This is a genomic window from Limosilactobacillus reuteri, assembly GCF_002254085.1.
GTDB classification, from domain to species: domain Bacteria; phylum Bacillota; class Bacilli; order Lactobacillales; family Lactobacillaceae; genus Limosilactobacillus; species Limosilactobacillus reuteri_K.
Map to the genome: position 1 here is coordinate 1 of NZ_NGPY01000011.1, position 115,343 is coordinate 115,343.

The 115,343-nt window shown below is 38.4% G+C and carries 109 protein-coding genes, 1 other RNA gene, 1 pseudogene and 2 other annotated features (1 of these 113 running past the window's edge); of the genes and pseudogenes, 18 read left to right on the plus strand and 93 right to left on the minus strand.

Annotation, left to right across the window (positions count from 1 at the left end; all coding sequences use genetic code 11):
• Positions 1-774: 774 nt before the first annotated feature.
• Entirely contained in the window at positions 775-1,422 is a 648-nt protein-coding gene (locus CBG10_RS02560; RefSeq protein ID WP_013923980.1) for a VTT domain-containing protein, read from the plus strand.
• Here CBG10_RS02560 and CBG10_RS02565 read toward each other — a convergent pair.
• The 15 genes and pseudogenes from CBG10_RS02565 to ccpA all read right to left on the minus strand — a co-directional run bounded on the left by CBG10_RS02565 (position 1,390) and on the right by ccpA (position 12,761).
• Positions 1,390-2,043: a TIGR01906 family membrane protein gene (locus tag CBG10_RS02565; RefSeq protein WP_094511571.1), complete on the minus strand. Its 654-nt coding sequence runs from the start codon at positions 2,041-2,043 to the stop codon at positions 1,390-1,392. The genes CBG10_RS02560 and CBG10_RS02565 overlap by 33 nt on opposite strands.
• Positions 2,027-2,797: a TIGR01457 family HAD-type hydrolase gene (locus CBG10_RS02570; protein ID WP_094511572.1), complete on the minus strand. Its 771-nt coding sequence runs from the start codon at positions 2,795-2,797 to the stop codon at positions 2,027-2,029. The genes CBG10_RS02565 and CBG10_RS02570 overlap by 17 nt, the downstream gene beginning before the upstream one ends.
• An 8-nt stretch (positions 2,798-2,805) precedes the next feature.
• A complete protein-coding gene (locus CBG10_RS02575; protein WP_003666729.1) occupies positions 2,806-3,351 on the minus strand; it encodes a YutD family protein in 546 nt (181 codons plus the stop codon).
• Between the two features lie 20 nt (positions 3,352-3,371).
• Positions 3,372-3,967, minus strand: a pseudogene (locus tag CBG10_RS02580) (metallophosphatase).
• 114 nt (positions 3,968-4,081) lie between these two features.
• A complete protein-coding gene (locus CBG10_RS02585; RefSeq protein WP_094511574.1) occupies positions 4,082-5,278 on the minus strand; it encodes an acetate/propionate family kinase in 1,197 nt (398 codons plus the stop codon).
• A gap of 13 nt (positions 5,279-5,291) precedes the next feature.
• On the minus strand, positions 5,292-6,302 hold the full coding sequence (locus CBG10_RS02590; RefSeq protein WP_405076817.1) for a class I SAM-dependent methyltransferase: 1,011 nt from the start codon (positions 6,300-6,302) through the stop codon (positions 5,292-5,294).
• Between the two features lie 237 nt (positions 6,303-6,539).
• Positions 6,540-6,860, minus strand: a complete 321-nt coding sequence (locus tag CBG10_RS02595; protein WP_225359224.1) for a ComGF family competence protein — start codon at positions 6,858-6,860, stop codon at positions 6,540-6,542.
• 107 nt (positions 6,861-6,967) lie between these two features.
• A complete protein-coding gene (locus CBG10_RS02600; protein WP_094501798.1) occupies positions 6,968-7,258 on the minus strand; it encodes a hypothetical protein in 291 nt (96 codons plus the stop codon).
• Positions 7,245-7,679 (minus strand): hypothetical protein, encoded by a 435-nt coding sequence (locus CBG10_RS02605; RefSeq protein ID WP_019252368.1) that lies wholly within the window; start codon positions 7,677-7,679, stop codon positions 7,245-7,247. Before CBG10_RS02605 ends, CBG10_RS02600 begins: the two co-directional genes overlap by 14 nt.
• Positions 7,676-7,987, minus strand: a complete 312-nt coding sequence (gene comGC, locus CBG10_RS02610; RefSeq protein ID WP_003666716.1) for a competence type IV pilus major pilin ComGC — start codon at positions 7,985-7,987, stop codon at positions 7,676-7,678. Before comGC ends, CBG10_RS02605 begins: the two co-directional genes overlap by 4 nt.
• Positions 7,987-9,057: a type II secretion system F family protein gene (locus tag CBG10_RS02615; RefSeq protein ID WP_094511577.1), complete on the minus strand. Its 1,071-nt coding sequence runs from the start codon at positions 9,055-9,057 to the stop codon at positions 7,987-7,989. Before CBG10_RS02615 ends, comGC begins: the two co-directional genes overlap by 1 nt.
• Positions 8,975-9,952: a competence type IV pilus ATPase ComGA gene (gene comGA / locus CBG10_RS02620; protein WP_019252371.1), complete on the minus strand. Its 978-nt coding sequence runs from the start codon at positions 9,950-9,952 to the stop codon at positions 8,975-8,977. Before comGA ends, CBG10_RS02615 begins: the two co-directional genes overlap by 83 nt.
• A 118-nt stretch (positions 9,953-10,070) precedes the next feature.
• Complete coding sequence (locus tag CBG10_RS02625) at positions 10,071-10,817, minus strand: YebC/PmpR family DNA-binding transcriptional regulator (RefSeq protein WP_019252372.1); 747 nt, start codon at positions 10,815-10,817, stop codon at positions 10,071-10,073.
• Positions 10,818-10,891: 74 nt separating this feature from the next.
• Positions 10,892-11,737, minus strand: coding sequence for a hypothetical protein (locus CBG10_RS02630; protein ID WP_094501792.1), 846 nt, complete (start codon positions 11,735-11,737; stop codon positions 10,892-10,894).
• Positions 11,738-11,750: 13 nt separating this feature from the next.
• Positions 11,751-12,761 carry a catabolite control protein A gene (gene ccpA / locus CBG10_RS02635; protein WP_003666707.1) on the minus strand — a complete coding sequence of 337 codons (1,011 nt, stop codon included), beginning with the start codon at positions 12,759-12,761 and terminating at the stop codon, positions 11,751-11,753.
• A gap of 160 nt (positions 12,762-12,921) precedes the next feature.
• Here ccpA and CBG10_RS02640 point away from each other — a divergent pair, with 160 nt between their 5' ends.
• Complete coding sequence (locus CBG10_RS02640) at positions 12,922-14,022, plus strand: M24 family metallopeptidase (protein WP_094508212.1); 1,101 nt, start codon at positions 12,922-12,924, stop codon at positions 14,020-14,022.
• 39 nt (positions 14,023-14,061) lie between these two features.
• On the opposite strand, the gene CBG10_RS02645 is transcribed toward CBG10_RS02640, so the two are convergent.
• Both CBG10_RS02645 and CBG10_RS02650 read right to left on the minus strand, forming a co-directional pair.
• The gene (locus tag CBG10_RS02645) at positions 14,062-14,520 is read right to left on the minus strand and encodes a hypothetical protein (protein ID WP_094511579.1); all 459 of its coding nucleotides are present in this window, start codon (positions 14,518-14,520) and stop codon (positions 14,062-14,064) included.
• The gene (locus CBG10_RS02650) at positions 14,513-14,953 is read right to left on the minus strand and encodes a DUF948 domain-containing protein (protein WP_003666701.1); all 441 of its coding nucleotides are present in this window, start codon (positions 14,951-14,953) and stop codon (positions 14,513-14,515) included. Before CBG10_RS02650 ends, CBG10_RS02645 begins: the two co-directional genes overlap by 8 nt.
• Positions 14,954-15,095: 142 nt before the next feature.
• Here CBG10_RS02650 and CBG10_RS02655 point away from each other — a divergent pair, with 142 nt between their 5' ends.
• Both CBG10_RS02655 and CBG10_RS02660 read left to right on the plus strand, forming a co-directional pair.
• The gene (locus CBG10_RS02655; protein ID WP_094508206.1) at positions 15,096-15,971 is read left to right on the plus strand and encodes a mechanosensitive ion channel family protein; all 876 of its coding nucleotides are present in this window, start codon (positions 15,096-15,098) and stop codon (positions 15,969-15,971) included.
• The gene (locus CBG10_RS02660) at positions 15,961-16,797 is read left to right on the plus strand and encodes an HAD-IIB family hydrolase (protein WP_019252378.1); all 837 of its coding nucleotides are present in this window, start codon (positions 15,961-15,963) and stop codon (positions 16,795-16,797) included. Before CBG10_RS02655 ends, CBG10_RS02660 begins: the two co-directional genes overlap by 11 nt.
• Positions 16,798-16,904: 107 nt before the next feature.
• Here CBG10_RS02660 and cbpB read toward each other — a convergent pair whose 3' ends face one another.
• The 4 genes from cbpB to murI are packed head-to-tail and all read right to left on the minus strand — an operon-like array spanning position 16,905 to position 19,285.
• Entirely contained in the window at positions 16,905-17,348 is a 444-nt protein-coding gene (gene cbpB, locus CBG10_RS02665) for a cyclic-di-AMP-binding protein CbpB (RefSeq protein WP_003666697.1), read from the minus strand.
• A 14-nt stretch (positions 17,349-17,362) separates the two neighbouring features.
• Entirely contained in the window at positions 17,363-17,887 is a 525-nt protein-coding gene (locus tag CBG10_RS02670) for a metallophosphoesterase family protein (RefSeq protein ID WP_094511581.1), read from the minus strand.
• A gap of 5 nt (positions 17,888-17,892) precedes the next feature.
• The gene (locus tag CBG10_RS02675; protein ID WP_019252380.1) at positions 17,893-18,480 is read right to left on the minus strand and encodes an XTP/dITP diphosphatase; all 588 of its coding nucleotides are present in this window, start codon (positions 18,478-18,480) and stop codon (positions 17,893-17,895) included.
• A 1-nt stretch (position 18,481) separates the two neighbouring features.
• Entirely contained in the window at positions 18,482-19,285 is an 804-nt protein-coding gene (gene murI / locus CBG10_RS02680; RefSeq protein ID WP_094511583.1) for a glutamate racemase, read from the minus strand.
• A 154-nt stretch (positions 19,286-19,439) separates the two neighbouring features.
• Between murI and CBG10_RS02685 the strand changes: the two genes are divergently transcribed.
• Positions 19,440-19,994 (plus strand): YslB family protein, encoded by a 555-nt coding sequence (locus CBG10_RS02685; protein ID WP_225360017.1) that lies wholly within the window; start codon positions 19,440-19,442, stop codon positions 19,992-19,994.
• A gap of 54 nt (positions 19,995-20,048) precedes the next feature.
• Here CBG10_RS02685 and trxA read toward each other — a convergent pair whose 3' ends face one another.
• From trxA to ezrA, 39 genes are all read right to left on the minus strand, one after another.
• Positions 20,049-20,363, minus strand: a complete 315-nt coding sequence (gene trxA, locus CBG10_RS02690; protein ID WP_003666692.1) for a thioredoxin — start codon at positions 20,361-20,363, stop codon at positions 20,049-20,051.
• 90 nt (positions 20,364-20,453) lie between these two features.
• The gene (locus CBG10_RS02695; protein WP_094511585.1) at positions 20,454-22,829 is read right to left on the minus strand and encodes an endonuclease MutS2; all 2,376 of its coding nucleotides are present in this window, start codon (positions 22,827-22,829) and stop codon (positions 20,454-20,456) included.
• Position 22,830: 1 nt separating this feature from the next.
• Positions 22,831-23,367 (minus strand): CvpA family protein, encoded by a 537-nt coding sequence (locus tag CBG10_RS02700; RefSeq protein WP_003676046.1) that lies wholly within the window; start codon positions 23,365-23,367, stop codon positions 22,831-22,833.
• Positions 23,368-23,461: 94 nt separating this feature from the next.
• Positions 23,462-23,758, minus strand: a complete 297-nt coding sequence (locus CBG10_RS02705; protein ID WP_003666689.1) for a DUF1292 domain-containing protein — start codon at positions 23,756-23,758, stop codon at positions 23,462-23,464.
• A 9-nt stretch (positions 23,759-23,767) separates the two neighbouring features.
• Entirely contained in the window at positions 23,768-24,211 is a 444-nt protein-coding gene (ruvX, locus tag CBG10_RS02710) for a Holliday junction resolvase RuvX (protein ID WP_003666687.1), read from the minus strand.
• A complete protein-coding gene (locus CBG10_RS02715) occupies positions 24,208-24,474 on the minus strand; it encodes an IreB family regulatory phosphoprotein (protein ID WP_019252386.1) in 267 nt (88 codons plus the stop codon). The genes ruvX and CBG10_RS02715 overlap by 4 nt, the downstream gene beginning before the upstream one ends.
• 269 nt (positions 24,475-24,743) lie before the next feature.
• Positions 24,744-27,398 (minus strand): alanine--tRNA ligase, encoded by a 2,655-nt coding sequence (gene alaS, locus CBG10_RS02720; protein ID WP_094501027.1) that lies wholly within the window; start codon positions 27,396-27,398, stop codon positions 24,744-24,746.
• Positions 27,399-27,657: 259 nt separating this feature from the next.
• Positions 27,658-29,031 carry a DEAD/DEAH box helicase gene (locus CBG10_RS02725; protein WP_003676050.1) on the minus strand — a complete coding sequence of 458 codons (1,374 nt, stop codon included), beginning with the start codon at positions 29,029-29,031 and terminating at the stop codon, positions 27,658-27,660.
• A gap of 13 nt (positions 29,032-29,044) precedes the next feature.
• Positions 29,045-30,004, minus strand: coding sequence for a DHH family phosphoesterase (locus CBG10_RS02730; protein ID WP_094511587.1), 960 nt, complete (start codon positions 30,002-30,004; stop codon positions 29,045-29,047).
• 126 nt (positions 30,005-30,130) lie between these two features.
• Positions 30,131-30,580 carry a preprotein translocase subunit YajC gene (gene yajC, locus CBG10_RS02735; protein ID WP_094511589.1) on the minus strand — a complete coding sequence of 150 codons (450 nt, stop codon included), beginning with the start codon at positions 30,578-30,580 and terminating at the stop codon, positions 30,131-30,133.
• 71 nt (positions 30,581-30,651) lie between these two features.
• On the minus strand, positions 30,652-31,740 hold the full coding sequence (locus CBG10_RS02740; RefSeq protein ID WP_094508196.1) for a tRNA-ribosyltransferase family protein: 1,089 nt from the start codon (positions 31,738-31,740) through the stop codon (positions 30,652-30,654).
• Between the two features lie 12 nt (positions 31,741-31,752).
• Positions 31,753-32,769 (minus strand): Holliday junction branch migration DNA helicase RuvB, encoded by a 1,017-nt coding sequence (gene ruvB / locus CBG10_RS02745; RefSeq protein WP_035167931.1) that lies wholly within the window; start codon positions 32,767-32,769, stop codon positions 31,753-31,755.
• A 14-nt stretch (positions 32,770-32,783) separates the two neighbouring features.
• On the minus strand, positions 32,784-33,383 hold the full coding sequence (ruvA, locus tag CBG10_RS02750; RefSeq protein ID WP_094501019.1) for a Holliday junction branch migration protein RuvA: 600 nt from the start codon (positions 33,381-33,383) through the stop codon (positions 32,784-32,786).
• 12 nt (positions 33,384-33,395) lie between these two features.
• On the minus strand, positions 33,396-35,402 hold the full coding sequence (mutL, locus tag CBG10_RS02755; protein WP_094511590.1) for a DNA mismatch repair endonuclease MutL: 2,007 nt from the start codon (positions 35,400-35,402) through the stop codon (positions 33,396-33,398).
• Between the two features lie 11 nt (positions 35,403-35,413).
• The gene (gene mutS, locus CBG10_RS02760) at positions 35,414-38,059 is read right to left on the minus strand and encodes a DNA mismatch repair protein MutS (RefSeq protein ID WP_094511592.1); all 2,646 of its coding nucleotides are present in this window, start codon (positions 38,057-38,059) and stop codon (positions 35,414-35,416) included.
• 161 nt (positions 38,060-38,220) lie between these two features.
• The gene (gene rny / locus CBG10_RS02765; protein ID WP_011953420.1) at positions 38,221-39,762 is read right to left on the minus strand and encodes a ribonuclease Y; all 1,542 of its coding nucleotides are present in this window, start codon (positions 39,760-39,762) and stop codon (positions 38,221-38,223) included.
• Between the two features lie 235 nt (positions 39,763-39,997).
• On the minus strand, positions 39,998-41,086 hold the full coding sequence (gene recA, locus CBG10_RS02770) for a recombinase RecA (RefSeq protein WP_003666667.1): 1,089 nt from the start codon (positions 41,084-41,086) through the stop codon (positions 39,998-40,000).
• Positions 41,087-41,135: 49 nt separating this feature from the next.
• Complete coding sequence (locus CBG10_RS02775) at positions 41,136-42,422, minus strand: competence/damage-inducible protein A (RefSeq protein WP_094511594.1); 1,287 nt, start codon at positions 42,420-42,422, stop codon at positions 41,136-41,138.
• Positions 42,423-42,546: 124 nt separating this feature from the next.
• Positions 42,547-43,134 carry a CDP-diacylglycerol--glycerol-3-phosphate 3-phosphatidyltransferase gene (pgsA, locus tag CBG10_RS02780; RefSeq protein WP_003666663.1) on the minus strand — a complete coding sequence of 196 codons (588 nt, stop codon included), beginning with the start codon at positions 43,132-43,134 and terminating at the stop codon, positions 42,547-42,549.
• A 27-nt stretch (positions 43,135-43,161) separates the two neighbouring features.
• Entirely contained in the window at positions 43,162-44,187 is a 1,026-nt protein-coding gene (locus tag CBG10_RS02785; RefSeq protein WP_094511596.1) for a helix-turn-helix domain-containing protein, read from the minus strand.
• Between the two features lie 98 nt (positions 44,188-44,285).
• Positions 44,286-45,584 carry an EF-P 5-aminopentanol modification-associated protein YfmH gene (gene yfmH / locus CBG10_RS02790; RefSeq protein ID WP_019252398.1) on the minus strand — a complete coding sequence of 433 codons (1,299 nt, stop codon included), beginning with the start codon at positions 45,582-45,584 and terminating at the stop codon, positions 44,286-44,288.
• A gap of 4 nt (positions 45,585-45,588) precedes the next feature.
• Complete coding sequence (gene yfmF, locus CBG10_RS02795; protein WP_094511598.1) at positions 45,589-46,836, minus strand: EF-P 5-aminopentanol modification-associated protein YfmF; 1,248 nt, start codon at positions 46,834-46,836, stop codon at positions 45,589-45,591.
• Positions 46,837-47,037: 201 nt separating this feature from the next.
• Positions 47,038-47,889 carry an amino acid ABC transporter substrate-binding protein gene (locus CBG10_RS02800; protein ID WP_019252400.1) on the minus strand — a complete coding sequence of 284 codons (852 nt, stop codon included), beginning with the start codon at positions 47,887-47,889 and terminating at the stop codon, positions 47,038-47,040.
• A gap of 17 nt (positions 47,890-47,906) precedes the next feature.
• Entirely contained in the window at positions 47,907-48,557 is a 651-nt protein-coding gene (locus tag CBG10_RS02805; protein ID WP_094501005.1) for an amino acid ABC transporter ATP-binding protein, read from the minus strand.
• A 14-nt stretch (positions 48,558-48,571) separates the two neighbouring features.
• Entirely contained in the window at positions 48,572-49,219 is a 648-nt protein-coding gene (locus CBG10_RS02810; RefSeq protein WP_003666654.1) for an amino acid ABC transporter permease, read from the minus strand.
• A gap of 183 nt (positions 49,220-49,402) precedes the next feature.
• Positions 49,403-49,636 (minus strand) — a binding site (T-box leader).
• A gap of 51 nt (positions 49,637-49,687) precedes the next feature.
• Entirely contained in the window at positions 49,688-50,224 is a 537-nt protein-coding gene (mreD, locus tag CBG10_RS02815; protein WP_003666652.1) for a rod shape-determining protein MreD, read from the minus strand.
• 6 nt (positions 50,225-50,230) lie between these two features.
• Positions 50,231-51,088: a rod shape-determining protein MreC gene (gene mreC, locus CBG10_RS02820; RefSeq protein ID WP_029507906.1), complete on the minus strand. Its 858-nt coding sequence runs from the start codon at positions 51,086-51,088 to the stop codon at positions 50,231-50,233.
• Between the two features lie 133 nt (positions 51,089-51,221).
• Positions 51,222-52,223: a rod shape-determining protein gene (locus tag CBG10_RS02825; protein WP_003666650.1), complete on the minus strand. Its 1,002-nt coding sequence runs from the start codon at positions 52,221-52,223 to the stop codon at positions 51,222-51,224.
• A 135-nt stretch (positions 52,224-52,358) separates the two neighbouring features.
• Entirely contained in the window at positions 52,359-52,991 is a 633-nt protein-coding gene (locus CBG10_RS02830) for a JAB domain-containing protein (RefSeq protein WP_094511600.1), read from the minus strand.
• Between the two features lie 66 nt (positions 52,992-53,057).
• A complete protein-coding gene (locus CBG10_RS02835; RefSeq protein WP_094511602.1) occupies positions 53,058-54,371 on the minus strand; it encodes a bifunctional folylpolyglutamate synthase/dihydrofolate synthase in 1,314 nt (437 codons plus the stop codon).
• A gap of 101 nt (positions 54,372-54,472) precedes the next feature.
• Positions 54,473-55,687 carry an NAD(P)/FAD-dependent oxidoreductase gene (locus CBG10_RS02840; protein WP_019252406.1) on the minus strand — a complete coding sequence of 405 codons (1,215 nt, stop codon included), beginning with the start codon at positions 55,685-55,687 and terminating at the stop codon, positions 54,473-54,475.
• Between the two features lie 53 nt (positions 55,688-55,740).
• Complete coding sequence (gene cydC / locus CBG10_RS02845; protein WP_094511604.1) at positions 55,741-57,486, minus strand: thiol reductant ABC exporter subunit CydC; 1,746 nt, start codon at positions 57,484-57,486, stop codon at positions 55,741-55,743.
• On the minus strand, positions 57,479-59,209 hold the full coding sequence (cydD, locus tag CBG10_RS02850; protein WP_094500994.1) for a thiol reductant ABC exporter subunit CydD: 1,731 nt from the start codon (positions 59,207-59,209) through the stop codon (positions 57,479-57,481). Before cydD ends, cydC begins: the two co-directional genes overlap by 8 nt.
• A 5-nt stretch (positions 59,210-59,214) precedes the next feature.
• Complete coding sequence (cydB, locus tag CBG10_RS02855; RefSeq protein WP_094511606.1) at positions 59,215-60,231, minus strand: cytochrome d ubiquinol oxidase subunit II; 1,017 nt, start codon at positions 60,229-60,231, stop codon at positions 59,215-59,217.
• Positions 60,232-61,650: a cytochrome ubiquinol oxidase subunit I gene (locus CBG10_RS02860; protein WP_094511608.1), complete on the minus strand. Its 1,419-nt coding sequence runs from the start codon at positions 61,648-61,650 to the stop codon at positions 60,232-60,234.
• 381 nt (positions 61,651-62,031) lie between these two features.
• Positions 62,032-64,686, minus strand: coding sequence for a valine--tRNA ligase (locus CBG10_RS02865; RefSeq protein ID WP_094511610.1), 2,655 nt, complete (start codon positions 64,684-64,686; stop codon positions 62,032-62,034).
• Between the two features lie 72 nt (positions 64,687-64,758).
• Positions 64,759-64,969: a binding site (T-box leader), on the minus strand.
• A 42-nt stretch (positions 64,970-65,011) separates the two neighbouring features.
• Positions 65,012-66,232 carry a tRNA uracil 4-sulfurtransferase ThiI gene (gene thiI / locus CBG10_RS02870; RefSeq protein WP_094508511.1) on the minus strand — a complete coding sequence of 407 codons (1,221 nt, stop codon included), beginning with the start codon at positions 66,230-66,232 and terminating at the stop codon, positions 65,012-65,014.
• Between the two features lie 21 nt (positions 66,233-66,253).
• Positions 66,254-67,399 (minus strand): cysteine desulfurase family protein, encoded by a 1,146-nt coding sequence (locus CBG10_RS02875; protein ID WP_094511612.1) that lies wholly within the window; start codon positions 67,397-67,399, stop codon positions 66,254-66,256.
• Positions 67,400-67,622: 223 nt separating this feature from the next.
• Positions 67,623-69,326, minus strand: coding sequence for a septation ring formation regulator EzrA (gene ezrA / locus CBG10_RS02880; RefSeq protein ID WP_318529607.1), 1,704 nt, complete (start codon positions 69,324-69,326; stop codon positions 67,623-67,625).
• 390 nt (positions 69,327-69,716) lie between these two features.
• On the opposite strand from ezrA, the gene rpsD reads away from it, so the two are divergent.
• Positions 69,717-70,322: a 30S ribosomal protein S4 gene (rpsD, locus tag CBG10_RS02885; protein WP_003666632.1), complete on the plus strand. Its 606-nt coding sequence runs from the start codon at positions 69,717-69,719 to the stop codon at positions 70,320-70,322.
• Positions 70,323-70,459: 137 nt separating this feature from the next.
• On the opposite strand, the gene gadC (CBG10_RS02890) is transcribed toward rpsD, so the two are convergent.
• Positions 70,460-72,013: a glutamate:gamma-aminobutyrate antiporter gene (gadC, locus tag CBG10_RS02890; RefSeq protein WP_094501871.1), complete on the minus strand. Its 1,554-nt coding sequence runs from the start codon at positions 72,011-72,013 to the stop codon at positions 70,460-70,462.
• A 177-nt stretch (positions 72,014-72,190) separates the two neighbouring features.
• Here gadC (CBG10_RS02890) and glsA point away from each other — a divergent pair, with 177 nt between their 5' ends.
• The 3 genes from glsA to CBG10_RS02905 all read left to right on the plus strand — a co-directional run bounded on the left by glsA (position 72,191) and on the right by CBG10_RS02905 (position 76,484).
• Entirely contained in the window at positions 72,191-73,111 is a 921-nt protein-coding gene (glsA, locus tag CBG10_RS02895; RefSeq protein ID WP_094501869.1) for a glutaminase A, read from the plus strand.
• Positions 73,112-73,521: 410 nt separating this feature from the next.
• A complete protein-coding gene (gene gadC, locus CBG10_RS02900; protein WP_094501867.1) occupies positions 73,522-75,060 on the plus strand; it encodes a glutamate:gamma-aminobutyrate antiporter in 1,539 nt (512 codons plus the stop codon).
• A gap of 17 nt (positions 75,061-75,077) precedes the next feature.
• Positions 75,078-76,484, plus strand: a complete 1,407-nt coding sequence (locus CBG10_RS02905) for a glutamate decarboxylase (RefSeq protein WP_094501865.1) — start codon at positions 75,078-75,080, stop codon at positions 76,482-76,484.
• Positions 76,485-76,539: 55 nt separating this feature from the next.
• Here the strand turns inward: CBG10_RS02905 and CBG10_RS02910 are convergent, their stop codons facing one another.
• The 4 genes from CBG10_RS02910 to yaaA form a co-directional block, all read right to left on the minus strand.
• Complete coding sequence (locus CBG10_RS02910) at positions 76,540-77,874, minus strand: NCS2 family permease (RefSeq protein WP_094501863.1); 1,335 nt, start codon at positions 77,872-77,874, stop codon at positions 76,540-76,542.
• Between the two features lie 227 nt (positions 77,875-78,101).
• Positions 78,102-79,433: a formyl-CoA transferase gene (gene frc, locus CBG10_RS02915; protein WP_179225371.1), complete on the minus strand. Its 1,332-nt coding sequence runs from the start codon at positions 79,431-79,433 to the stop codon at positions 78,102-78,104.
• A complete protein-coding gene (oxc, locus tag CBG10_RS02920) occupies positions 79,426-81,159 on the minus strand; it encodes an oxalyl-CoA decarboxylase (protein ID WP_094508962.1) in 1,734 nt (577 codons plus the stop codon). The genes frc and oxc overlap by 8 nt, the downstream gene beginning before the upstream one ends.
• A 115-nt stretch (positions 81,160-81,274) precedes the next feature.
• A complete protein-coding gene (gene yaaA / locus CBG10_RS02925) occupies positions 81,275-82,024 on the minus strand; it encodes a peroxide stress protein YaaA (protein WP_179225372.1) in 750 nt (249 codons plus the stop codon).
• A 251-nt stretch (positions 82,025-82,275) separates the two neighbouring features.
• On the opposite strand from yaaA, the gene CBG10_RS02930 reads away from it, so the two are divergent.
• Positions 82,276-83,019 carry a fructose permease gene (locus CBG10_RS02930; RefSeq protein ID WP_019252597.1) on the plus strand — a complete coding sequence of 248 codons (744 nt, stop codon included), beginning with the start codon at positions 82,276-82,278 and terminating at the stop codon, positions 83,017-83,019.
• A 23-nt stretch (positions 83,020-83,042) separates the two neighbouring features.
• Positions 83,043-83,450 carry a VOC family protein gene (locus tag CBG10_RS02935; RefSeq protein ID WP_094511616.1) on the plus strand — a complete coding sequence of 136 codons (408 nt, stop codon included), beginning with the start codon at positions 83,043-83,045 and terminating at the stop codon, positions 83,448-83,450.
• A gap of 218 nt (positions 83,451-83,668) precedes the next feature.
• Here CBG10_RS02935 and CBG10_RS02940 read toward each other — a convergent pair whose 3' ends face one another.
• Positions 83,669-83,941 carry a hypothetical protein gene (locus tag CBG10_RS02940; RefSeq protein WP_094501857.1) on the minus strand — a complete coding sequence of 91 codons (273 nt, stop codon included), beginning with the start codon at positions 83,939-83,941 and terminating at the stop codon, positions 83,669-83,671.
• Positions 83,942-84,074: 133 nt separating this feature from the next.
• Between CBG10_RS02940 and CBG10_RS02945 the strand changes: the two genes are divergently transcribed.
• The 7 genes from CBG10_RS02945 to CBG10_RS02970 all read left to right on the plus strand — a co-directional run bounded on the left by CBG10_RS02945 (position 84,075) and on the right by CBG10_RS02970 (position 89,088).
• Positions 84,075-84,563 (plus strand): YueI family protein, encoded by a 489-nt coding sequence (locus CBG10_RS02945; protein WP_094501855.1) that lies wholly within the window; start codon positions 84,075-84,077, stop codon positions 84,561-84,563.
• 3 nt (positions 84,564-84,566) lie between these two features.
• Positions 84,567-85,871, plus strand: a complete 1,305-nt coding sequence (locus CBG10_RS02950; protein WP_094501853.1) for a replication-associated recombination protein A — start codon at positions 84,567-84,569, stop codon at positions 85,869-85,871.
• Between the two features lie 36 nt (positions 85,872-85,907).
• Positions 85,908-86,095, plus strand: a non-coding RNA gene (ssrS, locus tag CBG10_RS11810) — 6S RNA.
• 81 nt (positions 86,096-86,176) lie between these two features.
• A complete protein-coding gene (locus CBG10_RS02955) occupies positions 86,177-86,473 on the plus strand; it encodes a hypothetical protein (protein ID WP_003666604.1) in 297 nt (98 codons plus the stop codon).
• Between the two features lie 83 nt (positions 86,474-86,556).
• Positions 86,557-87,045, plus strand: coding sequence for a universal stress protein (locus tag CBG10_RS02960; RefSeq protein ID WP_003666602.1), 489 nt, complete (start codon positions 86,557-86,559; stop codon positions 87,043-87,045).
• A gap of 110 nt (positions 87,046-87,155) precedes the next feature.
• On the plus strand, positions 87,156-88,253 hold the full coding sequence (locus CBG10_RS02965) for a GntR family transcriptional regulator (RefSeq protein WP_094502386.1): 1,098 nt from the start codon (positions 87,156-87,158) through the stop codon (positions 88,251-88,253).
• Positions 88,246-89,088, plus strand: a complete 843-nt coding sequence (locus tag CBG10_RS02970) for an aldo/keto reductase (RefSeq protein WP_094511618.1) — start codon at positions 88,246-88,248, stop codon at positions 89,086-89,088. Before CBG10_RS02965 ends, CBG10_RS02970 begins: the two co-directional genes overlap by 8 nt.
• An 88-nt stretch (positions 89,089-89,176) precedes the next feature.
• Here the strand turns inward: CBG10_RS02970 and CBG10_RS02975 are convergent, their stop codons facing one another.
• The 27 genes from CBG10_RS02975 to upp form a co-directional block, all read right to left on the minus strand.
• Complete coding sequence (locus CBG10_RS02975) at positions 89,177-89,746, minus strand: sugar O-acetyltransferase (RefSeq protein WP_094511620.1); 570 nt, start codon at positions 89,744-89,746, stop codon at positions 89,177-89,179.
• Positions 89,747-89,832: 86 nt separating this feature from the next.
• Entirely contained in the window at positions 89,833-91,254 is a 1,422-nt protein-coding gene (gene araA, locus CBG10_RS02980) for an L-arabinose isomerase (RefSeq protein WP_094511621.1), read from the minus strand.
• Positions 91,255-91,307: 53 nt separating this feature from the next.
• Positions 91,308-92,036 (minus strand): L-ribulose-5-phosphate 4-epimerase, encoded by a 729-nt coding sequence (locus CBG10_RS02985; protein ID WP_094511622.1) that lies wholly within the window; start codon positions 92,034-92,036, stop codon positions 91,308-91,310.
• 3 nt (positions 92,037-92,039) lie between these two features.
• A complete protein-coding gene (locus CBG10_RS02990; RefSeq protein WP_094511623.1) occupies positions 92,040-93,662 on the minus strand; it encodes a xylulokinase in 1,623 nt (540 codons plus the stop codon).
• Between the two features lie 12 nt (positions 93,663-93,674).
• The gene (locus tag CBG10_RS02995; RefSeq protein WP_094511625.1) at positions 93,675-95,099 is read right to left on the minus strand and encodes a sugar porter family MFS transporter; all 1,425 of its coding nucleotides are present in this window, start codon (positions 95,097-95,099) and stop codon (positions 93,675-93,677) included.
• 389 nt (positions 95,100-95,488) lie between these two features.
• The gene (locus CBG10_RS03000) at positions 95,489-96,334 is read right to left on the minus strand and encodes a helix-turn-helix domain-containing protein (RefSeq protein ID WP_094511626.1); all 846 of its coding nucleotides are present in this window, start codon (positions 96,332-96,334) and stop codon (positions 95,489-95,491) included.
• A gap of 384 nt (positions 96,335-96,718) precedes the next feature.
• Positions 96,719-97,855 (minus strand): D-alanine--D-alanine ligase family protein, encoded by a 1,137-nt coding sequence (locus tag CBG10_RS03005; RefSeq protein WP_094511627.1) that lies wholly within the window; start codon positions 97,853-97,855, stop codon positions 96,719-96,721.
• 137 nt (positions 97,856-97,992) lie between these two features.
• Positions 97,993-98,286, minus strand: coding sequence for a glycine cleavage system protein H (locus CBG10_RS03010; protein ID WP_094511628.1), 294 nt, complete (start codon positions 98,284-98,286; stop codon positions 97,993-97,995).
• A 12-nt stretch (positions 98,287-98,298) separates the two neighbouring features.
• Complete coding sequence (locus tag CBG10_RS03015; protein ID WP_003666583.1) at positions 98,299-99,492, minus strand: FtsW/RodA/SpoVE family cell cycle protein; 1,194 nt, start codon at positions 99,490-99,492, stop codon at positions 98,299-98,301.
• A 48-nt stretch (positions 99,493-99,540) separates the two neighbouring features.
• Entirely contained in the window at positions 99,541-99,765 is a 225-nt protein-coding gene (locus CBG10_RS03020) for a DUF2969 domain-containing protein (RefSeq protein ID WP_094511630.1), read from the minus strand.
• A 23-nt stretch (positions 99,766-99,788) separates the two neighbouring features.
• Positions 99,789-100,025 (minus strand): membrane protein insertion efficiency factor YidD, encoded by a 237-nt coding sequence (yidD, locus tag CBG10_RS03025; RefSeq protein ID WP_011953410.1) that lies wholly within the window; start codon positions 100,023-100,025, stop codon positions 99,789-99,791.
• Between the two features lie 5 nt (positions 100,026-100,030).
• Entirely contained in the window at positions 100,031-101,023 is a 993-nt protein-coding gene (gene mreB / locus CBG10_RS03030; protein WP_019251359.1) for a rod shape-determining protein, read from the minus strand.
• A 106-nt stretch (positions 101,024-101,129) separates the two neighbouring features.
• Complete coding sequence (gene murA, locus CBG10_RS03035) at positions 101,130-102,446, minus strand: UDP-N-acetylglucosamine 1-carboxyvinyltransferase (RefSeq protein WP_094511631.1); 1,317 nt, start codon at positions 102,444-102,446, stop codon at positions 101,130-101,132.
• Between the two features lie 18 nt (positions 102,447-102,464).
• Entirely contained in the window at positions 102,465-102,728 is a 264-nt protein-coding gene (locus tag CBG10_RS03040) for a DUF1146 domain-containing protein (protein ID WP_019251357.1), read from the minus strand.
• A 203-nt stretch (positions 102,729-102,931) separates the two neighbouring features.
• Complete coding sequence (locus CBG10_RS03045; RefSeq protein WP_003666575.1) at positions 102,932-103,363, minus strand: F0F1 ATP synthase subunit epsilon; 432 nt, start codon at positions 103,361-103,363, stop codon at positions 102,932-102,934.
• Positions 103,364-103,374: 11 nt separating this feature from the next.
• Entirely contained in the window at positions 103,375-104,802 is a 1,428-nt protein-coding gene (gene atpD, locus CBG10_RS03050; protein ID WP_019251356.1) for a F0F1 ATP synthase subunit beta, read from the minus strand.
• Between the two features lie 26 nt (positions 104,803-104,828).
• Entirely contained in the window at positions 104,829-105,773 is a 945-nt protein-coding gene (locus CBG10_RS03055; protein WP_003666570.1) for a F0F1 ATP synthase subunit gamma, read from the minus strand.
• A gap of 35 nt (positions 105,774-105,808) precedes the next feature.
• Entirely contained in the window at positions 105,809-107,338 is a 1,530-nt protein-coding gene (atpA, locus tag CBG10_RS03060) for a F0F1 ATP synthase subunit alpha (RefSeq protein WP_003666568.1), read from the minus strand.
• 31 nt (positions 107,339-107,369) lie between these two features.
• Positions 107,370-107,912 carry an ATP synthase F1 subunit delta gene (atpH, locus tag CBG10_RS03065; protein ID WP_094511632.1) on the minus strand — a complete coding sequence of 181 codons (543 nt, stop codon included), beginning with the start codon at positions 107,910-107,912 and terminating at the stop codon, positions 107,370-107,372.
• Positions 107,902-108,420 carry a F0F1 ATP synthase subunit B gene (gene atpF, locus CBG10_RS03070; protein ID WP_094511633.1) on the minus strand — a complete coding sequence of 173 codons (519 nt, stop codon included), beginning with the start codon at positions 108,418-108,420 and terminating at the stop codon, positions 107,902-107,904. Before atpF ends, atpH begins: the two co-directional genes overlap by 11 nt.
• Before the next feature lie 42 nt (positions 108,421-108,462).
• Positions 108,463-108,681 carry a F0F1 ATP synthase subunit C gene (gene atpE / locus CBG10_RS03075; RefSeq protein WP_003666561.1) on the minus strand — a complete coding sequence of 73 codons (219 nt, stop codon included), beginning with the start codon at positions 108,679-108,681 and terminating at the stop codon, positions 108,463-108,465.
• 24 nt (positions 108,682-108,705) lie between these two features.
• Complete coding sequence (gene atpB / locus CBG10_RS03080) at positions 108,706-109,413, minus strand: F0F1 ATP synthase subunit A (protein ID WP_003666558.1); 708 nt, start codon at positions 109,411-109,413, stop codon at positions 108,706-108,708.
• Positions 109,414-109,725: 312 nt separating this feature from the next.
• On the minus strand, positions 109,726-110,997 hold the full coding sequence (locus CBG10_RS03085) for a solute carrier family 23 protein (protein WP_094511635.1): 1,272 nt from the start codon (positions 110,995-110,997) through the stop codon (positions 109,726-109,728).
• Positions 110,998-111,154: 157 nt separating this feature from the next.
• A complete protein-coding gene (locus tag CBG10_RS03090) occupies positions 111,155-111,928 on the minus strand; it encodes a YibE/F family protein (protein WP_094511636.1) in 774 nt (257 codons plus the stop codon).
• Entirely contained in the window at positions 111,925-113,040 is a 1,116-nt protein-coding gene (locus tag CBG10_RS03095; protein WP_094511637.1) for a YibE/F family protein, read from the minus strand. Before CBG10_RS03095 ends, CBG10_RS03090 begins: the two co-directional genes overlap by 4 nt.
• Positions 113,041-113,142: 102 nt before the next feature.
• The gene (gene ptsP / locus CBG10_RS03100) at positions 113,143-114,870 is read right to left on the minus strand and encodes a phosphoenolpyruvate--protein phosphotransferase (protein ID WP_094511638.1); all 1,728 of its coding nucleotides are present in this window, start codon (positions 114,868-114,870) and stop codon (positions 113,143-113,145) included.
• 129 nt (positions 114,871-114,999) lie between these two features.
• On the minus strand, positions 115,000-115,343 hold the 3' portion of the coding sequence (gene upp, locus CBG10_RS03105; RefSeq protein WP_003676152.1) for a uracil phosphoribosyltransferase. 292 nt of this gene lie beyond the right edge of the window; 344 of the gene's 636 nt are visible here — the last part of the coding sequence; its start codon lies off the right edge, out of view — the gene reads right to left on this strand; its stop codon occupies positions 115,000-115,002.

A 115,343-nucleotide genomic window follows, 5' to 3' on the forward strand; every position in this document is an offset into this window, starting at 1 on the left:
CTCACTGCTAACCCAACGTCAATCAGGTGCAAGCACCATCAATCAGTTGGGCCAGTGCGTACGACTTGCATGTATTAGGCACACCGCCGGCGTTCATCCTGAGCCAGGATCAAACTCTCATATAAAATATATAAGAACTTGAATAGCTCTCAATTATCTTTGTTATTAAGCGAATTGACTTCGCAAATGTTTTGCTTCAAATCACATCGTGATTGAAGACCCTACACATTTGATTCGTCGAAACTTTGTTCAGTTTTCAAAGGTCTACCAGTTAACTAACTAAGCAGTCAATCAATATAATTATTATAACATGTATCAGATTAACTTGTCAAGAAGAAATTTTAATTAATTTTGAATTTCTTTTGATCGATAACTCAATCAGCAACTTTATTAATATACCATGTTGTTAATCAGATGTCAATAATTATTTTAACTTTTTTGTTAAACCATCTTAGCAGCACTTAACTGCTTTGACAACGATAATTACTATACATGGATTTCCTTCCCTCGTCAATACTTTTTTGATTTTTTATTCATTTTTTATTTGCTTTACTATTATTATGATAATAAAGGTTACTCAACCTTTGCAAAATTGAGTAATGATCCTTTTATCAATCAATAATGAATGAACTATTCTCACACGATTAAGTTATGTTTACTAATAAATATATTTTTTCAAAAATATTAAAAATTTTAAACGCCTCTTCACAACATTTTTCTATCTTGCTACACTTTAACAGTATTATTATCTTAATTACACAAAGGAGAATTACTTTGGCAACTCTTATTGATTTTATACTACATATTGATGTTCATTTAATTCAGATTGTTAATCAATTCGGTGATGCGACCTATTTAATTTTATTTGCTATTATCTTTATCGAAACTGGTGCAGTCATAATGCCCTTTCTACCTGGAGATTCCCTTCTCTTTGCTGCAAGTGCGCTAGCTGCTGACCCTCGTTATCATCTTAATATTTGGATTTTTATTTTCATCTTCTTATGTGCCTGTTTGGGTGGGGACTCCCTTAACTTTTTAATTGGTCATAAGATTGGTAAAAGTCTTTCTAACCATTCACTTTTTGGTAAATTGATTGATAAAGATAGTCTAGAACGTGCCGAAGCCTTCTTTGAAAAGCATGGTGCGCCCGCTATTATTCTCGCCCGTTTTATTCCGATCATTAGAACATTTGCACCATTTGCGGCAGCAGGTTCTGGTTTTCCCTACAAGCAATTTATTCGTTATAGTGTAATTGGTTGTGTCATCTGGGTAGCACTTTGCTGTGGATGTGGTTACTTCTTCGGTAATCTTCCGTTCGTTCAAGAACACTTCTCTGTCATTATTCTTGCAATTATTGTGGTTACGTTAATTCCTGCCGTTGTTGGAGCATTACGTTCGCGCTTTGTTAAAGAAGATGCTTAACATAAGCTTTATCCATCCCCAGATCAAAAGTAAGATTATCAATGTAAATCCTAACCATAATCCAAATAGTACTGTAAAAAATTTTTCAGGCATCAGTAATATGATTGGCGTTGTTCGTGGATCAAATAGCCAATCCATATTGCTAAAGAAAAGATAATGGAATTTAATAAAGAAAGCATTGAAATTTGTTATTCCCATAAAGCCACTAAAGAGCAACAAAATAAATAACATCTGAAACGGTAAGATCAAGCGCCAGAGCTGATTTTGCCGTTTTTGTTTTTTTAAACCACATACTAACAACGGAATTGAAGCCAACATCACAGCTTCATTTAATAAAATCAAACGCTTTACATCTTTAAAATGGTGAACTGCAGAAGGATCAATTGGTAAATATCTTAGTTTGAAGACTCGTTGTGTCGGAAGCTGGATATATTTAATAACATTTCCATAATCAGCCATTAATTCAGCCGCAGATAATCCTAAAAGGTGCTTAGGAATTGTTATAAAAAAAGGTGAGATGTTAATAACGATAAAAAGAGCAATACTAATTGCAACAACTAAACTAAGTAGCGTCAATAATATTGCTCTTCCCCATTGAATAAATTCAAATCTTCCATTCATCAAGATTATTCACCTTATACGTTGGCTGAATTTTTTCTTTTATAACTTCTTCTGGGCGCGATAAACCAGTATATACTAACAAACTATCCATCCCGACATTAATTGCTGCCTCAATATCAGTGTGATAGTTATCGCCGACCATAATTACCTTCTCTTTAGGTAATTGAACTCTTTCAAGTGCCATTTTCATAATTATGGCTTCTGGTTTACCAATCATCACAGGTTTCGTTTGGGTTGCATATTCTACTAACTTTACAATCGAACCTGCTCCTGGAACCATCCCTCGCTCATTTGGCAGATTACTATCAGCATTAGTACCGATAAATTTAGCGCCACTTCGAATTAACAAAACTGCTTTTTCAAGTTTTTCATAAGTAACACTCGTATCTAAGCCGACAACTACATATTCAGGTTGATCATCGGTCAAGATAAAACCACGCTTTTCTAAAGCTAACTTTAATCCCGACTCACCAATAACATAAATCTTGCTTTTTGCTGGTGCTATTGACCGTAAATAGTCAGCGGTTGCGATTGCTGTTGTATATACGTTTTCCGCGGTAACATTAATATCATGATTTTTACGGAGGTTTTCAGCGACAAAATCTGGCGTTCGGGTACTGTTGTTTGTTACAAATAGAACCTCTTTCCCTGTTTCTTGTAGTCGTTTGATAAATCTTCCGGCTGCTGGAATCCGTTCCTTCCCCTTATAAGTAGTCCCATCTAAATCAATAAAGTATCCTTGATAATCTTTCATCGTTTGCCTTAACTCCTCTTTTTTCGTTGATGAATCACAAATTTTTGACGATGACCGTTTTTTACACGTTCTGCACGCTGATTTTGCCGTTGACGCACGTTCGGTTGCTTAACTTGTCGCCGCCGTTCATGAATGATTGGCGTAGTTTTCTTTCGCCGTTGACGATGACTGTGTCCATGTTGCCGTGGAATACTAACATCATCGTTGTGAACAATAAAATACGCACAACCAAAATTACAATATTCAAATAAATAATCTTCAATCGTATCAGTGCCCAATTCTGGTTCAAATAAGGGATTATCATCATCATAAAAACCTTTTAAGCGTAATTGGTCATATCCCCAATCGCCAACGATATAGTCATACTTACTTAGGACACTACTAAACCGTTCTGCGAATTTTTCTGAATTAAAACCGTCACGGTAATCCTTTACTAATTCGTAGGGATGTCCATTAATGGTAAAATGTGTCTGATCTTTTTCTTCAATATGATAGATTAAAGAACGCTGCTCTTCACGCTGATCAATATAATCTTGGATCTTAGCTCGATTCATCTTTTCCCACCTTCTTTTGATTATTTTTGTCCCGGGTACTTTATAGTTTTCTTAGTCACGATTTCTTCTATTTCATGAAAATTCAGCGGGGCGCCAAACTTAGGCCTCTTTTCAAGATAGTCTAATTCAGGAGCATCCACCCCCACGTTTATATTTTCTTTAATTGGCACCGAATAATGGTGAATATGGCCATGAAGGTTAATAATTTGCGGTGCTATTCCTAACATAAGAGGATAATGAGTTAAGTAATATTGACGGTGATTATATTTTAATAGCACTCCCACATCATGAAACTGAAATTTAGGAAGCCCGTTAAACTCATAGTTATTATTTTCTAGATATTTAAAAAGGTCCCGGTTATCGTGATTGCCTTTTATCAGTATTAAGTGTCCATGTACTCAAGAATTGCTTGATAGGCATCTCGTTGAGGTTTAGTAAAGTACAGAGCAATATCTCCTAAATGATAGACAATATCATTTTCACCAACCTTATCGTTCCAATTATCAATAATTATTTGGTTCATCTCATTAACATTCTTGAACGGCCTTGGCGCAAATTGATTTGTACCAAGGAGACTATCATGAAAAAAATGGGTATCTGATGTGCAAAACTTCATAGAGAATCTTCTTTCTTAAAAAGGCAATATAGTTATCTTAAATTCTAAAATAAAAAGAGACTAGAGACAAACATTTCTTGTCAACTAGTCATCTTTTGACGAATTATTTAGTGCTTAGTTATTTTTCTTTAAGCGTTCAATGTCACGAACAATCATTAATTCTTCGTTAGTTGGAATTAACAACGTCTTAATCTTTGCATCATTGGCGGAAAGGTCACGTTCAACACCATGGCAATTGTTCTTTTCTTGATCAATCTTAATACCAAAGTAGTCAAGCTTATCTGTGATCATCTTTCGTACTGGAACACTGTTTTCACCAACACCAGCAGTGAAGACAATGGCATCAGCGCCACCCATCTCAGCAATGTATGCTCCAATGTAACGGACAATGCGGTTAACATAAATATCTAATGCAAGTTGTGCTCGGTCGTCACCCTTTTCAGCAGCTGCAAGAATATCACGCATATCTGGTGAGATACTAGAAATACCAAGTAAACCAGACTTATGGTTCAAAATATCAATCATCTCATCTGAGGATAAGTTTAGTTTACCCTGCATAAAAGCAATTAAGGATGGATCAACATCCCCTGAACGAGTTGCCATTGTTATTCCCGCAACAGGCGTAAAGCCCATTGACGTATCGAATGACTTACCATTCTTTACGGCAGTGATTGATGCACCTGCTCCAATATGCATGGTGATTAATTTAAGTTCTTCAACTGGCTTTCCTAACATTTCCGCAGCACGTGCAGATACGTAACGGTGACTGGTACCGTGAGCACCATACTTACGAGCGCCATACTTCTTATACCAATCATAAGGCACACTGTACAATGCATTCATTTCTGGCATATCAACATGAAACGATGTATCAAAAACAGCAACCGCAAATGCATTAGGCAATACTTTACGGAAAGCTTTAATACCAACTAATTCTGCCGGCTCATGGAGTGGAGCATATTCTGACAATTCATCAATCTTGCTAATAACATCATCATCAATAATTGTTGAATCCTTAAAGAATTCCCCACCAGCAACGATTCGGTGACCTACTGCTGTGATTTCATCATAGCTTGCCACAATCTTTAATTCAATTAACTTATCTAACAAGTAATTAACTGCGGCAGCATGATCAGCAAATGGCTTATCTTCTTCATGCTTTTGACCATTACCATATTTAATCTTAGCATGACCCATCTTTTCACCAATACGTTCAATCGTACCTTCAGCTACTACATCTTCACTTGGCATATCAAATAATTTGAATTTAAGTGTTGAACTACCAGCGTTAACTGCAATTGTTTTTGACATTGACTTTTCTCCTTTAACGTAAATTCGTTGTTACCCATTTACTGATATCATCCATGAATGAAGCAAATTTTGCTTTATCCTTAAATGAAGGAAACTCACCCAACAAAACTTTAACTGCTTGTTTGCTATCTCCACCTTGGCGCTGCAATAACAAAATTGATTTTTGCGCATTCGGATTAGCAAAAAGTTCTGCTGGCAAATTGATAAGTCCTTGTAAATAGGCAACAGACTGAATCCATTTAACAAATGATTGTGATTCTTTAGTTTGGAACAAGCTACTAGGCACTAAGAATACCCCAAATGCACCGGGCTTAAGATAATTCATAGATTGTTCTATCAACAAATGGTGAACATATGAATGACCCTCTTTAGCCCGTGTTTGATAGTTTTTGGCGTTTTCATCAAGCGGATAGTAACCAATTGGCAAATCAGAAATAGCTAAATCACATTGAGGAATATCCAAAGCAGTTACAGCATCTTGATGGTACAACTTTACATTAAAGTGTTGTAATTCTGTACTTACGCTCGCAACTTCCAACATATCTTCGTCATTATCTATTCCATAACCAACGATATCTTTATCTCCATTTACTTTAAGCTGATTCATAACAGTCGTTAATAAATTAGCTGTCCCAACGGCAGGATCAAAAATAGTCTTAATCTCCTTGATTTTTGTAACCTTTTCGATTAAGAAAGCCATGATTAAGCCAATTGTATCAGGAGTCATTTGATGATTAGCCTGAATTGCGTCTTTTCGAATTACTTTCAAAAAACTCAGCTGGATAATTTGCCGGATAATTTCTGGCTTCACATTTTGTAAATTTAATTCTTGGTATATTTTCTGCAATTCATTTACAGTTTTTTCGTCAGGGACACCGTCATCAACACGAACAGTATTATTGTCAATAATATTTTCTGCGTTTTCTAATAGCGCATCTAAATACGAACAATTTAACGCTGCTTGTAAAATTTCAGTGGCCTTATCAAAAAGCTCAAATAATTGCTGTGGTGTTTTCTGTGTCAGTGCTAGTCGCCTCCAAATAATACAATCATTACCCTATTAGTTTAACTATTATTCCTAGCAAATTCAAGATAACACTCTCATTGACCTCTTAGATTATCTTTTATTTTATCAATATAAATTGAACAAAGGTCTCGTCCCATTTCCTGATAATTTTGATAATATCGATATTGAAACAATAAAACTGAACTAATTATAAGCAGGACTGCAATGCTTACAAATAAAATAGAACCCTCTTTTTTATTTTGGTGGATAAAACTTAACAATTGCACTTGCTTTCTTTCCATCCTTCCTTGTCACTTTAATCAATACTCGTTGGGAATCAAGTTTCGTAAACGAGTATTCATGATTCTTAATATTATCTAACAATGGCATATAACCACCTTTATTCTGACACGTTAGATATAGAGCATGATTTTCTCTTAATTCATACTTTTGATCAGTTGTCTGACTGTACAGTAATAACCAATTATCACGAACCTCCATTAATTCAAAACGATGATTGACCGATTCTAATTCCCGTAAAAACAAATGCCAAGTGATCGTTGATTCTAAATTCATTTTACTTACTTGTCTCATGCTAGTAGTAACTAAGCTTATATTGATAATCACTAATGAAGAAATAATTAATGCACAAGTCGCTTCTACTAAAGTAAAGGCCCTCTTCTTCATTTTTCAACCCGACAAAGACATTGACCATTTTTATAAACAATTACCTTTTGGACCGTCGCTTTTGCGGTTAAATCCCCCTGTCTTAAAATAACTGGTTGCTTTTTAACTGCATATAAATCACTGGCCTCTTTCCCTAACCTCGTTGCGGCCATTTTTAGCTGAAGATTTCTATTTTGTAACCACAATTGTTTTTCGCAAATAAAAAATAAATTTATCCCCATTGCTACAACAAGTAAACTAATTAAACTATCTGCCATCATAAATGCCTTTGCTTTAGCGTTTCTCAATTCGGTATCCTCCCCATCCTAATTGAATTTTCATGTAGTAATAGCGGCCATCGATTAATGATTTAAAACGCTGGGTACAGGGGCGCGTATAGCCATTTGGCGTAAGATAAAGTTCACCAAACCACTCAACATTCAGTGTCGCGGGAATAAGAATTTCTTTTGTCTCTCTCGTTTGATCATTTATACGAAAAGTAATCATTTCGTTATTTTTGTCGTGGCGAACTACAACAAATTGATGTTTACTCTCACACTTTAATTGCGCCCACTGCCAATCTTGACGCAATGATTGCCAAAATTGTTCTTCAGCTAGTTTTTGACGCGTCTTTGTAAAATTTGGAATTGTAATTAGTAAAAGGAGGGCCGCTATCCCTAAAACAATGATTGCTTCAAGAAACGTAAACCCTTCTTCTTGAAGATTCATCGCTGAATTGCCTTTCCATCAACAATTACAATTTTTTCATGATGGGCCTGCTGAACTTGCGCATCAGTCAGATAATTGGCTTTATTCAATTCCTCTAAGCTGACATTATCAGTTCCATTTTCATTCTCATACGCATCAATTTGGGTCTGAATTACAGAAGTCATTGCTTTTCCATGGATACTATTAGCATGTTTTCGCTGTTGAGAGAGATTGGGCAGCATAATCAATACTAATAAGCTAATAATAAATAAAACGATTGACATTTCGAGTAAGGTAAATCCTGATTGTTTCTTCTTTAATACTTTCATTAATAAACTCCTTGGAATGAATGATAAATTGGTAATAAGATACTAAGATATAAACCAACAATTATAATTGCAATAACGCTAAAGATAACAGGTTGAACAAAAATTAATAAATGCTCAATTGCAGTTGTGAGGGTCTTAAATTTCAAATTTGCGAAAACAATTAAGTCTCGTCCCATATTTTCCCGTGTCGCCCCCTTATTCATAAAAACGATTAATTCATTAGGGAGGAAAGAATAAGTCGCCACCACCTCTGAAATATCTCCGTCACGTTGAATAGTAGTCATTATTTTGTTACTAAAAATGTAAAGAATTGATTTTCTATCAAAGCTCTGCGTAATTTTACAAATCTCCGCCAACGACAATCCTTGTTGCAGCATTGATCCTAATATACTAGTTAAATAATATTGAAAATAATAACAGTAACATTTACCGATTATCGGCATTGTACAGATCTTGATTAACCGTTGTTCCTTGTTCATATGATGCCATCTTAACCACTGAATTCCAGCGCTAATAAAGATAATAGTAAAAAGATAAGTTGCCCCTAACGTAATCATGTGAACCATCGGCAATGTTTGCCTCTCTCCTTGCCACGCCTTTAATTCTGGAAAGACAAACCAAATTAGTCCACCGATCACCACCCCTAACATCCCTAAAAGAATTAGTGGATATTGTAGGAGATTAAATAACTTTTTTCGTTGATGCTCCCGTGCTGCAAGTATTTTTCCTACCTCACTCAATGTTTTTGTTAAATTACCATGTTTTTCTGCTAATAGTAATTGATAAAACAAATCGGCTTTCACCTCTGGTTGTAGGCTCTGGGCAAAACTCGCTCCCTTTTGCATTCGTTTATCTACGGAAACAACCCAAGGACCTAGCTTCGGCTTGACAGTCTTGATAAAACCAAGCGCTTCTCTGATAGAAAAGCCAACACTTAACAAGTCAGCTAATAAAAGAAAAAAATTTGCTTGTTGCTGATGGTTGAATTTAACCTTGCTGGTATTGACGTGCAGTATTCTCTGTAATCTTTCCATTTTCCACTGCCTGCTGAAGATCTTTTGCCCATTCATCAGACATTTCTCCTTTCTTGGTGCCACTAAACAAATCACTAAATTGGTGCCGATTTAACAGGTCACATAAGACGGCTTGTTGTCCATTCACTAATGGAATTAAACGCTGGTAAGATACTGCTGTTAATACCTGTTGAAGATAATAAGAATCTATTCCTAATTGTTGAAGACGGGAAACAACCCCATAAGCATTTCGAGCATGGATAGTTCCCAGAACTAAGTGACCACTTAATGCAGCTTGAACAGACATAGCCGCTGTCTGTGAATCACGAATTTCTCCAATAATAAATACATCTGGCCGATGACGTAATCCCAATTTTAATAAGCTTTCATAGTCCATCCCTGCTAATTCATTTACTTGTAATTGAATAAATCCTGGATGATCAATTTCTACGGGATCTTCAATTGTTAATACAACTTGTTTCGGCAATAACTGTCGTGCAAGCTGATACATGGTAGTTGTTTTACCAGCCCCCATTGGCCCGGCAAAAAGAATTAAACCGCGTTGCTGACGATATTCCTGTAATGTATTCCACTGATGAGGAACTAAAAAATTAAAACTAATATCATTAAGAGGATATATAAAGCGAATAACTAATGATTCCCTCCCTTGATAATCACCAACACTTGATAAGCGTAAATTGATCTTTTGGTGAGCATAAGTAAATTTAAAAGCGCCTAACTGGGGTCGTCGATGCTCGCTAACTGCCATATCAGCGCAATATTTTAAGTATGAGATAAAACGTTGACCATAGTCACGCGTAACCTGTTTAAAAGGAAATAGAGTTCCCTTTATCGCTAAGGATAACTGATAATACCTATCATGAGGTAAGATATATAGGTCACTTGGTTGTTTGCGAATCACTCCAACTAATTCTTCTTCAAAACTCGGCATATTTTAACCTCCCTATTATTTAAATACGGATAAATTCTAAAAATGCACTAAAAAATTTAAAACAAAAAAGAGGTTAAAAAGCAAAACGCTTTTTAACCTCTTAATAACAACGATTGAATTATTCTTCATCGTCAGCTTCGTCTGGTAAAATACCAGTTTCGTAAATATCAGCAACATCATCGTTTTCTGTTAATTCATCAATCAAATGACGGTATTGCTTTGCCTTATCTGCAGGTACCTCTGTCCGGTTTTGAGGGATCATGGTAACTTCAGCAGTATCTAATTCGTAGCCTTGTTCTTGAAGAGCATCACGAACATCTGTCATGCTACTTGGGTCAGTGAAGATTTGGAACTTTTCTTCAGTTGCCTTCATATCTTCAGCTCCAGCATCTAAAGCATCCATTAACATATCATCTTCGCTCTTATCAAGGTCATCACGAAGAATTTCGATTAATCCTTTACGGTCGAACATGTATGAAACTGATCCGCTAGCACCTAATGAACCGCCAGAGTGACTAAATGCTGAACGAACAGCAGATGCAGTCCGGTTCTTGTTATCAGTAAGAGCAGAAACCATTACTGCTACCCCACCTGGTCCATAACCTTCATAAGTAACTTCTTCGAACTTAGCTCCACCAATACCTGAAGCTTTAGCAATAGCACGGTCAATATTTTTCTTAGGCATGTTGGCCGCGTGTGCCTTATCGATTACAAGCCGTAATTGAGCGTTGTTCGCTGGATCAGGATCACCTGCTTTAGCTGCTTGGTACAAGTCACGTGAAATCTTTTGGAAAATCTTACCACGCTTAGCATCTTGGGCGTTCTTACGTCCCTGAATGTTATGCCATTTTGAATGTCCTGACATTACTGACTCCTCTTTTCTTTATTAATGTAATACAAACAGATAAATTTTAGCAAATATTCATCGTTAATTCAAGGTTATTGGCGAGGTTGCCATTTTCGTTTTACAAATTGCAGAATAAATAACACAATACTAATGACAATCAGCATCATTGAACCATGAAATCCAGTCTGCTGAAAATCATTGGCAACCTGGGAAATAAAGGGGCTTATGTCTGGTTGTCCTGCTCCCATTTGAAGGGCAATCGCATGAATAGTCATAACGATTCCTGTATATAAAACAGTTCCCCACAGACAAATCCACCTAAAACTACCAATTAAGTGATGCTGCCATAATCCCTTAAGAATCAATATAACGAGGCTGATAATTGAAATCACTAAAATAATATTAACAACCGTTTTAGCAATTTTAATTCCATTAATTAACTGTGCAACTTCGGGAGTATTTAATTGAATGTTAACCATCGAATTAATGTTACCAGCAATTGCTGAAGAACTGCCTGCTGGTAACATGGAAGTTGACAAACCATATTGAGCTAACTGAGAATTTACAGATGAATTCACACTATTAACTACTGACGATAGATCAAGGTTGATTTTTTCACCTGCATATATCTGCTCAATTGCCTGGTTAATTAGCTTATCAGTATCACTTTTCTTTAAGACAGAAGTTGAAATTCCATACTGAGTTAGACCACTGTTAACCTGACTTAGCATAACCGACTCAAGTGACGAACTCGTAACTTCTTCTTTTACAAAGTTAACATTTAAGAGTGTCGAATTAACCAATAATGCTAGCCCAAGTAAAGTCACACAAATAATCCCCCATAAGCAGTATAAAAAATGATGCTTTTTCGGTGTTTCTTCTATTGGCTTCTCAACTTTTTCTTGCCGTTGTGCTCGTAATTCACTTCGAGTTGTCACAACACATCACAACCTACTTACGAGTTGATTGGCGTTCAACAAAGCCATGATCTAAAATAACATTCTTTTCATCATCATTGCTGTCATCGCCATCCATTAATTTTGTCAACAACCGCATTGAAATAGCACCAAGATCATAAAGGGGTTGAGTGATCGAAGTGATTGTTGGCCGGACAACCTTTGTATAATTAGTGTCATTGGAAGAAATTAGTTCAAAATCAGCTGGAACGCTAATACCAGCATCCGTAAGCCCATTTAAGAGCCCCGCAGCTAAACTATCATCTGTTACATAAGCAGCCTTTAAGCCCTTTTCGATAACTTCTTGTGCCTTTGCATATCCTGCTTGATAAGACCCGTCCGTTTCAATTACTAATGACTCATTAAATGCCACATTATTATTTGCCAATGCTTCTTTATATCCATTGAGCCGGTCCTCACCATTAATTGAGTATCTTAGTGGACCAGTAATATAGGCAACTTGTTGATCACCATGCTTTAACAGGAATTCTGTCGCTTCCTTAGCGGCTGCTTGGTAGTTAATCCGAACACTTGGTAAAACCTCATCATTAACAACAGAACCAGCTACTACAACTGGTGTATTTGTGCTTTCAAATTCATTTCGTAAATCATCAGAAACATCATGACCCATAAAGATGAGTCCATCAACCTGTTTAGCAAGCAGGCTCCGTACCACTTTTAGGATCTTTTCATCATCAGAATCAGAATTAGTTAAAATGATATTGTACTTATACATTGAAGCAACATCATCAATTCCCAGTGCTAATTCCGCAAAGTACGGATCAGTTATATTAGGAATAACTACCCCGACAGTCGTTGTCTTTTTAGAAGCTAACCCCCGTGCAACTGCATTAGGACGATAATTAAGCTGCTTAATTACATCTAAAACCTTTTGTCTAGTTTCTGGCTTTACATTTGGATTGCCATTTACTACCCGTGAAACAGTGGCCATTGAGACACGAGCTTCTCGGGCAACCGTATAAATTGTTACTGATTGTTTTTCCATAAGATAGCCCTTTCTTTATTGGTATAATCTGTTTTCATATTTTTTCATAACCTAGTTAATATAGCAGATTTAGTTTTAATTAGCAAACGTTCTTCATTATTTTTTTACTTTCATAACAATATGTTATAATATTCGCAATCTTTTTTAGGAAGTGAATGCAGTGACAAAACTTAATCAACTACAAAGTGCTCTTACTGAAAAAGGATTAGATGCTGCTTATATTAGTGATCCGATGACCATTAATTACCTAACTGGTTTCTATAGTGATCCAGTAGAACGAGTATTGGCACTAGTCCTTTTTGCCGACAGTGAACCATTTTTATTTGCGCCGGCTCTTGAAGTAGAAGCAATAAAAGATACTGGTTGGAAATATCCGGTATATGGGTACTTAGATCACGAAAAACCTTTTAAACTTATTGCTGAACATATCAAAAATCACGCTGGCTCACCAATTAACTGGGGAATTGAGGGAGAATCACTAACTGTCGACCGTCTTCGTGCTTTAGAAGAAGTCCTCCCCAATGCCCATTTTAATACTGATCTCTCTCCTTTGATAGCAAAAATGCGAATGATTAAAAGTGATGATGAGATCGCTAAGTTAAATGAAGCAGGAAAATGGGCTGATTTTGCTTTTAAAGTAGGATTCGAATCAATTCAAATTGGTAAAACAGAACAAGAAGTTGCTGCCGATTTAGAATACGCTCTTAAACAACATGGGATTAATAAAATGAGTTTTGATACGCTAGTTCAAGCAGGTCCTCATGCTGCCGAACCTCATGGAGCTACCTCCAGTAATAAGATCCAAAATAATCAGCTCGTCCTCTTTGACTTAGGAACAATTGTTGATGGCTATATTAGCGATGCTTCCCGAACAGTAGCTGTCGGAAAGTTAAATGACAAACAAAAAGGCATCTACAAAGTATGTTTAGAGGCTCAATTGGCTGCTCAAGATGCTGCGAAGCCGGGAATGACTGCTGAAGAATTAGATAAGATCGCTCGTGATATTATTACTGCAGCCGGTTATGGAGAATACTTTATTCACCGTCTCGGGCACGGAATGGGTAGCAGTGAACACGAATTTCCATCAATCATGGAAGGAAATCAGCTAGTTCTTGAACCTGGAATGTGCTTCTCCATTGAACCTGGCATTTATATTCCAGGTTTTGCCGGCGTCCGAATTGAAGACTGTGTTCATATTACAGAAGATGGTTGCGAACCATTTACGCATACAACTAAAGAATTACTAACTTTCCCTCATTAAAATAAAAAAGCTGAGAAATCTCTCAGCTTTTTTATTTACTTATTTATCGGCTGTCTTAGCGTCATCTTGATCTGCTTCATCGTCTTCAGTAGGTGCTGGCTTTTGATCACTAGTAGCATCGATAATAATATCGTTATTATCTTCATCTGCTTCTTTATTCTTCGCTAATTCCTCACGAATATCAGCAGTTTGCTTATCAAAGTTATCATTAGTCATACGATTAACTACTTTATTGGCGCTATCTTTTACCTTACCCTTAACATTATTAACAGCATCCGCAGCGCCACTCACCTTATCGTTCAAGTTAGAATCATTCATAAGATCATCAACAATATCTAATGCGTCTAAAGTGTAATCAGTCACATAATCAGCAACTTTATTAATCTTTTCATCAACGCTTTCTTTCAATGCTTCTTTTTTAGCTGGTGCCATTTTCTTCCATGCAGCATATGTTGCAGCTCCACCTAATAATATCCCAGCAAGTAACTTTTTACTCATTATTTGTCATTCCTTTCTTTTGCTTCCGATGCTGTCTAAATTTGTTGAAAGCATCTAAAACAAGCGTCTTTCCTGCAAACTTAAAAATACTCCGGTCAAATTGTCGCTTCTCGCGGTGCAACCGGGCTTTCTCGACCATTTCTTGAAGTGAGGCATTCACTTCTGAAACACTCTGACTTACATCTGCAACTGCTTTAACCGCCGGATCTAATTGTTCTGATTTGTGGTTAATATCGTCTAACAATGTATTCGTGTTACTTAGCACGTCCTCCATTTCTTGGCTAAGATAATGAACATCCCGCGTTAAAGTTGTAATACTTTTATTTGTTTCTTTCATTGTCTTACTCAATTGATTCAACAGGATACATGCAAAAATGACTAAAATTAGGAATGCGATTGCCGCAATTAACCCTGCCAACTGGCCAAAAGTCATCTGATAATCCCTCCTTTAGTTTTTAAAATACTTATTCAATACTAAGAATATCATAAAACAAATAAAAACGATAATCTAGTGTAGTCGACAGAAGCTTGTCTTCCCTGTTAAAATATTTATTAGTATTTTTTAGGAGGTTATTATGATTACTGGTGCCACTTCACTTACATCAAAACAAATGGAACAATTAAAAAAAGCTTTTACAGATTTATCTTGGCACGAAATTTCACAACAGCTTTTAAGTAAATTTCTTTTAATTATCGTTACGTTTGTCTTATTTTTAATACTTTTATGGGTAGGACGAGTTATCATTGTCCATCTTTTTCAAGAATCAAAAAAATACAATGTACTAAAAAATAGCAATCGGATGGCAACGGTAAAAGCCCTTGTCTTAAATATTTATCGTTATACTTGTTATTTTTTCTTATTATACGCCATACTATCAGAAATTGGCGTTCCAGTAGGGACACTGATTGCCGGAGCCGGAATCTTTAGTTTAGCGTTGGGGCTTGGTGCGCAAAGCCTTGTTAGTGATATTGTAACTGGATTTTTCATCCTCCTTGAGCAACAATTAGACGTTGGCGACACTGTCCAAATCGGTCAAATCAAAGGAACAGTAACTGCACTTGGAATTCGTACCACACAAGTTACTAGTTCCGATGGGACACTTAATTTTATTCCTAACCGTAATATTACTATTGTTCAAAATCTTTCACGAAATAATATGGTTAGCAACGTTGATATTCGGATTACTTCGAAGACCCCTCTTAGCAAAGTAGAAGAAATTGTTACGCAAGTTAATAAAAAACTAGTACCACAAACAAAAGCACTACAGTTAAAACCAGTCATTGTGGGGCCAGTTGTTACCCCAGACGGTGCGCTCGTTTTTCGCGTAACGATAACAGCAGTCAGCGGAAAACAATCAACTGTTGCTAGTCGCTTTTTGGCGGCATATCTTAAAGAACTGCGAATAAATAATATTCCAATTGCCTGGGAGGGAACATCTAATGAGTATTAAATTAATTGCTACTGATATGGATGGGACCTTTTTACGAGACGATCATACTTACAATCATTCTCTCTTCGCAAAGGTCTTTCGTCAACTTGAACGTCATAATATTTACTTTGTCGCTGCTAGTGGATCCAGTTTTCCACGGTTGCAACGAGAATTTAGAGACTACACTGCTAAAATGGGATTTATTTCGCAAAACGGTTCAGTTATTCATTTAGGAAGCAAATTATTTAAATCTTTTCCTATTAATCAGGAATCTTTAGCACGAGTTATTCATGTTCTTGATCGTTTCTATGGCCCGCAAGATATTAATCAATTAGTAATCTCTACTAGTGAAAAATCTTATGTCGATCAAGGGATGAGTGCTCATGATTTCAATATTGTGAAACTATTTTATGAAAATGTAGAGTGCGTTCCTGACATCCGGCAGATTTTTACTCAACGGCCAACTGAAGATTTTACCAAGATATCGATTAATTTTGCTAATCATATAGATCTTAAAAAGGTTGCAACAACCTTAGATGGTTACTTACCGCCATCTTTAATCATGGAAAATTCGGGCTTTAATACTGACTTAATTGGGAATGCTGCTGCGACTAAACAAAACGCCCTTAGCCTTTTGCAGTCCCACTTTAATTTAAAAGCAAATGAAATTGTTACGTTTGGTGACAATGAAAATGACCTCGGGATGTTAGCAATGACCAGTCAAAGTTACGCAATGCAGAATGCACAACCGATTATTCAAATGCAAGCCGCCCACACCACAACAATTGATAATAATCATGATGGCGTCTTACAAACTATTAACCAGTTAATTAAAAATGAACGATAAAAAGAATAGGCCTCCAACGTTCGGTTTTACCGGGCGCTGGAGGCCTATTGCTGTATTGCGCTATTCGTTTTTATGAAAGCTACCTGACTTATGTCCCGGTTCCTTTTTTATTTTCCAAAAGTATGCACTGTATAATTGACCGCCTTTAAAACTTCTCGGCGCGTCACAATTCCGCAAAAGTAATTATGATCGTCTACCACTGGCAAAAACGACTGGTCAATTAAAAGGTGTAAATTTTCTTCAATATCAGTTGGATCTTGGATAACTGGCGCATCGGTTTGCATCACATCCCTGACCTTTAATTCATTTAAGCGTTCCACATTGATCCGTTTTGTCTCCAATAATTGGTCAGTAATCATTGCCAAAGAAATCTGACCGCAATAATGGTTTTTATTGTCAATCACAATAATTTTAGCGTAACGATCCTTAGTAAGAACTAAGAATGCATGATCTAAACTATTACTTTGGTTTACCGTCGCAACTAAACTGGCAGGGATCATAAACTTCTGCTTGTTTTTTAGCAATAAAGTTTGCAAACGCTGATCAATCACAAAAATACACTCCTTTATTTCTGACGACTGAATTCACAATGTAATTCAGGAATAGCTTCCATCTGACGGTTATAATAATCAACAATAAACCGCTCAGGCTGCGCATCAATAATTGCAAAAGTTCCCCCAAGTTTAGCATATTCACCACGAGGAAAACTGATGCTCCCAGGATTAATTATTAGCATTTGATGATCGTAAACGGCTCCTAACTGATGAGTATGCCCATAACACACAATCGAGGCATTCTTTTCTTGGCCGGTGAGCATCAGAGGGGTAAGGGAAAAATTGACCCGTTGTAAATGACCATGAGTAATATAGAGCTGCTCTTGACCAGTATTAATTACTAACTCATTAGGGTATAACAAGCCATAATCATTGTTCCCCTTCACTGCTTTAAAATTGCTCATTGGGTCTTGGTCAGGAGCTAATTCTGAATCCCCACAGTGAATCATTAAGTCAACCTGATCTCTCATTTTTTGAACAATCTCAGTCAAAATTTGTTCTTCTCGATGGTTATCACTTACAACTAGTATTTTCATTTTTATTACCACCAATCATTAAATTGCTTCATAAACGACCGTAATGCTCGTCCACGATGACTAATTTGATTTTTTTGATCTGCAGTTAACTGGGCCATTGATTTGCCTAATTCATCGACATAAAAAAGCGGGTCATAACCAAAACCGTTTTCTCCCGTGAGTTGATGAAGAATATGACCATCAACTCGGCCATTAGCAACTAATTTGGTCCCATCAGGCTTAATCCCGACGATGGTAGTATGGAAGTGAGCAGTCCTTTTTTCATCAGGTACCCCATTTAATGCCGATAAGAGTTTAGCATTATTAGCAGCATCGTCATGATCACCAGCATACCTTGCTGAGCGTACACCTGGAGCACCCCCAAGAGCATCAACCATTAAGCCCGAATCATCTGCCATCACTGGTAAGTGAAGCTGATTAGCAGCGATAGTGGCTTTAATCGTTGCATTTTCTTCAAATGTTTCACCGTTTTCGTCAATTGCTATTGGTGCAAAATCGGCTAATGTTTTTACTTGAATTCCTAGGGGAGCAAGCATCTCTTGATATTCACGCGCTTTTCCGGCATTCTTTGTTGCAATTACGATTGTTTTCATTTTAACCTTCCTCGTTTAATTCAATATGTGCACACTTGCTGTAGCCATTTGGTAACCATTTTTGTGCACCAGCAACTAAGTCTTTAACATCTCCCGTTGAATAAAGGTTGATACTTGACGTTAAATTATCACTCAATTGATTTTCACTAGTTAACAATTCCTTTGCCTGTCTGATTGTCTCAAATGCAGGATCGATTAACTGAACGTTAGATCCTAACTTATTATGAATTTCTTTTTGCAAAAATGGAAAATGGGTACATCCCAGGATCAAAGCTTCAATCGATTTATTATCAAATACTTCTAATTCAGTATCAACAGCTTTTTGTGCCTCACTTGTTCCTGTTTGCCCGTGTTCAACAATTGAGACAAGTGGCTGTGCGGGAGAACTGATAACACTTAGAGTAGGATTAAGTTTAGCCAATGTTTTAGCATAGGCGCCATTTTTAATAGTAGATTCGGTACCAATTACCCCAATTCTTTTATAATGATGTTGGGTAGCAGCCATGGCTCCTGGTTCAATTACTCCAATTACTGGAATTGGTAATTCGTTTTGAAGAAGTTGAAGAGCTGCTGCAGTCGCGGTATTACATGCAATTATCATCATTTTTACATCTTGTTCTAACAAGAATTTTCCAATGCGTAATGCTAATTGCTGAATCTGTTCTTTTGTCTTAGTTCCATATGGAAAATGCCCTTGGTCCCCCACAAAAATTACAGATTCTTGGGGCATTTGTTCACGAAGTACACGAATTACAGATAGGCCGCCTAACCCTGAATCCATAACCCCGATTGGTCGTTTATCCATTCTCTTCACCTCGTTAATTCATTAAAACGTTTAAAACCTTGAAACTATATTATCCGTTTCTCCATAAGATTTTGCAAGTTTTTCAAGTTTAACCCTATTAAGATCTTGAAATTTAAGTATAATAATAATGATTGTTAAAAAGGAGCGAGTGGATATGAGTCAGAAATTATATAATCAGTTAATAGCCGGTCATCAAGGACTAGGGGCTGGAACAATGCGCGACGTGATTTTACCAGCCATCCTAGGCAAAGAAACCGATGAGATGCTATATTGGATTGGTAAAGATCTCGCTCGAGTATATCCTGTTGCTACAGCCGAGGATCTAGTCTATCTCACTAATCAACTTGGCTTTGGCCGTTTAGCTTTACGTAAAAAAAGCAATACTTCTCAAGTGTGGCGGTTATCAGGGGTAATTGTAAAGGAACGGATTCACAGAGACGAAGAGGAAACCTCCTTTGGGTTAGAGTGTGGTTTTCTTGCTCAAGAAGTAGAGTTTCAACTTGGAACGGTTGCAGAGGCAAAGATTTTTGACCGGCACCGTGATTATGTTGATATTTTGATTCAAAATGATCCACAAAGTTCAGCTGATAATGAACGATCCGAAATGGTAACATTCATCACTGTTGATCGCCCTGACGAAAAAGAAGACGCCCCAAAAAAAGAAACTCGTCATTCACTACTAAAGCGACGAAAAAAAGATAAAAAATAAGTTTAAAATACGAAAAAGCTGGAAGAAAACAAAAAGTTTTTCTCCAGCTTTTTTCTAATCAACATATTGTTGTAAGATTTGCTTTAATTGATCTTCACTATGGTAACCAATGATTTGGTCTACTACCTTACCATCTTTCTTAACCATTAATGTAGGGATACTCATAATCCGGAATTTTTGTGCAGTTTCTGGATTTTGGTCAACATCCATCTTAAAGAATTTAATATCGGGCATCTTATCAGATAGTGCATCGACTACTGGTGATTGCATCCGACAGGGACCACACCAAGTTGCCCAAAAATCAATTAAATCGACACCAGTTGCAGTATCTTGTTCAAAAGTTTGATCTGTAGTTACGTTTACAGCCATCTTCAATTCCTCCTTTGTTTTTCTTAACGCTATTCTAACAAATCACTTCTTAAATGTCATTTAAGTTGCTTACTTTTTTATAGTAAGTAATTATAAATTAACAATTGTTGCGCCATCCCCACCAGCATTAGGGGAAGCATAAGAGAATGATTTAACTCGTGGATTGCTTTGCAAATATTGTTGCGTTCCCTTACGAAGAGCACCGGTCCCTTTTCCGTGAATAATTGTTACCGTTGAAAGATTATTCAACAATGCATGATCAATAAAGTTACTTAGCTCACTCATCGCTTGTTCATAGCGATGCCCACGTAAATCAAGACGGGCCGAGGTCTTTCGTGTTTGTGTCGTTCTCACAGCAGCCCGTGGTCGCCGCCTTGCATCTTTTTCTCGTGGGAGATCTTTCTTAGCTACTTTTTCAAGATTATTCTCATCAATTTCCATTTTAAGAATCCCAATCTGAACTTCCCACTTGTGATTTCCCCGCTTAGATAAAAGTTCTCCATATTGACCATAAGATTTTATCAAGACTGCATCACCTTTATGCAAATCATGCTTTTGCTTCGCCCGTTGTAATACTGAGTTGTGTTGCAACCGTGGATTATCACGATGAAGAGCGTTTAATTGCCCTTGTGCATCAATTAATTCATTTTCTTTTACATTTCCGCCCTGTTGAACTTCTAACTGGCGCAAATGATGAATAATTCGGTCAGCCTTTTTCTTCGCCATCGAAACTTGATGATTGGCCTTTGAACGTGCTTGTTCATATAACTTATCGCGCTGTTCATTAAAGCGGGTAAGTTTCTCATCAAGGTCACGCTGAACTTTTTCGTTTTTGGCTACTAGTTTTGCTAGCCTTTCACTTTCTTCACGTGCTTTTTTCCGCTGCTCTACTAAATCACCAATCATATTGTTAAGGTCTTGACTATCATCACTAACAAATGTCCGTGCTTCATCAATAACCTGGGGATTAATTCCTAATCGCTGAGCAATCTCTAATCCATTCGACCGCCCAGGAATCCCTAGCAGTAATTTATACGTCGGCTTAAGAGTTTCTTGATCAAATTCCATACTAGCATTAATCGTCTTAGCACGATCATAGCCATAAACTTTGAGTTCAGGATAGTGGGTTGTAATTACAACCATGGTTCCTTTACTGCCAATATTATCAAGAATTGCCATTGCTAAAGCAGCCCCTTCTTTGGGATCAGTTCCAGCCCCAAGCTCATCTAGAAGGACTAAGCTACGACTTGTAATTTGTTCAAGAATGGCTTTTACTCCATCCATATGACCAGAGAAAGTACTCAGATTTTGTTCCAATGATTGTTCATCACCGATATCCGCAAATACATTATCAAAGATCCCAATTGTACTGCCTTCTTCTGCGGGAATAAACAAACCAGATTGTCCCATTAACTGGATAATTCCCAAAGTTTTAAGCGTAATGGTTTTACCACCAGTGTTAGGACCGGTAATAATAATCGCTTGGTAATCTTCCCCAATCTTAATATCATTTGTCACTACTCGCCGGGGATCAATCAAGGGATGGCGAGCTTTCCGTAATGAAACATGATTTTCTTTGCTTAAGAGCGGTAACGTTGCCTTAGTATCATGTGCCCAGCGTGCCTTGGCATTAATAAAGTCAAGGTGTCCAAGAATTGCTTCATTCTGGCCAATATCATGCCGGTAAGGAGCAATCATTTGTGATAATTCAATTAACACCCGTTGCATTTCTTGCCGTTCTTCTATTTGCGCTTGTCGTAACCGATTATTGGTCTCCACAACGGCTGCAGGTTCAATATATAATGTTTGTCCACTAGCACTTTGGTCATGAACAACCCCACCAAATTTATTTCGGTAGCGAGCGATTACTGGAATTACATAGCGGTCATTCCGCATTGTGACAATAGGGTCACTTAAGTATTTCGCATTTTTCCCACGAGTATACCTTTCCATTTGTTGGTGAATCTCTGTTTCCGTTTGGGTAATTAATTGCCGGATACCATGAAGTTTAGCTGATGCCTCATCATTTATCCGTCCATCAGGATCAATCGAACGAACTAGCCGCTGGGTAATTGAAGGAATTGTAACTAGGCGGTCAACTTGGGTAGTTAAAACCCGTAGTTTAATTTTTTTCTCCCGCATCTGATCAAAAAAGTTTTTTACACTCATACTAGTTTGCAGCACTTTAGTAATTTGAGCTAATTCCGTGCCGTTCAGATTTGCCTTAATTTTCAACCGTTTCAATTGCGGTTTGATATCAGCTAATTGCGGAATAGGAATCCCATCTTCTAACCTTAAAATATCGGCCCCATCAGTAGTTTCTGTCAAAAGTTCTTTGACTGCCTCATAATCAGTCTGTGGAACAAGCTGCGTCAATTCGCGATGACCAGCGGCAGAAACAAGGTATTGTGCCAGTTGTCCTTTTATTCGATCAAATTCTAATGTTTCTAAAATTTTGCTATTCATTTTATCCTCCCTGTACTAGCGTATCAATTACTAAATGCGCTATTCCTGGTGTTTGATTAATCATAAAACGCGCTAGTTCTGAGTTCGCTATTTGCATTTGCCACCAACCTGCTGGAAATAATTGCATAATTAGTAAAACAACGTAAATAATCAAATAGCCAATCAAAAATGAGATTAAGCCACCCGCAATTTTATCAACTGTCCCCACCACTGGAATCCTCTTTATCCAGTTTAACTGACGAATACCCCAGTGACAAAGAATTGAAACAATTGTAAAAATTATCATAAATGCAATCCCATTATAAAAGAAAAGATTACTATTTACATTTGCAAGCAAGCTTTCAGAAAATGTTGCTGGGGTTCCAATACTTGGTAATAATGATTTTAACCAGCTACCAATCAATTGGGCTCCCTGGCGAGCAACGATCCAAGCTACTATATATGTCCCCAGCATTAACGTCATTGTCAATAATCCGCGGCGATGACCATTAATAAAGCACCCCATTAAAATCAAAATAATAAAGGTTGTTAAAATCATCCTAATGATCCTTTCTGCTTGTAAAGAAAAAGGACTGTGACAAATGTGTCTACAGCTCCCTTTTGTTAATATTTTATTTATCCGGTAATTTTAATTAGGCCTTGAAATTACCATCATTATCAAGGAAAGTATTTAATACTTCTTCAACCATGTCCCATTCCTTATCATCTTCAATTGGAACAAGGTCCTGTCCATCGTTATCTTCATTATCAGCTATAATGTAAGCTTGAATGTCAACGGAATCGTCATTTTCTTGTTCCGCTGGATAGATAAAGATATATGATTTGCCATAATCATCAGAATCAAACGTAAACAATTCCTTAAATAATTGTTCATTACCATTCTCATCAATTAATGTAATCATGTCTTCGTTATTTTCTTGTTTACTCATTTTAATACCTCATTTTAGCTTATTCACAAGGCGGCCATGGCGATCCAAATAGCTTTGTAAAATGAATGTTGCTGCAACTTCATCGATAACTTTTTTCTGCTTAGCACGTGAAATGTCCGCTTCTTCAACTAGCATTCGGTGTGCCTCAACCGTCGTTAAACGTTCATCTTGAAAGTCAATAGGAATATCTGGAAAACGTTGTTGTAATAGCTTGCCATAGTGCTGAGATGCTTCAACACGAGGACCTTCTGTATTATTCATATTTTTAGGAAGGCCAATTACAAACCCAGCTACCTGTTCTTTTTTCACTAGCTCGGCAACACGATCAATCCCAAAAATTTCGTTTTCTTCATCAATTGGAATAATCTCAACTGCTTGGGCCGTCCAACCGAGAGGATCGCTTACGGAAATGCCAACCGTTTTAGAGCCAACGTCTAATCCCATTAATCTCATTTAGTTTCACCGTTATTCTTTAGGTATGACCGAACAAGCTCTTCAATAATTTCGTCACGTTCATGTTGACGAATCAAGTTACGTGCATCATTCAAACGCGGAATATAAGCTGGATCACCAGATAAAAGATAACCGACAATTTGATTAATCGGGTTGTATCCCTTTTCTTCTAATGATTCATAAACCGTCTTTAATGTTTGCTTAATATCTTCTTGACGTTCTTGACCGAAATCAAAGAATATCGTTTTATCATTTGTAGCCATCAATCGTCACCTCCAGATATTCTTTTCAACCATCAATTTTACTATATTCTTATTAAAATCACAATTTACATTTGTCAATTGTAAGTAAACAGTAATATTAATTTTATCTTAAACTACAAGTTTTATATTATAGCTAATATAGTGCTTTTTGACAGTGATTTTTATTACTTTAAGAAGTTCTTACAAAAAGAGAGATTGAACGAATCCCAAAATTGGTTTCTTTCAATCTCTCAGATCATGAGATGGTTATTCCCCCTCTCATTCTTGATTTACTTATCGAGGTAATTCTTAGCTTGATCTAAAGCATCTTTAATTCCGGCTGGATTCTTCCCACCAGCTTGGGCAAGGTTAGGACGACCTCCACCGCCACCATTAATGGCTGGTGCAATCGCCTTAATAAGGTCACCGGCTCTTAAGCCCTCTTTAGTTTTATCATCGCTAACAGCCACTAATAAGTTTGCTTTCCCATCACTAGCTGTCGCAAGGACAAGAACATCAGAAAGAGCCTTTGAACGCCAAGTATCAGCAAGTTGCCGTAATTGACCCATACCAGCAACTTGAACTTCAGCAGCAATTAAACTTCCATTCTTGGTTGCTTGAACGTTTTCAAAAACATTATTAGCTTGTTGAGCAGCAATCTTAGCTTGAAGAGACTCATTTTGCTTTTGAGCTTCTTTAAGTTCATTTTGTAATGTTTCTACTTGATGAGGAACTTCCTTAATCTGAGCAACCTTCAAACTAGCAGCGCTCTTTGTTAAGAGGTCATCACGATCTTGGAGGAACTTAAAGGCATCACTGGAAGTTACTGCTTCGATCCGCCGTACTCCAGCACCAACTCCTCCTTCAGAAACAATCTTGAAGAGGCCAAGCTCATTCGTGTTTTTAACGTGGTCACCACCACAGAACTCAGTGTTAAAGTCACCAATCTTTACAACCCGGACCTTATCACCATACTTATCTGAGAATAAGGCGATAGCACCCATTTCCTTAGCAGAATCAATATCAGTTTCCACTGTTTTGACTGGGATTTCCTTCCAGATTTGCTCATTAACCATGTTTTCAACCTTCTTGAGGTCCTCAGCAGTTACTTGACCAAAGTGGTTAAAGTCAAAACGTAAGTAATGCTCTTCAACTAATGATCCGGCTTGTTGAGTATGACCACCAAGAACGTTCCGCAATGCTTGGTCTAACAAGTGGGTTGCTGTATGGTTCTTTTCAATCTTAAGGTGACGAATACGGTCAACAACCAGTTTGTAACGGGCACCCTTTTTAATAGGGGTAGTTAATTCTACCCGGTGAAGGTTTTGCTGGTTTGGTGCATGTTGGACATCAACCACCCGACCAACTTTTTTACCATAGTTATCAATAATGTCACCAGTATCAGCGACTTGGCCTCCCATTTCAGCATAGAATGGCGTTACATCAAAAATTAATTCAATGTTCTTATCACCTGGTTGTGCTTCATCTGCTTGTTGACCATCATGTGCTAAACCAATAACCTTTGCATTATCAACGGCCAAATCAGTGTAACCAACATATTTGCTATCTTCCTTGAATGAAGTCCACAAATCAGTTTGAACACCCATCCCGTTATCCATATCACGGGCATTACGAGCACGATTTTGCTGCTCTGTCATTGCTGCTTGGAAGCCCTTTTCATCAACTGTTAGTCCTTCGTCTTCAGCATATTCCTTGGTTAATTCAATTGGGAAGCCATAAGTATCATAAAGCTTAAAAGCTGTTCGTCCATCAATTTCGTTGGTCTTATTTTCCTTAGCTTCAGCAATCACGTTATTTAACAAGTTTAATCCGCCATTTAAGGTTGCACTAAAGCGGTCTTCTTCTGATTCAATAACCGAAGCAATATAGTCAGCATTTTTAAGAACATCAGGATAGTAATCTTCCATGATCTTGCCGACTGTTGGAACCATCTTTGCTAAGAATGGTTCATCGATCCCCAGCTTCTTTCCAGCAACAACTGCTCGCCGAAGCAACCGCCGAATAACATATCCGCGACCAACATTTGAAGGCAAGGCACCATCCCCGATCGCAAAGGTAATTGTCCGAATATGATCAGCGATAATCTTAAATTGAATATCGTCTTCTTTATTTTGACCATACTTCTTAGTACCACTAAACTCTTCAGCTTGCTTGATTAATGGCATAAATAAGTCGGTTTCAAAGTTAGTCGGAGCATTTTCAAAGATTGAAACAACCCGTTCAAGACCCATCCCCGTATCAATGTTTTTATGAGGAAGTGGTTCGTAAGTATCTTCTGGCGTATGGTTAAATTGACTAAAGACAATGTTCCAAATCTCAAGGTAGCGTTCATTTTCACCGCCAGGATAGTTTTCTGGATCATCATCGGCTAAATTATTAAATTCTTGACCACGGTCATAAAAAATTTCCGTATCTGGACCAGATGGACCTTGACCAATATCCCAGAAGTTATCCTCATCAGCAATTAAGTGATCTTCAGCAACGCCTACTTCACGCCAGCGATTATAAGCATCATGATCTTTAGGGTAATAAGTAATGTATAGCCGTTCAGGATCAAAGCCAAACCATTCATCACTTGTTAGTAATTCCCAAGCCCATGGAATTACTTCATTTTTAAAGTAATCACCAACAGAGAAGTTCCCCAACATTTCAAACATGGTATGGTGCCGAGCAGTCTTACCAACGTTTTCAATATCGTTCGTCCGAATACTCTTTTGTGAACTTGTCATCCGTGGATTATCAGGAACAACTTTCCCATCAAAGTATTTCTTCATTGTGGCAACCCCAGAGTTAATCCATAGTAATGTTGGATCATTTACTGGAACTAATGATGCACTCGGCATAACTTGGTGGCCATGCTCTTCAAAAAACTTCAAGTACATTCGCCGTACTTGAGCACTATTCAGCTTCTTTAACTCTTTCATCAAATCGCCCTTTCTAAAACAAAAAACCACCATTGCGAATCAGAGACGCCGGATTGACGCGGTACCACTCTGCTTGCAACGATGGAATTCGTTTACCTCTTTACTTCTTGGTTACCCAAGGTTAAATATCAAATTATCCGAATGGGGAGCACTAAAGTTAGGAAATCAGTTGTCACACCTCACCAACTGTCTCTGAAATTTTCCGTTAGCTATAGCATGTCCCAGACGTGTCATATTATAGCGAACAATTACTTTAAAATCAACGGGCATTTCGTTCACGGCGATGTTGCTTTTGACGGGCACGCTTAGCTTTCCGAATCTTATGCCGTAATTCAAGTTTCCGTTTTTGTTGTTCGTCTTCTTTAATCGCCTTTTTAATCCGTTTCTTATAACCAGGTTTAACCTTCTTCTTAGTCTTTTTTACGTAACCCTTCATTGACGGATCAAGTTCATTTTGCCTCCGCTTATAATGCTTCCGGCGATTACGGTCGTGGGTAGTTACTAGTTGCCCATTCTTTAATTCTTTTGGTACAAATTTAACTCCCCGCTCCTCAAGCTTAGCAATTAAATCGTCTTCTGCTGGCTCATATAGGGTAATGGCTGTTCCCTTCATCCCATTTCGTCCTGTACGACCAACTCGATGAACAAAATATTCAAGATCAGTTGGCAAGTCATCATTAATTACTAGTGATACTCCATCAATATCAATTCCACGAGCTGCTAGATCAGTTGCAACAACATATTGATATTCAAGATCACGGATTTGCCGCATTGTTCGTTTACGACGACGAGCTTCTAGTCCCCCATGAATCATTGCTACTTTGAGCCCTTGATTTTCTAAGTACTGGGTTAATTCGACTGCTCGTTCTTTTGTATTAGCAAATACCAACGCAAGATATGGTTCACCAAGAGTCAGCAAACGATAAATTAGTTGGTTACGATCCTGCCCCTTAGTTGACATTAACCAATTATCAACATCCGGATTAATTACTGCTTCAGTAGGAATCTCTTCAACGACTGGATTTTCCATATACTTTTTTAAGAATGGGCGCAGTTTCTGCGGAATCGTTGCTGAGAAAACCATCATTTGAAGGTCATCAGGAAAATGACTGGCAATTTGGTCAACTTCATGTAAGAATCCCATATCTAGGGTCATGTCCGCTTCATCCACCACAAACATTTTCGCTGTGTGAATATCCAATGCCTGACTCTTGATTAAGTCCAATACTCTTCCTGGAGTTCCAATGACCAATTGAGGTTGTTTTCGGCTTAATTGGTCAACTTGATGCTGCTTGTCTGTACCACCGACATAATTGTGAATGGTAAGAGGATGAGGAGCATATTTGTTAAGTTGCTTGGCTGCATTATAAATTTGGTATGCTAATTCCCGACTAGGAGTTGTGATTACTGCTTGAACGGTTTGATCTTCTGGATTGATCTTTGAAAAAATTGGCAAGAGGAAGGCGTGTGTTTTTCCACTACCAGTCGCTGATTGTCCCACAACACTTCGTCCCGCCATAATCACTGGTATTACTCGTTGCTGGACCGGTGTTGGTTGACGAAAATTAATTTTTTGAATTGCTGTTAACAGATAAGGTTGCAACTGAAAATCAGCAAATTTTTTATCACTCATAGCTATTTCCCTTTCATTTTTGGTTTGCATAACTTTGTGTTAATTGGTCCAATTCATCAATCACTTGTTTGATTTCTGCTTCATCTTTAGCCTTAGCGCCACTAGCAAGGAGATGTCCACCGCCATCATGCTGCTTAGCTAATTCATTAATTGTTGGCCCCTTTGAACGGAGACGAATGCGATAATGGCCATCTTCTTGTTCTACAAAGATCGCCCAGGCAAGAACATCATGAATTCGACCTGGTAAAGAAACAATTGCGGATGTCCCGGCTTCAGTTAATCCAAATTGCTCTAAAATTTCATTGGTTAAGATAACATATGCGGCTCCATTATCTAATATCCGCAAATTCTCATAAACATATGCTGATAGACGAGCCACTGGTAAGGTAATTTCATTTTCGTGCTGGCTAATTTCCGCTGCATTTGCGCCGGCCGCCATTAACGAACCTGCAACTAGCATCGTTCGAGGAGTTGTTGCTGGATAAAGGAAGCGACCTGTATCGCCAATAATTCCTGCGTATAAGGCATGAGCAGCTTTCTGGGGAAGCGTTAATTCTTTTGCAAATCGTTGATAAAAACTATAAATCATTTCAGAACAGCTAGAAGCATCTGGTTCAACCCACATAATATCGCCAAAGGGTTCATCGTTAGGGTGATGATCAATCTTAATAAGCTCGTCCCCATTATCAAAGCGCCGATCATCAATTCGTGGCGCATTTGCTGTATCCGTAACAATTACTAATGCATCATCAAATGTCTGATTGTCAATCGTATCCATCTCACCGATCCAATCAAACCCTGGAATATGCTTCCCTACAACATAAATTTGTTTGTATGGGAATGAAGCCCGTAAAATTTCCGCAAGGCCAACTTGTGAGCCAATTGCATCTGGATCAGGGCGTTGATGCCGATGAATAATTATTTTATTGTATTTTTTGATTTGTTCAAAAATTGCTGTTAATGGATCTGCCATTATGCTATTCTCCTTACCCGAATAAAATTTAACACTATCTTTTAGTATAGCAATAAACGCGATTAACAACCAAATAAAAAAGATGAAAATATTCGCCTGTTTACGACTATTTTCATCTAAATTAAATTACTTTTCTTCGCTGTCTTTTTGTTCATCGCTAGCACTCGCTGCAGATGTAGGCTCACTAGCAGCGCTATCTGCTGAAGCATCTGCAGAACTAGCAACAGCTTTATTATCTTGGGGAGCTTCACTAGCTGGTGCATCTGCTCGTTTGATAACACGGGCAATTGCCACCATATCAAAAGTAAGGTAGATCCCTTCACAATCTAAAGTAACTGTCCGATCAGCCTTATTGATTGAATCAATCTTACCATGCATCCGACCAATCGTAACAACTTCATCACCTGGGTGTAATTCATTCATCATCTCTTGGTGTTCTTTACGTTGCTTTTGTTGTGGGCGAATCATAAAGAAGTACATTAATGCTACCATTAAGATGATTAAAATAATTCCTGAGTAACCACTTGCATTATTAGATGAAGCAGCACCAAGAACAAAACTACTCAAACTATTCACGGTTTATCCATCCCTTCAAAAAGTTAACTAATATTAACTTTAACAAACTTTACCATAAAAAGCTATATGCTCTATTGATTCTGCAATAATTCTTGAACAAATTTTTTTGTTTGATGATTTTTAATTGCTTGTCGTAAACCACCCATTAATTTATTTAGGGTAAACAGATTATGCTGCAGCAGGAGCTGTTCACCATAAAAACTACGATTATTAATCAAGCTATGGAGTAATGCCCGTGAATATCCCGCGCGACAAGTTGCACACGCACATTGACGATCAAGTACTTGTGAATCGAAGCTAAAATGTTGACGATCAAGATGAAGAACTGTCACCCCTTGATTAACTAATGCAATCCCATTAGCCGCTTTTTGGGCTGCTAGATTGCTATCAATTAAATCAACTCCTGCTAAAATTGCCGCAATCAGCTGGGCAAAAGAAAGCGCGGCAGGGAGGTAGCGTAGTTTCTGCTCTGCTAGTTTAGGCGTAATTTCATTAATGATTCGTCTAAACTCTTGATCATCTAAGTTGTTAGGAATCCCACTCAAACGATAACCGCTTAATCCGGCTTCATCAACCGCTTCAATACTGGCTGTCCGCAAATCTCTCAAGCCGCCACCAACAATCGAACCAAGTGCTTGTTTTTTTTGAAATTCGACAACAGATAACCAGTCATTTGTTTGTTTTACCCCGGCTTTTAAATCATCAACTGGCGCATAATAATCTGTTGCTTGGTCAAAGCTTTGAAAAATATCAGCCCCGAGTACTTCTTGAATTTGAAGAGCAGTTTCTGGTTGCCAGAATTTTAATTGGCCAGTTGCCGGATCATGAAAACGAACGCCATCATGTTTTTTTCCACGCGGCTTTGCTAAGCGATAAGCCTCCTCAGTTTCCAAGTCCACAAATAAAAGACCATCCCACTGAAAAAGCTGATGGAGGTCTCCTAATTTTTCAGTCACCGAATCATATTTTAGCCAACGCTTTAACCCACTTGTCTTAACTGCGCATACACCAGCCTGATTAAGCTGGATAGGTGATAACTTTGCTAATTCATCTCCACTTGCAACCAGAGCCGGTGTTTCAATTTGTCGTCCATTAACCTGCAAAAGCCCAGTTCGTGCTTGACGATCGCTTTGATTAATTGTAAATTCTAACTTACTCATAATTTTCCTCAATCAATTTTTATCAGTTGGATATTCAATTCCTAAATGCTCATATGCTGTCGGTGTCACTAACCGGCCACGAGGGGTGCGACTAATAAAGCCAATCTGTAATAAATATGGTTCATACATTTCTTCAATCGTATTAGTTTCTTCACCAATATTTGCCGCAATTGTTTTTAATCCCACTGGACCTCCGTGGTAGAAATTGATCATCGTTAACAACATTTTCCGATCAATCTCATCTAAGCCCCGATCATCAACTTGGAGAAGCGATAATGCTTGCTTAACAATTGCCGAATCAATGCTTCGTTTCCCTGCTACCTGAGCAAAATCACGTACCCGTTTTAAAAGGCGGTTTGCGATTCGCGGCGTACCACGTGAACGAAGAGATAGTTCATGGGCCCCTTCATTTTGAATACTAGTATGGAAAATCTTGGCAGAACGAAAAATAATTTTTGTCAGTTCATCTTGAGTATAGTAGTTCATGTGTTCAACAATCCCGAAACGATCACGTAATGGTGCCGATAACATTCCGGCTCGTGTCGTTGCCCCAATTAAAGTAAATGGCGGAAGGGGAAAATGAACGGGATGCGCAGTCGGTCCCTCACCAATAACAATATCAATATAATAATCTTCCATCGCTGAGTAAAGCATTTCTTCCACAACCTTGGGTAACCGGTGGATTTCATCAACAAAAAGGACATCCCCCGGTTTCAACTCATTCAATAAAGCAACCAAATCTCCTGGCTTTTCGATCGCTGGTCCACTAGTCGTTTTGATATTAACGCCCATCTCATTAGCTATTACCATCGCTAAAGTTGTCTTTCCTAATCCTGGAGGACCATATAACAATACATGATCAAGAGCTTCTTCTCGGGATTGGGCTGCCTTAATATATACTTCTAGTTCGTGCTTGATTTTAGGTTGACCAATATATTCCCTTAGTTTCTGTGGGCGAAGAGTTATCTCAACTTGGCTTTCTTCTTCTCCTGATGGGTGATCTGATAAAATACCATGATCATTTTCCACAAGTCTTGCACCTCCTAGTTAAGCAACCTTAATGCTTGTCTTAAGTATTCATCGGTTGCCATTTGTTCTTCTTTCATTAATGTCTTTTGAACCTTTTTAATGTCCCGTTCCTTGTATCCTAATGCAGCCAATGCTTCCAAAGCATCTTTCAGCTCACTATTTACTGTTGTATCAACGGCAAGCTGAGTTGTTGCAAATAATGAGCTACTACTTTCATTAGTAAGCTTATCACGTAAGTCTAACACAATTTGCGAAGCTGTCTTTTTCCCAATTCCAGGGAACTTAGTCAGATAGCTAACATTATTATTAGTAATTGCATCAACAAGTCCCTGGTGATCAGGGTTCGCTAAAATTGCTAAAGCACTCTTTGGTCCAATTCCAGAAACATTGATTAATTGCATAAACAGATTTTTTTCATTTTGATCTGTGAAACCAAACAAGGAAATATTATCTTCACGAACTGCTTGGTAGACATATACTTGGACCTTCTTAGTCCGATTCTCTTGATAACGATAGGGATTAGCAACTAATAATTTATAGCCAACCCCATTAACATCAACAACGATATATTGTGGTGCAACAACGGTTACAAGGCCTGTTAAGTATTCGTACAAGGTAATTCCTCCTTAAAATTCATGGTCATCAAAATCATCCGCATACGGGGTGTGTGAATCCTGAATTCGTTTAAACATCTTTTCTAAATCCTGATCATTAAAATGAACCGTTACCGGACGCCCATGTGGACAATTAAAAGGATTCTCACATTGTGGCAACCGTTTCAGCAAGGCTTTAGCTTCCCGTTCGCCAAGGTGGTGGTTAGCCTTTATGGCCCGCTTACAGCTCATCATAATCGCTGTCTTCATTCGAAATTCTTTGACAGTCAACTTTCCATTCTTAATTAACCAATCAATCATTTCTTTGGTCGTGTCTTCTTCTTGCCCCTCTTTAAACCAGGTTGGATGGGAGCGCAAAATAAAACTATTCTGACCAAATGACTCTAATTCTAATCCAACTGCTGCCAGCGTATCGAGATGCTGATTAATTGTCATTGCATCGACAGTTGAATAATTAAGAACAAGCGGAACCAAGAAACTTTGCTGATCAGCGCTCACTTCCCCAATTTTTTGGCGGTAATACTCATAATTGATTCGCTCCTGGGCAGCATGCTGGTCAACAATGTAAAGACCGTCTCCTGCTTGTGCTAATAAAAAGGTTCCCTGAAGCTGACCAATATATTGAAGATCAGGAAACCGATTTTGCTGCTGATCTTGTTTATCATGAACATCTAATTCAATATTTGCAGGTTTTACTGGCTTCTTAGTCATAGTAGGAACTTGAGCAGAAAATGGCGTAACTTCACCCTCATTTTGATAACGTTCATCAAATTTTTGCATTGCTGGCGTATTTAAATCTTCAAGATGGTGGATAACGATCGGTGCCGGAATCTCACTATCAAGCGCGTCAGCATGTGCTGGATTATCAGCTTCGGGAGTTGAAATCTCAGTTGCCGCCTTCTCTGTTGCTGGCACTGCCGAAATCGGGGCGGCATGATAAACAGGTGATGCTTCCTTTAGCCGGCGATCAAGGTCCGCTACCTCATCATCATTAGGAATAAATTGGTCAGCATCGACATCCGGAATCAAGTTCTCAACCGCTATCCGCTTCCGAATCGTTTCGGCAATCAATTTTATTAGTTGTTGTTCTTTGCTTAAACGGACCTCACGTTTAGCTGGATGGACATTCACGTCAACCAAAACTGGATCCAAGTTAATGTTGATTACCGCGATCGGATAACGGCCAACCATTAGTTTTGATTCATATCCCTGAATAATGGCCTTTGTTAATTCAAAATTACGAATATACCGATGGTTGATTGTGATTGTTATATATTGACGTGATGCACGTGTTAATTCTGGTAAGGAAACAAAACCACTAACCTTAAAATCATCATCTGCACCACTTATTTCAAGCATCTTGCGTCCTGCTTGAACGCCATAAATTGCGGCAACTACTTGCTGTAAATTATTATTGCCTGCCGAACGAAATAGTTCCCGTCCATTATGGGTAAAGCTAAAAGCAACCGCTGGATTAGCAAGTGCAAGTCGATTAATGATATCCGTAATTCTGGTTAGCTCCGTTTGAGGTGATTTTAAGTACTTTAATCGCGCAGGAGTGTTAAAGAATAAATCGGTTACCTTAATATCGGTTCCTTGACGAGCACCAGCCGGCTTCACTACTAATTCTTTTCCTCCCCGCAAATGAATCATTGTTCCTTCTTCTTGACCAGCTTGAGCAGTCGTAAGCGTTACATCAGCGACTGAAGCAATACTAGGTAATGCTTCACCACGAAAGCCCATCGTCTGCACCTTAAAGAGGTCATGGCGAGAATTAATCTTACTGGTTGCATGACGGTGAAATGCTAGGCTAATATCTTCAGCAGCGATTCCGTCACCATCATCAATCACACGTACGCTGTCTAAACCTGAATTTTCAACAATAATATCCACACGGTGACTATGGGCATCCAATGAATTTTCAACTAATTCTTTTACAATTGATGCTGGACGTTCAATTACTTCACCGGCAGCAATTTGATTGGCTAAAATATTATCTAATTCATGAATCTTTCCCATTAAATATCACCTTATTTCAATTTCTGCTGCCACTTATAAATTTGATTCATTACATCCATGGGTGTCATCCCCATTAAATTAAGTTCTTTTAATTGGTGCAAAATCCGCCGATCAACACTCGATTCTTTTTTCTCAGGCTGAGTGGCAAATAATTCAAGTTGACCATTATCTTCAATGACTGGTGCAGCCTCTTTCTTTACCGGTGCCGCTTCATTTATCTTCGCTGATATTGGTTCTGTATGGTAATTATCTGTTGCCGGTTTAGGCGTATTCGGTATTTTTACATCCTTTTGCTCTAATTTTTGCAAAATAGTATCTGCACGTTTTAACAATGAGGATGGCATTCCTGCTAATTTAGCCACGTGGATTCCGTAAGACTTGTCTGCAGGGCCTGCACTTACCTTATGCAAGAATACTAACTCCCCATCTTTTTCCGTTGCCCCTACATGAACATTTTTAAGCCGCTTCAAGCTATTCTCAAGCGCTGTCAGTTCATGATAGTGAGTTGAAAATAGCGTCTTGGCACGAACATGCTGATGAACGTACTCAATAATCGCTTGCGCCAATGCCATCCCATCATAAGTTGCGGTTCCCCGGCCAATTTCATCAAAGAGAATCAAACTACGATCTGTGGCATGGGTCAAAGCATTATTTGCTTCCATCATTTCAACCATGAAGGTACTTTCACCAGAGATTAAGTCGTCAGCTGCCCCAATTCGGGTAAAAACTTGATCAAAAATTGGCAATTCAGCGGATTTGGCAGGAACAAAACAGCCAATTTGTGCCATTACCGCAATCAATGCTAGCTGACGCATATAAGTACTCTTCCCTGACATGTTTGGCCCAGTAATCAGGAGAATATCTGTATCTTCTCCCATCAAAACATCATTAGGCACATATTCCTGGTGTCCCATAAACTTTTCCACAACTGGGTGACGACCATCTTTAATTTTTAATACGTGACCAGTATTCATTTCAGGACGGACAAAGTGGTAGTCTTCACTAACAACCGCAAAGCTTTGGAGTACATCTAATTCCGCAAGTTGTTGTGCTAATTTTTGCAGGCGTGTAATTTGTCCCTTGACTTGTTCACGGATTTTAACAAAAATATCATATTCCAAGGCTGTTGACTTTTCTTGCGCCCCCATTATCAATGCCTCTTTTTCTTTTAATTCTGGAGTAGAAAAACGTTCAGCATTAACTAATGTTTGTTTACGCTCATAGCGATCTTTAGGAAGCTTATCAAGATTAACTTTTGTAACCTCAATATAATAGCCAAATACATGATTATAACCAATTTTAAGGTTATTTATGCCCGTTAATTTCCGTTCATGTTCTTGCAGATCTGCAATCCACTGTTTTCCATTATTCATCGCATCACGGTATTGATCTAATTGGTCATTATAGCCATCCTTAATTACGCCACCTTCAGTAACAGCAATTGGCGGTTCTTCAACAATTGATTGATCAATTAAATCTGCCACATCGTTCAAGGGATCCAATTGTTTTTGCAATTCTTCAAAGACAGGTGAATCAAGGGTTTCTAAAACGTATTTTATTTTAGGAACTTGCTTTAAGGAAGTCTTAAGTTGAATAAGATCACGGCCATTAACACTTCCATAGGCAACCCGTCCTGCTAAGCGTTCAAGGTCATATACCTTAATTAACTCTTGTTGTAAATTACTTCTCTCAAAATAGTGGTCTAATAACTCTTGAACTTTATCTTGTCGTTCACTGATTGCATTTTGATTAATCAACGGCCGGTCAATCCACCGTTTAAGAAGACGACTGCCCATTGCTGTTTTCGTCTCATCCAAAAGCCATGCCAAGGTCCCCTGACGCTTCCCACTTCGCATATTGCGCATTAATTCAAGATTTGTTTTTGAATAGTGATCGATCTTCATAAAAGAACTTGGTTGATATGCAATTGCTTTCTGCAGGTGGGCCAAAGAGCGCTTTTGGGTCGTTAATAAGTATGACACAAGTAACGCAACAACGTGCTGTTGGGCTTGATCATCAAGGTCTTGAGTAAGATAGCTAATCTCAGCATTTTTAAGGACCGTTGGTTGATGTGATTGAAGGATATTTCGTTGCTTAAACTGAGTTGTTATTTCAACTGGCAACTCACCATCTACAATTACTTCTTTGCTTTGGAGATTAACCAATTCATTGACCGCATCATTTGCATTATTTAAGCTTGTCGTTTTAAGCTCCCCAGTCGATAAGTCGGTATAGGCAATACTAAATACCCCATTTTGTCCACTAATCGCTGCAAGATAATTGTTATCACGTGCTTGTTCACCATTTAAATCCATTTGCGTTCCAGGCGTAATTAAGCGGGTAACGGCTCGTTTAACCATTCCCTTCGCCTTTTTAGGGTCTTCCATCTGTTCACAAATTGCTACTTTATAACCGTTATCAATTAAAATATCAATATAGTTGTTAACTGCGCGATGGGGCACTCCACACATTGGAATTGGATTTTTCGCACTATGGTTTCTCGTTGTTAATGTTAGCTCAAGAAGTTGCGCTCCTTTAACCGCATCGTCATTAAATAGCTCATAAAAATCACCAAGTCGGTAAAATAAAAAGGCATCCGGATATTGATCTTTTACCTTTTGATATTGTTCCATCATTGGTGTTGTTTTTTTTGCCACTAAATTTCACCCCGTTAATATATTTTTTAATCTTAATAATAAACTAATTATATTTTTTGTCTAAATTTACTGCAAGATCTCTGTTAATGATGGATGTTATTTAAAATAATAAAGAGACTGAAGGTTATACCCAGCCTCTTTATAGGAACTGAAAAATCAGTTTATTTAGCATAATCAACTGCTCGAACTTCCCGAATAACGGTTACTTTAATATGTCCTGGATATTCTAATTGCTTTTCAATTTTGTTCTTAATATCATGTGACAAAGTTGTTGCCTGCAAATCAGAAATCTTCTTCGGTTTGACAATCACGCGAAGTTCTCGACCAGCTTGAATTGCATAACTATGGTCGACACCATCATAACTGTTTGCTATGCTTTCTAGTTTCTTTAAACGTTGAATGTATTGTTCTAATGACTCGCTTCGAGCACCAGGACGGGCCCCTGAAATTGCATCTGCTGCTTGTACAAGAACAGCAATTACAGAATTAGCAGGGACATCTCCATGGTGAGAAGCAATCGTATTGATAACCACTTTATTTTCTTTATACTTGCGGGTTAGTTCTACACCTAACTCAACATGTGAACCATCAACTTCATGATCAATTGCCTTCCCAATATCATGAAGGAGTCCAGCACGTTTTGCTAATGTAACATCTTCCCCAAGTTCAGCAGCCATAATTCCGGCTAACTTAGCAACTTCGATTGAGTGGTCTAAGACATTTTGACCGTAACTAGTCCGGTACTTCATTCTTCCAACCGTCTTAATTAGGTCTGGATGCATTGAATGAATTCCTAGATCAAACAATGCTTGCTCACCAGTCTCTCGTAGTTGAGTGTCCATCTGCTTACGAGCCTTATCAACAGCTTCTTCAATTCGTGCAGGATGAATACGACCATCTTGAATTAATTTTTCAAGCGCGATCTTAGCAATCTCACGTCGTACAGGATCAAAGCCGCTCAATACGACAGCTTCTGGCGTATCATCAATAATCAAATCAATACCTGTTAATGTCTCTAAAGTTCTAATATTTCGACCTTCACGACCAATTATTCTTCCCTTCATATCATCGTTAGGAAGATTAACAACCGAAACAGTCGTCTCTGAGACAACATCCGCAGCACTACGCTGAATTGCTTCAACAATTAATTTCTTTGCATTACGTTCTGCAGAAAGTTCCGCTTCTTGTTCACTGTCACGAATCATTACTGCTCGTTCAGTTTTTAACTGTTCTTTTACTTCAGATAATAATAACTGCTTAGCATCTTCTTGTGACATTTGAGCGACTTTTTCAACTTCTTGTTTGCGTTGTTCAATTAAGGCTTCTGCTTGTTCCTTTGATTGATGAAGCTGCTCTTTTTCTTGATCTAATTTACGTTCACGAACGCCAACTGCATTCTCTCTTTTTTCTAGAGCGCTATCCTTATGATCTAAAGAAGCCTCTCGTTGGAGTAATCGATCTTCCTGTCGTTGGACCTCACTCCGCCGCTGTTTTAACTCATCTTCCACTCTCTCGCGGTATTGATGACTCTCTTCTTTCGCTTCTAAAATAGCTTCTTTTTTCGCCGTTACTGCTTCTTGTTTTGCTTTAGAAATAATACCTTTAGCATCATTATGTGCTTCTGCAACTTGTTTTTCATATGAAACCTTGCGAATTACATAGCCGACAATAATTCCGACAACCATAGCAAGCGCGGCGAACATTAAAATTTTCACTATTTCACCTCCGCTTCAACTATTATGTTGTTGGTATGAATAAATTAATTTCACCGTGTAACGTCAAAAAAACATCACACAAGTTAAATTTTAATCTTGCCACACTAAGGTGTCAACTATTGAATTTATCAATTGCTTAAACAGCCATCATAAAAAGGGAAATCCCTAATATTCAGCTATTAATGCTAAAAAATTAGGGAATTTCGACTTCAAATATTATTATTTATTCTTTACTTGCTTCTTCGATTGTTTCTTGTTTATTTTCACCGGTCTTACCACTGGCTTTATCATCAGTAGTTTCTTTCGTTGACTTTTCATTTAACGGTTCCATCCCATTTGCAACACGAACTTTATCCATTAATTCATTCATGCTGTCTGGATGTTCTTTAAGCCACTTTTTAGCATTTTCACGACCTTGCCCAATACGTTCGCTACCATATGAGTACCAGGCACCGCTCTTATCAACAAGATCGTTTTCAACTGCCATATCTAGCAATTCACCAGTCTTAGAAATCCCCTCACCATACATAATGTCAACTTCACAACGTTTGAATGGCGGAGCAACCTTATTTTTAACAATCTTTACTTTAGCTTTATTTCCAATAACATCCGTACCATTCTTAATTTGTTCCGCACGACGAATTTCCATCCGAATAGTTGAGTAAAATTTAAGTGCCCGTCCACCAGTTGTTGTTTCAGGGTTACCAAACATCACTCCCACTTTTTCACGGATTTGGTTAATAAAGATAGCAATTGTCTTTGTCTTATTAATTTCACCGGAAAGCTTCCGAAGAGCCTGAGACATCAAACGAGCTTGTAATCCAACATGAGTATCACCCATATCACCATCAATTTCAGCACGAGGAACTAATGCTGCAACCGAATCAACAATTACTAAGTCAACGGCCCCACTTGAAATCAATGCATCTGCAATTTCTAATCCTTCTTCACCACTATCAGGCTGTGAAAGTAATAGGTCATCAATATTAACACCTAAGGCTTCTGCATATTGAGGATCAAGAGCATTTTCGGCATCAATATAGGCTGCTGTCCCGCCTTGACGTTGTACTTCCGCTACTGCATGCAACGCTACAGTAGTCTTACCAGAACTTTCAGGACCATAAATTTCAACTATCCGACCGCGAGGATATCCACCAATTCCAAGTGCCTTGTCAATAGCAAGGGAACCACTAGAAACTGAAGCAACCTTCATATCAGTGGCATCACCCATTCGCATAATAGAACCCTTACCGAAGTTCTTTTCGATCTTTCTGATAGCAACATCTAATGCTGCTTTTCGTTGGTCAGCCAAATCAAATTCCTCCTTTTTACGGTTTATCCGATAACTAATAATAACAGTTTTAGCCAAAAAAACAAGAAAAAAGTGAACAAAAGTTCGTTTGTTTTTTTAGTTCACGGTAAATTAATTGAAGTCCATACTGAACACTTAATGTACGAATCGCCTGTCTTCCAACATAGGATGCAAGATGTAATTGAACGGTTTTAGTTGGGCGTCCCTTCATTGCTAGTCCAATCCAGACCGTCCCTGCTGGTTGTCCTTCTAACATATCTGGGCCGGCCACACCAGTAAAGCCAATTCCCACTTCAACATTTAATTTTCGTTGACACCCTTCAGCCATTGCCGCAGCAGTTTCAGAGCTTACTACCCCATACTGGTCAATCGTGTCGTGGGGAATTCCTAATAACTTTTCCTTTGCACTAGCAGCATAGGTAACAAAACCACCATTAAAAACAGTCGAGGCTCCTGGTACGGAACAAATAGTACTTTGGAACATCCCCCCTGTTAAGCTTTCTGCTGCTGTCAATTTCCACCCGCGATTTTTTAATTGTTCAACGACGACTTTAGCAAGTGTAAGGTCATCCCCTACTCCAAAGAAAAATGGTTCTTCAACTGCAAGAATTGCTTTTTGTGCCTGGTCAATTTTTTCTTCAGCTTCAATCACCGGTAAGTTACGCACGGTGAGCCGAACCTGGATTGCCGTTGGTTGAACATAAGAAGTAATGCTTATCCCTGGTATATCGTTAGTAGCATCTTCAATTTCATCCATTAATTGCGACTCCGGCCGCCCTAAAAAGTTTAATGCCCGACTAGTAATTTGTTTTCTTGTTTGAAAATATTGCTGGAGTTTAGGAACCAAGCTCTTTTCAACCATTGCCTTAAATTCGGCGGGTGGTCCTGGTAAGACAACCACAACTTTCCCCTTAGTTCCATACCAACATCCTAGAGCAAGCCCCACAGGATTAGCAAGCGGCTCTCCTCCCCGTGGATACTGGGCTTGACGAATATTTTCTGGCTCCATTTTTATTTGTCGTTGTTCAAATGTTTTTTGAATCCATTTCCAGTGTTCTTCGTCAGTCTGCAACTCTTTTCCTAGGGTTTTAGCAACTGTAGGCATCGTAATATCATCTGCAGTTGGTCCAAGTCCCCCGCAAACAAAAACTAATTGAGCACGAGTCAAAGCGTGATTAATAACACGCTCTAACCTTTGTGATTGATCGTCAACAGTTGTTTGATAGGTAGCCGGTAAGTCAAGTTGGGTTAGCCTGTTAGCTAAGTACGCGGCATTAGTATTAACTATTTGTCCGAGGACTATTTCAGTTCCTACTGAGATAATTTCTGCATCCATAAAACTCCATCCCCTATTAATATATATACGTAAAGTATAGTCATTTTCACTAAAATCTTAAAACTATGAATATAAAAAACATGAGGGTGAGAAAAAACTTTTGTTTTTTCTCACCCTCCATATCCTATTTAAATCCATCCGAAAAGACATCGCGTCCCTGAATGAAGTAATCTACTCCAGAATAAATAGTAAAGAACAAGCAAATATATAACATAATTTGACCAAATGGAATATTCCAAATAGCAAAAATAACATTATTTAAGAGTAAGAAGATAATCGCAATAAACTGAGTAGTTGTCTTAATCTTCCCCGGCATTTTAGCGGCCAATACTACCCCGTCTTGTTCCACTAACAATAAGCGTAAGCCCGTAACAGATAATTCTCGCCAAATAATGATTGAAGTTACCCACGATGGAACAACACCATTTCCAGTTAAAACGATAAATGCAGTCATGACAAGTAACTTATCAGCAAGCGGATCAGTAAACTTCCCAAAATTAGTTACAAGATGGTGTCGTCGTGCAATTTGTCCATCAAGATTATCAGTAATTGTTGCGGCAATAAATAAAATAGCAGCAATAAGCTGGGCCATTGGAATAGTTGCTCCCCAAAAGCTTACAGCTCCCCAACTTTGTAATGGCAGAACCATTAATAATAAGAAAAAGGGAATAATAATTAAACGTATAACAGTTAGTTTATTTGGTAAATTCAATGTTCTAACTCCTTTAGTCCTCTTATATTAACGAGTTGGTTGATTATTTTGCTGACTAGCACTTGTCTGAGGACGACTGTTATTATTAGCAGCAGATGGTTGCGTAGCATTATTAGGACGAGCCGAGGATGAAGAAGCTTGACTTGAACTACTTGCTGAACTGCTGCTTGTTTGGGCATTACCAAAGTTAATCGTTACATTCCGCGTGTTTTGGTAACGGCCATTATTAGTAAAGTCGATTTCTTGATTACCGAGCTTTAACTTTGTTGCTCGAGCATTGCCGACCGTAATTACTAATGAAGTTGTATCACGACTTATTTTTACACTAGTTTTTTCATTGTTATTCAAAGTTTTGTTTAATAAGTCATTATTATTTGCCCTTACCTGCATCCATGAACGATCACTTGGTTCAACTTGTAGCGTTGTATCTTTAGTAAGTTGACTTGCTGTATAAGTAACGCTTGTGTCATTCCGATTAGGTGCTTCTTGGAGCTTGATTGCTGTCGATTTGCTCTGCTTTGTACTTGCCTTTTTAGCAGAGGTAGCGGCCTTCTTACGACTCTCTCCAGAAACAGATACCGAACTATTATCAATCCGTGTAGAGGAATCGCGATGGTTGCGAGCAATGGCCGTAATCCAGATCGCTGCCAACACTAAAACAATCACACAAGCAATAATAATCGTTGGCATGTAGTTACGAACCTTGTCTACGCTCCCGCTAACCGTCTTCCGTTGGTTCGCACGAGTTTCAACCGCTTGAGCTAAATGATCGGAATACTCTTCCGTTTTAGTCTGTGGTAATTGATCATCATATTTTTGCAATAATTCATTACCATCTAAGCCTACCGTATTGGCATATTGCTTAATGAACGCACGAACATAAAAGTCACCAGGAAGTTCATCAAAATTTTCATCTTCAATCGCGATTAAATACCGCTTTTGAATCTTAGTCATTTGTTGAAGGTCATCAAGGGTATAGCCCTTTTCTTCCCGTGCTTTTCGTAAAATTTTACCGATTTCAAGTCGTTCTTGATTGTTCTCGTTCTCACTCATTATTCTATCTCCATTTTCATTTATCTTTACTCTTGGATATTATATCATGCTCAATTATATATTAGCTTATCGGAATAAATCTATAGGAAAAGTTTAGTTTATTGATGTTGCGGAACAACTTGGTATACCGAAATACCTTGCGGAGTAATAAACTCCTTTGCAACTTGATAAAGATCATCAATCGTAATAGTTTCCAAGGTCGCTATCTCATCCATCAAGCTAGCGCCAGCAAAGAGGTCTCCAGCATAACGATTAGCAATTGCTTCTGGCGAATCTAATAAGCCAATTAACCGTCCTAGTTCTGCCTTTTTAATTCCCTCAAACCTTGTCCGCGCCGCTTCAATTTGCTGATCAGCACTTTCAAGAATATCAATAACCTCATCTGCAAAGCGTTCCATCTGATCAGTATCAGAGCTAAAGTACGCAAAATGAAAGCCCCGTTGCATTTCAAAGTTGTAGCTAAACGTGTCATCCAATGTTTCATTGTTGTACAAACGCAAATAGTTATCTGAAGTATCGTCAAACAAAACATCTAACAAAAGATCAATTGCTAATTTGTAGTGGAGCCGTTCTTTACCATCATCAAATTGCTTGGTCCCTCGTAAGCCTACCATCACTTTAGGACGAACAATATCCATCGTTAATGAACGGAATGGAATTACATCATGAGCAGTTGGATCGTTCAGGCTAAATAACCGTTGGGGTGTCTCTGCGGGAGCGAAAATCTTTTGTTCTTGATTTTGCTTGATCCATGCCATTGTTTCTTCTGGATCTAAGCGTCCTACAAGGAAAAGGTTCATATTGGTTGGTTGATAGAAAGTCCGATAACTATCCATCAGAATTTCTGGTGTAATATGACTGATTGATTCAACCGTTCCCGCAATATCAATCCGCATTGGATCTTTGGGGTACAAATTACCTAAAATACCTAAGTAAAGCCGCCAACTCGGGTCATCCTCATACATTTGAATTTCTTGGCCAATAATTCCCTGCTCTTTCTTCACTGTTTCTGCAGTAAAGTATGGATCTTGAACAAAATCCAATAGAACATCTAAATTCTCATGGAGATTACTGGTCGTCGAAAAAAGATAACTTGTTTGGGTAAAACTAGTAAAGGCATTTGAATCAGCTCCTAGTTTACCAAACAAATCAAAGGCATCATGATCTTTTTTCTCAAACATTTTGTGTTCAAGGAAGTGGGCAACCCCGTCTGGAACAGTAATAGCCTCCTTTTGATGGTACGGTATAAAATGATCATCAATGGAACCAAAATCTGCTGTTAAAATAGCATATGTCTTATGGTAGCCTTCCATTGGTAAGAGCTGGACTTTCAAACCATTTGATAATTGTTCACGGTAAATGGACTGGTTAAATTTTTGATAAACTTCTCTATCCATATAATTATTTCTCACCACTTAATAAATAAACTGCCTGAAGCTTCATCTGTTTAGCAACACGCATAACGTCAGCTACGGTTACTTTTTTTATTTCGGTAACAAAGTTCTTATCCGATTCATTAACTAATTTGGTAACTAATTGTTGTTCCAAAACATTACTTGCCAAATCGTGCCCTGCCCGGTATTGGTTAATCAAACTATCTTGAACTTCACTTAGCGTCTCAGTAGTAAAATCACCATTTTGTAAAGCGGTTAATTGTTCCTGAATCATATTTTGAACTTTTTCTTGATCACTCGCTTGAATTCCCGTTTGAACACTTACAATCCCATTGAATGGAAGAAGCCGGCTAGAAGCATAATAAGCTAAACTAGCTTTTTCACGGACATTCGTAAAAAGCTTTGAATATGGCGTGCCACCAAAAAGTCCATTAAAAACCAAGCCAGCATAGTAATCGGCATCATGATAATAGACAGGTAAAGAATATGCCAAATTTAACTTTGCCTGATTTACTTGTTGATATTCTGTTTTTCTCTGAACTTGATCATACAATGCTTGATGATATAAAGGTGACTTGTTAACAATATCGCGATCTTTAAAAGGAAGCTTAGCAACAACTTGCTGAGCACACATCGGATCAATGTCACCTAACACAAAAATATCAATTTTATCTTTATTAATCATTGAATGATACGTTGAAACTAAACTTTTAGCATTTAGGTTCTCAAGATCGGCAATTTGACCGAAACTAGGTACCTTCATTACAGAATCATTTTGGTAGTACAAGTCCATAAGACGTTGATTAGCCAAAAATTGTTTATCGTCATAAAGCGACTTTATCGCACTTTTTAAATTATTAGATTGAATTCTAAAAGTAGGACCATCAAATTCCCCATCATCGATTAGCGGATGGAAAATGATCTCATTTATTAAGCCACTAATCTTTTCAAATAAATCTTCATCAACAAAGCGATTATTGACAAAACTCGCTCGTAATCGGACAGTATGCAATGTCCCCAGCCGGTTAACATATAAATTAACATAGGCACCATATAAAGATGCCAATTGACGAGCCAAAGCCGTCTGTGTTGGATAGCGATGCGTGCTGGTCTCTAATAGGTTTGCCAATAAATTTCGTGCAGTAGCATTCGTTGGTGTTTGCGGAGTCGCAAAATCTATTAAGACGTGATTCATCTTAAATTGTTTTGTGGGTATAATGTGCAAGTCCACGCCACGAGCAAGATTAAAATCCACGTTCTCTTTCTCCCTTCAATATAAAATGCAGCAAGAGGGATTCCACTAGCTGCAACCTAGTTACATTCGAATTATCATACTGAATAATGATACGTTAAATATGAGTAAATTACAAACCGATTACGTAAATTCATCATATTTTTATTAATTTGTTTGTAGGAAATAATAAAGGGCAGAAACCATTTTCAAGTCCCTGCTCTTTTATTTAGTGTTATCTGGTCCCAAGTAATTACTATCTTGACCAAACCATTTTTCATTAAGCTTCCGTAATTCACCGTTTTTTTGCAAATTACCTAAACCTTGATTAATTTTCTTCTTTAAGGTCTTGTCACCTTTCCGCATTCCCACTGCAAAATGTTCCATTGGCAACTCTTTGCTGATGTAAGTGCGGTATGAATTACTATTTGGTTGGTGCTTAATATAGTAATTAGCATAAACCTCATCCATTAAAATTCCTTGAATTCGATTTGCATTTAAGTCAATGAATGCATTAGGAAATGTATCATAAAGAACTGGTGTATGGTTCTTTATTTTATCTTTTAACAACTTTGGCTTCTCATCCAAAACGGTTACTCCCGTTGAACCATTCTGCACTCCAAGTGTTTTACCAGTCATTCCGTTCAAATTTTTAATGTTACTCTTCTTTTTAGTTACTAATATCTGCCGATTCTCTAAATAGTAACGACTAAAAGCAACTTTTTTGGCACGGCTAGGATTAACAGAATAACCATTCCATAACAAGTCAATCGTACCGTTTTTTAGCTCCGTCTCTTTCATTGACCAATCAATTGGCTGAAAATCAACCTTTATCCCATACTGCTTAAAAACAGCCCGGGCAAGATCGACATCATAACCAACCAGCTTGCCATTCTTTTGGCGAAAACCCATTGGAACAAAGCTATCATCAAGGCCAATAATCACTCGTTTCCGTCGCTCGATCCGGTTCCATGTATCTTGCGTATCAGCACGCTTCGTTACACTTTCACAGCCACTAAGAAGGAGAACAGGCACTACTAACAAAATAAGTAACCAAATTGCTTTCGCTTTTTTCATCAGTATTTCTCCTCTCACTATTTATTCTGACGTTGATCAAGTGGTTGTACTCGTAAAATATCATCAGCAATATCTTCCGCAAATTCTAAATCGTGAGTAACAATTAATTGAGTCATTCCGTCCTTCTTTAATCCCAAAATAATATTAGCCACATCTTTTCGGAGGTTTGGATCAAGCGCTGATGTTGGTTCATCATAGCACAAAATTTTAGGCTTCATTGCCAATGCACGAGCAATGGCAACCCGTTGCTTTTGTCCACCCGAAAGCTGGTAGGGGTACAATTTTCCTTTTGTATTAAGGCCTAATTCTTCAAGCAGTTTTTGCGCATCAGCAATTGCTTCTTGTTTATCCTTTTTCAATACCATCATCGGCGCTAACGTGATATTCTCCATTACCGAAAGATTTGGGAAAAGCTTAAAATCTTGAAAAACCACACCGATTACCCGGTCAGCTGAATCTGTTCCCTGAGGGTCAAATCGACGACCGTTAATGAAAAACTCACCACTATCAGGAGTTTCCAGTCCAGTAATGCAACGAAGTAAGGTCGTTTTCCCAGCACCTGATGGACCAACAATACAAAGAATTTCACCATCTTTAACTGTTAAATTAACCCCATCTAAAATTTGCCGATCGCCAAAACTCTTTTTTAAATTTCGAACTTCTAACATTTAGATCCCCTCCTTTACTTGAAGTATGCATAACATTTTTCAACTTGCCGCAGAATTAATGTACAAATTCCTACAAGGATCAAGTAGATTAATCCAACTAACATCAATGGGACAAGCGTGACATCCCGTGAAGTAGCTACATTTCCTGCACGAAGTAGGTCACCGAGACCAATTACGTAAACTAACGATGAATCTTTTACTAAGTTAATAACTTCATTCCCAATTGATGGAATAACGATTTTTATTACCTGGGGAATGATGATCTTGCGAAGAGTTTGCCAGTAGCTTAAGCGTAAAACACGAGCTGCTTCAAACTGACCTTGATCAACAGATTGGAAACCACCACGGAAAATTTCAGCAAAATAAGCTGCATAGTTCAAAATAAAAGCAACTAGGGCGGCATCGTAACGTTCAAAAACAATGCCAATAATTGGTAATCCATAGAATACAAAGATCAGTTGAAGCAGCAAAGGCGTTCCCCGCATTAACCAAACATAAATTTCTAATATCCACTTCAGAGGTTTGATTTTAGAAGTAAGTCCTAAGCTAACTAAAATCCCTAATGGCAGAGATCCAACTAATGTCCAGAAGAAAATTTGTAATGTAAGAGCAGCCCCCTGGAATAATGAAGGTAGAATTTCACTTATATATTGCATTGACATTTACTATTGCCTCCTTAAATTATTGACTAATAGAAATAACAGGAAAAGAAAAAATCCTCTAGGAGATACCTCCTAGAGGACGAGTACATCGTGGTTCCACCTCATGTTTACAAACATTTCGCAATATTTGCCTTAATAAGTCTATTTTAATGAAACAAAAAACACCCTCGAGCCTAAACTGGCTACGAGGGCGTTTCCGCGGTTCCACCTCATCTTGCTATTTTCTCACGAATAATAGCCTTAGTGAGTTCATTAAAATAAACTCCGCGCTGTAACGGGCTTCCCCGGGTCTTCCTACTATGGCTTTCAGAAGGCCAACTCACAGATGTGATTCAAGCCGAAACATTGATCCCTTCCCATCATTAAGGACTCTCTTCGCAATGCTTAAAGCTCTACTGGTCTGTTCACTGTCATTTATGATGTTGTAAATATCCTATACTGGAATATCTATTGTGTCAAGCACTAATTTTAAATTTGATCATCGTCTAATGCCCAGCGATATATTGCGCGAATTGGCCAGAAGAGGACAACAAAATAAATTAAATTCAATGCTAACGTTGGAGCAAGCGTATAAATAAGATAGTCGCCAAAACCAACATTAGTAATATTTACTAAATAATATGCCCAATAATTAAAGGTCTCAAAAATGACAATATCAACAAAGAAAATCATAATCATCGAAAGAAATGATGAACTAAAATAACGAGATAAAATTTTAGTTATTTCGACTACTAATGGATACAAGAAAATATACAATCCTAAAATTCCCGAAAAGTATAAATCGTAAACTGCACCGGCAGCAATTGCAAATGGAATTAATGGAATCTCAATATCATCTTGAAAGAAATACGATAAGACTAACCATAGTAAGACAAGTTCACTCACCATTGAATAGGGATAACTGAAAAATAATGGTGCCCACACATGGCTTAAGGCGCCGTCCAAAAACAGACATACAAATAAACCAATTGGGAATATATATTTTAAGCGTGATAAACGATACATAATTTATCACTCCTGTGAGGCCGCTTCAGCAACTGTAACAATATTAATATCATTAAAGTCCGTTGCTGGAGTAATATAGATTTTCTGGGCGAGACCATAATCATCTTTACCGACACGTGACACGCGGCCAACATAAAGTCCCTTAGGTGTCACACCACCCATTCCACTGGTTACTACTCGGGTACCTTTTTTTATTTTAGCTTTAGAAGTTACTTGTCCCATTTCAAGCTCGTTATTTCTTGCATTATATCCGGTGATAATCCCATTAATCACCTTCCCATTTTGACCATTAAGGGTAATTGCAAAACGGTTTGATGATTCACTGGTATCACTCAATAATTCAACTTTGCTATTAGTTTTATTTACTTCTGTAATCCGACCAATTAACCCACTACCACTCATAACGGGCATATTCTTCTTAATACCACTAGATTGCCCCTTATTAATCACGAGTTGTCTTTGCCACGAAGAAGGTGTGCGCATTAACACAGCCGCTGTAACTGTATTATAGTCGGTCATTGAATTATTAAGTTTTAACTGTTGTTTTAATTGTTTGTTTTCATGAGCTAAGGTCTGATCACGGACTTTAGTTTGTGCTAATTCAGTTACTTGCTGTTTAAGTTCACGGTTTTCAGAATAAGTATTCATCAACCCATTTATTGAACTCACACTTGTCTGTGCCCAATTTACAGGGAGAGCAACTGCACTATCAACAAAGCCAACAATATCATTTCCAAATTGTTGGATTATCGGTGGTGTATTTCGCCTATTCCGTAAAGAAACAGAACCTGCCATTAGTCCAAAACAGATAACTAGAATTATCACAGCAATAACTAATCGGCGATTGGAAAAAAATTTCTGCATTATGACCCTCCAATGCTTACACAAGGTAATTAAGACGGGGCCTGCCAAACAATCCTGCTTGGCAATCAGCCCCGTCAATCATTAGTTAGTACTAATGATGATTCATCGCTGACGTCATTGTCAGAGAATCATTTTACTTTTTCTTCATTACATCAATACTCTTTAATGACTCGCCGGTACCAATAGCAACACAGTCAAGGGGATCATTAGCAATGAATACTGGTACTTTGGTTGCATCTGCAATAACATCTGGTAAATGCTTTAATAATGCGCCTCCACCAGTTAATACAATCCCGTGATCAATAACATCAGCAGCAATTTCTGGGGAAGTTTCTTCAAGTGTTCCTTTAATTGCCGTAATAATGCTATCAACAACATCTTGGAGGGCCGTTGAAACATCTTTTGCAGATACTTGCATTGTCTTTGGCAATCCAGTTACAAGATCACGACCGCGAACTTGTGTTGTTCCCATTTCTTCAGCAGCTTCAACAGATGCAGATCCAATATCCCACTTAAGCTTTTCAGCTGTTCGTTCACCAATTAATAAATTCATATGTTGGCGAACATATTGAACAATCGCATCATTCATCTTATCACCAGCCATTCGAATTGAACGACTTGAGACGATACCACCTAATGAAATGGTAGCAACATCAGTAGTACCGCCACCAATATCAACAACCATACTACCAGTTGGATCCATAACTGGTAAACCTGCTCCAATGGCTGCTGCAAATGGTTCTTCAATAACATAAGCATCACGAGCACCTGCAACTCGAGTAGCATCAATCACTGCCCGTTTTTCAACTTCCGTGATCCCACTAGGAACACATACCATAACATATGGCTTACCATTATTTCCTAACGCTTTATCAATGTAATACTTCATCATTGCAACTGTTGTGTCGTAATCAGCAATAACACCGTCTTTCATTGGTCGGATAGCCACAATGCTTTCTGGCGTCCGTCCGATCATGTCACGGGCATCACTGCCAACAGCGATTACTTCGTTAGTCTTAGAATTACGCGCAACAACTGATGGTTCTCTTAATACAATACCCTTACCTTCAAGGTAGACAATTGTATTAGCAGTTCCAAGGTCAATGCCAAGATTTTTTGTTCCAATTCCTAGCAATCTGCTTCTTCCCTTCGTCTTAAAATCAAATTAATATCGTGCATATTATACCATAGCCACTCGGTACATACGAACATTAATATACATTAATAAGAACAAAGAAAGCGTAATTATTGCAACAAATTAAAAGTTTCTTTACTTTTTAAGCTTATTAACGAGACTAGCTTCACGCCAACTATGGTATGTATCGCGACCAACAATGATAAAGTCAACTAAATGAAGCCCAATAATCTCACATCCTCGTTCTAAGCGGCGAGTAAAAGATTCGTCCTGCTTGGAAGGATGAATGTCTCCCGTCGGATGATTGTGGATCATAATAATTCCTTGGGCTGAACACCGGAGCGCATATTGAAAAATCTTATCAGGATAAAGAATACATTCGCATCCGCCGCCTACAAACAAAATTTTCCAATCAATTATCTCGTTATGGATATCTGTACAAGCAATACAAACACTTTCTTGCTCCTCGCTTTGAAAATGGTCAACCATCTTGCGACCTAATTCGATGCTCGAATAAGCATGGCCGATAATTTCTTCGTGACTTTTAGTTACTATCTCCCCTAATTCAATGGCAGCAAAAAAGTTAAGCATTTCTGGCGCCCATTCATTTATCTCACTTTTTTCAACACGTGAAAGCCGTTTAATTGCTAGAGGATTAGGACACTTACGTAAGAAACGTTGACATAATTCCTGCTTCTTTGTTCCCAGTTTATCAGGAATAGCCGTCCAGACTAATTTTGTATATTCGTTAATCACTTCATTTTCCATAAATAAATAATTCTCCTTTTTACACTCTATATATTTAAATACGGAAAATTTGTGCTTTTACACTTTTTAATTTAAAAAGAATTTACGAACATCTGAAACAAAATAAAGAGAACCAGTAATAATCATTACATCCTCCGCACTCATTTGACTTGCCACCTGCCCGATCCCTAATCGCCAGTCGTTAATAATCCGGATGGGATATTTAGTTGGAATATCAGCAACTGCTTTTGCTAAGTCTGCACTTGGCCTTTTAGGACCGGGACCAGCAAAGTGAGTAACGACTAAGTGAATATTTCCCAAGCTTGCTAATTCACCAAGCATTAATTCATATTGCTTATCAGCCAGAATCGCCACCAAGAGGTAAACTTCCCGATCGGCAAAATTATTCTTAATAGTATGAATAAGGGCCTGGACACCAGGAAGATTATGAGCGCCATCTAATAAGACCAAGGGAGTAGTATTTATTTCTTCTAATCGCCCCGGCCAAGCAGCATTTTCTAATCCCGCGATCAAAGCACGACGATCAATTGCCAGTTCATGTTTCTCCATAAAAAGCTCAACAGCCATCAAAGCAACTGCTGCGTTTTCTATCTGATAGTCGCCCGGCAAGCCAAGAATTGTTTCTATTTTTTTCAGATTTTTTCCTTGATACCGAATTTTTGCGTGGAACTGATGACCATTAAGCTTGTGAACAGTAAAGTCTTTTTCTAATTCAAAAACCGGGGAATTTTTCTCCTTTGCATCTGCGAGAATAGTTTCGCGCGCTTCAGTTGGAAGGTCACCTAAAACAACTGGGACGCCTTTTTTGATTATTCCCGCTTTTTGGGCCGCAATCTTAGCCAAAGTATCACCTAAATACTTCATATGATCCCAGCCAACTGTCGTAATCACGCTAACAACTGGCGTAATTACATTGGTAGAATCATATAGCCCCCCAATCCCTACTTCAAGCAATACAACATCAGGCTTCTTTTCAGCCATGTAGCAAAACATTAATGCTGTATCAATTTCAAATTCAGTTGGTCCGCCTGTTTCCAATGTATTATCAAGTTTTTTGACAACTGGAGCAATTTTTTGAACTAATCTTAAAAGGTCAGCATCGCTAATTGGGATTCCATTGTACTCAATCCGTTCATTAAACCGCGTAATAAAAGGCGATGTAAAACTTCCAACAGTGAGGCCGCTTTCCAATAAAGCAGACCGCATCATTGCAACAGTTGATCCTTTACCATTAGTTCCTGTGACGTGAATGTATTTAAGTCCTTCTTGTGGGTTTCCTAATTCTGCCAAGAATCGTTTCATCCGTGTGAGTGTTGGAATTTTCTTGAATTGTGTTCGTCCATGAATAAAAGATAATGCTTCATCATAAGTTTTAATCATTTATTTCACCCTTTATTTATTATAGCCATACCTTTTAGCATATAAGTATAAAAACGAGGCTGTTGAAAAAACAAAAGTTTTTTCTCAGCCTCATTCATTTTCTAGTGATATAAGTCAAAGCGGCCTTTAGCAAATAGCTCTTTCAAACCACCTGTTTCTAACAAGGAACGGTCAGCAATAATTTTCTTCATTGCTGAAGCAGGATATCCACGTAATTCATGACCCATTGCTTCACCAAATGCCCGTGTATTACCAACGGAAGCAACTGTTCCTAATGACTTGTAAGTAAATGACTTAGCTTCGTGCTTGCCAGTCTTAATACGGCTAACAATGTCTTCCGCCGTGTAATCAGCCATTGCTAGGGCAATTTGTGCAGTAGTTGGATATGGGCGTTTACCATCCGGTGGCATTACAGCAGCAACATCCCCAATAATGTAAATATCATCGTGCTTAGGATCTGTTAAGTGGTCAGTAACGATTACCCGGCCACGTTTAGCATCAAAGCCACATTCTTCCATTAATGGATTACCACTTACTCCGGTTGTCCAGATGATTGTACCAGCATTAAGGGACTCTTCATCATCATCTCCATGCTTGTAGATGACCTTGCCAGGTTCAATCTTGCTAATCCGCGAACCATCAAGTAGTTGCACATTAAGGCTCTTAACAAGGTTTACCCCATATTCGGCAAGTTTTTCACTAAACATTGGAAGTAATCTTGTTGAAGCTTCAATCAGCGTAATTTTAATTTCATCTGGTGAAACTCCAGCGATTTTGGCATAACTTGCTCGAGCGTCAACAAGTGCCCCTGCCAATTCAATTCCAGTAAATCCACCACCGCAAATAACAATTTGAAGATCATCAGGATTGTGAGTGGTACGATAATCTTTCATTTTGGCAATGATATGGTCATAAATTGCTAAAGCTTCTTTAACATTAGTCATTGGTAATGCATTTTCTTCAGCACCAGGAATTCCAAAGGTTTCTGAAACAAAACCGAGCCCTAATACACAATAATCATAGTGCAGTAGTTCTTCATGACCAGCAAGCTTAACCGTCTTTTTATCAGGATCGATCTTTACAACTTCATCTTGAATAAAGGTAGTAATTTGTGGATTAATAACATCACTAATTGGATAAGTGATCCTTGAAGCACTTTGCGTTCCCGCAGCAGCTTCGTGTAAATCAGTAGCTTCATAATGATAATTATTACGATCAACTAATGTAATATGAACATTAGTTTTCAGCTTTTTTTGTAATAATACGACCGTCTTTAAGCCAGCGTAACCAGCTCCAAGTACAACAACTTCTTTCATTACTATTCATCCCTTCATCAATAGTCCTATTTATTATAACATTTCTAAACTATCTAGATACCCTCATCTGCCATTTTTAACGTCCGGTAATGTTCGTTTGTTTTTTGTAATTCTACCGGGCTACCTTGCATTGTAATTTTACCATTTTCAATAAAAACAACTTGATCCATCATTTCTATTCCTTGTAAATGGTGAGTAATCCAAATCAAAGTTTTTCCTTGTAGCTGCTTCATAAATGTCTCAATTACCTTTTCTTCTGTTACCGGGTCTAATCCGACAGTTGGTTCGTCTAAAAGGAGAATGGGTGCATCCTTGAGTAAAATCCGTGCAAGAGACAACCGGTGACGCTCTCCGCCAGAAAATCGTAACCCTGCCTCATCAACCATCGTATGAAGTCCTTTTGGCAGTCGTCTAATCATAGCGGCCAACCCAACGCGTTCAAGAACATCCCATACTTGATCCTCTGTCGCATTCTCGTTCCCTAAACGAATATTATTTAAAATTGTGGTATGAAATAGATATGGTGATTGGTGAACGATTCCAATATAATTCGAAATCTCATCACCAAATTCATCCGTTGGCACATTATTAAGAGTAACAGTGCCTAAAGTAGGCTTCCGGTCTCCCCGAATCAAACTAGCTAACGTACTCTTTCCAGTCCCACTACGACCAAGAATGGCAAGCTTTTCACCTGGATTCACATTAAGGTTAATTCCCTGCAAGATCATCTTCTCCGTTTTGGGATAGCGATAATAAACATCCGTAATTTTAAGATGATAAGGAGCAGCAATATCAATATTAGTCTTAGAAGGAGCTGGCGGTTGCGGCAATTCATTCAATCGCTTTAATGAATCCGTATATACATTAGTTTCTTGAGCGGCTGCTGGCAAGCTAGACAACACTTCATCAAGGGGAAAGACACAAAGGACAAAGGCCGCAATCCAATTTGCACTGCCTCCCCAATGACCGCCAAAACGCGCTGCTCCCCATATAATAAGACTAACAACCACTAATAAAATCATTACCTGAAGGATAAAATCACGCCAATGTTCAAAACGTTTCATCGCTTTTTGAGATGCTAATACGTTTTTCTCGCTTTGGTCATAGTGCTGCAGATAATCCGCACTTCGCCCCGCAAATACCCAGTCTGTAATTCCCATGATATTATCAGTAAGATCAGCATACAAGGTATTGGTATATTGCTTTTCTAGTTGCTGGCGCGCACCATTAACAAGCACTGACCACACGGGAACAGCAATAATGATTAAGCCGAATAGAACTAACATTAAAAGTCCCATAAGCGGAGAGATTATCCCCATTCCAATAACGATAATGGCATAAAGCCCAAATGCAACTAGCATCGGAAAAATCGTTCGTAAATACAAATTTTGAATATGGGCAACGTCTTCTGAAAGTAACCCAAGAATGTCTCCAATTCGATACTTACTATTAAAGAAAACGGCATCCTGCTCTAACGAATCATAAAGCTTTTTACGAAATGCAGAAGTCATTTTAAGAACCCAATTATGACTAACCAATCGTTCAAAATAATTAGTCACCGGTCTAAAAATCCCAAGGGCACGTGTAAGAACGATGGGAACATATACTAACAAAATATTAAAAGGCATCGTTGCGGACTTACTGATTAAGTAGCCCGCGGTGAACATCAATCCACTAGCACAAATAAAGGTAACAATCCCAAGGGTAATTGCTAATACCAAGGTCCACTTGTAACGCTTCAGGAAGGGTTTCACCCACCGATCATGTTTCATTGCTTTAAGTAAAGGAATCTTATTCATGGGTTATCTCCTTTCCCCGTGTTTGGTCCATCAGTTCTGTAAAGTAACCATGTTTATCAAGCAATTGCTGATATGTTCCTTGTTCAATTAGCTTGCCATTCTTCAATACCAAAATATAGTCCATCTGCTTCATCCAATGCAAACGGTGGGTAGCAAAAAAGACTAACCTATTTTTCATTAAAGGAAGCATTCTTTTTTTCAACTCTAGTTCGGTCTCAATATCGAGGTGGGCGGTCGGCTCATCAAGAATCATTACCCGGCGTTCTGGATCAAGGAATGCTCGAGCTAAAGCAATTCGCTGTGCCTGACCACCACTTAATGCTCGGTGGCCGCTGCCAATCATTGTCTCTAAGCCTTGAGGTAATTCAGCAACAAGATTATCTAAGCCGACAACATGAATTGCTTCTTTTATTTTATCTTCACTGACATTTGGAGTATAAAAGGCAATATTATTTTTTAACGTATCTGCAAAAATATAAGGAGTCTGTGGAATGTAGAGAATCTGTTTTTGCCAGTCATAGATATCCAAAGTCGTTACTTTTTTTCCTTGAATGGTAATTTGACCACTTGTTGGCGCCAAAAAGCCACTCAAAAGATTAATTAAAGTTGTCTTTCCGGCTCCACTCATCCCAATAATGCCAATTTTTTGATTTCCCTTAACTGTTAAATCAAGGTTTGTTAATTCACTGCCATTTTGAGGATACATAAACTCAACATTCTCAAGACTTAACTCATCTACTCCTGTCCACTGGTGTAATTCAACAGTCGGCCTCTTTGGTAATGGCATCTCAAGAATTCGCCGAACAGCATGAAATGAATTTTTACCATTCAACGTTGCATGATAATCACTTGCAAAGTTCCTAATCGGCAAAAAATACTCAGGTGCCAAAATCAAGATTGCTAATGCCGGGAATAGCAATAAGTGACCGTTGATTAACCGTAAGCCAAGAAAGACCGCTAAGATTGCAATAGCTAATGTAGTGAAAAAATCAAGAGCAAACGTTGATAACATCGCTACTTTAATCACGCTCATTGTTGATTTTCGAAAACGCTCACTTGACCGATAAATACTTTGCGAATACTTCTTACTAAGGCCAAAGTACTTCAATGTGTCAATTCCCCGTAAAGAATCAATAAAGTGATTAGACAATATTTGAAAAGCTGCAAACTGTCGATCCGCCTTAGCCTTCGCTGCATAGCCTAAAATAATCATAAATAAAACAATCAAAGGATAAACTAACAACATAACAATGCCAGAAATCCAATCAAACCAGAAACAGACAACCAAAATAATGACTGGAACAATCATCATGCTGATTATCTTGCTATAAATAAGTCGAATATAATTTTCAACTTCTTTAATACCATCAAGAGCCAAAGTAACCATATTACCGGTTCCCTCTCGCTGAACAATTACTGGTCCAAGTGCAAAGACTTTTTTTAATAATTGCTGACGAAAATTTTGAGCAGCACCAGCTGAATACTTATCAAGCCAATTATTACCGATTTCGGTTAACCCATGGCGCAAGAGGTAGCAAACAACAAATCCACTTAAGCTATATATTTGACTTAGGAGCGAATGTCCTTGCCATAAACCTGTTAGTAAAGCAGCCAAACTCAATCCCTGACCAAGGATAAGAAAAGCTTGCAGGACATAAAGCCCCACAAGCTTGATCATGATATGTCTGCTCCCCTCGATTTTGAAGAGTAGTCGATCAATCATAAATTTTATTTAACCTCCGGAATAGCCGGCATTGCAATCCGTTTACGGAAAATCCAGTAAGCCCAGATTGTATATGCCAAAACAAATGGTAAAAGACAGCAAGTAGCAATTGTCATCACTGTCAACGTATATTCTGTTGAGGAAGCATTTTGAATAAGAATGCTGTACTTCGGACTAATGCTACTAATTAGTACCCGTGGGAAGAGACCAATAAAGATCAATACAACCAATGATACTAGGGTTAACCCGCTTGAAATAAATGCAACCAGTTCATGACCAGCAAAGGTTTCCGCTTGAGCCAAAACTGAGAAGCCAACAATCAATACAAGCATGATGATTGTACCAACTGGGTGAACAGCCATAAAGTCAGTCATAAAGATTAATAATAATGCAAAGACAACTTCGCCAGCATAAAGAATCCAGTACAAAAATTCAGCGTAGTTCCGAGCTCGTCCTTGAACCGGACCAGTCGTCTTCAAAGCAATATAATTAATTCCATGTAAGTAGGTTAATAGCAATAAGGCAATTCCGCCAACAACTGAAAGCCAGTTGAAATAATCAAAGAATCCAGCATGGAAATTACCATTAGCATCAATTGGCATTCCATGAATCATGCTAACAAACATAATCCCGAGGAAAAATGGAACGATTGCACTACCAATTGCTAATGCCCAATCCCAAATCCGCTTTTGTGGCATTGGACTATTTTTACGGAATTCAAAAGAAACACCACGAATAATTAAACCAGCTAAAATAATCATTAAGATTAAGTAATATCCACTGAAAAGACTAGCGTACCAGTATGGGAAAGAGGCAAACATTGCACCACCAGCAGTGATTAACCACACTTCATTTGCATCCCAAACCGGTCCAATTGTCCGCACAAGTTGATCACGCTCTGATTCATTATGAGCAAGTGTTTCGACCGCCATTCCTACCCCATAATCAAATCCATCTAGGAAGAAGAAGCCGGCAAAAAGCACTCCAATCAATACAAACCATAATAATTGAAGAAAACTCATCTAGAACGCCTCCTTGTCAAATGGGTCCAGAACCTTCTTGAATTTAGGTTCAATTGCTTCCGATGGATCCTTACGTAACTCAAGAACGATTAACCAAATTAATGTAATTGCAAGAGTTGTAAATAATACAAAGTAAACAATATTTGATGTTAATAATGATCCAACTGAAACGTTTGGCGATACACTTTCAGCAATTGTAAACAAGCCATAAACTGTCCATGGAATACGACCGAATTCCGTTACAAACCAACCAGCAGTATTACCGATAAATGGTAAGAAAGTGGTAATTGCAATACACCAAAGCGCCCAGCGTCGTTGTGCAAGTGGTTTCTTACTCTTTTCCCTGGTCATAATTAGGCCAACTAATGAAACTAAGAAAATCCAAGCACCAACTGCACACATAATCCGGAAACTATAGAATAATGTATTTACCGGTGGGTAGTAATCAAGATTCTTGCCGTACTTTTTCTTATATTGGGCATTGAGCTCATTCATCCCGGTAACCGCCCCAGTAGTTTTGTGGTATGACAAAATACTTAGGGCATAGGGAATATCGATATTGTCCTTTACTTCATGGTCTTTCATATCAGCAATACCGACAATTGTCCATGGTGCATGCTTACCAGTAGTCGTGAAAACATCTTCAGTAGCTGCAAATTTCATTGGTTGTTCTTTGATTAAGTATTGCATCTGGGCATCCCCTAAGGCAATTCCACCAACAGAGAAAATCAATGATGCTAAAAGTCCCAACCGCATTGACTTCTTGTAAAACTTCTTATTAGCCTCAGAAAGTTTTTGGTTCTTGAGAAGTTGGAATGCCGTTAAACCAGCAATAATAATTCCACCCATCATGATAGCATTAAGGATAACATGCCCAAATTCATACCATAATTGAGGGTTTTTAAGCAATGCGCCAAAATTAACCATTACTGCACGGCCACCCTTGATTTCATAACCAACAGGGTGTTGCATGAATGAGTTGGCAGTTAAAATCCATAAAGCAGATGTTAAAGAACCAAAACTCGTCATCCAAATGAAGAAAAGGTGCAACCCTGGCTTAACCTTTTTCCAGGTAAATACCCATAAGCCAATAAATGTTGATTCAATAAAGAATGATAGCAAAGCTTCGAGGGCTAATGGAGCACCAAAGATATCACCCATAAACCGCGAGTAATCCGACCAGTTCATCCCAAATTGGAATTCCTGAATCAAACCTGTAACAACACCGACCGCAAAACTAAGTAAGAAAATATTTCCCCAAAATTTTGCCATTTTTTTGTATGTTTCGTCTTTAGTTGAGACGTACATACTTTCCATAATGGCGACGATAAAAGCTGTCCCAATCGAAAACGGAACAAAGAAGAAGTGGTAAACCGTCGTCATGGCAAATTGGAAACGTGCCAGACTAAGAATAGTCATTATAAATACCTCCCTCCGAAGTACATCAATAAAAAGAATAGTTGAAACCGTTTCCTGTTTCTCCACAATTAATCATAATACTTGTGATAAATAATTACAATAAATAAATGGCAATTGTGTGAAATAATTTCTAAATAAACCGCTTAATTATCAGTTATTCAATCCTTATCAACAGATAAATATTTCCAAGCAATATATGATTACTTTTTCATACTAAGAAAAAAGGAATCAGCAATTGCCAATTCCTTTTTAATTTAATTTTAAACTATATTTATAAATATTATAGCTAATAGCATTCTTATAGTAGTCTAACCTATTTAATAAAATGATATAATTTTCATTTATTATTAAAAATGTTAATTATCCTACTATAAATTGACGCTAAGCTTGTTGAAGTGATTGAAGACGTTCCTTGGCCGCTGCTAATTTTTGTTGCCATTCCGTTGCCTTTTGCCGTTCAGCTTCAACAACTTTTTCCGGCGCATTATTAACAAACTTTTCATTGCCAAGCTTCTTTTGTGAACGTTCTACTTCTTTTTCAAGTTTAGCAATCTCTTTTTCCATCCGATCTCGTTCTTCATCAAGGTCAACTAACTCAGCCATTGGGATGTAAACTTCTGCTCCAGTCAAAATTCCGCTCATCGCAAGCTTAGGAGCTTCAACATCTTTACCAATAGTTAAGTTTTCTGGATGACAGAAGCGTTCAATGTAATCCCGGTTATCATTCAACATCTGTGCCAAGTGATCACTATCAACTTTTACCAAAATGTCAACTGGTTTAGACATTGGTGCATTAGCTTCATTTCGAATGTTCCGAACAGCCTTAATCAATTCAATCAAACTATTCATTTGTTCAGTTGCGGCTGGATCATCAAGTTCAGCATTAGCAACTGGGTAATCTGCAACCATAATTGATTCACCATCATGCGGCATTGACTGCCATAATTTTTCGGTAACGAATGGCATAATTGGATGCAACATCTTCAAGGTCTGATCAAGAACGTAACCAAGAATATTCTTAGTATTATTCTTTTCTTCGTCAGTCCCATTATTGAGTTTTTCCTTGGTCATTTCAATATACCAGTCACAGAAATCATTCCAGATGAAGTTGTAAAGTGCCCGACCAGCTTCACCAAATTCAAACTTGTCAAACTGTTCGTTAACCTGCTTTACAGTTGCATTTAACCGACTCAAAATCCACTGGTCAGCTAAATCCCACTTACTCTTATCAGGAAGAACAGGGGCAGGCATCTCACCAAGGTTCATGATAACATAACGACTAGCGTTCCAAATCTTATTAATAAAGTTCCAAGCTGCATCCATCTTAGTGTAGCTAAAACGAATATCTTGACCTGGCGTTGAGCCAGTAATTAAGAACCACCGTAGCGCATCTACCCCGTACTTCTTGATAACATCCATTGGGTCAATACCATTTCCCAAGGATTTACTCATCTTTCGTCCTTGTTCATCACGAATCAAACCATGAAGAAGGACATTCTTAAATGGTGCCCGACCCGTAAATTCAAGCGATTGGAAAATCATCCGTGAAACCCAGAAGAAGATGATGTCATAACCAGTAACTAAAGTATTGGTTGGGAAGTAGCGCTTGAAGTCTGCTGAATCTGTATTAGGCCAGCCCATCGTTGAGAATGGCCAAAGCGCACTGGAGAACCATGTATCAAGAACATCCTTATCTTGTTCCCAATTTTCGGCATCTTTAGGAGCTTCCATACCAACATAAACTTCGCCAGTTTGTTTGTTATACCAAGCTGGAATCCGGTGACCCCACCATAATTGACGAGAAATAACCCAATCATGAATATTTTCCATCCATTGCGTAAAGGTGTGTTCAAATCGTTCTGGAACGAAATTAACCCGATCATCAGTATCTTGGTTTTTAAGAGCTGCTTCGGCTAATGGCTTCATCTTAACAAACCATTGTGTTGAAAGACGGGCTTCAACTTGTACCCCTGTCCGTTCTGAGTGACCAACAGAGTGAACAATTGGGTCAATCTTTAACATATAACCTTGATCTTGAAGGTCCTTAACGATCGCTTCACGAGCTTCAAAACGGTCCATACCTTCGTATTTACCAGCATTTTCGTTCATGGAAGCATCTTCATTCATTGTATTAAGTTCAGGAAGATTGTGACGCTTACCTACCTTGAAGTCGTTTGGATCATGAGCTGGGGTAATCTTAACCATCCCAGTACCAAATTCAGGTGTTACATAGTCATCAGCAATAATCTCAATTTCCCGGTTGACAAGTGGCACCATGACCCTCTTACCAACTAAGTCCTTGTAACGTTCATCATTAGGGTTAACGGCAACCGCTTCATCCCCGAACATTGTTTCTGGACGAGTAGTGGCAATTTCGATGTAATCCTTACCGTTAAAAGTAGTTCCATCAGTAAATGGATACTTAACATGATAGAAGGCACCCTTATCATCCTTATGAATAACTTCAATATCTGATAAAGCCGTCCGTGCTTGTGGGTCCCAGTTGATGATGTAAGTTCCACGATAAATTAAGCCCTTATTGTAGAGATCAACAAAGACTTTCCGAACAGCCTTATTTAATCCTTCATCAAGGGTAAAACGCTCGCGGTCATAATCCACAGAAATCCCCATCTTAGCCCACTGTTGGTGAATAATATCAGCATATTCATCTTTCCAGTCCCAAACTTGTTGAACAAACTTGTCACGGCCAAGGTCATAACGAGAAATTCCTTGTTTACGAAGACGGGCTTCAACTTTCGCCTGGGTGGCAATACCAGCATGGTCCATTCCAGGAACCCATAATACATCATAGCCTTGCATCCGCCTTTGTCGAATAATCATATCTTGTAAAGTTGTATCCCAAGCGTGGCCTAAGTGCAACTTACCAGTAACATTCGGTGGTGGGATAACAATTGAATATGGGTGAGCTTTTTTGTCACCACTTGGTTTAAAGAATCCTTGGTCAATCCACCATTGATAACGGCCTTCTTCAACCGCCGCTGGATCGTACTTGGTTGACATATCTTTTTCTGTCATGGCAGAAACTCCTTTCAGAAAGCAATCTTCATTTTTATTTTGTGCATTAACTAAAAAACGCCCTATCACAATCGATAGGACGAATCATCGCGGTACCACCTAATTTGAGTATAAAATACTCCACTTTATCATTTCATAACGGTAAATGAACCGGACATACCTACTATTAATTTCAGTATATCAGCTCCCGAACTACCTTCATAAAGTTTAACTAATCCTCTCTCACTATCAGGATCTCGCTTTTTAGGTGCCGCTTTACTACTCTTTCGGTCAATGCTTATTAAAATGTATCATAGCTAAATTATCAAACCTCGTCAAGGCTTAATTAAAGTAATTCAGCAAAAACATCTTCATTTTGGTTTAAATAATCTTCACCAGGATGAATTTCCGTAATTTCAATCCCATCAAGAGCTCGTTGCATTAATTCTTCAATATCAAGTCGTTTTTCGTATTCACGAGCCCGCTCAACATTTGGCCGCGTTTTTGGCGATGGCGGGGTAAAGACAGTACAACAGTCTTCATATGGAAGAATTGAAAGATCATAGGTATCAATATCTTGGGCAATTTTAATGATTTCGGTCTTATCAAATGACAATACTGGACGCAATACCGGATAAGAAGTTACATCATTAATCGCCAGCATACTTTCCATTGTCTGAGAAGCAACTTGACCTAATGATTCACCATTAAAAATGGCCAGCCCATGACGCTTAATCATTAAGGCAGCTGCCAACCGAAGCATCATCCGCCGTTGAATCGTCATTAAGTAACCTTCAGGAACTTTTTCCTTGACTGTTTCTTGAATTTCAGCAAATGGCACCTGAATAAACTTAATACTTCCACTATATTTTGCAAGACGTTCAGTTAGTTGCTTGGCCTTTGCTAAAGCTTGGGGACTAGTATATGGCGGACTAAAGAAGTGAACCATTTCCATTGAGACACCACGCTTCATCCCCAGGTAAGCAGCTACTGGTGAATCAATTCCACCAGACATCATCATCATTCCTTTACCAGCAGTACCAACTGGCAAACCACCAGCACCCTTAATCGTTTCACTTGAAAGGAAAATCCCATTAAGACGGATCTCAACCCGTAAAGTTAGGTCTGGATGGTGAACATCAACTTTTAATTTATCAGGAAACTTATCTAAGAGGTATCCTCCTAGCTTGTTGTTCATTTCAAAGGTATCAATTGCAAATTGGTGATCTGACCGACGAGTTTCTACTTTAAAGGTAATTGGTTTATCAACTTGTTCAGCGATCATTTGTGCTGCTGCCTCTGCAGTCGCTTCAAAAGTCTTATCAACTTTAATTGATGGAGAAAAGTTTTGAATCCCAAACACTAACTTCAACCGATTCATCACTTGATCATAGTCAGCTCCATTTAATTCAACATGCAACCGATCACGTTGTGCATGCACCTTTACCTGGTCAAAACTATGAAGGGCCTTTCGTACGTTTACCCCTAAACGATCAATAAAGGACTTTTTATTATGTCCCTTTGTCGAAAGCTCACCATAACGAACCATAATTTCTGTATATTGCACGTTATGTCCTCCTTTCAGATTTTATTCAATAATTTTCTTAAAGCCAGCATATAATTCATCAAATGTTTTATTAAACTGATCAGCTTCTTCAAGGGTATTTTGATCCCCAAGGCTAATTCGAACTGCACTTGTCGCAATATTTTCTGGAACTTTCATTGCAGCTAATGTTCCGGCTTCGGAATGCTTTTTAGACGAGCAAGCACTAGTAGTTGAGATATAGATATCCTTGTCTTCAAAGGCATGAACAATCGTTTCGCCTCGAACCCCTACAATTGCAAAGCATACATGGGAAGCGAAACCTTGATCGCGGCCAGAAATCAATTTCACATGATCAAATTTACTTAAATGGTCGTAAATCCGTTCTTTGATTGCCTGTTCACGTTTTACTGATTCCGCTTCATTTTCCTTTACTAACCGAATTGCTTTTGCCATCGCAACATTACCCGGTGTATTTTCTGTTCCATTTCGTAGTGTTCGCTCTTGACCACCACCAGCAATCAAGGGCTCTAACTTACGCCCGCTCTTGACATAAACAAAACCGGTTCCTCGTGGGGCATGAAATTTATGACCAGAAAAAGTAGCAAAATCAACGCGATCACTAAATACTTGGTCATCTAATCCCTTACCAATTGCTTGAACAGCATCCACCATAAAATGAATATTGGAATAATCTTTAAGGATTTCTCCCACTTCTTTAATTGGCTGAATCGTTCCAATTTCATTATTAACCGCCATGATAGACACTAAAATAGTATCTGGACGAATGGCAGCTTTAACATCAGCAGGATTGATCCGTCCTTCTTTATCAACCGGGAGATAAGTAACTTCAAATCCGAAGTCTTTTAGTTGCTCCAATGCATTTTTTACTGCCGCATGTTCAACACTAGTCGTAATAATGTGTTTGCCAAAACGGTGCTTAGCCATTGCAGTTCCTTTGATTACCCAGTTATCTCCTTCAGAACCACCACTAGTAAAAATAATCTCACTAGGCTTAACCCCGAATAGCTTTGCGATCTGCTGGCGTGCCTGTTCTTGAAGGTTCCAAGCACTTTCACCAAAATTATGTAAGCTGCTTGGATTCCCCCAAATCTTTTGACTCACGGTTTCGTATGTCGACAAAACATTCGGTAGTATCTTTGTCGTCGCACTATTATCAAAATAGATCATACTAATTTCCTTCCTAAAAGTAATACACAGGGTTGTTACAAATGGGTAACCTACTCTGATTATGATTTCAACAGTATAGGATAGGCTACTGCTGAAGATTTCGACTCTTCTTAAAACGGTTTTATATTATAACAGAAAATTAGCTATTAGGCATTAATTATCACTATCATTTAATAAGAAAAGAGGAAATCAGGATTCTTTGCCCAATTTCCTCTCATTTCTTTTAATTTTTACCAATTTCACGATAATAGGTATCTTCAATTCGTTTGTAACTACCAGGTTCTATTTCTTCTAAAACGGTCGCAATTGCCTCTAAGCTTGCTGTGTAGTTAAACTGCTTAAAAAGTTCTTGGGATTTTTTAGCAGCTGCTGCAATTTTTTCGTTATCACTAAACCGGTTCGCATATTGTTGGAATCGTTCAGTTAATTCCGCGCTATCACGAAGAATATCAGTCTTGTCATTTAATGTGTCCAGGTCCGATTCGACGATAATCAGTTGCTTCGTAATTTCATCCATATTGATCTTATACTCATTCAATTCATCAGCTAACTTTTTAATCTCATCGCTGACACCAAAGAAGTAATCTAAGTAATCTTTTGGTAAGCCAGGAAGGTTCAACTGTTCTACTTGCCGATGAATTGTACGAATCTGGGTGGAATATTTTTGAAGCATTTGACGGGCGCGTTGCTCATCAGTCTGTAATTTAGCAACTTCATCGTTAAGCTTCTCTTGGCTTTTTTCAATTTCAGTCAAGTTCTTTTGATTAGACTTTTGTCGATCAAGCACCTGACTATAAACAGCCGTTTTATTGGCAACTGCTTCTGCGTCATCACGATACTGTTTAATAATTGCTTTAATTTGTTCACCAAGTTCTCGAACGGTTTCTTGTTCATGATTAGTAAGTGTGTAATTCAAACTTAACCGGTCTAATTCTACACCAAGTTCGTCATTTTGCCGTTGAGCGTGTTTTGTAAAGTCTTTCATCACTTCAATCAAATGAACAGCTTCATTCTTAGCATCAATTTCTTTCTGCATTACCCCATATAAGTAATCAATCTGGTCACTAAGATCTTTATTAGATTGTTCCACAACATCTAATTGTAAATTGTTAAGTTGATCAATCGTCTGATCCAGTTTGGATTGGAGCTGTTCAATTTGCTTATCAATATTTTTCTCCGTAAAGTGGAAATTTTGCTTTACAAGTGTCTCATAACCACTTTTTAGCTCGGATAATTGTTCTGGAAACTCGGTTGCAATTGGCTTATAGAGCTGAGGAATCTTCCTAAGGTCTTGTTCAAATTTGTCGTTTTCGGATTGCAAATTGCTTAAAATTTCTTGAGCTGCCTCAATATCGCCCTTATTAGTTAAATCAGTAAATTGCGCGAATTGATCCTCCAATTCATTTAACCTGCTATTTAACTGCTTTTCACTGTCTCCATATTCGAAGCTCTTCTCATTTAGTTGCCGGTGGAATTGACGATATTTATTTTTAATCTGCTCGACCGCTTGCTTATGGGTATGTTGTTGTTGACGAAGATGTTGCAAGTCTTTTTGGATCTGTTGAAGAGTTGTTGTTAACTTTGCCAAATTTGCTTGCAGGTCCCGAATTTGAGTGTTAATTGTCAACAACTTGCTCGTCCGTGAATCTGCTAATAATTGGGGAGCTCGTTTATTAAAGGCCGTGATTGCTGGTCGCACTTGTTTTTCATACTTGTTTTTAATTGTTTCAAATTGCTTTTTAGCATCCCCGATTAGTTGCAATTCTTCAACATTTTTGATCTGCTGGTCAACTTTTTGATCTGCTAGCTTTTTCTCGCTTTCCATTAAGTCGTTGATCTGTTTAACAGCTCGTCGTTGATAAAAATATACGCAAGCTAATATTGCTACAACAATAATTAAAATACCAATCAATACTTGAAAAACCACTTTTTCCACCTACTACTTTTTATTGTTTATTGCTCTTGCACAATAATTATCCGTATAATCCTATTCAAAATTATAGCATACCACAATGAACCTGCTTTAAAAGATATGAAAAAACATCGACGTTTAATAAACTTTTATATTGTTCATCATTCTGCTAAAAAAGTTACGAGGTTTCTAAAGAAAAGATTGACTTATTATTACGAACCGTTGTACACTAGATTTTGTGTAAAATAATGCAGCAGTGAGGAGCAAGCTCGTCAACAGACTGGTGCCAAACGGTGTTTTTAGTAACCCGGCTGCTAGGGTGAAAGATTCAAATCAGCCTGCACGAATGCCAAGCTCACAATCGGATTATTTTACTCCAACTAAAATTATTGGAGGAATTTATTTATGTCTCGTTACACTGGTCCAAGTTGGCGTGTTTCACGTCGTCTTGGCGTTTCACTTTCAGGTACTGGTAAAGAATTAGCACGTCGGGCTTACGCTCCTGGTGACCACGGTCGTGATCGTCGCGGTAAGCTTTCGGAATATGGTACACAATTACGTGAAAAGCAAAAGCTACGTTTTATGTACGGTATGACTGAACGTCAATTCTCAAACCTTTTCGTTCGCGCCGGCAAGATTAAGGAAGGTACTCACGGTGCCAACTTTATGGCATTGCTTGAACGTCGTCTTGATAACATGGTTTACCGTCTTGGTTTAGCCACTACTCGTCGTCAAGCTCGTCAATTAGTTAACCACGGTCACATCACTGTTGATGGTAAGCGTGTTGACATTCCATCATACGAAGTTAAGGTTGGTCAAATCATCGCCGTTCGTGATAAGTCTAAGAACTTAGACATCATCAAGAACGCTGTGGAAGCTGTTGTATCTCGTCCTTCATACGTTGACTTTGATGCCGACAAACTTGAAGGTAAGCTTAACCGCATTCCAGCACGTGAAGATATGAACGCTGATATTGATGAAGCTCTTATCGTTGAATTCTACAACAAGTAATCTGATAATTACTATCGTTGTTGTTATATCAACATTTTAATGTTAGTTGGTACTGCATAGTGTCCCAACTACTAAAAAAAGCATTTCTAGATTAATTTCTGGAAATGCTTTTTTATTTTAATTCACTTAGTTACATCTCACTTTTTAACTTTCTCAGCATTAAAATTATCTTTATCATCATTTGATACAATATGAAATTCACCACGAGCAATTGGCGGTACACTTTTAACAATATCTTCTGCCTTGAAATGCTTCGGTATATCTGATTCATCCACATATTGACCTTTATGGTGATTGAAAATTACATATAAAATAAAGGGTAGAACTAATACAAACAAATAACTGATAATTAAAATAGCTAAGTATGCGTGATGTGATGATTCAGGAAGATTCGAAGGTGGGACAAATGAGATGAAGAAGGCAAAAATAGAAACCAATAGCCCACATAAGGCAACAATTGCCTTACAAATTGTTCCTCCAGGAATCTCATACTTCCGTTTTAATTGTTTCTTTTTAAAAATTAAATCAATATAACCAGCAAAGAATAGTAAGTAAGCACTTAAATAAATAACAACGGTTAAAGACATAGCAACGAAGAATGAGACATTACTACTGCCCCCACCAAAGGTTAAAACACCATCCCAAATTGAAACTACAATTCCTTGGGTAATAATTAGGGGAACCGGAACTTTATGCTTATTTGTTTTCCGGAAGTATTTCGGAATAATTCCTCGTTGAGCAGCAGCGAACATTCCACGCGACGGACCAACAACCCACGAACTAATTTCTGCCATTACACCAAGAGATAAAGCTAAGGCGATAATTTTAACAAGTAAAGCCAGGTGTGGATCTTGGTAATAAATTAAATACTTAAAAGCTTGTACAACCCCAGCACTTAATGATAGTTCTTTTTGCGGAACAACTGCTGCTACCGCAAATCCACCAAAAGTATCTAGGCAAATAGCAAGAATAACTAATATAAACATTGCCAAGGGATAATTTCGCTTAGGATTTTTAAGCTCATTGATGTGGGTAGCTGAAGCCTCAACTCCCATATAAGCTAGAATGAAAGAAACGAATACTACCATTGTATTTAATCTAGCAAAATCAGGAATAAATGCTTTTGGAGTAAACTTTACTTGTAATGGGCCGCCTTTAACCACATACCAAATAGCAAGTGCAATTAAACAAATAGACGGGAGTAAAATGCCTAAACTAAAGCCCCATTTTGCAATTCGAGCCGTATATTTGGTACCACCAAATTGCGAAAAAACTAATAGCCAAAAAATAATTAAAACTCCAAAAAACTTAACTGTTGGATTAGCATCTAGGGCTGGCCAATTAATAACATATGAAAATGCACCTAAGATAAAGTAGATCATGGTAATGAAACCAACTGTAATTTCAAACCATTGGAAAAAGATTCCAGCAAAGCCAAACCGTTCACCAAGTGTATGAGAAATCCAACTAAAAATTCCTCCACCATTTTTATTCCATCCTTGAACAGTTGCCATTTCCGCGGCACATAAAGCAACTGGTAAAAACCAAAAAATCCCGGCAAGAATTAAATAAAATACTAAATTAAGCTTAGAAGTTGCAAAAGTTGGATACTCATAGACCGCAAGAACCATTGATGCAGTTAGTGAGAAAAAGCCAAATAACGTCAAATTACGTTTTCCTTTATCAACCATCAGCTCACGCGCTTCCTTTCATAAAAAATTCATTTCTTCTCCTCTAGCTATTTCTACCATCAATTAATTTATTTATCAAGCAAATAAGCTTGAATAAGCTTTTGTGTCCAAAAAATAGACTTATTGCTTGTCGTTTTATATTTATAACAGTATCCTAGCATTTAGGAGGTGATTACTTTGGATCTTAAACAAGTAGTTGATAATAATTTGGCTAAAACTAATTTGGGAAAAGTAGCAAACTATATCCCTGCATTAGGTAAAGTTGATCCTAAGCAACTCGGAATTGCGGTTTATGATTTGAATAAAGATGACATAACGAATGCTGGAAATGCTGATGTTCGCTTTGCAATTGAGAGCATTTCCAAAGTAATTGTTTTTTTATATGCCGCTAAACAACTTGGACTAAGCAATGTAACGAAACATGTTGGTGCTCGCCAAACAGGATTCCCTTTTAATTCAATTCTGAATATGGAAATTGAAAAAGCACATTATCCTCTCAACCCATTTATCAACGCGGGTGCAATAGAGGTAACATCTTTAATTCAACCATATAATGGCAAAAGTCCTTTCGATCAAATAATTCAATTTGCCCGTGAAATTTGTCATGATCCGCAAATTTCACTTAATTCAGAAATATTTGAGTCAGAAGATCGAACTGGGGATACGGATCGATCATTAGCTTATTACTTAAAGGCCAATAAGATGATACATGCAGACGTAACAACAAGTTTAACAACATACTTTAAACAGTGTTCAATGATGGTCACCGCTATTAGCCTAGCTAATCTAGGCGCAGTCTTAGCAAACAATGGTATTAAGCCTTGGGACAATAAGCGATTAGTTCCTACTGAAGTAGCAACCTATACTAAATCCCTTATGACAACTACCGGGTTATATAACGAATCTGGTACATATTCATCAATTATAGGTGTACCTACTAAGAGTGGTGTTGGCGGTGGCTTAATGTCCGCAGCGCCTAATCGTTTCGGGATTGGTATTTTTAGTCCACCATTAGATAATGCTGGTAACAGTGTTGCAGGATTAGCTGCCCTTGAAGAAATTAGTAATGAACTTAAGATTGATATATTTCAGTACTAATAATTAAGGTTCAACTCATACTAAATTCTTAACAAATGATTTTCTTACTTAAGAATCAGTTTTTATCATTCGAGATATCATGAATGAGTCATAATATAGTTACAAATCCCCTTGATAATTGTAATGAATTATTGAGGGGATTTATGTTTATGAGATCATAATATAGAATTTTAATATGTATGATTAAAACAAAAACTTAAAAATAATTAGCAATTAATATAATTTTGCAATTTTTACAGTAAAAAGTAGCACACCAGCCGCAGTTAAATAAATAAAATAATATCATAATAATTGAAAACTGAGCATCAAGTGCTATTATTTAAATATAAATAATGATTATTATTTATATTGTGGATAATGAATTAATCAGTACTGAAAATTTGTTATATCTCTTTTGAAAGGAGTAAGAAATGGCTAATACTCAACAAACTAAGAGAAATTTAACGCTTTTCGGTTTCTTTTCTCTGACGGCCTCAATGGTTCTCACAGTTTATGAATATCCAACATTTGCCACCTCAAAGCTCCACTTAATATTCTTCCTTATTCTTGGAGGTTTATTCTGGTTCATTCCAGTCGCCTTATGTGCCGCTGAAATGGCTACCGTTAATGGCTGGAACAATAATGGTGGTGGTATCTTCAGCTGGGTTTCTCATACTCTTGGAAGAAGATGGGGATTTGCTGCTATCTTCTTTCAGTGGTTCCAAATTACCGTGGGCTTCGTTACCATGATTTACTTCATTTTAGGAGCATTTTCATACGTTCTGAATTGGGCCGCCCTTGACGAAAAACCCGCTATTAAATTTTGGGGTGTTTTAATTGTTTTCTGGTTTTTAACATTTTCACAATTCTGGGGAACTAAATATACCGCTTATATTGCTAAAACTGGATTTGTTATCGGAATCCTAATCCCATCAGTAACCCTCTTTTGCTTAGCAATTGCATACGTAGTTACTGGCGGGAAATTACAAGTCCAATTTTCAGCACATGCTTTTATCCCCGATTTTGCTAAGCTAAACACCTTAGTTGTCTTTGTTTCGTTTATTCTAGCTTATATGGGGGTTGAAGCCTCAGCCTCGCACATTAATGAGCTTAAAAATCCTAAGCGAAATTATCCTTTAGCAATGTTCATCTTAGTAATCTTGGCAATTTTCCTTGATACTTTTGGTGGCTTTGCCGTTGCTGCTGTCGTTCCACAAAAAGAACTATCATTAAGTGCCGGTGTTGTTCAGGCATTTAAGTATCTGTTGCTTTATTTTAACTCCCATCTTAATTGGTTGGTTAAAATAATCGCCTTAATGATTGCGTGTGGGGTAATGGCAGAAATTAGTTCATGGGTTATCGGTCCTTCGCGGGGAATGTTCGCTACTGCCCAGCAAGGAATTCTTCCCAAAGTATTTCAAAAAACAAATAAGCACAAAGTTCCAACCGTCTTAATTCTCACACAGGGAATCGTGGTTACGATCTGGGATGCAGTCTTAACTTTCGGTGGCGGAAGTAACAATGTTTCTTTTTTTGCAGCGATTTCTTTAACTGTTGTAATTTATCTAGTAGGATACTTACTATTTTTCATCGGGTACTTAGTCCTTGTCTTCAAAAAGAAAGACTTAAAACGTACCTATGAAATTCCTGGAGGAACCGTTGTTAAATCAATTGTTGCTATTTGTGGGTTGATAGTTTCTATTTTTGCACTATTAATCTCTTTTGTTCCGCCAAGCAGTTTACCCACAAGTTCACACCATGCTTACCTTTATGTATTAATAATTAGTTTTGTAATTACGGTCTTATTACCGTTCCTAATCTATGAATTTTATTTAAAGCACGAGCATCATTCGATTAGTACCCCTAAGCATATGCTTGCTAAGGATATTAACCCAACCACCCCACCAATTGCTCGGGGAGAACATCATATCATTGCAAATTCAGACGAAAAAAAACATTCAGCAAATTAACCTAGGAGGTTTTATCTATGGCAGGATTATACGGAAAAAATGACCAAGAAAAACGCGATGTGTTAGACCCTATTTTCGGTTCATACACTTCTGATCATGCACTATCAAAATATGAATTAAATAAGGAACCTGTTCCTCCAGAAATTGCTTATCGAATTGTCAAAGATCAATTACTTGATGAAGGAAATGCCCGTGAAAATTTGGCTACTTTTTGTCAAACTTATATGGAACCAAAAGCAACTCAAATTATGGCAGAAACAATGCAAAAAAATGCTATTGACAAATCAGAATATCCACGAACTGCTGAACTTGAAAACCGTTGTGTAAATATTATTGCTAAATTATGGCACGGTCAAAAAGATGAAGACTACATGGGAACTTCAACAGTGGGATCTTCTGAAGGTTGTATGCTTGGTGGTTTAGCAATGAAGTTTGCTTGGCGAGAACGAGCAAAAAAATTAGGGCTTGATATTAATGCCCGAAAGCCAAACTTAGTAATATCTTCTGGATATCAAATTTGTTGGGAAAAATTTGCAACATATTTTGATGTTGAGCTACGGACAGTTCCAATGGATGAAGAGCACCAATCGCTTAATATGAATACAGTTATGGATTATGTCGATGAATATACTATCGGTATCGTAGGGATTATGGGAATTACTTACACCGGTCGTTATGACGATATTGCAAAATTAAATGATCTAGTTGAAGAATACAACAAGACAACAGATTACAAAGTCTATATTCACGTTGACGCTGCTTCTGGTGGATTCTATGCTCCATTTATGGAACCTGACATTAAATGGGACTTCCAACTAAAGAATGTTGTTTCCATTAACGCTTCTGGCCACAAGTATGGTTTAGTTTATCCTGGTATTGGTTGGGTATTATGGCGTGATAAAAAATTCCTACCTGACAAACTGATTTTTAAGGTTAGTTACTTAGGAGGAGAATTACCAACAATGGCAATTAATTTCTCACGTAGTGCCTCACAAATAATTGGGCAATACTACAATTTTGTTCGTTTTGGCTTTGAAGGATATAAAAAGATTCAAAAACGTACTCATGACGTTGCAGTTTATCTAGCAACAGAAATTCAAAAAATGGGTATGTTTGAAATGGTCAATGATGGCTCTCAAATTCCAATTGTTTGTTACAAGTTAAAAGACTTAACTGCGCAAGACTGGTCTCTATATGATCTAGCTGATAGATTACGGATGCAAGGATGGCAAGTTCCTGCTTATCCACTTCCAAAGAATTTAGATACAATTGAAGTACAACGAATAGTATGTCGTGCTGATTTTGGAATGAGTAGAGCTCACGAATTTATTGATGACATGAAACGTGATATCAAAGCGTTAAATAATTCAACACTAGTAGGACATAAAACAACTGAGCTTAAAAAGTATGGTTTCACTCATTAAGCCTTAAACAATTAATAAAAAGGTCTAAACAAGTAAAAACTTGCTTAGACCTTTTTCATTTTGGCAAAACATTCAAAATATACAGCAACGCAATAAAAACAAAAAACATGCTCCACATTACAACATTTACTTCTTTGCGACGTCCTGCAGCAACCATTAAGATTGGATACGTAAGAAAACCAAATGCAATCCCATAAGAAATGTTATAAGTTAGCGGAATTCCAATAGCAACCAAGAATGATGGCAGTGCAATTTCAAATTTATCCCATTCAATATCTTTCAAGGCGGAGACCATCAATACCCCAACTACAATTAAAGCGGCGGCAGTCACTTGAGTAGTAACAACTTCGAGTAAAGGAGAAAAAGCCATACTTAAAATAAAAAGCGTTCCTGTTACAATCGCAGTCAGACCGGTTTTTCCACCTACCGCAATACCAGCTGAGGATTCAACATAGGCAGAAGTTGGAGTCGTTCCCATTACCGCCCCTCCTAACATCGAAAGCGAATCGGCCATTAAAGCCCGACCAATCCGGGGCATTTTATTATCTTTCATTAATCCTGCTTCTTGGGCTAACCCAACTAAGGTTCCAGCAGTGTCAAAGAAAGCTACCAATAAGAAGATTAAGACAATAGCCCACATCTTTGGATCAGTCATTGTTGGCAAGAACTTAATTCCCACCCCAAAAGTTGGTTCTAAGCTAGGAGCCATTGAAATTAGATGATCCGGCATCTTAACCAATCCCGTTAACAGACCAAGAAGCGTTGTTGCAACTAAGCCAATAAAAATTGCTCCTGGAACCTTTTTGACCATTAAAATTGCAATCAAGAAAATCCCAAAGATTGTAATCCAGGTTGTAGGAACTGTTAGCGATCCTAATTCAACTAGTGATGATTTACTTGAAACAATGATTCCACCACCCTGCAAACCAACAAAAGAGATAAATATTCCTATCCCCGCAGCCATTGCGTATTTCAAATCTTTAGGAATAGCATTAATTACAATCTCTCGCACTTTAAGGAAAGACAAGATCGTAAACAAGACAGAGGCAACAAAAACACCAGCCATTGCCTTTTGCCATGGAATTCCCATTGCTAATACAACCGAATAAGTGAAGAAGGCATTATCACCTAATCCCGGAGCAATCGCAATTGGATAATTAGCCAAAATTCCCATCAAAAAACATCCAATAATTGCTGATAAAGCAGTTGCAGTAAAAACTGCTCCTTTATCCATTCCGGCTACTCCTAGTACGCTCGGATTAACAAAAAGAATATAGGCCATTGAAACAAAAGTCGTCAATCCAGCTAAACATTCTTGTTTAATGTTCGTATTATTCTCTGACAAATGAAAAGTTCGGTCGAAAAAGTCGATTGTTCGTGTTTCTTCCAAAATACACACCCCAAATGAATATGATAGTGTGATCATTGCATATAATTATCAGTTTTTCAATACTAATATTCGTTTTTATCGCAAAAAGCTCTAAAAACAACCTATAATCTAATGCAAATATCCGTAAAAACGAACAATGCAAAAAAACCAGTATATCTTCAAAGATGTAAAAGAGACCGAAAAATTCAATTTTCCGATCTCTTTTCTTTTATCAGCATAAACCATAGTTAATACTTAATAACTTTTGTCCGTGGATTATGAGGCTTTTCCACTTTTGAGATTACGCCCTTAGCTACTAATTCTTCAATTTGTTCAGGATCATAACCAAGCGAAGATAGAATCTCTTTATTATTTTCACCAAGATCTGGGGCTCGCTTATAGGTTGGTTTATAGTTTGACATCGTAAACGGCATCCCTACCGTCTTAAATTCGCCGCGATTTCCTCCCTGATTAATCTTAACCAGGGTACCGTCTTTATTTAAGTCTGGATCATTTTCAAGCTCGTGCCAATCTAAAACTGGGCCGACTGGTATGCCAGCTTCTCCAAGTTTTTTAGTTAACTCATACTTATCGTAATTCTTGGTATACGATTCAATCAAAGGGTAAATTTCTTGCTTATGGAGCTGGCGATGCTCCCAATCCTTAAAGCGTTCATCAGTAGCCCATTCGGGATGGCCCATCGTATTAGCAATTGTTTCCCAGCTTTTGTTTTTATTTTGGATAACAATATAAACATAGGCATTAGGATCCGTTTCCCAACCTTTTGCCTTATAAGTCCAGCCAATCACTTGCCCGCCTTCACTATTTTCGGACCTCGGAATTGCTTTTCCCCATTTATAGTTAGGATAGACTGCATAGAATGGCAATGCTCCGAGATTGTCTAACATCAATTGATCCCGCAATTTAATCCGACAAAGGTTAATAACTGCATCCTGCATTGATTGATAAACATAGCTTCCTTTACCAGTGTGCTCTCGCTGTAGCAAAGCAGCTAAAATTGCAATCGTTAAATGCATTCCAGAGTTAGAATCTCCTAATGCGGCCGCTGACTGCGTTGGGATATTTGCATCCCCTTCATTCCATCCCGTTGCCGAAGCTGCACCACCAGCAGATTGCGCAACCGGTTCAAAGGCTTTTACATTGGCAAAACGTGATCCCTTATTAAACCCTTTTAACGAGGCCATAATTAAACGCGGATTTAATTCGTGTACTTTTTCCCAGCCAAAACCTGCCCTAGTCGCCGCACCAGGCCTGATATTCTCCACAAAAACATCAGCCTTCTTGAGTAAGTCATACATTATTTTTTGACCTTCTGGGGTTTTAATATCAAGAGTTAATGATTTTTTATTTGCGTTTAATTGTAAATAATAAAGACTCCATGAATCTTTAATATCAAGCAGTTCATTACGAGTTGGGTCTCCGGTATTAGTCCGTTCAATTTTAATCACATCCGCTCCTAGCCATGCTAAAAGCTGAGTACAGGAAGGCCCCGATTGAACCTGTGTCCAGTCAACAACTTTAATTCCTTTTAATGGTGCATTTTCACTTTGTTCAGTCATTATGATGGCTCCTCTCATTTTCTTCAAGTGGTTGTAAATTAAGCTTTGGATTTAGATTTCCAATATGCCCAGATTCTTTTCCCATCGATGGTGCAATTTGAACATTAATAATATTTGGTCGTCCCGAGTCAACAGCTCTTGCAAAAACATTTTTCATCTCATCGTAATTACTTACAAAATAATTATCACCACCAAAGGCCTTAGCCATTAAATCATACCTGGCAGTTGGATCAAGAGTAGTTGGCCCAATTTGATCGGGAACAACTTGGCCGATTCCGTTATATATTCCGCCATTATTGATAATAACGACCGTAATTGGCAACTTATATCGACAAATCGTTTCAATCTCCATCCCATCAAAACCAAATGCACTATCACCATCAAGCGCAACAACGTGTTTCCCTGTTTCAACTGCCGCCGCAATTGCATAACCAAGGCCAATACCCATGACGCCCCAAGTTCCCGTGTCGAGTCGATGACGGGGGAGTTGCATTCCAATCATATCTCGTCCAATGTCAAGCGTATTAGCTCCCTCACTGACTAGATAGGTATCTGGATGTTGTTGGAAGTATTCAGCAATAGGCGCAATTGCTCCATAATAGCCAAATTTTTGTGCTACTTTACCATTAGCAATTCGTTGCGCGAATTTTTTGTCATTTTTCTCAGTATCTTGCGCAATTTGCTCTAACCATTCTTCGGGCGCTTGATATCCAGTTGCCAATAGCGCTGGAACCAATTTATCTAAAATCGACTTAAGGTCTCCTTGGAGCGGGGCACTAATTGGCTGTGAGGAATCAAACTGCGTGGCATCGATGTCTAGCTGAATAAATTTTGCTTGCGGGTTAAATTGTGGTGCATCCCCATATGAAAGCATCCAGTTTAAGCGCGCACCAATTACAGTTACTACGTCAGCATTTCGTAGTGAAAGAGAACGAGCCGCTGCAGCAGAATGAGGACTATCATCTGGGATTAGCCCTTTTGCCATCGACATTGGCAAAAATGGAATATTCGTTTCAGCTACTAATTGTTGCACTTGTTTTTCGGTTCGATCATAGGCAGCCCCTTTTCCTAAAATAATAAGGGGCTTTTTTGCATTTTTGATTAAATCAACCGCTCGTGATATTGCTTCATTATTAGGCACCTGCTTAGGGGCAGGATCAACTAACTTATAAACACCTAAATTAGATTGATCAGCAGCAGCATCTTCTTGAACAATTGTGTCAGCTGGAATATCAAGATAAACACCACCAGGGCGACCGGAAACTGCTGTCCGAATGGCTCTTGCAACAACTAATCCCATATCTTCTGCTCGATCAACCCGATAAGCTTTTTTGCAGAAGGGTTTCGCCGCATTATATTGGTCGAGCCCTTCATAATCGCCCTGTGATAAGTCAATAATATGGCGTTCAGACGAACCTGAAATCATAATTAATGGAAAACAATTCTTAGTAGCTTGAGCCAAAGCTGTTAATCCATTCAAAAAACCGGGTGCTGAAACAGTTAATGCAACGCCAGGTTTTTGCGTTAAGTAACCAGTTGCTGCGGCGGCATTAACTGCTGAATCTTCACGGCGAAAACCATAATATTTCATTCCGCGTAATTCAGCGAGCCGCGCTAAATCGGTTACCGGGATTCCAACTATTCCATACATCCGGTTAATATTATTCTCTTGCAAGGTCTTGATTAATAAATTGGCACCTGTCTTATTTAAAGAATCGCCTACCATAATTTGACTCCCTTCTATCATTAAAAATTTAATAGAATCAGTGCACTGTTGATAGTTTTGTATACAATTCTTTTATAAGACAATTCAAAAAGATTGGCAAATAATATGATTACTTTTACTTCACTAGTTCGAAAACTAATTTTTCATCAGTAGACAGATCTTCCCGAAAATGGTAACCGCCGACATTAAACTGTTTGACCCCTTCAATTGTTTGAATTTGATTTTCTGCTAAATATCGCACCATGTTCCCACGCGCCATTTTAGCTAATGTTGCTTTTTGTTTTATTCTCCCATCTATTTCTTCGCCAAAAATACATTTGATAAATCGATCTTGAGTTTGTAGATAAGGAGTAACCGCCTTTTCGTATTCGACCGAGGCTAAACTAATTACTAAATCATTATTCTTATAGAGTTCATGATAAAGTTTTTCTCCCCAAAAGTCATAAAGGTTTTTATATCCATTCACTGGCGCCATGTCACCCATCCCTAAGCGATAAGGTATTATTCCATCAAACGGCCATAAAATACCATAAAATCCTGATAATATCCGTAAATTGTCTTGAACATATTGCAGCCCATTATTTGAAAAAACGCTTGGCGCCATATATTGATATTGCAGCCCAGTAAAGGCAATAATTGCTGGCGTCAGCTTTCGTTGAAGATCCATTTGTTGGAGCCATTGATAATTTTTCATCGCTAAACGCGAGCTGCAATTCCCCCATACTTTGTGTAACTCATCATAAGATAAACTCCTCATCCAACTTAAAATATCTTTTGTTTGCTGAATAAATTTCGGCAAATCTTTGTAAAGTAAGGAATCGGTATCAACTTGCATTGTTCGTGCAGGAGAAATGATTATTTTCACATATCTCATCCTTTCAAAATTTTTTTGTAAGCTTTTTCAGTTAATTGGTCTAATTAGATTTACGTTTCCTACATCCGCTTAATGATTACGCTTTCAGTAAATCGTTTCAATAATTTTGGTATAGGATAAATCCCGTCATTTCAACTTATGAAGCGCTTGACAAGTTTTTTTGATGGTTGTAAATTAATTCATCGTAGAGAGAAAGTGAATAACTTCACCAAATGATTGGTCAAGTTGGAAGGGAGAATACAATGGAACAAGAAAAAGTTCCAGTACAAGGTCAAGTTGCCGAGCGAACAATTTCATTAACTGCTAGTTGGGCATTCTTTGCACTATCAATTGTTATTAACTCAATGGGGAACGTTCTAACACTTGTTACAAGTTCACACGTTCATCCACAATTTCTTGGCTCCGCTTATTGGACAGCCGCAGAAAACAACCTAGGGATTGCCGTTTTAGGGAATAATTCCATGACCCTTTTCTGGGCTTTCATGGTCTTAGGGATGTTAACTTCTGTCCTAAACGCAATTTTGATGCATAAGTGGGACTGGCGACGAATTGGTGGTAATTTTATTTTCATGTTGCCATTTTCTATTTTTATCCAGTGGTTCTCTGACATTTTTAACCGAATTATGCCGGACGCCACTACTTTACCGATGATTATCCTATATGTTTTCATTAACTTCTTAGGAGTTGCTTTCATTGGAACCGCCATTTCAATTTATCAGCGTGTCAACCTCGTGTTACACCCCGCTGATGACCTTTTCCAAATAATTCGTTTCCGTTATTGCCATGGTAACGCAACGATTGCGATGTGGTTATCATACATTCCACCAACAATTATGGCAATTATTGCTGCCTTCATGCAAGGTGGTGTTTACAACTTTGGATTAGGAACATTATTTGCCCTTGCCTTCCAAGGTGCAATTACTGGTTGGGCAGACCGTTATATCTTCCCTAAATTAAAGCACCAGGCACTTGATATTGGTAATTAAAATTTATACAGGAGTGATTTATTATGGCATTTAACAAGAGTTTAGCAGGTTACTTTAACGATGTACAACACATTGGGATTCCAACCGATGATATGGCAAAAACAATTGCTTTTTGGGAAAAGCTTGGTTTCAAGAAGCTTGGTGAATTTGATACTGATGATCAAGGAAATGAAGTTGTTTTCATGCAGTATGGCCACCTCACTTTAGAAATCTGGACTGGTGACGGTGCCGTTCACGAAACGGGTGCTATTAACCATATTTCTCTTAATACTAGCGATGCTGATGCGGCTTTCAAGGCTGCTAAGGCTGAAGGTTTCAAACTAAAGGACAATGAAGTTCAACACCTTGACTTCTGGGATAAAGGAATTAAGTTCTTCAACATTGAAGGTCCTAACAGTGAAACAATCGAATTCTGTGAAATTGTAAAATAAAACACCAAAGAGGAGTGGAAAATAACCTCCTCGACAAGGCGGTTGGCTAAGCTAGGACGATGATTAGCACGGCACGGGCTGATTATCGTTCGTACTTAGACTCGAGCCTTGTGGTTATTTTCCACGTTATCTTTCTATTGTTCATAAAAGCAGTTGAGGCTGAGAGAAAACAAAAATTTTCTCCCAGCCTCGCCTTTTTATAAGCTTTTTAATTAGAGCTATGATTTTTTACCATACTGATGTGGACGATAGCCGTTATAAAATTGAAAAATGGCAAGAACAATGTTAGCCCAATTCATCAAGCGAAACCAAGGAGCAATTCCGCCCCCGCCATTGCTGGCAGCATAAAACGTCCAAAAGCCAATTACTACTGCCACTACATTTATCCAGGCAAACGTTCTTGACATCATCCGATTATTAAGGCGTGCAATTGTCCAGACTAGATTGACAATAAACCAAAATGCTAAAACCCAAAATACTGCACTAAACATAAAAATCACTTCCCTTATATGTTAGCCTACTTTTGTTTCTTCATAGTCATGATATAACAAAAATTATAATATTATCAAGGAATATAGTTTTTGGCATTTCGTGTTACAATTGCATGATAAGGAGGCGTTCAATATGTCTGAACAAGAAAAAAGTGCTGCTCAACAGCGAATTGACAATGCTGTTTACGGTACACCAAAAATCAAGCCCGATGAACAGCGAAAATACCTCGGAACATTCCGTGAACGCGTCTGTCTAACAATTAGTGTTCAAGAACTACAGGAACAAGATTGGACAAAGGCATTAACTGCCGAGTTAGATCGTGGAATTGGCAACCTAGTTTTTATCAACGGTAATCTCCCTCACGACAAAATTCATCCATACATTCAAACTGCTGCTAAAGATAATGCTCAGTTTACGTTAAAAACCGATCCCGAATATAAAACTGATCCAGATTCATTAGCAGTTGTCGTAGCAGCAAAAACAGCTGTTTACCAATCACCAGTCGACGTCAAAAAACGATATCCTAATCTGGTAAATTCAAATAATCATACGGCTGAAAAAACAAATGCTCAACATCAAAGCTTTTTCCACCACCTCTTCCATAGAAAGGACCGTGGCTAATATATGCAACAACCACTTGCTTATCGAATGCGACCACGAACGTTAGATGAAGTGGTCGGTCAACAGCACCTTGTGGGACCAGGTAAAATCATCTCACGCATGGTTAAAGCAAAAATGCTTTCTTCAATGATTCTGTACGGTCCTCCTGGCACTGGTAAGACTAGTATTGCCAGTGCGATTGCCGGTTCAACTAAATATGCTTTTCGAAAACTAAATGCGGCAACTGATACAAAAAAGGATTTACAAATTGTCGCAGAAGAAGCTAAGATGAGCGGGACGGTAATCTTACTACTCGACGAAATTCATCGGTTAGATAAAGGAAAACAAGATTTTCTTCTTCCGCACCTCGAAAATGGACGAATCATCCTCATCGGAGCGACAACAGAAAATCCATATATCAGCATTAATCCCGCAATCCGTAGCCGAACCCAAATTTTTCCGGTTCACCCGCTTTCGACTGATGAGATGAAGATTGCTATCCAGCATGCATTGGTTGATAAGGAACGCGGCTTAGGTAATTTACCATTAGTCCTTGAAGAAAATGCTGAGGACCAACTAGTAGCAGCGACCAATGGTGATCTTCGAAGTGCCTTAAATGGATTAGAACTTGCTGCCAAATCAACTGATCCAAGTGAAGATGGGAAAATACATCTTACGCTACCAATTATCGAAGAAAGCGTCCAAAAGAAGGCGTTATCCGCTGATAAAGATGGCGATGCTCATTATGATGTCATCTCAGCCTTTCAAAAGTCTATTCGCGGGTCAGATACTGATGCAGCCCTCCACTATCTTGCACGTTTAATTGAAGCCGGTGACCTGCCTATTATTGCACGACGTTTAATGGTCACAGCCTACGAAGATATCGGGCTCGCCAATATGCCTGCTGTACAACGAGCTGTTACGGCAGTTCAAACGGCAGAACGAGTTGGCTTTCCGGAGGCACGAATTCCCTTAGCAGATGCTGTCATCGAATTATGCCTGTCACCAAAATCCAATTCGGGAATTAATGCAATTGACGAAGCTCTTGCTCAGGTTAGCCAAGGTGGCTTTGGTGACGTTCCAGCTCACCTTAAAGATGCCCATTATAAGGGAGCTGCTAAGTTAGGTCATGGGATAGATTATGATTACCCCCATGACTATCCCCAAGATTGGGTAGCTCAACAATACTTACCTGACCGAATCAAAGATGCTCAATATTACCAGCCAAAAAATAATGGTCGTTTTGAAGCCAGTTTAGGCCGGCAATATTGGCAATTACGGAAGGCCCAGCAACATACTTTACGAGGTAAACATCACCCGAGCAAATAATTGCACCAACCACTTAAAAATGCTATTATAAAAGTGAAAATTCTGTAGTGTACGCGTTGTCTAAACGCAGGTTTGCCTTACAGTCTTATTACTTTGGGACTAGTGCATTGCTTTTTGGACAACATGCCTTTACACTTGGTAGTTGAATATTAGGCAGCCGTGTCCCACCTGTCTTAAACACAGGTCAACACTGAATGACAATTAACGGCACCAACGGAGTTTTCGTACATATTTAGTGAGGGTGAGAAAGATTTTTGCTTTTTCTCACCCTCATTTTAATTTCATTATAGATAGGATAGATTTTTATGTTGTTACCACTTCTAATGACCCTGTTTGGTTTGATTGCTCTTTTTGAAGGAATCTTTCTCTTAACTCACATCCATAAGCCATTTCTTGTTTTTGACCCTACTAAAAGCAAATATCTAGCTCCACAATTAAAAAATTGGGGAATTGTGATGACCATCGTCGGTATTCTAAGCATCATTTCTGGATGGACAAACAACACTGGATTCCTAGTTATTATGGTAATCATCGGCTGTGTCAGCGAAACATTAATGGCTTTCGCAATTACTGCTGATTTTCGCATAAATCATCGCAAGTAATGTTTCGTAGGCGCTTTACGCTCAATAGTGAAAAAGTGTATAATAAGTATATAATATAAAGATTTCAGGAGGGCACTACAATTATGGCACAAGAATACAAACACATTTTAGTTCCTGTTGACGGTTCTAAAGAAGCCGAATTAGCTTTTAAGAAAGCTGTTGCTGTAGCAAAACGTAATGGTGCAGACACTGAATTACGTTTACTTCACGTTGTTGACACACGTGCATTCCAGAACATTTCTAGTTTCGATACTTCAATGGTTGAACAAGTTACAGAAACTGCAAAGAAGACTTTAGACAAGTACATCGACTATGCTAAAGAGCACGGTGTTGAAAATGCTAGTTACTCCATTGAATATGGTGCTCCAAAGACAATTATTGCTCGGGATATGCCAAAGGAAATGGGTGCTGACCTCATCATGATTGGTGCTACTGGGCTAAACGCTGTTGAACGAATTTTGATCGGTTCCGTTACCGAATTTGTTACCCGAACAGCAATTTGCGATGTTCTAGTAGTACGGACCGATTTGGATAACAAGCCAATCGAAAATCCAAAGAAGCGTCGGTTCTAAATATCAAGATAAAATCAATCAAATGCTTCATAAGCGTTAGCAGGTTGCTAATTATATGGAGCATTTTTTATTATTCAAAACTACTTTTATTAAGATAGGAGCGCAAAGCATTGGAAGTGAAATATGAAACAGTAAAGCAAACTTTACGAAACGAAATTATTGATGGAAAATATAAAATCAATGAAAAACTGCCAACTGAAAGTGCCTTAATGAAGCGTTTTAATGTGTCACGTTATACAATTCGTCGCGCTGTTGGCGACCTTGAAAACGAGCACTATATTTACCGTATTCAAGGTGGTGGGATGTTTGTTCAAGACTGGCAACGTGATTGGACAAAAAGTGAAAAGAATAAAATCATTGGGGTAATCAGCACTCATATGGCTGACTATATCTTTCCTCCAATCATTTCCGGAATTGATAGTATAGTAACAGAACAAGGTTACTCAATGATCGTTGGGAATACGCTTAATGACCATAAACGCGAACGCCAAACAATCTTAAATATGTTGGATCTTCAAATTGCTGGATTAATTATTGAGCCGACGGAAAGCGCCATGCCTAATCCTAACTTAGACCTTTATCGTCAAGTCCAGAAATATAAAATTCCAACAATCCTATTTCACTCCACTTATCCTGGCTTTGATTTTCCTTCTTTACTGACAAAAGATCGGGAAGCAGAGGAGGGTTTAGTGAAATACCTCTTCAGTCTTGGACACACTAATATTTTAGGAGTATTCCAAATAGATGATCAACAAGGGGTTGACCGCATGGCTGGAATGATCAAAACATATCAAGATAATAATATCCCCACCACTAAATCAAATGTTATTATGTACCAATCGAGCGAAAATTACGAAGATATTATTAAAAAAATCGATATGATGCTTAATAGTAATAATGATATTACTGCTATTGCCTGCTATAATGACCGCCTTGCAACAAGAGTTATTAGTCATCTTCAGAAACAGGGAAAACAAGTGCCGACTGATATTTCAGTAATAGGTTTTGATAACTATGAAATGGCACAAATTATCTCCCCTAGCCTCACTACAGCTAATCACCCCAAACGTCAACTAGGTGAAGATGCTGGGAAAATGATCTTAAAAATGATTGCAGGCGAAGAAGTCACTTCAAAAGTTTATACCCCAACAATAATTAAGGGACAATCGACTGCTCCGCTTATTACAAAGGAGAATACCAATGAATAATGAAGTAAAACAATTATTACTTGCTGATGGTCAATCAATGCCTCAAGAAGGATTTGGCTTATATAAAATCACTGATCAAAGTACGATTACCTCCGCGATAAAGTATGCCTATGATGCTGGCTATCGTCTTTTTGATACCGCGCAATTATATAAAAACGAAGCAGAGGTCGGGAACGCTTTACAGGAGCTTGGCTTATCCCGTGAGGAACTTTTCATTACCACAAAAGTATCGGAACCTAATCAAGGGTTTAAGCAAACAATCACCTCTGTTAAAGACTCCCTTCAAAAGTTGAAACTCGATTATGTTAACCTTCTGCTTATTCATTGGCCAATTGAACGAGCTTTCTTTGACACCTGGGCAGCCCTTGAAGAATTAAAGAAAGAAGGTCTGACTCGTTCAATTGGTGTTAGTAACTACCAAATGATCCACCTCCAATATCTTGCTACCCAAGCACATGAGATGCCCGTCATCAATCAAATTGAACGTCACCCACGCCTCAACCAACAACCCTTGCTCCAATACGATAAGGAACATGATATTGTTACACAGGCGTGGAGTCCGCTTGGGCGTGGAACCATCCTCGATAATCCAACCCTCAATAAGATCGCTGCTAACCATCATAAGTCTGTCGCCCAGGTCGTCCTCCGCTGGCATTTGCAAAGCGGGGTCGCCTTCATTCCGAAGTCAGTTCATGAAGCGCGAATCAAGCAAAATATTAACATCTATGACTTCATATTAAGCGACGAGGAAATGACTGCTATCAATAACTTAAATAACTTTACACGCGTAGGTAAAGAACCAGCGCTAGTTTACGAATATAACCTTAAATATTAAGAATGATAAAGGGAACTAAGATAACGGCCGTCACATGACCATATCTTAGTTCCCTTTTTGCGTTAAAAATAACCCGGGAAATAATCAATTATTCTACATATGGATTCTCTTTAATGATCCGTGCTGGATTACCGGCAATAACAACATTATCACCAAACGACTTTGTCACTACACTTCCAGCACCAACAATTACATTATTACCCAAAGTTACACCTGGACAAATAATGGATCCCCCACCAATCCATACGTCATCCCCAATAGTGACATCCTTACTTTGGCCGTAAGCTCCATTGCATCGTAATCGTGGGTCAAGGGGATGATTGACAGTATAAATCTGTATGCGCAGTCCCAATAAACAATGCTTCCCAATCCGAATTGGGCTTACATCAAGCATGACACAATCATAGTTAGCGAAGAAATCATCATCTACATAAATGTTATAACCATAATCGCACTTGAATTGCGGATGAACTTCACACTTTGCGCCAACGTGTCCAAATAGTCGACGAATCACTGTATTGCTTGCAGTCGGGTTCATTTCACCAAGAGCATTAAATCGTTCAACTAATTGGCGGGCATATTGACGCTCTTTAACTAATTCAGGATCATAAACATTAAAAACTTCCCCTGCTAGCATTTTCTCTTTTTCAGTTTTCATTATTTCCATCTCCTGATAAAAAATGATTCTACTCGTCTCGAGGTTTGCCGAGTAGAACCATTTTGAGGATTTTCAATTAAAATTAACTATTCAATAAAATCAACCTTAACATCTAACATTCCGAAAAGATCTTTAATTTGTTGTGGCTTCAAACTGAAACTCAAGATTGTGTGGTGACCGCCACCAGCGTGCATCCAGCGTTCAGCACCTTCCTTTAAGCCAACAGTTGGCGTCCATAACTGCTTAGCAACTGGAAGATGAGGCGTTTCAGCTTCTGGCTTGTGACAATCAACTGAGTAACCAATAACCTTGTAACCATCGTTGAAGTATGAAAGGGTAACATCGACAGCCTTACCTTCCCGACCAGTAAATACTAACCGTGCTGGGTCATCTTTACCACCAATGTCTAATGGGTGAACTTCAACCCGTGGCTTATCTGAAGCAATTGTTGGGTCAACTTCAAGCATATGTGAACCAAGAATTGCTTGGTGACCTGGACGAAGATCTAATGTGTAGTCTTCCATAAAGGCAGTGGCAACATTATCCGCTGCAATCTTCAATAAGCGGTCCATGCCGGCAGACTTCCAATCACCTTCAGCACCAAAGCCGTAGCCATCACGCATCAATAATTGAGCAGCTAAGCCAGGCAATTCTTCAAGACCATGTAAGTCTTCAAAGTTAGTGGTAAAGCCAGTGTAGCCTTTTTCATCCATAAACTTCTTCAAACCAAGGTATTCACGAAGTTGGTAACGAACTGAGTGTTCATAGTGTTCCTTAGTATTGTCACCTTGGACCATTTCGTAACGACTTGCTAAGTCCTTGTAAGCAGCATCAATTTCATCTTCACTGATACCATTTACATATTCAACCAAGTCACTTACTGGCCAGTAGTCAACAGTCCAGCCAAGGAACATTTGGGCTTCAACCTTGTCACCTTCAGTAACGGCAACATTCCGCATTGTATCACCAAAACGAACAATCTTAATGTTAAAGCTTTCGTTGTAAGCAACCGCAACATTTTGCCAGTCAGCGATTTCTTCTTGAACTTCTTCATCACCCCAGAAGCCATAAACAATCTTGTTATGCTTTTGTAAACGAGCGTTAATGTAAGCATATTCACGGTCACCATGAGCTGATTGGTTTAAGTTCATGTAATCAAAGTCAATGGTGTCATATGGAATCTTGTTCAAGTATTGGGTTGCCAAATGAAGTAGTGGCTTTTGCAAAAGCTTAGTTCCCCGAATCCAGTTCTTTGCTGGTGAGAAGGTATGCATCCACATCATAACACCGGCAACATTGTCATTATAGTTAGCTTCCTTCATAAACTTAGTGATTCCTTCAGCAGTTGTCATAACACCCTTGAAGACAACCTTGTAAGGCAACTTACCACTTTCATTTAATTTATTAACAATATCTTCAGCATCCGCAGCAACTGATTTTAATTGTTCTTCACCGTAAAGGAATTGACTACCAGTAACAAACCAAAATTCGTAATTCTTAATATCCATGAGATTACACTCCTTTTATCCTAAAAAGTTTTTAAATGTAGCTACCAAATTAATTAAGCGTGAGCTGCATGATCTTTTGAATGCGCATTATTTTGTCCGTAATATGCATTCGCCCCATGCTTGCGGTAATAGTGTTTGTCCAATAAGTATTGTGGTAAGTGAAGATCTTGGTGCGTTAATTGCATTGCATGATAATCTTCTTCTGCCACAACTTCTAACACCTTAGCATTATAAACGGCTTTGTCAGGTGTTGGCCCCCAGGTAAATGGACCATGTTGCATTACTAATGCCGCTGGGGTTGCTTCATAGTCCAAGCCCCGTTCCTTAAATGAACGAACGATTACCTTTCCTGTATTACCTTCATAGTCTTCTTCAATTTCTTCCTTCGTCAAAGCATCAGCGGCTGGGACATCAGTATAGAAAGTATCAGCGTGCGTGGTATTCATTGCTGGAACATCCATCCGTGCAGCTGCAAATGCTACTGCCCATGGTGAATGAGTATGAACGACTCCACCAATCTTTGGGAAATGATTATAAAGGTAAGTGTGAGTAGGAGTATCACTGGATGGATTCAAGTCACCTTCGACTACCTCACCATCCAAGTTGACAACAACCATATCTTCCGGCTTCATCTCTTCATATGGAACTCCAGAAGGTTTAATAACAAACAATCCTTTTTCACGGTCAATTCCTGAAACATTGCCCCAGGTAAAGGAAACAAGGCCTAGTTTAGAAAGCCGCATATTTGCTTCATAAACTTCTTTCTTTAACTCTTCTAACATGTACTATTTACTCCCTTTCTCTTCACGTTCATTAATGTCATCACCAGCTAATGCTTCAACAGGTAAGCCTGCTTGGTAACGAGTAATAAAGCTTTCATATCCCTTTACACCAGCAGGTTCTGGTGTAAGCGTCATACTTTCTGGATTCTTAAAGACTTTTTCGTCAAGGTAATCTGCTAGGGATTCTTTTCCGTAAGTCTCAGCGTACTTAGCAAGGACTGCCATTCCCCATGGTCCACCTTCACTAGCAGTATTCATGATTGTAATTGGGATATTTAAGGCATTTGCCAAAACTTGTTGCCCAATAACTGGTGTCCCAAAGAGTCCTCCTTGCGCAACCATGACATCGGTTTGAACGTGTTCTTCATTTAGTAAGATATCCATCCCAATCTTCAATGGCGCAAATGCTGCATAGAGTTGAGTAAGGAAGAAGTTAGCGAGGTTCATCTTACTATTTGGAGTACGGACAAATAAGGGACGGCCTTCTTGAATCTTGGTAATATTTTCACCAGAAAGGTAACTATAGTTAATCAATCCACCCGCATCTGGGTCGGAATGAACCGTTGAATCAAATAGGGTCTCGTAAAGCGTATTAGTATCAATCTTGGCTCCAATTGCATTAGCAAAATCCCTAAATAATCCAACCCAAGCGTTAATATCTGAGGAACAATTATTGATATGAACCATGGCTACTGGATCACCAGTTGGCGTAGTAACAATATCAATATCACGGTGGAGTTTCTTTAATGGAGCATCCAACACATTCATTGAGAAGGCTGAAGTTCCAACTGAAATATTTCCTGTCCGTTTTCGAACACTGTTAGTTCCAACCATTCCAGTTCCTGCATCCCCTTCTGGAGGGGCCATCAAACTACCGGCTTGTAAAGTTCCACTTGGATCAAGTAATTTTGCTCCATCAGCAGTTAAGTGACCTGCATCGCGTCCAGCTACCAGGACTGCAGGCAAAATATTCTTAAGTTGCCATGGGTATTGTTCAACTTCTGGTAATGAGTTGAATTTTTCAATAAAGTCTTGACGATAAGTTAATGTTTGATCATTGATTGGAAATACTCCTGATGCATCTCCAATTCCTAAAACTTTTTCACCCGAAAGCTTCCAGTGAACATAACCAGCTAAAGTTGTAATGAAATCAATATCTTTAACATGCGGTTCCTTGTTCAAAATTGCTTGGTAGAGGTGAGCAATACTCCATCGCTGTGGAATATTAAAATCAAATAAATCAGTTAACTTATCTGCAGATTCTTCGGTAATGTTGTTCCGCCAGGTTCTAAAGGGAACAAGTAATTGGTTATTTTTATCAAACGGTAGATACCCATGCATCATAGCACTGACACCAATTGAACTAATTTCATCCAAGCTCACATGGTACTTACTTTGGACATCTGCTTTAATCTTGGCATAAGCAGTTTGAATTCCTTCCCAAACTTGATCCAGCGGGTATGTCCAGATTCCATTTTTTAATTGGTTTTCCCAGGTATAGCTTCCAGAAGAAATAGTTTCGAAATCAGGATTAACCAAAACTGCTTTAATTCGGGTAGAGCCTAATTCAATTCCAAGTGAAGTCTGACCATTTTTTAACTGTGTCGCTGTTTCACGTAAATTCATAGAGTATTCCTCCTAATTTTCAGGATTGCTGGCTTTTACTCGACCACGGTTTGTTCCTTGATCTTCAATTTCTTCAAGAGTGTGACCACGAGTTTCAGGAACACAGGTCTTAACAAAGATAACTCCTAAGATACAGATAATTCCGAAGATCGCGAAAACAGCTTCTTGTGGCATGCTTGCAGTCATAATTGGGAAGATAAGACCAACTAACCATGATCCAATCCAGTTAAATGATGAAGCTAAACCAGATGCACGACCCCGGATAGCTAGTGGGAAGATTTCACCAACAAGCACCCATGTTAACGGAGCCCATGTGAAGGAGTAAAAAGCAACATAAATACATAAGAACACAACAATTGTCATCGGATTCATATTTGGCATCACCCAATTAATAACGGCTGGAAGAATGAAAGAAAGTCCCATGACTGCACCACCAACCATTAACAATGTCCGTCGGTTAAATTTATCAGCAATCCACATGTAAACCAGGGAACCAATAACTAAGATGATCCCTTGAACAATTGGCCACATTAAGTTTGAAGAAGCAGCTTGGCCAGTTGCCTTTTGAACAATTAATGGAATATAGTAGAAGATCGCGTTTGCACCTTGGAATTGTTGGAAGGCTGCAACCCCAACCCCAGCAATAACTAAGTAACGATACTTTCCACTGAATAAGGTTGACCAACTTGTCTTTTGATTTGCTTGTCGTTCTTCTTTAGCAGTTTCTTTAATACTTGCTAATTCCTGGTCAATATCAGCTGGATTTTTACGAATGTAAGAAAGAACTTTTCGCGCTTGTGCTTCATCACCCTTGCGTAATAAGAACCGTGGAGATTCTGGTAAGCGAAGAACACCAAGGAATAAGATTAAAGCAGGAACAGCTGCCAATCCTAACATAAGACGCCATGCCCATTCACCAGGAAGGTCTTTCAATAAGAAGTCAACGACATATGACAATAACATTCCAGAAACAATCATCGTTTGGTTGAGTCCAGATAAACGTCCACGCGCTTTAGCTGGTGCCATTTCGGACATATAAGCTGGTACTAAAGCTGAGGCAGCCCCTACCGCTAAACCTAAAAGCATCCGAACGATAATTAGATAGTAGGCACTTGCTTCGCCCATGTCTGGTGAAACACCAGATAAAACTGAGAATACCATGAATACAATCGCAGACATTAAAATCATTTTCCGCCGACCAAACTTATCAGAAAGTTGTCCGGCTAATGCGCCCCCGAAGATTGCCCCAAACATAACTGCTGAAGTAATCCACCCAACGAGAGAAGCTGCATTTTCAAGGTGCCAGTCAGCTTGTAAGAAAGGTAAGGCACCAGTCATAACACCGATATCGTAACCAAATAGGATGCCCCCAAATGATCCGAAGAAGTAGATAAATGCACTTGATATTTTCTTCTCGGCTTTAGCCATTACATTCATCCTCCTTAAAAATTAAAAAGTAATAGTTTTTTATGAACATGAACGCGCTTTCATTGAACAACTATTAATATAGAATATTTATACGTATAAATCAAGTGTATATCCACAAATTAGTAATGACCAATTGTGAAAAGTCATTTTATACATTTAACAATCCTGTGTCTATCTTGTACTTAGAAGCTGTTATGCATGTGAAAAATATTTTTATTTTTTTACTACTAAAAAAGACTAATTCCCGTTTAATGCACACAAACTGGAATTAGCTTTTAAAAATCAATTAAATTTTTATTAATTATTTATACGGATAAATATTTAAGCTTATACTAAAAAACGAAGCTGAGACATATCAATCATCTCCCAGCTTCGTTTTTTAGTTACACATATTTTAATTAAATTTCTAGATTCTTTAATTCTAATAAAATTGTATCTTCCATGACTGATCCATTACGAGCGATACTAAGACTTTCAGCAATCTTTAAGGCTTTTTTAGCTTCTTCCTTATCGTTCTTCAAGATGTAGCTACGACCTATACAAAGATATAGTTCATCTAATAAGAATAATGAGTCGTGTTCTCGACAAAGTTTAATTCCCTTATTAGCAACCTCAATAGCATTATCAGGATCTTCAAGTTGAAGATATAATTCTGCAATTTGACAATCAATTGATGCCCATTGATAAAGGCTTCCAATTAACTTTTTATTATCAATCAATTTTACAGACCGGTTAGTTAAACGTGCTGCTCGTTCTTTATCACCACGTTTTAAGTAAGCAAGCGCCATTCCTACAGTTGTCATAGCCAAATAAATATTAGCACTAGTAGTAGCAAATTGAGTTAGAACAAGTTCAAAATTAAAAATAGCTTCATCAATTTGGTTATTTTCAACTTGAACCATTCCTACTAGATAGTAGTAACGTTGTTTATCAAAATCATTTTCTAGATTTTTTACATGAACCTTCTTCAAAAGCGCTGAAGCATCTTCAAAGTTGCGTGAAATCAAGTTATCAACAATTTGGTTGAATGTTTCATTAATTCCACTAACTTCATTTTCGACAATTCGATCAGAAGAAATATTTAAGCGTTCACATATTGCCGTTAAAATATCCATTTTGGGTAAGCGATTTTGTTTTTCCATTAGGCTGATTGTCGCTTGAGTACAAATCCCTTCAGCTAAAGCTGTTTGGGACAATCCACGCTTGCGACGAATTTGTTTTAATACGTCTCCTCGGAGTTTCATTATTTACCTTCCTTAATCATAATTGTTGAATATAAAATATGTACTCTATGAACTGTACCATTGCCAATCGTATTATACACCATTAGCAACAAAAATTATTTTGGTTTTCTCTAGATCTTTTATTATAGGTCAAAAATAAATGCTTATACCATCTTTACAGTCACCCCCGCGATGGTTATAAAGTACTGCAAGTAGCGTGACTGTAAGCTACTTTAGCGCTTACAAAAACTGCGTATCTTCATTATATTATAAATTTTTCTTACTGCAATACTATACCATGGATTTTATATCATTATGGTAATATTTACTTTCTGCTATAATTTTAATAATAAAAATAGTTAGCACATTGTACTCACAACATTCTAACCATTAAATAATTATTCTTTAGTCTTCGTTATATTTCTTTTGACCAACACGTTCAGTACCAAGCTTACGGAAATCGTACTTAATCTTGCTGTTTCGTTCAAATTCTTGTAATCCTAATTGAATTAATCGATCAATCAAGTCGGAATATGAAATACCAGAAACTTCCCACATTTGAGGGTACAAACTAATGTTAGTAAATCCTGGTAAAGTATTTGGTTCACCAAGATAAGGGACATTATTGCTGTCAACTAAAAAGTCAATCCGAGCCATCCCCTTCATTCCTAATGCCTTGTATGCTTTCAAAGCCATGTCTGTAATTTCATCAACTAAGTATTGTGGTAATTTAACAGGAAGTTCAAAAACAACCCCACTGGCATCCACAAATTTGTTTTCGTAATCATAGAATGGATCATCCTTAGGTACACGTACAGCTCCTAACTTAGAGGCAATTGGGTGTTCATTTCCTAAGATTGAAATCTCAATTTCTTGAGGATTAGCGATCCCTTGTTCCACTAAGATCTTGTAGTCATACTTAAAGGCATCATCTAATGCTTTTTCATATTCTTCAGCGTTAGTAACTCGATGAATACCAACAGAGGAGCCTTGCTTAGCTGGCTTTACAAAAGTAAGATTACCTAATTTTTCTTCAATCCGTCCCCATGAATAGTCAGCCCGGTTTTCTGGCGTAACTACTACATAAGGGGTGTTGCGAATACCAGCTTGACTAATAATCTTCTTAGTAAGATCCTTGTCAAAAGACATTGCACTAGCTGCAATATTTGAACCAACGTATGGCTTATTAAGGAGCTTAAAGAGACCTTGAATTGTACCATCTTCACCTAAATTACCATGGATAACAGGGAAGAAGAAATCAATTTCCTTTTGTTCGTTTAAGGCCATAATTGGTGCCAATGGACTACTCATATCCATCTTTTGATATGCTTCTGCTACCACTTTGTCTTCAGGTTCGCCATCAAAAATCTTTTGGGAATCCTCATTGCCTAATAGAATTCCATCCTTTGTAAACATAAAAAGACTTACATCATACTTTTCCTTATCAAGAGCATCATAGATATTATGTGCTGATCGCTTTGACACATCATGTTCAGAGGAGTTGCCACCAAATAATAAAGCGATGTGTAATTTTTGGGTCATAATAAATACCACCTTAAATATTTTTATCTTAGCCGTTTTCCTAGAACCTTAAGTATAACATGAACTGGAAAGATCCGCCAATACTAAAAAAATAGGAGACTAGAATCAAGTGTCCCTAACCCTAGTCTCCTAATTTTTTATTTAACTTCAACAATCCAGTTTTTTTCCATATCGCTCGAATTTAATCCAGCCGGATCATCAACAATAGCTTCATTTATTTTGGTAATCTTACCATCAATGGGGCTATCTACATCGGTAACTGCTTTTTCCGCTTCAACCGCAATAAACTTGTCAGCTTGTTTCAAGGTTGTCCCTACTGCCGGTACATCGATGAAACTTACTTCTCCTAATTCATCACGGCCTTCATCATTTAAGCCGATACGCTTAGTACCATCTGCTTGTTCTTTTACCCAAAAATAACCTTTTGCCATTTTATGACCCCACTATCTAAATTCACGATTACTGCTAAACATATACGAATGATGGTGGTAACGCATCGACATCACCATCCCAATCCCAATCAGGTTACCAATTAATGAGGATCCCCCAGCACTAATAAATGGAAGCGGAATACCTGTTAATGGTAATAGACCGATGTTCATTCCAATATTTTCAAAAACGTGGAATAAAATCATCATGATGACCCCGGTTGAGATATAAGCATAGAATTCGTTCTTGGTGTCGAATGTTACTCGAATCATTAAGTAGATCAGTAACAAATAGATAAGGATTAATAAAACCCCACCAATGAACCCAAAATTCTCACCGATAACGGAAAAAATCATATCTGATTCACGGACCGGAACATAAACCTTTGAGTTATTAAAACCAGTTCCAGTAATACCACCAGAACCAACCGCTTTAATACTCTGCCATAACTGATACCCTTGGTTAGTTGTATCCTGTTCTGGATGAAGCCAGGTATCAACCCGATCAAACTGGTATGCTTGAAACCCAACATGTTCAAGTATTTGTCGCCCAACCGAACTAGTTACCATCGCTAAGGCTGAGCCCCCAACAACAACTAATATCGTAGCTGCTGGCGCCAAAATTCGCCAAGTAACTCCAGAAACTAAGACCATTCCACAGAAAATAGCAAAGAATACTAACCCAGTCCCAAAGTCATTTTGAAACTTCAGCGAAATCAAAATTGGTAATAGCCATAAGAACATTGTCCCAATTAATCGCCAATCTGAATCAACAGTATGCACACTATATCGATTATTATGAGTCGTAATAACACGTCCCATCATTAAAATATAGGCAGGCTTCATTATTTCCGAAGGCTGAAACGTAAATGGTCCAATTGCAAACCAACTCTTAGCCCCTGTACTAGCATAATAGGCTCGACTATAAAAGACTAGGATTGCGAACATTAAAAATACACTTAGCCAGTATACAATTGGTGCTAATTTCCATAATTGTTCAGCATCAAATTGCATAATGACAATAATAAGGATTGTTCCAACCGCATACCAAACCAACTGGGTAATAACCTGTCGTGCCACACTAGTTTGCTGCCGATCATGAACTGCCGCTACATATATTGAGGCAAGACCAATCAAGGCTAGCAAAAGAACACAGAATATAATTCCCCAGTCAATCCGACTTTCTACATCATTTTGCGAACGTTGCATTACCAAACTCCTTTACAAATTATTAATCAAAGAGGATGGTTCACCAAACTAATGCTGGTGAAGATGATATTGTTGAAGGACTATTTCTAATCCCTCTTCTTGAGACCGAACATAAAATTCGCTCCGGTCACTTATCAGCATTGCTTTGAAACGTTTATTATCGGTTACAACTTCACCAATCAAACGGTCCCCAATAAAAATTTGTTGAACCGGTTGATTACGACGTTCAATATCTTTAACGCTGACTTCTACTTTTTTATCTTTCTTTGACACTTTTTCACCTTTAATAACTATTATTACCCCTGACGACGAAAAGTAAAATGATTAGGTACCGGATCATAGCCACCACGAGAAAACGGCTGACAACGAAGGAGCCGCCAACTTCCGAGCAATATCCCCTTTAAACCAAAGCGTTGTAAAGCTTCTAACATGTACTGTGAACATGAGGGGGTAAAGCGACATACGCGAAATGGTCGTTGGGCGGAAATGCCTTGTTGATACCAGCGTATAAGGTCACATAAAATCCTTACCATTTCAACTACTTCTTTCGTTCAGTCTTTTGCATCCGTTCTAACATTTCACCAGCACCCTTAGCAACATTGTCTAATGGGTCTTGTGAAACAACAACCGGTACCTTTAGACGAGCACTGAATAATTGATCGACACCCTTTAATAAAGAAGTACCACCGGTTAACATTATTCCCCGGTCAATAATATCACTAGCTAACTCTGGTGGAATTGTTTCTAATACATTTACAGCGGCTGAAACAATTTGTTCAAGCGTATCGTGCAATGCTTCTTCAATTTCATTTTCATTAACAGTAATTTGCTTTGGCATCCCAGTAGCTACATCACGACCACGAACATCCATTGTTTCAGGATCATCAGCCCGTAATGCAGTCCCGAGTTCCATTTTGATCTTTTCAGCAGTATGTTCACCAATTACTAAGCCGTGCTTGTTCTTGATATAAGACGCAATATCACTATTCATCTTGTCACCGGCCATCCGAATTGACTGGCTTGAGACAATATCGCCTAATGAAAGAATGGCGATATCACTGGTACCACCACCCATATCAATGACCATGTTTCCACGAGGTTTAAAAATATCCAATCCAGCACCAATTGCTGCTACTTTTGGCTCGTATTCAAGGTAAACTTTACCACCACCAGATTGTTCAGCGGCTTGAATAATTGCCTTCCGTTCAATCTCAGTAATATTTGTTGGTGCGCAGATCATGATGTTTGGCTTTGACATGAATCCCTTAACGCTTAGTTTACCGATAAAGTAGGAAAGCATTTCTTGAGTAACATCAAAATCAGAAATAACTCCATCCTTTAATGGACGAATGGCCCGAATGTTACTAGGAGTACGTCCAACCATTCGGTATGCTTCTGAACCAACAGCCAATACTTTATTGGTTTTTGTATCAACCGCCACAACTGACGGTTCATTTAGAACAATACCCTTGCCTTGAACATAAATCAAAACATTGGCAGTTCCCAAATCAATTCCAATATCCTTTGCCATTAATTTCTTCTCCTTTTAGCTAGTTAAGTCTTAACGCTAAACTCGTTAATATCGTTCGTAATTATACCACAAAATAGAGATACAGATAGACGTCGCTTACGAATCTTTAATCTTGATTTGTTTTATTCTTAGAAGGCTTTACCGCCAATTTAATTTTATCCTCGACATCAATTCGATCAATCTTAGCCCCTAATTGTTGTAACTTTTGGTGAAGATGGTAATATCCCCGATCAATATATTTTAGGTTACGAACCTGGGTAATTCCATCAGCAACTAACCCGGCCAATACTAAAGCAGCCCCCGCTCGTAAATCAGAGGCAGCTACCTCAGCGCCACTAAAACGCGTGGGACCATTTAAAACCGCAACGGGACCATTAATTTGAAAATCAGCGTTCATTCGTCGTAACTCTTCTAAATGCATAAAACGCTTCTCAAAAATCGTCTCATCTAGGGTACTGGTCCCATTTGCCAAAAGCTGGAGAACGGACATTTGTGGTTGAAGGTCAGTAGGGAAACCTGGATATGGGAGGGTCTTAATATTCGTAGGGATTAAAACCGAAGTCCCCAGAATACGGATCCCATCCTCTTGAATGATGACTGTCACACCCATTTCCTCCAACTTAGCAATCAATGAGGTGTTATGTTCAGCAATTGCCCCTTCAACTACGACGTCACCATTAGTAATGGCTGTCGCAATCATGAACGTCCCCGCTTCAATCCTATCTGGCATTACTGTATGTTCACAGCCATGAAGGAAATTAACCCCTTGAATCCGGATAATGTCTGTTCCAGCGCCATGGACACGTGCACCCATTTTATTCAACATGTTTGCTAAATCAACAATTTCAGGCTCACTAGCCGCATTTTCAATTGTTGTAATTCCTTGCGCAAGTGTTGCTGCCATCATCAGATTTTGCGTTGCACCGACACTAGGGAAATCTAAATAAATGTGATCACCAATTAAGTGCTCAGCCCGTGCCTCTAAGTATCCATCGTGTTGCTCAATAATCGCTCCTAATTGACGTAATCCTTTAAGATGTAAGTCAATTGGCCGGGATCCAATCGCACATCCACCAGGAAGCGCAATTTGCGCATGTCCTGTCCGAGCTAGCAAGGGTCCTAAGACTACCATCGATGCCCGCATCCGGCTAACATATTCTAATGGTGCTTCAGATGATACAGGATCAGCCGCATCAATTGTCAAAACGTGCTTATCCTTATCAAAATCTACTTTTATATTTAAGAACCGTAATAACTGATTCATTGTCGTTACATCCGATAAAATTGGAACATTTGATAATTTAATGTTTCCGCTAGAAGCTAAAATAGATGCTGCTTGAATTGGTAAGACTGCATTTTTTGCTCCTTCAACTTTAACTCGACCAGTTAACCTCTGACCGCCCTTAACAACAATTTTTTCCATAAGTTCCTCCAGTAAATACTATCGAATTAAATATGTTAAATTCCCAATTGCACTTAAGATATTTAAGAAAAATGTCGCACATAAATATCCCAGTCCAGTAGCCATTAAAACAATGAGTAAAGGTAATGTGCGCGGTGGTCGGTTAAAAAAATGCTCAAAATGTATTCCTTGAATAGCAAAAAATGCTAACCAGACAAATGCCAATTGCACTATTATTTCTAATAGCGCTCGTAATCCTGTAATTTGCAATCGATCACCCTCTTTTAAACTAAATTCAATCATATCATATCACATGATTAAATTATTAATTCGTAAAAAAGCTTAATGATCTTTTAAACGAAAAAGGGGTGAGACTAAACTCGCTTGCAAGTTTTTAGTCCCACCCCCGCAAGGATGGCTAAGCATCTACTGTGGTTTGGCAATTTACACTTTAAAATAGTAAAGAGGTTGGATTATTTTCTCCAGCCTCTTTGTAATATTATACCTTAGATATTGCGTTGCTTAGAAGCAGCATTCAAACGGTTAATTGCACGCTTGAGGTGAACTTCTGCACGTGATAAGTCGCTTTGGTTATGCTTCTTCTTTGCTTCTGCGATTGCAGACTCAGAACGCTTTTTAGCTCTCTGTGCCCGCTCAACGTCAATTGCTTCAGGCATTTCAGCACTATCAGCTGCGATTGTAGCATTTTGACCATCAAATTGAATGATCCCACCGTTAACTGCTGCAACTTCATCAGTGCCTTCAGAATGTTTAATTCGAACTGTACTGATTTCAAGCGCAGCAATTAATGGTACGTGGTTAGCCATGATTCCCATTTGTCCACCAGCAGTGTTCATAACGAGCATGGTAACCTTATCATTATCATAGACGGTGCCATCTGGAGTAATAATAGTGACCTTAAAAGTATTTTCAGCCATAATTATCCCTCCTAGTCTTCTGAGCTATCTTCGTCAGTCTCAGCCTTCATTTTCTTTGCCTTTTCAACAACGTCTTCAATTGGTCCAACTAACCGGAAAGCTTCTTCTGGAAGATCATCATACTTACCAGCAAGAATTTCCTTAAAGCCTTTAATTGTTTCCTTTAATGGAACATATTTACCAGGTAAACCTGTAAATTGGGAAGCAACACTAAAGCTTTGGGAAAGGAAGTTTTGAATCCGCCGTGCACGAGCAACGATTGTCTTTTCTTCGTCAGATAATTCATCCATACCTAAAATAGAGATGATATCTTGAAGTTCATGGTATCGTTGAAGAACGTGTTGAACCTGTGTAGCAACTTCATAGTGTTCTTTACCAACAATTTCTGGGGTAAGAGCAGTAGAAGTTGAAGCTAGTGGGTCAACGGCTGGATAAATACCAATTTGGGTTAATCGACGTTCCAAGTTAGTAGTTGCATCCAAGTGGGCAAATGTTGTAGCTGGTGCAGGGTCGGTATAGTCATCGGCTGGAACATAAACGGCTTGGATAGACGTAATTGATCCCTTCTTAGTTGAAGTAATCCGTTCCTGTAACTGACCCATTTCAGTAGCTAATGTTGGCTGGTAACCAACGGCAGAAGGAATCCGACCCAAGAGGGCAGAAACTTCTGAACCAGCTTGTGTAAACCGGAAGATGTTATCGATAAAGAGCAAAACATCTTGTCCCTTTACATCACGGAAGTATTCCGCAATTGTTAAACCAGTTAAGGCAACCCGCATACGGGCACCAGGTGGTTCGTTCATCTGACCATAAACCATGGCCGTCTTTTCAAGAACTCCAGAGGCCTTCATTTCATAGTACATATCATTACCTTCACGGGTACGTTCACCAACCCCTGTGAAGACAGAAATACCATTATGACCTTGAGCAATGTTATGAATCAATTCCTGAATCAAAACGGTTTTACCAACACCGGCACCACCGAATAGACCAATCTTACCACCACGAACATATGGAGCTAGTAAATCAATAACCTTGATCCCAGTTTCCAAAATTTCGGTAGCATTGTTTAAGTCATCATACTTTGGTGCATCACGGTGAATAGGCATCCGCTTTGCATCAGGACCAAATTTCGGTCCGTTGTCAACAGGTTCCCCTAAGACGTTAAATACTCGTCCCAGAGTATCATCACCAACTGGTACACTAATTGATGCACCAGTGTTTTCAACTTCCATACCACGTTGAAGACCATCAGTACCGTCCATGGCAATTGTTCGAACAACACCATCACCTAATTCCAAGGCAACTTCAGTTGTTAAAGTCTTACCATCGCTTTCCTTAATCTTCAAAGCGTCATTAATTTCAGGAAGTTTTCCGTCTAAGGGAAATTCAACATCAACAACTGGTCCGATAACTTGTAAAACTTTACCAGAACTCATGTTGTTTCCTCCTACGTTAGAAAAAATTATTCTTGAGCAGTCATACCACCAGTAATTTCTGTAATTTCAGTGGTAATTGCTGCTTGCCGTGCTCGGTTATATTGCAATTCGAGAGTAGAGATAATGTCATCAGCATTATCTGTAGCTGAACGCATTGCATTCGCACTTGAAGAGTGTTCTGATGTCTTGGCATCAAGAATCGCTCCATAAATCAAACTTTCTGCATATTGGGCAACCAATGCAGAAATGATTTCTGTATCTGACGGTTCAAATTCATACTCGGCTGAAACATGCGCAGTACTTACATCAGAATTATTTAATTCTGTATTTTCTTGCGCTTCATTTTCGTCATCGAGTAATGACTTTTCAGTAATTGGAAGTACATCATGAACAATCACATTTGATGTAATTCGGTTAACGTAATGGCTGTAAACCATGTACATCTCATCAAATACTTGGTCACTGTACATTTGAACAGCGGTCTTCACAATACTATGAACTTCCCGATAGGTAGGAACATCGCTAACGCCTGAATATTCGTAAACGACATTCATTCCCCTCTTCTTAAAGAATTCTGTTCCAGTTTTACCGACCGTCAAGAATACTGTGTTGTCTTTATCAAGATTGTGCTTAGCCATCATATCTAACGTTTGCTTGATAATATTACTATTGTAACTACCAACCAAACCTCGGTCAGACGTAATCACAAGCACCCCAGTCTTTTTAACTGCGCGCTTTTTAAACAGTGCAGCGTAAACATCATCTTGCGAAGCTGCAGATGTTGCGCTGTGAGATTTAACCAGATCAGACAACATTTGCTTAACCTTCTCAGCATATACTTCGTAGGTCTGAGTGTGGTGTTGAATTTGATTCAGTTTTGCGGTTGAAACCATTTGCATCGCCGAAGTAATCTGACGCGTACTCTTAGTGGAATCAATCTTATGTTTAACTGCAGCGAGTGAAGCTGGCACTAAATCTCACCGTCCTTTCGACTAATCATCATTAACTATTTTTCTTCAGCGACTTGCTTTTTTGTCCCTTGAAATGTTTCAGAGAACTTAGCAACAGCATTTTGCAAGTCATCGCCTTCTGGTAGCTTACCAGTCTTCTTGATGGTGTCGTAGAGGTCTTGGTGGTTAGCATGCATGTAAGCAGCCAATTCACTTTCGTAACGTTGAACATCTTCAATTTCGACTTTATCGATGAAGCCACGTGAAAGAGCAAATAATGTTACAACTTGTTCTTCTACTGGTAGCGGATCATGTAATCCCTGCTTTAAGACTTCCATAGTCCGTTGACCACGAGCCAATTTAGCTTGCGTAGCTGCATCAAGGTCGGAACCGAATTGAGCAAAGGATGCTAATTCGTTGTATGAAGCAATATCCAAACGCAAAGTACCAGCAACTTTCTTCATTGCTTTGATCTGAGCGTCACCACCAACACGAGAAACTGAAGTACCAGCATCAATGGCCGGACGTTGACCTGCATAGAATTCATCTGAATCTAAGAAGATCTGACCATCAGTAATAGAAATAACGTTAGTAGGAATATATGCAGAAACATCACCAGCTTGCGTCTGAATGATTGGTAAAGCGGTCATTGAACCACCACCAAGATCATCAGACAAACGAGCAGCACGTTCTAGCAACCGTGAGTGAGTATAGAAAATATCACCAGGGTAAGCTTCACGACCAGGAGGACGACGAAGAATTAATGAAAGTTCACGGTATGCATCCGCTTGTTTTGACAAATCATCATAAACAATAAGAACATCTTTACCGTTGAACATAAATTCTTCACCCATCGCAGCCCCTGCATATGGCGCAATGTATAGCATTGGAGCAGGGTTTGAAGCACTAGCTGAAACAACAATTGTGTAATCTAATGCTCCATACTTACGAAGGGTTTCAACACTAGCCCGAACAGTTGATTCCTTTTGACCAATAGCAACGTAAATACAAATTACGTCTTGGTTCTTTTGGTTAATAATAGTGTCTAACGCAATGGCAGTTTTACCTGTCTTACGGTCACCAATAATCAATTCACGCTGACCACGTCCAATTGGAACTAAGGCATCAATAACCTTAATACCAGTTTGAAGTGGTACACTAACACTCTTACGCTCCATAACACCTGGAGCTTTACGTTCAATTGGACGAGTTTTATCTGTCTTAATCTCACCAAGACCGTCAATTGGACGACCTAATGAGTCAACAACCCGTCCTAATAATGCATCGCCAACGGGTACTTCCATGATTCGACCCGTCCGCTTAACGGTGTCTCCTTCACGAATGCCTGTGTAATCCCCTAAAATAACAATACCTACATCATTACTTTCGAGGTTTTGAGCCATTCCGTAGACCCCGTTACTAAATTCGAGCAACTCACCAGCCATAGCATTATCTAAGCCATCGGCACGAGCAACCCCATCACCAACATAGGTAACAGTACCGGTTTCTTCGACAGATACTTTGTCTTGGTAGTTGGCGAGTTGTTTTTTGATGAGTGAACTGATTTCCTCAGTTTTAATGCTCATAAAGGTCTCACCTCTTTGAAAAAAGATATATTTATCTAACTAGTAAACGACGAATTTGCTTAATCTTTGAGCTGAGACTACCATCTAATGTCTTATTATCAACATGGACAATAACCCCACCTAAAATTTCTGGATCAACATGTTTCGTTAAGGTAACTTCATTAGCACCAAAACATTTTGCAAGATTAGCCTTCAGTTGATCCTCTTGTTGTTTATCGAGTTGGATCGCTGTGGTAACGTCAGCATGCATCCGCTTCATTTTACGGTCATACCGCCGTTCAAACTCATCAATAATTGCGACCATGCAGTCAATACGGCCGTAATCGAAAACCATTTGAATTAAGTTAGCAACATACTTTGAAGCACCTTGCTGTAAATCTTTAATCAATGATTTCTTTTCATCAAGTGACAGTTGAACTCCCGCAAGTGCGGCGTCCAATCCCTCGTTGTCCTCAAAGACTTGGCGTAAAGCAATCAATTCTTGATAAGTTTGATCGAGTTCGTTATCAGCATCGACCAATTCAAACAGTGCTTTCGCATAGCGATCAGCAACTGTCTTCTTATCAAGACTCATGTTCTACCAACCCTTCGATATAGGAATCGATCAATTCTTTTTGATCGTCTGTCTTTAATTCTTTTTGGATGAGTTTGGAAGCAATCTCAATAGATAAGTTTGCAACGTCATCCTTAGCACTATTTAATGCATCGCGACGTGCTTGCTCAGCATCTTTTTGTGCCTGTTGCTTGAGAGCTTGGGCATCTTTTTGCGCCGTTTCAACAATCTGTGCTCGCTGAGTTTCCCCAGACTTTTTAGCATTACTTACAATCTCAGCAGCTTCTTGCCGTGAGCTTTGTAACTCCGCTTGTCGCTTTGCAGCCATCTTTTCAGCACTTTCACGTGAACGAGCAGCATTATCAATGTCATTAGCAATCTTATCTGCACGTTTCTTCATCATATCTGTTACTGGTTTCCAAGCAAAATGCTTAACTAATAGCATTAAGATGATAAAAGTAACGATGTAGAATACCAAGTCACCAATGTATAAACTGTTTGATTCAGCTAACACACTGTTTACAAACATCTATTGACACCTCCTTATCTTAAAATAAAAAACTTAAAATAATTACTTGTTCATAACAAGGAAGCCAATAACGATGGCAATAATAGGCATGGCTTCAATCAAACCAACACCAATAAACATCGTTGCTTGTAATCTACTTTGTAATTCTGGTTGACGTGCGATACTGTCAACTGTGTGTCCGATTAAGATACCGTCACCGATACCACCACCGATAGCGGCACCCATAGCCGCGAGTCCTGCAGCAATTGCTCCTAATGCCATTTTAAAATTCCTCCTTAGGGATTATTATTCGGAAATCTTCCGAGAAATATAAACCGTCGTTAATGTTACAAAGACATATGCCTGAATCGAACCGATAAATACGGAGAACCCTTGCCATGCTAGTTCCAAAAATAGTCCTGGAATAATAGTTAGGATTCCATGTGAGAATGCCATATTAGCAATCAAACTCATTAAAAGTTCACCGGCAAAAATGTTACCAAAAATACGGAGACCAAGAGTTAAGAAGTTAGCAAAGTCTTCGATAATGTTAACAGGAAGCATTAAAGTAAATGGTTTAGTGTATCCTTTCAAGTATCCACCAAGGCCATTATGTGCTACTCCAGCAGCGAATGCTAATACCATTACCATTAAAGAAAGTGTTAACGTAACAACTGGATCTGCCGTTGGACTTCTAAGCACTTCAGCTCCGTTCCAATGGAATTGGAAAATTAAACCGAATTGGTTTGCAAAGAAAATGAAAACAAACAAAACAAAGGCAAAAAAACTATAGTGCCCTTGTTCGGATGCTGGCATCTGACTTCGCACAATTCCATTAGTAAAGTCAACTAGCCACTCAAATACATTTTGTGCACCAGTAGGCTTCATTTGGATCTTTCGTGACATCCCGTAAAGAGTGAAGAACACGATTGCGTAGATAATCAGTCCAGAAACAATGTTCGTAGTATTGAACGTGAGTCCGAAAAGCTTAAAAGTTAAAGCATCACCGCCCATTCATATTCCACCTCTTTCCTTATAACAATAATTTGGCTTGTAAATTGGATGAACGTTGCAAATAAAACGAACTACCCCAAGTTACGAATGTTAATATATCATTAATTTCGTTAAAATTCAAAAAAACATTAGGTTTATATACCCCTACTAATCAATTGATAAGAATGGAAAGAAAACGTTTTCGCAGCTTTGATAAACTTTTTCTTACAATCTGTTTTTTTCCACGACCGCTCAATTTTTTGTTTTGTTATCATACGAAAAAAGCAAAGTAAGAGGTCGGATGCCTTTTCTCACTCTGCTTAAAAATTCAAACTACATTTCACTTTTGGCTTTTTGGGGAAGAATTAAATTCATTATTATTCCGAGGACGGCTGCAACTGCTAATCCAGAGAATTGATATTTTCCCAATTGAAGATAGGCATTCCCAATCCCAATTACTAAAATAACAGATGAAATCATTAAATTTCTTTTTTCATTAAAATCAATTTTGTTCTCAATCATTACACGCAATCCACTAGAGGCAATCACACCAAATAATAGGAATGAAATCCCGCCGATAACTGGTGAAGGAATAGATTCTATCAAGACGCTTAATTTACCAATAAAGCTAAAGAAGATGGCAAATACAGCTGCTCCAGCAATAACGTAAACTGAGTGGACACGCGTAATTGCCATTACCCCAATATTTTCCCCATAACTAGTTACTGGAGGTCCACCGACGAATCCGGCAATAATTGAAGCCGTCCCATCTCCTGCAAGCGTATGGTTCAACCCTGGTTCCTTGAAGTAATTTCGTTCAGTCAACTCATTCAGAACCATAATATGTCCCAAGTGTTCTGTCATGGTAACGAAAGCGATCGGTGCCATACTCAAAATCGCACCCCAGTATAATTGGGGATGATAATCAACAAACGGAATCTGGAAGTCGGGCAAACTAAACCAGTGTGCATGCGCAACTGGCGAAAAATCCACAATACCAAATAAGACCGCAATAATATAACCAGCGACAATCCCCATCAAAATCGGAATTAAACCGAGAAATCCTTTAAAATACATATTGAAGATAACTGTTATTGCCATCGTAAGCATTGCAACCGCAAAAAAGCGTAAATCATAATGGCCAGTAGCTGAATTGATGGTAGCATCTTTAGCGGCTGTCCCTGCTAATGACAGCCCGATTACAACAACAATCGGACCAACAACAATTGGTGGCAGAATGCGATCAATCCATTGTGACCCAACCAGCGTTACAATTACTGATACGATTAAATATACGCACCCAACTGCAATAGTCCCTTGTGCAATCCCCGGATAACCAGTAGTTTTCATTAAGGCCATCATCGGGACAACAAATGAGAAACTCGATCCCATATAAGCCGGAATCTTATGCTTAGTAATGAGTAAATACATCAGGGTCCCTACCCCTGAACTAAACAAGGCAATTCCTGGATTTAATCCGACCAAGATTGGGACTAAAACAGTGGAGCCAAACATAGAAAACATATGTTGCAAGGATAGACCAAACCACTGCCAAGGAGCTGGCCGTTCGTCTACATCTAAAACAACATTATCACGGTGCGCCATATAAATCCTCCTAAAGAAAAACGACCTTGGAATCCCTGCTCCAAAGTCGTCTCTTCCCTACTCAATCCTAACTATGGAAAGAGCAAGGAGAATTTATCCGCACCTTTGAAGCCTCACAGGACTCCGATTAAAGGTCTATTTATAAGTTATTCGTATATTACTTTGTTTTAGGATGATTGTCAATAACTGATTTACGCCGCTTTGTCATCACCCAAGCGGTCATGGGAACAGTGATCAGCACCCCAATGAAAGAGATCAGAATTTCAATCATTTCTGCCACAAAAATCTTATTATTCATAATTGTACCAAAGGAATAGTGGAGACCTAAGAACCAAATAAATAGTGCTAAGAATCCACCAAAGAAGCCAAAGAAAAGCGTATTAAATGTTGTTCCAATAATCTGTTGCCCGATTGCCATCCCACTATGAATTAATTGACGATTAGTTCTTTCGGGATGATTCTCAAGGATTTCCGTAAGGCCAGAGGAGATCGCCATTGCCGCTTCTGCAATTGCGCCGAGCGAACTCAAAATAGTAGTAGTAACAGAAACCTTGAAATAACTAATTCCAATTAAAGTTGACATCCCTTCTAACTCATCGCTATCTTCTGTTCCAAAGCCTTGTACCATTGCCCAGTGCTCAATAATAAAGATCAGCACTAAAATTAAACATACCACGATGAGGGAAGCATAAAAGGCCGTCACGGTTGTCCGCAAATCATCTTCTCCCATGAAAATGGTTATCGCCAAAATTGTAATCCCAATAGTTACCGTTACAAATAACGGGGGGACATGAAACGCGACTAAAATAATTGCAAAATATAAAAAGCCAAAGTTAAGAAGCAAGCTTAAAAAAGCCGTCCAGCCCTGTTTTCCTCCCACAAGGACCATCAAAATTAGCAAGACCAAGCCAAGGCCTGTAATTGTCGTCATCTTTGCACCTTCTTCCCTAATAATAATGCCCCAAATAGACTTACAAGGGGAACTGAAAGGACAATCCCAATCCCACTAATCAAGCTCTGAATAGTCCCTAAGCTCATATTCATTGCATAGGTATATCCCCACGAGTTACCGTTTTTGATATACAAAAGACTACCAGTAAAAGTATCCACCATAAAAATTAAAAATAAAACATTTATTAACGGTCCCATAATTGACTTACCAACATTGCGTCCAGAGATAAATAACTGTTTACGGGTAACAGCTGGATTTAACTGCTTTAGTTCAAAAAGAGTGGCGATAATATCACTTGATTCATCCATTACCGCCCCTAAAGATCCTAATAATGTTTCAGCCAAAAAAAGTGGCCGGGGAACTTGCGTAACATATTCCATTGATTCATAGTAAATCCCTCGTTCATGCGTCCAAATAAATACAAGCACGCTTACTCCTAAGGCAACAAATGTTCCAATAACCGTTGCTGCAAAAGTTGCCAGCATCTTTTTACTAAAACCAAGAACTAATAATAGGCTAATAAACGTAAAAATTATGGCAAGAACACTAAAAAGCAGCATAATATGCTGACCATTTTGCTTTAAGTCAATCTCAATTGCAATTATAAACAAAAGAGCATTAATTACTACGCTTAAGAATGCGAACAACCCTGCACGCCCCATAAGGAGAAGCAACATCAAGATAACAAGCCAAAGCAAGAAAACGATTACTGTATCGCGCTTATAACCGTTAACATTGGCGGTTAGTTTTCCGCCTCGTTTACGAAGCTGAGTTAAAAACACTTCATTCCCTGCCCGATAACGTTGATCCATCGGTTGCGAATCACTATATGTATTTTGGACTGTTAATTTTTGCCCGCGATATTTACCATTCATTAGTTTTACTTGGAGTTGTTGAGTATATTGGTGGTCAACATTGTCAAACTGGTCTTTTACTCTTTGTTTACTCATCGTTTTTTCACTAATTACTTTAGCTATTGGCTGCTGATAAAAGCGCTCATTATGGCTAGTAAATAAGAGAGTGCCAATCCCAACGACCATTAAAAAAATTAATAACCAGATTCTTTGCTTTGTCCAGTATTGCTTAATCACAACTTTACATCCCCTTAGTACAGCAAAACTATTGCCATTTTACTCTTAACAAGAGACAAAAAAAGGATTTAAGAAAAATCTTTACTTTTCCTAAATCCTTTTTTAGTTTGTTACCAACCAATTTTGAACTAACTGCTTCACCCTGGTCATTGAATCACAAGTTGTAACGGCCTGTTGATATAGTTTCTGGCATTTCTTACTATCCAACTGCTTCATCATTGAACGGGTCCGTAAAATAGAGCTAGCACTCATCGAATAAATATCCAAACCCATCCCGATTAATAGTGGCAAGGCATAGCGATCCCCTGCCATTTCTCCACACATTGCTACGGTTGTGTCATGAGCATGACCAGCATCAATAATATGCTTAATTAATTTTAAGAAAGTTGGGTTTAGCGGCTGGTAAAGGTACGAAACTGAATCATTACCACGGTCAGCCGCAAAACAATATTGGATTAAATCATTAGTTCCAATGCTAAAGAAATCAACTTCTGCAGCTAGACGCTCAGCATTTAATGCGGCCAATGGAACTTCAATCATTATCCCAAGATGGACATCGCGGCCAATCCCAGGATGATCGACAGCTAATTTCTGCTGTTCCTCATAATATATATTCTTAGCTGCTTGTAATTCTTCAAGCGTGGTAATCATTGGAAACATAATATTAATCTTCCCAAACTCGGATGCGCGGAGTAAGGCCCGCAGCTGAGTCCTAAACATTTCTGGCCGATCAAGCGCAATCCGAATAGCCCGGTAGCCAAGGAAAGGGTTCATTTCTTTGGGTAAAGGCATGAATTGAAGTGGTTTATCGCCACCGATATCTAAGGTCCGAACTACTAGCCGTTTCCCATTTAACTGTTCAACGGCTCGACGATAGGCATTAAACTGCTCTTCTTCGGTTGGGAGGTGGTCGCTTTTCATATAAAGAAATTCAGTTCGAAATAGGCCAACACCATCAGCACCATTTTCTATTGCTGATGAAATATCAACTGAAGAACCAATATTAGCTGAAATCTTATATTGCTGCCCATCAGCGGTTACCGAGGGCTGATTAACCATTTTTTTCCATTGCTGACGGACATTCATAAACTTATCTGCAATTTTTTGGTATTGTTTAACATCGTTTGTTGAGGGTTCAATAATTGCACTACCCTCAAATCCATCAACAATTACTCGTTGGCCATTCTGCACCTTTTTAGTTATGTCGTTGCATCCAACAATTGCCGGAATCTGTAAAGAACGAGCCATGATCGCTGCATGACTAGTTCGCCCACCCAAATCGGTAATAATGCCTTTAACAAAACGACCATCCATCTGTGAAGTATCTGCCGGGCCAATTGAATGAGCGACTATAATGACGGGGTGATCTAGTTCACGTAAATTAGGAAGCTTCTTTCCTTCTAATTCTGCTAAAACCTGGTCTTGAATATTTTGAAAATCAGTTGCTCGCTCTTGCATATATTCATTTCCAGTCATTGCCTGCAGGGTTTTAATCATCTTAGTAATTACTTCCGTAAAAGCCGATTCCGCATTTAAGCGTTGATTGGTAATTCGGTTTTCAACTTGTTTAATCATTTCCGGATCATTTAAGATTGCAATATGAGTATCAAAAATTGCTAGATCTTCTGCATTAAGTTTATCAACAAGTTTCTCCTTAGTCTCTTTTAGTTTTTGAATGATCTTATCAAAAGCTCGATGTAATCTTGCTTTTTCACTATTGGGGTCACTAATATGATACTTTTCAAAATTAAGATTAGGCTTCGTTAATAAGTAAGCCGGTGCAATTCCTACTCCATCACTGGCTGCGATTCCATTAATTTGGGTCTCCATTAATCAATTCCCCTTTTCTGGTATAGTACCTATTATAAGCGAAAGCCTTTTCAACACAAATAAAAATAAAAGCAAGATTTGCGAAAGCTAAAAAGTTTTCTACAGATCATGCTTTTAATCCTTAATTATCTACTTAGTACCAAAAAGACGGTCACCAGCATCGCCTAATCCAGGAACAATATACCCGTCTTCATTAAGATGATCATCAAGTCCTGCGGTATAAATATCGACATCTGGATAAGCGTCGCGCACAGCCTTGACTCCCTCAGGGGCTGCAACTAAGCAAGCAAATTTCATGTTCTTTTCGGAGCAACCGCGCTTCTTTAAGGCTTCGATTGCCATCATTGCTGAACCACCAGTTGCTAGCATTGGGTCAACGATGAATAATTGCCGTTCTGTAATATCATTAGGCAACTTAACAAAGTATTCATGTGGCTTTAAGGTTTCTTCATCACGATACATTCCGATAAAAC

Bases quoted from the DNA above. Each gene is read 5' to 3' on its own strand.
- CBG10_RS02995 (WP_094511625.1), bottom strand. From the start codon at position 95,099: ATGAATGTAATGGCTAAAGCCGAGAAGAAAATATCAAGTGCATTTATC.
- CBG10_RS02595 (WP_225359224.1), bottom strand. From the start codon at position 6,860: ATGAATTTAGAATCAACGATCACTTGGCATTTGTTTTTACGGGAATTA.
- CBG10_RS02840 (WP_019252406.1), bottom strand. From the start codon at position 55,687: ATGAAAGAAGTTGTTGTACTTGGAGCTGGTTACGCTGGCTTAAAGACG.
- murI (WP_094511583.1), bottom strand. From the start codon at position 19,285: ATGGATAAACGACCAATCGGGGTTATGGATTCAGGGTTAGGCGGCCTA.
- CBG10_RS02990 (WP_094511623.1), bottom strand. From the start codon at position 93,662: ATGAATTTACGTGAAACAGCGACACAGTTAAAAAATGGTCAGACTTCA.
- CBG10_RS02960 (WP_003666602.1), top strand. From the start codon at position 86,557: ATGGCACAAGAATACAAACACATTTTAGTTCCTGTTGACGGTTCTAAA.
- yidD (WP_011953410.1), bottom strand. From the start codon at position 100,025: ATGGTAAGGATTTTATGTGACCTTATACGCTGGTATCAACAAGGCATT.
- mreB (WP_019251359.1), bottom strand. From the start codon at position 101,023: ATGGCAAAGGATATTGGAATTGATTTGGGAACTGCCAATGTTTTGATT.
- CBG10_RS02605 (WP_019252368.1), bottom strand. From the start codon at position 7,679: ATGAATCTTCAAGAAGAAGGGTTTACGTTTCTTGAAGCAATCATTGTT.
- CBG10_RS02955 (WP_003666604.1), top strand. From the start codon at position 86,177: ATGTTGTTACCACTTCTAATGACCCTGTTTGGTTTGATTGCTCTTTTT.
- CBG10_RS02835 (WP_094511602.1), bottom strand. From the start codon at position 54,371: ATGATTAAAACTTATGATGAAGCATTATCTTTTATTCATGGACGAACA.
- CBG10_RS02930 (WP_019252597.1), top strand. From the start codon at position 82,276: ATGGAACAAGAAAAAGTTCCAGTACAAGGTCAAGTTGCCGAGCGAACA.
- CBG10_RS02730 (WP_094511587.1), bottom strand. From the start codon at position 30,004: ATGGCAGATCCATTAACAGCAATTTTTGAACAAATCAAAAAATACAAT.
- CBG10_RS02810 (WP_003666654.1), bottom strand. From the start codon at position 49,219: ATGTCAATGCAATATATAAGTGAAATTCTACCTTCATTATTCCAGGGG.
- ruvX (WP_003666687.1), bottom strand. From the start codon at position 24,211: ATGAGATTAATGGGATTAGACGTTGGCTCTAAAACGGTTGGCATTTCC.
- CBG10_RS02830 (WP_094511600.1), bottom strand. From the start codon at position 52,991: ATGGAAAATGAAGTGATTAACGAATATACAAAATTAGTCTGGACGGCT.
- oxc (WP_094508962.1), bottom strand. From the start codon at position 81,159: ATGGTAGGCGATTCTTTAAATAAGACAGGTGCCAATTTATTAATCAAG.
- CBG10_RS02670 (WP_094511581.1), bottom strand. From the start codon at position 17,887: ATGAAAATACTAGTTGTAAGTGATAACCATCGAGAAGAACAAATTTTG.
- CBG10_RS02935 (WP_094511616.1), top strand. From the start codon at position 83,043: ATGGCATTTAACAAGAGTTTAGCAGGTTACTTTAACGATGTACAACAC.
- CBG10_RS02785 (WP_094511596.1), bottom strand. From the start codon at position 44,187: ATGAGTGAGAACGAGAACAATCAAGAACGACTTGAAATCGGTAAAATT.
- CBG10_RS02565 (WP_094511571.1), bottom strand. From the start codon at position 2,043: ATGAATGGAAGATTTGAATTTATTCAATGGGGAAGAGCAATATTATTG.
- CBG10_RS02775 (WP_094511594.1), bottom strand. From the start codon at position 42,422: ATGGATGCAGAAATTATCTCAGTAGGAACTGAAATAGTCCTCGGACAA.
- CBG10_RS02725 (WP_003676050.1), bottom strand. From the start codon at position 29,031: ATGAGTGATAAAAAATTTGCTGATTTTCAGTTGCAACCTTATCTGTTA.
- mreC (WP_029507906.1), bottom strand. From the start codon at position 51,088: ATGCAGAAATTTTTTTCCAATCGCCGATTAGTTATTGCTGTGATAATT.
- cydD (WP_094500994.1), bottom strand. From the start codon at position 59,209: ATGATTGATCGACTACTCTTCAAAATCGAGGGGAGCAGACATATCATG.
- CBG10_RS02645 (WP_094511579.1), bottom strand. From the start codon at position 14,520: ATGAGTAAAAAGTTACTTGCTGGGATATTATTAGGTGGAGCTGCAACA.
- trxA (WP_003666692.1), bottom strand. From the start codon at position 20,363: ATGGCTGTAAACGTAACTACAGATCAAACTTTTGAACAAGATACTGCA.
- atpA (WP_003666568.1), bottom strand. From the start codon at position 107,338: ATGAGCATTAAAACTGAGGAAATCAGTTCACTCATCAAAAAACAACTC.
- cydB (WP_094511606.1), bottom strand. From the start codon at position 60,231: ATGAGTTTTCTTCAATTATTATGGTTTGTATTGATTGGAGTGCTTTTT.
- CBG10_RS02865 (WP_094511610.1), bottom strand. From the start codon at position 64,686: ATGACAGAAAAAGATATGTCAACCAAGTACGATCCAGCGGCGGTTGAA.
- CBG10_RS02625 (WP_019252372.1), bottom strand. From the start codon at position 10,817: ATGTCAGGACATTCAAAATGGCATAACATTCAGGGACGTAAGAACGCC.
- comGA (WP_019252371.1), bottom strand. From the start codon at position 9,952: ATGCCGAGTTTTGAAGAAGAATTAGTTGGAGTGATTCGCAAACAACCA.
- CBG10_RS02905 (WP_094501865.1), top strand. From the start codon at position 75,078: ATGGCAGGATTATACGGAAAAAATGACCAAGAAAAACGCGATGTGTTA.
- CBG10_RS02675 (WP_019252380.1), bottom strand. From the start codon at position 18,480: ATGAAAACAATCGTAATTGCAACAAAGAATGCCGGAAAAGCGCGTGAA.
- atpH (WP_094511632.1), bottom strand. From the start codon at position 107,912: ATGAGTCTTGATAAGAAGACAGTTGCTGATCGCTATGCGAAAGCACTG.
- ptsP (WP_094511638.1), bottom strand. From the start codon at position 114,870: ATGGAGACCCAAATTAATGGAATCGCAGCCAGTGATGGAGTAGGAATT.
- CBG10_RS02660 (WP_019252378.1), top strand. From the start codon at position 15,961: ATGAGTATTAAATTAATTGCTACTGATATGGATGGGACCTTTTTACGA.
- CBG10_RS02575 (WP_003666729.1), bottom strand. From the start codon at position 3,351: ATGAATCGAGCTAAGATCCAAGATTATATTGATCAGCGTGAAGAGCAG.
- CBG10_RS02700 (WP_003676046.1), bottom strand. From the start codon at position 23,367: ATGATTTTAACAACCTTTATTATTTTGATTTTAATGGGGTGCTTTATT.
- CBG10_RS03000 (WP_094511626.1), bottom strand. From the start codon at position 96,334: ATGAAACTCCGAGGAGACGTATTAAAACAAATTCGTCGCAAGCGTGGA.
- CBG10_RS02940 (WP_094501857.1), bottom strand. From the start codon at position 83,941: ATGTTTAGTGCAGTATTTTGGGTTTTAGCATTTTGGTTTATTGTCAAT.
- CBG10_RS02950 (WP_094501853.1), top strand. From the start codon at position 84,567: ATGCAACAACCACTTGCTTATCGAATGCGACCACGAACGTTAGATGAA.
- CBG10_RS02615 (WP_094511577.1), bottom strand. From the start codon at position 9,057: ATGAATGGGCAAAAGATCTTCAGCAGGCAGTGGAAAATGGAAAGATTA.
- CBG10_RS02875 (WP_094511612.1), bottom strand. From the start codon at position 67,399: ATGATCTATTTTGATAATAGTGCGACGACAAAGATACTACCGAATGTT.
- CBG10_RS02975 (WP_094511620.1), bottom strand. From the start codon at position 89,746: ATGAAAACTGAAAAAGAGAAAATGCTAGCAGGGGAAGTTTTTAATGTT.
- yfmH (WP_019252398.1), bottom strand. From the start codon at position 45,584: ATGGATAGAGAAGTTTATCAAAAATTTAACCAGTCCATTTACCGTGAA.
- CBG10_RS03090 (WP_094511636.1), bottom strand. From the start codon at position 111,928: ATGACGACAATTACAGGCCTTGGCTTGGTCTTGCTAATTTTGATGGTC.
- CBG10_RS03005 (WP_094511627.1), bottom strand. From the start codon at position 97,855: ATGACCCAAAAATTACACATCGCTTTATTATTTGGTGGCAACTCCTCT.
- CBG10_RS02800 (WP_019252400.1), bottom strand. From the start codon at position 47,889: ATGAAAAAAGCGAAAGCAATTTGGTTACTTATTTTGTTAGTAGTGCCT.
- mutL (WP_094511590.1), bottom strand. From the start codon at position 35,402: ATGGGAAAGATTCATGAATTAGATAATATTTTAGCCAATCAAATTGCT.
- CBG10_RS02945 (WP_094501855.1), top strand. From the start codon at position 84,075: ATGTCTGAACAAGAAAAAAGTGCTGCTCAACAGCGAATTGACAATGCT.
- araA (WP_094511621.1), bottom strand. From the start codon at position 91,254: ATGGATATTAAGAATTACGAATTTTGGTTTGTTACTGGTAGTCAATTC.
- CBG10_RS02655 (WP_094508206.1), top strand. From the start codon at position 15,096: ATGATTACTGGTGCCACTTCACTTACATCAAAACAAATGGAACAATTA.
- murA (WP_094511631.1), bottom strand. From the start codon at position 102,446: ATGGAAAAAATTGTTGTTAAGGGCGGTCAGAGGTTAACTGGTCGAGTT.
- CBG10_RS02695 (WP_094511585.1), bottom strand. From the start codon at position 22,829: ATGAATAGCAAAATTTTAGAAACATTAGAATTTGATCGAATAAAAGGA.
- atpE (WP_003666561.1), bottom strand. From the start codon at position 108,681: ATGGCATTAGGAGCAATTGCTGCAGGACTCGCGGCTATGGGTGCCGCT.
- CBG10_RS02705 (WP_003666689.1), bottom strand. From the start codon at position 23,758: ATGAGTAAACAAGAAAATAACGAAGACATGATTACATTAATTGATGAG.
- rpsD (WP_003666632.1), top strand. From the start codon at position 69,717: ATGTCTCGTTACACTGGTCCAAGTTGGCGTGTTTCACGTCGTCTTGGC.
- frc (WP_179225371.1), bottom strand. From the start codon at position 79,433: ATGACTGAACAAAGTGAAAATGCACCATTAAAAGGAATTAAAGTTGTT.
- CBG10_RS02585 (WP_094511574.1), bottom strand. From the start codon at position 5,278: ATGTCAAAAACAATTGCAGTTAACGCTGGTAGTTCAACACTTAAATTC.
- CBG10_RS03015 (WP_003666583.1), bottom strand. From the start codon at position 99,492: ATGCAACGTTCGCAAAATGATGTAGAAAGTCGGATTGACTGGGGAATT.
- CBG10_RS03045 (WP_003666575.1), bottom strand. From the start codon at position 103,363: ATGGCTGAAAATACTTTTAAGGTCACTATTATTACTCCAGATGGCACC.
- CBG10_RS02805 (WP_094501005.1), bottom strand. From the start codon at position 48,557: ATGTTAGAAGTTCGAAATTTAAAAAAGAGTTTTGGCGATCGGCAAATT.
- alaS (WP_094501027.1), bottom strand. From the start codon at position 27,398: ATGAAAGAGTTAAAGAAGCTGAATAGTGCTCAAGTACGGCGAATGTAC.
- ccpA (WP_003666707.1), bottom strand. From the start codon at position 12,761: ATGGAAAAACAATCAGTAACAATTTATACGGTTGCCCGAGAAGCTCGT.
- CBG10_RS03040 (WP_019251357.1), bottom strand. From the start codon at position 102,728: ATGATTGAATTTAGTTTAAAAGAGGGTGATCGATTGCAAATTACAGGA.
- atpD (WP_019251356.1), bottom strand. From the start codon at position 104,802: ATGAGTTCTGGTAAAGTTTTACAAGTTATCGGACCAGTTGTTGATGTT.
- CBG10_RS03010 (WP_094511628.1), bottom strand. From the start codon at position 98,286: ATGGCAAAAGGTTATTTTTGGGTAAAAGAACAAGCAGATGGTACTAAG.
- cydC (WP_094511604.1), bottom strand. From the start codon at position 57,486: ATGAATAAGATTCCTTTACTTAAAGCAATGAAACATGATCGGTGGGTG.
- CBG10_RS02715 (WP_019252386.1), bottom strand. From the start codon at position 24,474: ATGGCTACAAATGATAAAACGATATTCTTTGATTTCGGTCAAGAACGT.
- CBG10_RS03085 (WP_094511635.1), bottom strand. From the start codon at position 110,997: ATGGCGCACCGTGATAATGTTGTTTTAGATGTAGACGAACGGCCAGCT.
- comGC (WP_003666716.1), bottom strand. From the start codon at position 7,987: ATGAAAGTATTAAAGAAGAAACAATCAGGATTTACCTTACTCGAAATG.
- CBG10_RS02985 (WP_094511622.1), bottom strand. From the start codon at position 92,036: ATGTTAGAAGAGTTAAAGAAAGAAGTTTATGAAGCAAATATGCGGCTT.
- mreD (WP_003666652.1), bottom strand. From the start codon at position 50,224: ATGTATCGTTTATCACGCTTAAAATATATATTCCCAATTGGTTTATTT.
- CBG10_RS02740 (WP_094508196.1), bottom strand. From the start codon at position 31,740: ATGAGTAAGTTAGAATTTACAATTAATCAAAGCGATCGTCAAGCACGA.
- rny (WP_011953420.1), bottom strand. From the start codon at position 39,762: ATGTTCGCCGCGCTTGCTATGGTTGTCGGAATTATTGTCGGCTATGTA.
- atpB (WP_003666558.1), bottom strand. From the start codon at position 109,413: ATGGGCGGTGATGCTTTAACTTTTAAGCTTTTCGGACTCACGTTCAAT.
- gadC (WP_094501871.1), bottom strand. From the start codon at position 72,013: ATGGTTGATAAAGGAAAACGTAATTTGACGTTATTTGGCTTTTTCTCA.
- CBG10_RS02650 (WP_003666701.1), bottom strand. From the start codon at position 14,953: ATGACTTTTGGCCAGTTGGCAGGGTTAATTGCGGCAATCGCATTCCTA.
- atpF (WP_094511633.1), bottom strand. From the start codon at position 108,420: ATGTTTGTAAACAGTGTGTTAGCTGAATCAAACAGTTTATACATTGGT.
- gadC (WP_094501867.1), top strand. From the start codon at position 73,522: ATGGCTAATACTCAACAAACTAAGAGAAATTTAACGCTTTTCGGTTTC.
- CBG10_RS02685 (WP_225360017.1), top strand. From the start codon at position 19,440: ATGAGTCAGAAATTATATAATCAGTTAATAGCCGGTCATCAAGGACTA.
- CBG10_RS02970 (WP_094511618.1), top strand. From the start codon at position 88,246: ATGAATAATGAAGTAAAACAATTATTACTTGCTGATGGTCAATCAATG.
- CBG10_RS02860 (WP_094511608.1), bottom strand. From the start codon at position 61,650: ATGACTATTCTTAGTCTGGCACGTTTCCAATTTGCCATGACGACGGTT.
- CBG10_RS02570 (WP_094511572.1), bottom strand. From the start codon at position 2,797: ATGAAAGATTATCAAGGATACTTTATTGATTTAGATGGGACTACTTAT.